This is a genomic window from Halococcus agarilyticus, assembly GCF_000334895.1.
In the GTDB taxonomy this organism is placed as follows: domain Archaea; phylum Halobacteriota; class Halobacteria; order Halobacteriales; family Halococcaceae; genus Halococcus; species Halococcus agarilyticus.
In genome coordinates this window covers 1-111,415 of sequence record NZ_BAFM01000014.1, presented here as the reverse complement: position 1 = coordinate 111,415, position 111,415 = coordinate 1, and the positions used below count along the sequence as shown (strand labels likewise).

Below are 111,415 nucleotides of genomic sequence, written 5' to 3'. Positions count from 1 at the left end.
TGTCGGGGTGCTCTCCTCGGCCCAACACTCAAGAGATGCCGTGTTCAACGTCTCTTCGAGCAGTTCTTGGAGTTGCATAGACACCAGACCCAGGAACTGCTCGTACTTTGACTAGACAGTGCCTCCTGATTGCTCGTGTTTGACTGCGTACAATATTCAGCGCTATCATGTGTCTGAGGTCGGCTAGGTTGAATCATCATGGCATGATGACAGATACCTCTGCGAGATTGTTTTCGGTATTGCTCGTGCATGAGAAATCCACCTGCCCGAGTTCAGCTATAATCGTGGGGTACTTCCGTGAGAGCGAGGGCGCTCCTCTCGACAGCCCTCGGATCAGAGCGCGTCACACGCTCGTTCCCCACCTTTCCATGACCATGATCGAGACAGTGAAACGCGTGCTGGGCCAGTCGGGTCGCGAACTCGTCGTGGAGTGCCGTCAGTGCGGCTCGAACGTGGGTCCTGGCGCGGAGTCGTGCCCAGTGTGTGACTCCACCGAGATTGCGCGGTACGACATCAGTCGGTGATGAAACGGTCTGAAACGGTGATGGGTTCCAGTGGTCGTGCGAGATAGGACGCGTATCGGTCACGATGGTGAGTCTAACTCACCGCGAAGCGAGGCAGCGATTTCCTGCTGGGTCAGTTCGTCGATATCTTCTGGGCTCCACCCCAGAGCCACGTTATCGTCTTCATATCGGGGAATGATATGAACGTGTGCGTGGAAAACCTCTTGTCTTGTTTTTCCATTCGACTGAGCAGTATTGAAACCATCTAGTTCGTGGGTGGATTCAAGAGCAGCAGCGACTCGTTGAACAGTTCGGAACACGTCTGCGACAAGGTCTTCCGGCATGTCGGTTAGCGTTACGTGGTGTGTCTTCGGGATAACCAGTGTATGACCGCGAATCGCTGGTTTAATATCAAGAAAGGCGAGCGTGTTTTCATCTTCATAGAGGCGATAAGCAGGCGAACTATCGGCGGCTATCGAGCAAAATACACAGTCGGGCATAAGAGTCCAGTTGTCTCATCAATAAAAATTCCACCGATGGTACGGTGACGCGCTTGCTATCCATACTGAATACACGCTCCCTATCCAGCAGGCCGCTCCTGCCAGAAACTCGGCAGTTCATCTAAACGCTGCTGAATAGAGAGCGCGTATCTTGCACATTGCCCGCACTCAATGGCGAGATCTAATGTGCGAAACCAGGATGGTGCTTTTTTCGACGCGCAGACCTCGTCCAGCCGCGCGAGAGATGTTTTTACGAGCTTCACGCTCTTGCTTATCTCGCCAACGCCAAGGCCAAGGCAGATAGATCTGCACAGTCGGGAGAAATATGTTGTCTCGCTCAACTGTAAGGACATGGCATTCCTCGCCACCGATCTCATCGAACTGGTTCCGCTCGACCCCGACGACGAGACCCACGTTGAAGTCTACCGTCAATCACGAAACGAGCCTGAGATGCGTGCAACTGGCGCGTACGGTGAATGCGATACACGGTCACAGACACGCGAAAGGATCAACGAGGGACACAGCACCGAGAACCCGAGCGCGCTCTGTGCGATCCGTGCCGAGGAGATGGTTGTTGGCTGGGCCGTGACGAACCTTCATGACGTGCGTGCTCACGCCGCCTACGTTGGATACTACGTCCTGCCTGATTACTGGGGCAACGGCTACGCAAGCGAGGCGGCACAACTGCTTGTTGCCTATGCTTTTGATGAGCTCAATGCGCACCGCGTCGAAGCGAGCGTTCAGGCGGACAATCCAGCGAGCAAGCGTGTCCTCGAAAAGCTCGGATTTCAGCAAGAAGGAACGAAACGCGATGCCTACTACAAGCAAGGCGAGTATAAGGACATCACACTTTGGAGCCTGCTGGCCGATGAATTTGAAGAGTAGCCGGAGTTCTTTCTATCTCTCCAATCGCTCTCACTCAATACGTCGGTTCAGGAACCACGACAGGTAAACCGATCCGGTGACTCCCGGCTACGACTCGGAGGACACCCCGACCGCGTCAGAGATCGTCTGGAGGTCGGCCTTTCTGAACGTGGAGTCGTCTGCCGCCTCCAGCGACTCCGCGACGCCGACCTGCGCCCGGATGAGTCGGCGCATCCGCGTCGTTGACGGTTGCCCCGACTCGTCGACGTCGACCTCGAGTGTATCACAGATCGCCTGTAGTTCCTCCTTCGTGAACGACGCCTCGAACTCCCGTTCGAAGCGACCCGTCGCCGCTCGAATCGCGTTCCGCATCTCGTGGACGGTCACACTCATGAGTCTCCTTCTCCTGTCGCCACCCTCAAGCTTCCCACTCGGTAGCACCGAGCGTTTCAGAAGATGTGGATCGGATGTGATCGCTGACCATTGCTGGACTCATTCTCTCCATCTCGCACGCCATTCTCATCAATTTCTGAGGGTTTTCACAGAGCTTCACGTTCCACTTTTGGTGTGCTTCGACAGACTATAAGTGCCGACCACCGGGAGAAGTGGCATGGCGAACACCATCGTCAAAGCCGCCGTAAAGGAGCAACTCGCAGACCAGAACGTCTCGTCGGACTTCTACGGCGCGCTCGATGACGAGGTCTCGAACCTGCTCGACGACGCTGCGCGACGGGCCGACGAGAACGATCGCAAGACTGCCCAGGCCCGCGACCTCTAATGCGGACACTCCCCCGGCGTGACACTGTTCGCCGGGGAATGGGGTAATCCACAGATGCGGGTCGAGTTTGACGGAGGCACGCTCCTGCTCCGAGAGGCCAGCGAAGACGTTCCGTATGCGGAGTGGGACGACCGTGTTGACGACTATCGTGCGCCCGCGTATCGGTACCGTCCCCTGCTCGAATGGGCTGACGCATGGAATGATGATGACTCTCCCTCCGCAGGACAGGAGTCAGCCCACCAAGAGACCATCCAGTTGTCTACTGGTACGGTCGAGGACACGGCTCGGGCGTACCCCGAACTCGCGCTCGATCCCGCGCTCCAGATCGAACCGCGCGAGTATCAGCAGGCGGCGCTCGATGCGTGGCGAACCCATGATCGTCGCGGCAGCGTCGTGCTGCCGACCGGGAGCGGGAAGACGTTTCTGGGTATTCAGGCGATCGCGGATGCTGGTGTCGCTACGCTCGTGGTCGCGCCGACGATCGATCTGATGAATCAGTGGCACGCGACGCTCACCAACGCCTTCGGCGATCAACTACCTCACAAGGGAGGGGACGGGCCCGAACAGGCGGTTGGTGTGCTCGGTGGCGGCACCCACGAGATCAGACCCGTGACGGTGACGACCTACGACAGCGCGTATCGCTATATCGACGAGTACGGCGACCAGTTCGGCTTCCTGATTGCGGACGAAATTCACCACCTGCCAGCCCCGACCTATAGACAGATCCCCGAGATGACCATCGCGCCGTATCGTCTGGGACTGACGGCTACCTACGAGCGCGCCGACGATGCACACGAACTCCTCGAAGACACGGATCTCGTGGGCCCTGTCGTCTACGAAGAAGCGGTCGACGAGCTCGCCGGCGAGTATCTCAGCGAGTACGAGACCATCCACATGCAGGTCGAGTTGACCGACGACGAGCGCTCCCAATACGACGAGGAGTACGGCATCTACCGCGAGTACGTAGACACCCACGATTTCGACCTCTGGAAAGCCGAAGGCTACCAGGAGTTCCTTGCGCACACTTCCTACGATTCGGATGGCCGGCGCGCGCTGATCGCCAAGCAGCGCGCCGAGGAACTCGCACGTACCGCGGCGAAGAAACTCGATACGCTCGACACACTGCTCAAGCGCCATCACGACGATCGGACGATCATCTTCACCGCGAACAACGACTTCGCCTACGAGATATCCCAGGAATTCATTGTTCCCTGCATCACCCATCAGACCAAGACCGACGAGCGCACGGAGATCCTCGAACGATTCCGCACGGGCGAGTACTCGATTTTGGCAACCTCGCAGGTGCTGGACGAGGGGATCGACGTGCCCGCCGCCAACGTCGGGATCATCTTGTCGGGGAGCGCTTCGAAACGCCAGTATGCCCAGCGCCTCGGGCGGATCCTCCGTCCGACCGACGAGCGCCAACCCGCGCGGCTTTACGAGATCATCGCGACGGACACGATGGAAAACTACGTCTCCCAGCGTCGCCGTGAGGGCATCGAGGCAGGAGCGTGACCCGTGAGCAATACAGTGAGACCGGAGCCATGCTGACAGCCGACCTCGCACGCTCACGGACATCTGACGGCGAGGTAACCCCGCTGTTCATCGATCCCGACGACGCTCGGTACCGAGAGACGGCGAGCGAGTTGATCGAACTGTTCGAGACACATGTGAGTAAGTCGAAGGCGGATCTCGACGCGGCGATCGACCAGCTGACGGTAGCAGATACCGACTACAAGATCATCCAGGGGTTGGCGAAACTGCTGCGCGACGAGTGCGACATCGAGACGGTAGCGGCAGCCGAACCGCGCGAAATTCGCCAACGGCTGTTCGAACAGGCAGGCCAACGACTCGTATCCGGTCGTCCGGCAGCCGACGCTCGGTGAGGATACCCGCAAGCTCGACGTCTACACAGCAATCGCCGACGACCTCGGCATCTCGCTCGCGGAGTGTCATCGGGGGATGTACGCGGATCTCGACGCGAACAACCGTCTCGTGCGCTTCGGCGATCAGATCGCTGAGTCGGTCGAACTGGACACTGATGGAAAGTCCAGCACGACTCAGCTGACCGGCCAAAGCGAGGAGGCGTACAAAGGCAAGCCACTCACGGTCGAGTGGCTGTTGGCTCGGTACAACCTCGCGCTCGCACAGGCAGTGCTCTACGACGCGACCGAACTACGAATCCGGGTCTGGGACGAGTTTGCGACGGTATTCAGTTATGTGAAGCTGTTCGGGCTGATGCACCGGATCTCCCCGATCGATGAGCGCGGCGAGCGCGTCTCGAGCACGGATCTCGCAGACGGGTATGAAGCGACCTTGGACGGTCCGGCCTCGTTGTTCCGCCAGTCGCGCAAGTATGGGATTCGGATGGCGAATTTCCTGCCCGCGCTGCCCCACTGCGAGCGATGGGAGTTCACGGTGGAAATTCTCACTGACGAGTCGGCTAACGAAATACGGCAGTTCACGCTGGATCAGACGGCGGGGCTCCAAACACACTACAGCGGTGGCAGCCAGTTCGACAGCGACCTCGAACGCACGCTCGCGACCAAATGGGAGCGGGCGAATACGAAATGGGAACTAGTCCGCGAGGACGACGTGATCGATCTAGGTGCGGAGGTGCTACTGCCAGATTTCGCACTCGAACATCCTGATGGCCGCCGAGGGATTCTGGAGATCGTGGGCTTCTGGACGCCTGAATCCCTCGATGAGAAGCTCGCCAAGATTCGGCAAGCGGACGTGAATAATCTACTCTTAGCGGTGTCCGAGAAATTAGACTGCACGAGCGAAGACATCGACCTCGCGGCTGATCGAGTGCTCTGGTTCAAGACCGGTATCCACGTCTACGATGTTGTTGACCTTGCCGAGGAGTATGCAATTCAGGTACCTCCTGCTGGTCGCTGATTGTTCAAATGCTTCTGGCGAGATGACGACACGCGCTCGGGTGTGATCGACGATGCGTGCTAGTTTACCAAGGAGATGCTCTCGACGCTGGAGCGCGTCGTCAACCACCAAACATGAGTGAGGGATTTACAACACTCTCTCAACGAACCCGCTATGATGCTGTTATTGATAATGCCGCTGACTGACCGTTCAACCTATCTATTACCTCTTCTTGTTTTGTAGTGAGGTTGATTACATAGTAGTGCCTTAGTGTAAAGTGACGTGGTGATACGTCACCAGTCAGAAGGAGCGCAAATGCCAGAATACACGTCACCGGGTGTCTACGTTGAGGAGGTGGAGCAAGGGGCGAAACCAATCGAAGGAGTCGAAACGAGCACAGCAGGATTTCTCGGAGAAACAGAACGTGGCCCGGAAGATCCGCAACTACTCACGGATTACACCGACTACCAGCGCTACTTCGGGGGCACCGTCGAGAATAGATACCTTGCCCAGGCAGTCGATGGTTTCTTCCAGAACGGAGGAAGCCACTGTTATGTCGGCCGAATCACACCGGAGAACACAGCGACTGCGAAGGGAGACCTCCCGCCGCTTAGGTCGACCACCGATATGCTCGAGATCGACGTGAGCGAGTCCATCATCGAACTGTCAGCGATTGGCTCCGGGGACTGGGGTACCGGTGTTGCCGTAACGGTTGCGGACGCGTCTCTCTACACGCCGAACGAGAACGATCTGTTCCAACTGACCGTTCGGTACTGGAGCGACCTGACCGACCGGAAGGCTGCGAAATCCGTACTGGCGAATCCGGACGTGGACATCGATGAGGCACCGAATCCGGATGCCGAGGAGGTGTACGACAACCTCACAACAGACGAAGCGTCGACCGACTACTACGGGACAGTCCTCGACAAGAACTCGGCGCTGGTTGAGGTCGTCAAGGAAAACATTCAGAACGGTCTTCGGCCGGCCAACGGAACGATGTGGCTCGATAGCACGTTCCCGAACGAGACCGTCACCGCCAGTGATTACGAAGGAGACTTGACGGCTGAACCAGACGAACGGACCGGTTTCGCCGCGTTCGAAGGAATCGACGAGATATCGATAGTCTGCGTCCCAGACGAAAACGAGTACAGCAATCGGCTCGCTGAGACGATCGTCACTCACTGTACAAAACAGAAGGATCGGTTTGCAATCCTTCAGTCGGAGAAACAGCCAGAGGGGTTGGAAACCCTACAACCGTCCGTTCGTTCAAACTTCGCGGCCTTCTACTACCCGTGGTTGACGGTTGAGCATCCAGAAACTGGACAGGATCAAGAGGTCCCACCTGGCGGGCACGTCGCCGGCATCTACGCTCGGAGTGATCAGGAACATGGTGTTCACAAGGCACCCGCCAACGAATCGGTTCGCGGGATTCGTGGACTACAATTGAACATCTCGAAGGGGGATCAAGATGTACTCAACCCTAGAGGTGTCAACTGTATCCGGACGTTCTCGGATCGCGGAACGCGTATTTGGGGCGCGCGGACAACGTCTGATGACCCATCGTGGAAGTATGTGAATGTCCGCCGGCTCTTCTTGTTCATCGAAGAATCCATTGATAAGGGCACTCAGTGGGTAGTATCCTACCCAAACGACGAGCAGCTGTGGAGGCGGGTCAGACAATCAATCCAAAATTTCTTAACGAGCGTCTGGCAGGACGGGGCGCTGATGGGGACGACTCCTGAGGAAGCGTTCTACGTGAAGTGTGATCGGAGTACCATGACCACTCGTTATCGCTTAAGACCTCGTCCGGATCAGCAGAGGCTACTGTTTCCCGAGTCAGCCGGAAACCATGGATCAATGGCTCAATATTCTCGGCCAAGAACTCCGGTATCTCCTCCCACCACAGTCGGTGCGCGAGCACGCTCGCGCTACCGACCTCGTTGAACGCGACCGATTCATCGACGCCTTTCCGTTCTTCTGGTCGTTCACGGTCGGTACTACCCAATCCAACGGATCTCTCGCTGCCGTTCAAGACCTCTACAAGGCGTTCACCAGCGACTCCGTTGCGTACTCGTCCGTTCAGCAGTGGGTTACAGCTGAACTCACCGAGCTACTTGCAGACATCTGCGGCTACATCAGCGTCGAGCTTGGACGGACAGAATCAGCGCTCGAAGGCCGCTTCGAACGCTTCCAAGATGTCTTCATCTCGGATGGCACTATCTGTACGCTCTCGGCGGAGTCCTTCGATGAGTTCCCCGGATTAGGCGACGATCACGCTGGAGCGAAGCTCCACGTGATCGAGTCGCTCGCCTCGCGGGCTCCGATCTTCTCATCGATCACCGACGCTCGCACCCAAGAAACCACACAGCTCCAGATCAGTGACTGGGTCGAGGATTCCTTGATCCTGTTCGATCTCGGCTACCTCGACTACGCGAGATTAGCACGGATTGACCGCAATGGCGGCTGGTTCGTGAGCCGACTCAACGTCGACGCAAACCCTGTGATCATCAATGAGCTCCGAACCTGGTGTGGTGATACGATCGATCTGGAGGGCACGCACCTCCAAGAGGTGCTGCCCGACCTCTATCGGCAGATCATCGATTCAACGGGGACGGTCGGTGCGGATCGTCCCGATCCGCACCTTCCCTACGATGTACGAGTTGTCGGCGTCCGCCACGAAGACGATGAGGACGATCACCGAACGGAGGAGGTTGAGGCTGATCACGACTATCACCTCTATGCGACGAATCTCCCGACAGATGCGTTCGCGCCGCGAGAACTCGCGGCGCTGTACAGCAACCGCTGGAGCATCGAAACGGTCATCGACGAGCTGAAGACGGTGTTCGAGTTGGACGAGATGACGGTACGGCGGGAGGCAGCGGTGGAGTGTTTCATGATGGCAGCGCTGTTGATGGTGCTGGTGAGTCGGTATCTGCTCCGGCGGGTACGAGCACGGCTCGGACCCGCCTCACAGCGATCAGTAGAGGAGGAAGATCGCATCGAACCGGTGAGGTTTTCGAAGCGAATCCAGCTGTTTAGCAGTGATCTGCTGCGGATATTGGCTGAACAGCTCGGGTATGGGTGGGACGGGGCCGGGTCCGCGATCGTTGATGGAGCGATCGACCCGAACGTGGATCGCCACGCGCTCACGGAGCGTGTGGCTCACGGAAGCGTCGATCCGAACCTGCGAAACGCGGGTGAACTGGCGACGATCCGGCCCGGCTGACGACCGTCAGCCGAGCCGGGAAGCTTCGTGTTGAGTGGCTACGCTCTCGATTCGGCGTGTTTCTGAAGGGAAACGGCTTGAGATCAGTTGACGGCAGCAATGTCGCTCTCGATTCGTCCCTTCGTTCGCCATCTTTGAGAAATTCTACAGCGATCAGCAGGCTAGATTCCGCACAGAACGCTCAATCTGACCTAAAGCGATAACCAGTGTACCATGACACAGAACGACATCGATAATGACCGGCTAATCAGCGAGATCGGGGTTTCCCCGGCAAAGCCGGCCGAATTCGTCGTCTTCCGTATCTCACAGACGATGGTTGAGGGAGAGCCTGAAGTCAGTGGATTCACGGATGCCAGACAGACATGGACCGTCCCGCGACATTTGATTCCTGCTCGAAATCAGCGGTATCCCCGTCGCCGGCTTCAGCATATGCAAGCTTGGCGCAAGTACACATCGAACAGGCCACGTCTAAGTGGCGAAGATGGTGATGAGTGACAGGATTGACGGCGCGATAGGGAACCCTTTTGCCCAGGCTGGCGTCATTTCGCTACGTTGAGCAAGAGCGGATCTCGAACTGTTCAGCGACACCCCGTATCCATGTCGTGGTTAACAATTCGCTCGCACATCAGTAACATCATCCTGAGCAAGTTCCCGTCTCACTTGATTAACCATCAGGCAGATAGCGCCGACGAAATCTCTGGCGGACACTACGGGCAAAACGATGGGTCTAGTTTAATACTATCAGCACTATTACCCCCTCAGTAATGGAGTCTGATCTAAATCCACCGGTGACATCAACCACTGTCCCCGATATCGATGACGCCCGGATCAAGGGGAGTGATGAGCGCTCGGAAACAGTGTTCCCTCAATCCGTAGCGAGTGGCGACCCGTCTCCGGAAGGCGCGATTCTGTGGACGCGGGTCGCTCCCGAGGCCTATAACGAGAGGACATCACTTTTTGTAGAGATAGCTGAAGATGAGGCCTTCACTGATACGTCGGGACTTACATCCGTCGAAACTGGAGAGATAACCCCTGCACACGATCACACCATCAAAGTAGATCTTGACGCCTCAGTGGTAGAACTCGAAGCGGACCACCAGTACTGCTATCGATTTCACTACGACGGCGTCACGAGTCCGTCTGGCCGTTTCCGGACGCTGCCCGAGCGAGATTCGACACCGGAACATCTTCGATTTGCCGTTGTCACCTGCCAAGACTATTTGTATGGAAACTTCGGTGCCTATCACCATATCGCCGCTGAGGACATCGACTTTATCCTCGATCTCGGAGATTTCATCTATGAATACGAAGAACGGCGAGCAGGGAGTAAGGAGTATCCGCACCGCACGCTGGACCTCCCCAGCGGGTATGAACGCGCTTCTAGCCTTGAGGATTACCGATACCTCTACCGAACGTATCATTCGGATCGGTTCCTGCAGCGGGCGCTCGAAAACCATACACGAATTTTCACCTGGGATGACCACGAGTTCGTCAACGACATCTACTGGGATGCAACAGGCACCCCGAGAGCGCCGGACCATCCCCTCAATGACGATCCCGAACAGATGCATCGTCTCGTCAAAGGAGCGCTCAAAGCGTGGTGGGAGTACACACCGACTCGCGCCACGTTCGACCCAACTGCCGACCGCCTCAACAAAATGCTTGAGATCTATCGCACCTTCCAGTTCGGAGACCTGCTCACATTGGTTGTGACGGATGAACGCCTTTTCAAAACCAAGCCGGGGCCGAACTGTGCGGAAACTCGTTTTCCCGAGCGGTTGACGAATCTCTTTCCCGACTGGATACCGTTCTGTTATGTCAATAAAGATCCTGCTGATACGATGCTCGGTGAATCCCAGCGCGAGTGGTTCCTCAATCAAGTGACAGAATCCGAGACGATATGGACTGCGTGGGCGAACGAAGTCCTAACGCTTCCGGCCCGTGTCGGTGTCGGTCCCTTCTCCTTTGATCCAAGTGATCAAGCCTGGGACGGCTATGAAAGCGAACGGGAAGAGATCATGTACCGCATCAAGTACGGGGGCGTAGAGAACTTCATCACACTGACCGGCGATATGCACACCTATCTCGCTGGATATCAACGGCTCAATTACCCATCTCCGATGCAAAACTGGATCACGAAAGCCGATCCTCAGACAGAACAGAGCCGACGAGTCGGGGTCGAACTCATGACGCCCGCGATGACGAGCATCAATATCGCTGAGAAATTCCGTGAGGAGTTCACGAAACGGATTCCTCAAGCGTATAGAGATCGATTTCCGACTCTGAGTGAGCAACTGAGTGATCACGTCGGCCGTGGAATCGAGGGGCTGTTTTCGGCGGCTGTCCAGCGGTTCATGCCTCATATCAAGGCATTCAACAGTCACAGCTGGGGCTATTCGATCGTCGACGTGACGCGAAAAGACTGTATTCACCGTGCATACAGCGTCGACAAGACAGTGAATACACCGGACGCAGAAAAGCACCTCATCAACGCACTGCGGATACCCACGGGACGCATTGAAATCGAACAGTTGTCCGACTCTCCCCGGCATAGCAAGGAGTGAGAAGTCCCTGAATGAGCTCTCCACTGGGCCAACTCTCACTTCTTTCAAAGGAGGTTCGGGCAGTCTGGTTGAGCTATCAGTCTCCGACGTTAGTTCATACACTCCCCCTCTCAGACGCACTTCCTGATCGTGAACCGGACGCCAACGGCGCGACAGTGGCGAGTGGTTCTACGTCGATACCAATAGATCAGATCACACATCGGTTTGAATCGCTTGAGCAAACTCGTAACGCCCTCCAGCGAACCGAAGAGGTACTTCGAGCGGCAGATGACCGGCGCTCTGTATTTCTGACGATATACGTCGAGATGACGAAAGCCGTGATTCAGGAGATCGAGACGGAGGCGTTTCACGATCCAGCGTGGGCACGGAAGTATCTCATCGAGTTCGCGAACTGGTACCGGGAGGCACTACTGAATTTCGAACAAGGAAATATGCAGGATATCCCGCAGCCGTGGCAACTGGCGTTTTCGGCATCTATGAGCGGTCACACGCTGGTCATTCAGGACCTCCTCCTTGGTGTCAATGCGCATATCAACTACGATCTGGCGTACACCCTCACTGAAATCGATATCGACCCAAACCGATCGAAGAAACTCCGAGACCACAATCAAATTAACCGGATACTGGCTTCGCTTATTGATACAGCTCAGTCCATTATCTCTGAGCGCTATTCGACGGCTGGACTCGCCGAGGTAGATGTCTCCCTGGGGCGCTTCGATGAATGGTTCACGTTGTTCAGTCTCACCGAAACCCGCGATCTCGCGTGGAAGAATGCCAAATCGTTGACGGACTCTCAATGGGGGTTGCATCGCCGATATACAGAGTGGAAGATCAGCACTTTTGCGACGGGAGCAGCGTATTTCGTGTTAGCGCCGAGTGCTGATCGATCGACACTGTGGCATCTTCGTAATGTTGAGGGAACTGCACCGGTAGTTGATCAACTCTCGACGGAATTCAGACAACGGAGCGGAGATGTAGAAGTCCTCACAAGGAGGCGGTAGGACGAATCCAATGTTTGAACGAGGATATCGGCGTTCACTGAGACGAGGACGGATTCATCGCACGAGCAGAAGTTGAGACCGCAATCGAATCAGAGGTTGAGGATCCCACGCAGCAAGATATGCCCATGGAACCAACTCCCGCGGACGAACACCCTGACCTCGAAAACGACAGAATCGAGTAGGGGGCACGGAAGCGGCGGGGGCCGCGAGCGGAGAGGGAAAGCACTGAATAGATCACCGACCACTCCCTGTCAGCAGCCACTAGGGTCTAGCGCAACTTATTGATATTCAGGAATCGGTCGATCCAGTCGGCAGCGAAGCTGAGACGGTGTGTCAGCGTGAGGAACGTCTCCTCGACGAGAGCGCGGAAGTCGTCCGCGCTCTCGGTCGAAATCGGCGAGATCGCTCGTTTGAGGTTGTTCCAGACGGGTTCGATCGGTTGAAGATGCGGCGATGCGACAGGGAGGAAAATCAGCGTGATCCCGAGTTCCTCCGCTCGCGTGCGCGTGAACTGAGAGACGTGCGAGGAGAAGTTGTCCAAGACGAGCAGAATCCGGCCGGTCGGATTCTACTCACGGATCGCTTCGAACACTTCCACGATCCGCTCTTTGTGGAGGCTCTCGACTGATCTGAGCACGCTCGTGCCGTTGATTGCGTAGAATCCCACGGTTGTCGTCTTCACTCGCGGCATGTGTTTCACGATGCGTGGCGTACCGAATCCCCAGAGCCGATGCCGATTCTCTGTCGGCATCGGCCACGACGCCTCGAAAGAACCTAAGAACCGTCTCTCCGGGATCAACGGCCTCCTCGTCGGACTCCTCGCCGAACGCCTTGGTGAGGCGTTCGGCGAGAATCTCTTCGGCGTTCTCCGGTCGAGACGGTGTTTCTGGCCGTGGAATCGCGTACGACATCCCGTACACTGTCCGGCACATCCGCCCAACGTGACCAGAGTGGTAGCTGACACCGAACTCGTCTTCGATCAACCGTGTGATTTCACTAGTTGTCCACGGTTGGCCTTCTTCGAGGAGTCGTTGGAGGTCGCGTGACTGTTGATGTGAGAGCTTCGGGGGCCTGCCGCCCCCGAAGCGCGGAACCAGCCCACGAGGACCGTCTTCATTCCAGCGTTCAAGCCACTGGCTGCCGATGCTCTGACTCGCGCCGACTCTGCAAGCGGCCTCTTCGATAGTATCACCAGCATAGAGGTTGCTCACGATGCAGAGGCGGCGGACGATTTTTCGGTCGTCCGCCTTCTTGATCGCATCTCTCAACGCTTCATCAGTAAGGTGTCGCTCGACAACAGCTCGTCGTGTTCTCATACATCTTTCTACGCGCCCGAGCATCGAGAACTTTCGCTAGGCCCTAGGTCCCGCGGCGGCGTTCCTCCACCGTCTCACCGAAAAACACGAGGTCTCAGATACCGAGTTTCTCACCGACGCAGGTGGGTATCTCACGGCATTGGCTCGTCTCGACCTCCGCGGTGAACTCAACTACAGCGAACGGAATCTCATCGAGAAGTGGTTCCAAACCGTGACGATGCGGATCGACCGCTTTCACTCGTTCTGGCGAGGGAGTCCAGCCAGCGCACGGCGCTGGCTGCGACGGTTCAGACACCACTATAACTACGATCGACCGAATCAAGCGCTCGATGGACGAACGCCAGCTGAAGAGGTTCTCAACTAGACAGCGCCGCGTTCTATCTTGTGTTCGCGTACTTACTGTTTTCGATCTGGCGGTTGGTCGATTTACTTGTTCAGCTGGACCTGGCCGACGAGTACAAGCGAGAGCCGTTGATGACCGCGAACAACGTGCTGACGCTGGCGAAACGGCGAACTGGTGTTGGCTAACCCTCATCTCCGTGTTCGCACTCGGCGGTCTGTGAGTGGTAGGGCTGTCACGTCCATGATTTCGTACTCTCTCAAAAGAAGGTCTGTTCAGTAATTTCTCGAAACCATCGATTTATTGCTTGAATCAACCCGATTCCTTCCACAATCCTCGCATTAGTTCGGCTCTATGTGCTAACATTCTCATCTCCAAAGGGGGCTTTCGATATAGCAACATACAGTGTATTTTTGCGAATTCGGTCGCTGTATGGCGATTTCCCACTTCTACCGACTACGTCCGCTTAACCGGATAGAACGACGTGGCCTCTGGAAATAAAAATAGCAAAAGTACTAGAACCAGCGGTTTCGATCCCACATCTCCATTAGAGACCGTCAACTCTTACGAACGGTTTTCTGGGTTAGATCAGGCTGAACACCTTCTCTGATATAGCTACATCTCGATCATGACGACTCTTATCACATCACTACACTCTGTTATTAGAAATGTGGTTGATAGTGAGATGGGTGAGTAACTAATACTAAATCTTTCTTCAGGCACTATTTCACATGATCACCTTTTCTGGGTCAGTAATACCCATGAACGCACTATTAGATTGAGACTGTACTGAGTGGAATTTTCAAAACACAATTCCAACTGACTGAATAATACCCTTCGAAATAATAAATCCAACTCAAAATATAGAATTTAAATCAGGGTCGGTATAATAGTAGCTCAGATTTTATTCCTTTAGTGATCTATTCTAACGATTTATAACAAAATGCCCAAATACGGATTGGTCGATTCCGTTCAACTGTCGGTAGCCTCGGAGTCAAGGAACCAAGGGCGACGATCTTCGTTCCTATAGATGCTCATGGGAACGAACGCCGGCCGAGGAGGTACTCAACTAGCCAGTACCTGCACTCCGAAACAGCCGAAAACTGGATTCGATCGCTGACCGCTTTCGGTAGCAGTGTTCGACCTGTATTGGCGTGTGACCTGGGCGATCACACGCCGCATACCCTCAAACCACTTCACCGTGCTTGCCGCGATCGCCGTTCTGATACGAAACTGAAACCGCAAGCGGTTTTCGGCGCAAACTTCCCGGATAGAGGTCTGATTGACGCTGGGGAGGATAACGACGGACCAGATGTCGCCAGGATCGAGAGGCGAGCCATCGATCCCTGGCAGGGGAACTTCCCGATCGCATCCGCCGCTACACCTTTGACGGCCCACGAAAGGAACCCGTCTGGTTGGGGTATCTATAACACATTCACTCAACCAGACATCTTCTCCAATCAGACCGACGCTTTAGCTCCGCCTCTCAACTCGATCGGGGACTACCGACTTTGCCATTGAGCGGATCATTGCCGCCAGTTGTTGAACCTTACTAGGAAGCGTTGAGGCCTCTGGATCGGTGGGTGAGTCAAGGCTTCACTCGATAGGACCGATTAGGATGTATCCTCGTCGTAGGAGTGTTTTTTAAATAGGAACTTCATGTCCCCCTCAAGTTTCAATTCGTCATCCTGGTTGGTCACAGTCGTCTCGATCACAACGAGTCCAGCATCCTCGCGGCTTTCGAGGTCACGCTTCTCCGTCACTTCGAAAATACAACTAATCGTCTCACCTATTCCCAAAGCATTGGGGAGGGTCCATGTAGTTCATCCCGAGGAAGGCCACGACCGTTCGCTCGACGATCCCCGTCCGCTGGAACAGTCCAGTGGAGAGGATGAACGTCATCGGTCCCTGAGCGATCCGCGCGCCGAACGGCCCATCCTCCGAATACTCCTTGTTGGTGTGGAGCTCGGTCCAGTCGCCGGTGAACATCGAGTGCATCGCGAAATCGGTCTCCGTCACCGTGCGCCCGGCGCTCTCGAAGGTCTGGCCCTCGTTGAGGTCCTCGAAGTAGTGCGGCTCGTAGCTGTAGGGCATACTGCCTCATCGATGGTCCAATACAAGAAACCCTCGTGTTCGTCGGCTCGCCGCGAACGACGGCGGTTCGAAACGGTGGCAGCTCGAACCGATGCCGGTGCCGCTGATGGTGCTGGCGAGGCTGGCGGGACGCGTCAGCGGTGATCGAACACGCGTTTGACCTTCCCGACCTCGGTGCGCTCGATCTCGCCGGGCTCGACCACCCTGATCTCGTCGGGCGAGACGTCCAGCTCCTGCCCGAGCCGGCCTTCGATCTCGTCCTGGAGGTCGTCCGCGCTCGCGTCGGCCTCGGCGTGGCGCTCGGCAGTCACGTCCATCGTATCGAGCGAGTCCTCCCGCCGGAGGTCGAGCCGGTAGTGCGGTGCGATGCCGTCGATGTCGAGCATGACCGCCTCGATCTGGCTGGCGTAGACGTTGACACCCCGGACGATCAGGAGGTCGTCCGTGCGTCCCGTGATGTTCCCCATCCGGACTGCGGTCCGCCCACACTCGCATTCGTCCTCGTAGAGCGTGGTGATGTCGCCGGTCCGGTACCGGAAGACGGGCAGGGCCTCCTTGGTGAGCGAGGTCAGGACGAGTTCACCTTCCTCGCCCGGCGGAAGGGGTTCGCCGGTCGCCGGGTCGACGATCTCGGGGTAGAAGTGATCCTCCCAGACGTGGAGGCCCTCCTGGACTTCGGCACACTCGACCGCCACGCCGGGGCCGATGATCTCCGAGAGCCCATAAATATCGATCGCGGTGACGTCCAGAGCGGCTTCGATCTCCTCGCGCATCGGGTCGGTGAACGGCTCCGCGCCGATGACGACTGTGGAAACGGGGAGATCGTGGGGATCGACGCCGCGATCGGCAGCGAAGTCCGCGAGATAGAGACAGTACGAGGGTGTGCAGGCGAGCGCGTCACTCCCCAAATCTTCGAGCATCGAGAGCTGGCGGGCGGTGTTCCCCCCGCCCGTGGGAATCACGGTCGCGCCCAGCGCTTCGATCCCATCGTGGAAGCCGAGGCCCCCGGTGAACAGGCCGTAGCCGTAGGCGTTCTGGACCGTGTCACCGGGCTCGACGCCGGCGGCCGCGAGCGAGCGCGCCATCACCGTCGCCCACCGATCGAGGTCGCCCTCGGTGTACGCCACGATCTTCGGTTTGCCGGTCGTGCCCGAGGAGGCGTGGATCCGGCGCACGTCACTGCTGTCGACCGCGAACAGCCCGTCGGGGTACTCCGCGCGGAAGTCCTCCTTCGTGGTCATCGGGAGTTCCTCGATGTCCGCGACTCCCTCGATCTCGTCGGGTGCGACGCCCGCATCGTCCATCGCCTCCCGGTAGAACGGGACGTTCTCGTAGGCGTGACGGACGGTGTCGACGAGTCGCTCGTCCTGACGGGCGGTGAGTTCCTCGCGCGAGGCCGCGCCCGTGGTTGCTTCGACCATGACGTGAAAGCGTTGCTTCGATGGTTATAAAATCGTTCGGACGAGTCGCTCCCGACCGCTCACGATCCGAGCGCCCCGCCGACTCACTCGACGGGGCGAACTTCGCACCGTACTCGGCATCCCGTAGAGCCCGACGTGTTCGGTCACGACCGGCGCGCTGAGTCCGATCTGACGGCCGCCGACGCCGAGAGTACCCAGAAACGCCTCGTCGATCCGGGCCGGGTCGAACTCGCCGTCGACGCTTCCGAGCGTGCGGTCGTAGGCGGTATCGAACAGCGAGCGATAGGTTTCGTCGGGAAAGGAGCCGAACGGCGACTGGCCCGCGCCGACGAGATAGGCCTCGCGCATATCCCGACCACGACGCCGTGGCTCCCAAACGATGCGACCGCCGATCGACGTCACCGTGTCGCACCAGTGCGCCGCCGCGCCGCCGACGCGACGCCTGCGATCGACTTCCGTCCCATACGGGATCGAATCGCCTTTATCCGGTGCGCGACCCCCCTCTCACATGCAGGAGTCGGTCGTTCTGGCGGTCGTCATCGGTATCCTCCAGGGGATCTTCGAATGGCTCCCCATCTCCAGCGAGGGGAACATCACGCTCTTTTTGAATCTCGTGGCGAACATCGAGCCGGCCGTTGCGATCCAGCTCTCGCTGTTCCTTCATGCGGGGACCGCGCTTTCGGCGCTCGCGTACTACCGCGAGGAGGTCGCCGCGCTCGTCCGCACCCTGCCATCGTGGCGACCCGAACGCGCGTTCGACCGCGAGCGTTCGGAGCTCACCTTTCTGGTGGTCGCCACGTTCATGACCGGGATCGTCGGTATCCCGTCGTTGGTGCTGCTGGAGCAGTTCGTGAGCGAACTCGCCGGCGGTGTGTTCGTCGCGCTGATCGGCGGGCTGTTGATCGTGACAGGGATAATCCAGCGCGGCGTCGAAGAGCGGGGTGGTCGGCGGGACACTCCCGATCTCGTGGACGCGGTGCTGGTCGGAGGACTCCAGGGACTCGCGGTTCTCCCTGGTATCTCGCGATCGGGGACGACCGCGAGCGCACTGCTCCTCCGGGGCCACGACGGCCCGTCGTCGTTCCAGCTCTCCTTTCTGCTCTCGATCCCGGCGGCGATCGGCGGGGGGTTGCTCCCGTTGCTCGACGGTGGAATCCCGGCGATTTCGCCGTCGATGGCGGCGATCGCACTCGCGACGAGTGCGGTCGTGGGCTATCTGACGATCGACGCGCTGATGCGGGTCGTCGAGCGGGTCGCGTTCTGGGGCGTCTGTGTCGGGCTCGGAAGCCTCGCAGTGCTCGGTGGCGTCCTCGTGTACGTCGCTTTCTGAGCGAGTGCGCTCGGTCGGTTCGTTCTGTCGAACGAGCACGATACATCCCCTAACCGCCTGACGCGGATGGGTTTATGTGGGGTGAGACGGTAGCCCGCGGTATGGAACGGCTCGATTCCCGCATCCGGGTCGTCTGGCTCGGCTCCGCGCTCGTCACGGCGCTCGTCGTCGGTGCGGTGGTCACCGTCGCCGATCGGCGACTGTTCGAGATCGGCATCTGGGTCGGTCCGGCCGTCTTCGGCGTCCTCGCCGTGCTCGGGGTGGTCTACACGCTGAAGCGATACCGGATCTGGGGGTTCGACATCGAGGCGGACGCGGTCACGCTCGAACGCGGTGTCGTGATCCGCGTGAACTCGGTCGTCCCGTTCGTTCGCGTCCAGCACGTCGACTCCCAACGCGGGCCGATCGAGCGACTCGCCGGCCTGTCGAGCGTCGTGGTCTACACCGCGGGCTCGCGGGGGGCCGACGTCACGATTCCCGGCCTCCGCCCCGAGCGCGCCGAGGCGATCCAGGCCGAGCTCCGCCGGCTCGCCACCGAGAGCGAGCCCGGCGACCCGGAGGACGCGGTGTGAGGCTCCACCCGCTCTCGCTCCCGTTCCGAGCGCTCTCGCGTGCCGTCCAGGCCGGCTCGGTGTTGTTCGGTGTGAGCCTCGCAGTCGGATCGTTCACGCCGCTCACGGGTCCGGTCCTCGTCTTCGGATCGTTTCTCGTCGGCGCGATCGTCGGCGCGGCGTACGAGGTCGCCTACTACCGGCGGTTCGAGTACGCCCTCACCGCCGACACGTTCGACATCGGCTCGGGGGTGCTCTCGCGGCGCGAGCGCGAGATCCCCCTTCGGAGGATCCAGAACGTCGATATTTCGCGCGGCGCCGTCCAGCGTCTCCTCTCGATCGCGGTCGTCGACGTCGAGACCGGCGGCGGCGGCGAGACCGAGGCGAGTCTTCGGTACGTGGGCTACGGCGAGGCGAAACGCCTCCAGCGCGACCTGCGGCGCGGCGCGCGCGAGGACAGCGATGGGGGCGAAGGACGGGCAGGCACTGAGGACGCAACCGATGCGGACACGGCTACCGAGGACGCGGCCGAACCCCGACGCCGTGACGAGCCGGAGGAGTTGCTGTTCGCGCTCTCGCCACGGAACCTCGTACTGTTGGGCCTGGTCGCACCCGACCTCCGGGCGCTCCTGCCCGTGCTCTTCTTCGCCGTTCCCACGGTCGGGATCTCGATTCCGGATCTCCTCGCCGAGACCGGCGCGTTCACCGTCGGGCCACGCGGGGCGGCGCTCGCGATCGTCTCGTGGATCGGCACCGCCGCGGTGACCGCCGCGCGCTACTACGACTTCCGGCTCTCCCGGGTCGGCGACGAACTCCGGTACGAGCGCGGGCTGCTCGGGCGATACGACGGCTCGATCCCGATCGCAAAGATCCAGCAGATCGACGTGCGCGAGAACGTCCTGATGCGCCGGGTCGGCTACGCGTCGCTCGCGATCGAGACCGCAGGCTACACGCCGGGCGAGGGGCCATCCGGCGGCTCGGAGGCGGCGATCCCGCTCGCGGGTCGCGCTCGCGTGCTCGAACTCGCCCGCTCGATCGAGGGGTTCGAGTTCGACGAGCCCGAGTTCGCTCGCCCGCCCCGCCGGGCACGGCGGCGGTACGCGGTCCGGTACGCGCTCGCGCTCGGCCTGATCGCGGGCGGGCTCTGGATCGCAAACGCCCTCCTCGACGTCGCTCTTCTCCGATACTGGTACGCCCCGCTCGCAGCGATCGCGCTCGCGCCGGTCGCCGGCCACTACAAGTGGCTCCACCGTGGCTACGACGTGGGCGGCGAGCACGTCCTGACGCGCAACGGGTTCTGGCGGCGCTCGATCGCAGTCGTGCCCGCCTATCGCGTGCAGACTGTCATCCAGACCGCGACGCCGTTCCAGCGGTGGCGGTCGCTCGCGACGGTCGCGATCGACACCGCCGGGTCGCTCTCGGTCACCGACCGGGGCGCACGCGCGGTGGACTTCGATGCGAGCGAGGCGACGACCCTCCGCGAGACGGTCCGGCGCGGGCTTCGGAGAAGCCTCGTCGCGCGACGGAACCCGCTGACTGCGGCCGAACCATCCGGCGACGCATCGCTCGAAGAGGCGAGCACGAGCGAGGATCAACGTCACACTGGGTAGCCGGCCATCGAATCGGGGTTTCGGCGACCCCCCGGCGTCGTTCGAGCGTCGCCGATCGCGAGCGGACGCCGACGACCGAACGGATTTTTGTCGCTCCGCACCGCAGGTCGCCCCAATGAGTGCGGAGTCAGATCACGATTCCGGCCACGATGCCGACCACGAGCACGACTACGAGGAGCTGGGCCTCGTCGCGGGTCTCGAGATCCACCAGCAGCTAGACACCGACACCAAGCTGTTCTGTGGCTGTCCCACCGACCGACGCGAGCCCGAGAACTCGACCCACCGCTTCCGGCGCTACCTCCATCCCACGCGGAGCGAACTCGGCGAGAGCGACGACGCCGCCCTCGAAGAGGCGAGCGTCGAGCGCGAGTTCGAGTATCTCGCGTTCGACTCCACCTGTCTCGTCGAGGCCGACGACGAACCGCCCCACCGGATCGACCGCGAGGCGATCGACGTCGTGCTCGAGATCGCCGCGCTGCTCGACATGACGCCCGTGGACCGGGCCCACGTGATGCGCAAGATCGTGGTCGACGGCTCGAACACCTCGGGGTTCCAGCGCTCGGCGCTCGTCGCCGGCGACGGCGAGATCACGACCTCCGAGGGCGCGGTCGGCATCGAGGACCTCATGCTCGAAGAGGAGAGCGCCGGCCGAGTCGAAGAAACCGGATCGGGAGTGCGGTACGCGCTCGACAGACTCGGAATCCCGCTCGTGGAGATCGGCACCCGACCCGACATCACCTCGCCCGCACAGGCGAAGGAGGCCGCAGAACGCATCGGGATGCTGTTGCGCTCTACCGGTACCGTAAAGCGCGGGCTCGGCACCATCCGCCAGGACGTGAACGTCTCGATCGAGGAGGGCGCGCGCGTCGAACTCAAGGGCGTCCAGAGCCTCGACGACATCGACGACATCGTGGAGAACGAGGTCCACCGCCAGGCCGAGCTCCTCGCGATCCGCGACGCGCTCGCCGAGCGCGGGGCGAGCGTCGGCGACCCCGTGGACGTGACCGAGGTCTTCGCCGATAGTGCGGAGCGAAGCTCCGCAGACCATACGAGCGGGCGAAGCCCGCGAGTAGACACCGACAGCGGCGTGATCGAGGACGCGCTCGCGGGCGGCGGGCGCGCGATGGCCGTTCGATTGGAGGGGTTCGCGGGGCTCGTGGGCCGCGAGATCCAGCCCGACCGCCGGCTCGGCACCGAGTTCGCCGACCACGCGAAGCGCCACGGCGTCGGCGGGATCTTCCACACCGACGAGCTTCCGGCGTACGGCGTGACCGAAGCCGAGGTCGACGCGCTCCGGGAGGCGGTCGGGGCCGACAGCGAGGCGCTTCGCGCCTCGGACAGTTCGAGCGGGCAAAGCCCGCGAGAAGAGGACGACGCAGTGGCGATGGTCGCCGCCGATCCCGAGTCCGCCGCGGCGGCGATCGAGGCGGTCGTGGAGCGCGCCCGCGCGGCGATCGCGGGCGTACCGGAGGAGACCCGCGGGGTCCAGGAGACCACCTCGGAGTACCTCCGGCCGCTCCCCGGCGCGGCGCGGATGTACCCCGAAACCGACGTGCCACCCGTCGACCTCGATATCGAGGAGGTCGAAACGCCCGAGCTTCTGACCGAGAAAGTCGATCGGTACGAGGCCGAACACGATCTCGATCCGGGCCTCGCCGAGCAGGTCGCGTACGGCCGCCGGATGAGTCTGTTCGAGGCGGCGGTCGAGCAGGGCGTCGATCCCACGCTCGCGGCTCAAACGGTCGAGAGCACCGTCACCGAACTCCGGCGCGACGGCGTACCGGTCGAGGAGTTGGATGACGAACGCTTCCTCGACGCCTTCGCGCTGCTCACCGCCGGCGAAGTCACGACGGAGGGGCTCCCCGACCTCCTCGCGGCGCTCGCCGAGAACCCCGACCTTTCGCCGGCAGAGGCGGCAGAACGCGAGGGGCTCGGGAGCGCGGGCAACGAGGAGGTCCGTGAGGTCGTCGTCGAGGTGGTCGAGCGCAACGCGGATCAGGTCGAGACGGAGGGAATGGGCGCGTTCTCCGGGCTGATGGGCGAGTGCATGGGCGCGCTCGGCGGCCGTGCGGAGGGCGACACCGTGAGCGAACTCCTCCGCGAGGAGATTCAAAAGCGGACCTGAGTCACCACGTTGTCGGCGTGTGACGTTCCGCCTGATTGGTGCGTTTCGTAGCGTCCTGCTTGTTCCAACCACCGTCCGTTTGGGGCGGTTGAACACGCTCTTCGTCTCAGTTATCCGCTCTCCCTGTAACCAACGTGGTACGCGTCGAACGACGTCCGGAGGATTCTGAAGATACCGACGAGCAGCCTGACGATGAGGATAACGGCCCCGAACGCGATGATGATCGCTGCCAACTCCTGATCGCCGACACGAACGCTTTCCGGAATGACTCCGCCGCCGAACAGGCAGACCACGCCGATCCAGAAGGCTGCCTTGCGCTGTGAGAGCGCGGTGGGAGTCGATTCGTCCATGTCTCGGCGTTAGTTATCGCTTTCCAAATAACTTCCGGGCAGCCCCGGTCGTCAGCGGCCCTCGAACTCGGGATCGCGGTCCTCGCGGAACGCGGCGGTGCCCTCGGCCACGTCGTCGGTCCCCATCAGGATCGAGAAGCCCTGACGTTCGAGCGTGAGGGCGGCGTCGAGGTCGGCGTCCCTCCCCTCGTTCATCACCTTCTTCGCGACTTCGAGGCCCACGGGCGGGCCGTTCACGATGTCCGAGACGACGTCCTCCACGGCGTCGTCGAGCTCGTCGCCTGGCACCGCACGATTGATCATCCCCCAGTCGGCCGCGGTCGCGGCGTCGATCTGGTGGCCCCGGAAGACGAGCTCTTTCGCGCGCGCGGCACCCACGAGGCGGGTGAGTCGCTGGGTCGCGCCGCCGCCGGGGATCAGGCCGAGGCCGATCTCGGGCTGGCCGAACGTCGAGCCCTCGGTCGCGATCCGCATGTCACACGCCAAGGCGAGTTCGTGACCGCCGCCGAGGCAGTACCCCTCGATCTTGGCGACGACTGGACGAGGAAACTCCGCGACGGTCTCGTAGGTCGGGGTCGCGCGGAGCACGTCGGCGGGCTCGGTGTCGGCGAACCCAGTGACGTCCGCGCCCGCCGAGAACGCCCGCTCGCCGGTTCCCTCGATGGTGACGCAGCGAAGCTCGTCGGGGTCAACGGTTTTGAGCAGGTGGTCGATCTCGTCGAGGAGGTCACGCGAGAGCGCGTTCAGGCGTTCGGGCCTGTCGAGTTCGATCGCGAGCACGCCCCGGTCGTCGATCTCGTAGTTCAGGTCGTGGTAGGTGCGATCGTCGCCGTCGCTGTGGGAGTAAAAGCCCTGCCCGGCGTCCGCGCCGATTTGCCCGTTCTCGACGAGTTCGACGAGGTGATCGGCGGGTTCGAACCGCTCCTCGCCGGTCTCGTCGTGGAGCGCTTCGAGCTTGTCGAGAATCGTGTCGAGTCCGATGTCGTCGGCGCGCCGGCACGGGCCTTCGGGGAACCCGGCTCCGAGGCGCATTCCGGTATCGATCGCCTCCGCGGTCGCGACGTCGTTGCCGATGAGCTTCGCGGCCTCGTTCACCATCCGTGCTTCGACGCGGAGCGTGTCGAACCCCTCGCCGTCGCCCGGTTCGTAGTCGGGGCCGTCGCCCTCCTCGTAGTCGTAGTACCCCTTCCCGGTCTTCCGGCCCAGCTCCTCGGCCTCGACCTTCTCCTCGATCAGCGGCGGATTGGTGATTCCGGCCTCCTCCCGAACGGAGTAGCCGATGTCGATCCCGGTCAGGTCGCCGAGCTCGAACGGTCCCATCGGGTAGCTTCGCTGGTGGACCATCGCGGCGTCGGCTTCCTGGATGGTGGCCTCGCCGTTCGAAACCATCCACGCCGGCTCGACCATGAACGGCCCCAGAACGCTGTTGACCACGAACCCCTGGACGTCCTTCCGGACGTAGATCGGGGTCTTGTCGAGCGATTCGACGAAGTCGTGGGCGGCTTCGGCGGTCTCGTCGGACGTCCGCTCGCCGTAGATGACCTCGACGAGATCCATTTTGACAGGTGGATTGAAGAAGTGGGTGCCGACGACTCGTTCGGGATCGTCGACCGCGGTGGCGATCTCGGTGATCGAGAGCGACGAGGTGTTGGAGGCGAGGATCGCCCCGTCGGGCGTGAGCTCGTCGAGCTCGCCGTAGATCTCCTGTTTGAGCGCCATCCGCTCGGGTGCGGCCTCGATCACGAGATCGACATCCGCAACAGCGGTCTCCAGATCGGTCGTGATGTCGATCCGGCCGAGCACGTCGGCGGCGGACTCGTCGATCCGCCCCTTCTCGTCGAGCTTGTCGAGGCTCCACTCGATGTCCTCGTAGCCCGAATCGACGAACTCCTGCTCGACGTCGCGCATCGTCACGTCGTAGCCCGCGATCGCGACGACCTCGGCGATGCCGTGGCCCATGTTGCCCGCGCCGAGCACCGCGACACGCTCGATGTCACTGGCGTCCATGCGTACGGGGCCTCCCGGCACGGAGTTAACTCCATCGCCACTGGTCAGCGAATCCGGGGACACGTCGAATCATTGTTAAGCGACGACCGTACCCGATCCATCGGCCGCCGGTCGTCCGTCATCCACTGGTGCTCTCGAACACCATCGATTTCACGATCCGTTCGTCGAAATCGCCGCATTTCCGGCGTCCGGCGGGAGGTGACCTATCGCTTCGCCGACCGTACTATCCGGTACTTTTATGAACAATGTGCCCTAGTCACACACCAGCGATGGTTAACAATGGTAACGAGACGTCTGGAGAGGACGACGAACGCAGCAGTCGACGGACGTTCCTGAAGGCAACCGGTGGCGCAGCGGTCGGGGCGGCGGTTGCCGGCTGTCTCAGTCTCGGTGGCGGCGACGGCGGCGACTCCGGCGGTGACGGTGGGTCCGGCGACGGTGGCTCCGGTGGCAGCGAGACGGCGGGCAGTGACTCCGGCGATGGCGGTAGCGCGAACGATTCCGGTGGCGGGAGTGGTTCCGATATCACCAGCGGTGACGGCGGCTCCGGTGGAAACGGTACTGGTGATACCGACGGTGGTGGCGGGACCGACACCGAGAGCGGCAACGGGTCGAGCGGCGGTGGCGGCGGGAGCGCCGATATCGAGGGGCCGATCACGATCGGCGCGCTCGCGCCGAACCCGGAGAACAACCCCATCGGTGCCTCGATCGTCAACGGGGCGCGGCTCGCGGTCCAGGAACTCAATGCGAACGATGGGATCGGCGGTGCGGAGGTCGAGCTGGCGGTCGGGAACACCGAGGAGGACCCCTCGACCGGCCAGCAGCGCTACCGCGAGCTCGTCCTGAACGAGGAGGCCGACGTCACGACCGGGATCTTCACCAGCGAAGTCCTCCTGAACATCATCGACGACATCGCCCAGCAGGGGACGATCCACCTCACGGCGGGGGCGGCGACCGCCGAGGTTTCGCGGATGATCGCGGAGAACTACGACCAGTTCAAGTACCACTTCCGCGCCGGGCCGCTCAACGACCTCGACCTCGGGCGGAACCTCCTCGACTTCGGGGAGGCCAACTTCGAGGCGATGGGCTGGGACTCGACGTACGCGATGGTCGAGGACTACACGTGGACCGAGCCGATCTCGGAGCTGTTCGACGAGAGTCTCGGCGAAGTCGGCGTCGAGGTGGCGGGCAACCAGCGCTACGCGAGCGGGACGACGAACTTCGGCCCGCTGTTCGACGACGTCGAGAGTTCGGACGCCAGCGGCATGTTCACCGCGATGGCCCACACGGGAACCGAGGCGGTCGTCCAGTGGGCCAAACAGCAGCGTCCGTTCGGGTTCGCGGGCATCCACGTCCCGATGCAGCTCCCCTCCTACTACGAGGCGGTCAACGGGGCCTGTCTCTACGGCGTGACCCAGACCTCCGCGACGCCACAGAGCGAAGTCACCGAGAAGACCCAGCCGTTCGTGGAGGCGTACAACGAGGAGTTCGACAGCTACCCCGTCTACACCGGGTACATCGCGTACGACGCGGTCAAGCTCTACGCGGCAATGGTCGAGCAGACCGGGACGACCGACGCCGACGAGCTGGTGTCGGCGATGGAGCAGGCCTCGTTCACCGCGACGACCGGCACGCTCGAGTTCTACGGTCAGGACGAGGAACACCCACACGACCCGGTCTACGGCGAGGACGCGATCTACCCGGTCTTCCTCCAGTGGCAGGAGGGCGAGGACGGCGGTGGCGTGCAGGAGGTCGTCTGGCCCGAGCAGTACAAGACGGCCGACTACCAGCCACCCGCGTGGCTCTGATCGATGGTCGACGTCGCCAACATCGTCATCAACGGGGTGGTGATCAGCTCGCTGTACGCCCTGGTCGCGATCGGCTTCACCATGATCTTCGGCGTCGGCGGGACGATCAACCTCGCGCACGGCGCGGTCATCACGATCGGCGCGTTCGCCGCCTACTACGTCACGACCGCCGGGTTCGGGATCTGGGCGGGCGTGCTCGCGGCGATCGCCGTCCCGGCGCTGTTCAGCGTGCTCCTCTACAAGGGCTTCGCCGAACGGCGGGGCGACAACATCATCGTCGTGATGATACTCACGCTCCTGGCCTCGATCGTGGTCGAGGAGGTCATCCGGATCGTCGAAGGGAGTCAGCCCCGGGCGATCCCCACGCTCGTCGCGGGCACCACCGAGATCCTCGGCAACGGCGTCCAGAACAATCTGTTGGTGGCGGTCGTGCTCTCGTGGGTGCTCATCGCCGGGCTGTTCGCGTTCATCAACTACTCCAAAACGGGGAAGGCGATCCTCGCGACCAGCATGAGCCCGCGCGGGGCGGCGCTCGTCGGGATCGAGAGCGGCCGGATCAACCTCTACACGTGGGCGATCGCCGGCGTTCTTGCGGGGTTGGCCGGCCTCTTTCTCGGGTCGTACCAGACCGCGAACTGGGCGATGGGGCGCGAACCGCTCATCCTCTCCTTCTCGATCGTGGTGCTCGGCGGGCTGGGCTCGATCCGCGGAAGCCTGGTGGCGGCGTACGTCATCGGCTTCCTCGAAGTCATCACGACCTCCGCGATCGACCCGCGGCTCAGCGGGCTCGCCGGCCTCGTGATCCTCGTGCTCGTCCTCCTGGTGCGCCCAGAAGGCCTGTTCGGCCGGGAGCTCGCGGAGGCGTAGATGGCGGACGAGAACCTCTCCGGCGAGGCGGTCGAAGGCACGCCCGAGACGACCGACGAGCGGTCGCTGTTCGCGTCGCTCCTTTCCCCGCGCTACCTCGTCGGGCTCCTCGGCGTCGTGCTGTTCGCGGCGCTCCCGTTCCTCGGGATCTCGACGACTCAGCTCCTCGTGCTCATCGGGGCGCTCTACTTCGGGCTGTTCGCGATGAGCTGGGACACGGTGTCGGGGTACACCGGCGAGATCAGCTTCGGCCACGCGATCTTCTTCGCGGTCGGCGGGTACACCTCGGCGCTGCTCAACCTCGGCCACGGCGTTCCGCCGACGCTCTCGATTCCTGCGGGGGTCGTGCTCGCGGCGGTCGCCGGGGTGCTGATCGGCGTGCCCGCGCTCCGGCTCCGCGGGCCGTACCTCTCGCTCGTGACGCTGGTCGCACCGCTCATCCTGCTCCAGACCTTCATCGTCTACGGCGACGTCTTCGGCGGGGAGCTCGGGCTGAGTTCGCCCGCGAGCCTCGTCACCGCCGACGAGTTCGAGCTCGTGGTCGTCGCGAACTACTACATCGCGCTCGGCCTCTTTCTCGTCGTCATGCTCGGGCTCCTCTTGCTCATGCGCTCGGGACTCGGCTCGGTGTTGACCGCGATCCGGGAGGACGAGGACGCGGTCGCGGCGGCGGGGCTCGACGTGGCGAAGTTCAAGGTGTTCGCGTTCGTGCTGAGCGCGGCGGTCGGCGGGCTCGCGGGCGCGATGTTCGTCCACACCCCGGTCGGGAGCCCCCAGCCGAGCCAGCTCCTCGGCCTCATCGTGAGCATCGAGGTGCTGATCGCGGCGATCCTCGGCGGGATGGGCACGATCGTCGGCGCGGGGCTCGGGGGCGTGTTCTTCTACTTCACCAACGATCTGTTGAACCAGCAAGACGCCACCATCCCCCTCGTCGACGTCGGGGTCAACGAAGCCAGCCTGCTGCTGTTCGCGCTGCTCGCCATGGTGATCGTCTACTTCTTGCCCCAGGGCATCTTCCCGTGGGCGATCCGGACCGGCCGGCGCGGGCTGCGACGGGCTCGTGGTGGCGAAACCGTCGCCACCGACGGCGGTCGCGATGCCGACGGTGCGACCGCGACCGATGACACGACGAACCCCATCGAACAGACGGCCGAACGGTATCGACGCGCGCTCGACGCGCTGAACGATCGATTCGACGGTGGTGACGACAAGTGAGCACCGATACAAGCGCCGACACGACGAACGAACGCGCGACGAACGGAACGCAAACCGGCGAGAGCGAACCCGATGGGTCGACGACCGCCGAGCACGAGCTCCAAACGGAGACGGCGAGCGACGCCTACGGACCGGACGACGGGCTCCTCGTCCTCCAGAACGTCACGAAGCGTTTCGGGGGGCTGACCGCGGTCGACGATCTCTCCTTCGCGGTCGAGGAGGGCGAGATCCTCGGATTCATCGGCCCGAACGGCGCGGGGAAGTCGACCACGTTCAACTGCGTCACCGGGGTCTACCCGCCGACTGCCGGCACGGTTCACTACGACGGCGAGGACGTTACTGGTACTGCGGCCCACGGAATGGTCAAACGCGGTCTCGCGCGCACATTCCAGTCGTTCCGACCGCTCGAAGATCGGTCGGTGCTCGACAACGTCGCGCTCGCACTCACGCCGGACAAGCTGTTCTCGCTGTCGGGCTTTCGCGGGGGGTTGCGCGAACAGGCCCGGGCGATCTGTGAGCGGGTCGGGCTCGGCGATCGCACCGAATTATCGCCGAGCGAGCTCCCACACGCCGGGCTCCTCCGGCTCGAACTCGCTCGGGCGCTCGCGACTGACCCCGACCTCCTCCTGATCGACGAGCCGTTCGCCGGGCTCTCCGGGGGCGAGGTCGAGGACGTCTCCGGACTCCTCACCGAACTCCGCGAGGAGGGGTTGACGCTGGTGGTGGTCGATCACAACATGCGCGGGCTGCTCTCGCTGATCGACCGGGCGATCGTGATCCGGTTCGGCTCGAAGCTCGCGTCGGGCACGCCCGAGGAGATCCGGGCGAACGAGGAGGTCCAGGAGGCGTACCTCGGAGGGGGACTATGAGCACCGACACCGCCAGCGACGATACTGAGGAAGCCAGGCAAGCGGACGAAGTCGACGGTAGCGAGCAAACCGGCCGCGAACCTGGTGCCGAGACCCCGCTCGCGATCGAGGGGCTCCAAGTCTCGTACGGCAAGGTGGCTGCGCTCCGCGGGATCGACCTCCGGATCGGCAGCGGCGAGATCGTCTCGGTGATCGGTCCCAACGGCGCGGGGAAGACGACGCTCGCCGAGACCGTCTCGGGGTTTCACGCCTACGAGGGTAGCGTTCGCTACTACGACACCGAAGTGTCGACGCGCTCGACGAGCGACCTCGTGAGCGAGGGACTGATCCACTGCACCGAGGAGCGCGACCTCTTCGGCCACATGAGCGTCGCCGACAACCTCTCGCTCGGCACGTTCCGGCGCGGGGACAGCGAGGAGCGCCGGTCGTTCGTCTACGACCTCTTTCCCGTGCTCGAAGAGCGCGCCGACCAGCACGCCCGGACGATGAGCGGGGGCGAACAGCAGATGCTCGCCATCGGCCGGGCGCTGATGAGTTCACCCGACCTCCTCGTGCTCGACGAACCCACCCTCGGGCTCGCGCCCGTGGTGCTCGACGACATCAGCGAGGGTCTCGACCGCATCCAAGACGCCGGCGTCACGATCCTGCTCTGCGAGCAGAACGTGACCTTCGCGATGGACCACGCCGACCGGATCGCGCTGCTCGAAAACGGTGAGATCGTCCGCGAGGGCGCACCGGCAGAGCTCCGCGAGGACGAGTACATCCACGACGTCTACCTCGGCGGGTAGTCGGGGACCTCTCGCACCGAAACTGATTCCGAAGGACGATTACGATCGGTAACTCTCATCGGCACAGAATCAACCACTGGTTCGCCGCGGGGCAACGCTTTAGCCGGCGGGCGTCCACGTCCCACGAGAAACCATGACAAATCTCGTCACGAACGTCGAATCCACGGCGGTGGAGCACCCCGACGAAACCGCGATTCACTACGACGGATCGGAGTTGAGTTACGAGGAGCTCTGGTCGCGGACGGGTGCGTTCGCCGCCGGGCTCACGGAGGCAGGGATCGGTTCCGGCGATCGGGTCGGGGTCTATCTTCCAAACCTCCCGCAGTTCGTGATCGCCTTCCACGGCGCGCTCCGGGCAGGTGCGGTCGTGGTGCCGATGAACCCCCAGTACAAGTCCCGCGAGATCGACCACCTCCTCTCGGACAGCGGCACGGAGGTGGTCGTCACGCTCTCGGATCTCGTCCCGGTCGTTGATCAAGTCCGGGACGACACAGCCGTCGAGCACGTCGTCAGCGTGGGTGGCGACGCGGAGGGCGCGACGCCGTTCGGGGAGTTCCTCGCCGAGGCCGAACCCGAGGTGGTCGAACGGGCGGACGACGACGTGGCGGTGCAGCCCTACACCTCCGGGACGACCGGCCAGCCGAAGGGTGTCCTCCTGACCCACGAGAACCTCTCCTCGAACGCCCGAATGGCGATGGATCTCCTGCCCGGTGGCACCACCACCGACGACCGTTCGCTGGGCGTGCTGCCGCTCTTTCACATCTACGGGATGACGGTCGTGATGAACACCTCGCTGTTCGCCGGCGCGGCGTACTACCCGCTGCCGGAGTGGGACGCCCAGACCGCGCTCGGGCTAGTCGAATCGGAGGAACTCACCATCATGCAGGGCGTGCCCGCGATGTACAACGACGTCATCAACCAGCCGAACGTCGACGAGTTCGATCTCTCGTCGCTCCGGTTCGTGAACTCGGGCGGGAGCAGCCTCCCGGTCGAGGTGCTCCGGCGCTTCGAGGAGCTGTTCGGGATCGAACTCTACGAGGGGTACGGCCTGACCGAGACCTCGCCAGTGACGCACTTCAACAGCCCCGACGCGCGGCGGGTCGGCAGCATCGGCCAACCGCTGCCGGGCGTCGACTCGATGGTGGTCGACGAGGAGTTCGAGCCGGTCGAACGGGTCGAAGAGGGACCGGTCGACGAAAGCGAGACCGATCTCGACGCGATCACCGGCGAGCTCGTGATCGCGGGCCCGAACGTGATGAAAGGGTACCACGATCGGCCCGCAGCGAACGAAGAGGTGTTCACCGAACGCGACGGCAAGCGGTGGTTCCACACCGGCGATGTCGGCTACTGGGACGCCGAGGACTTCTTCTACATCGTCGACCGGGAGAAGCACGTCATCGTCACCGGGGGCTACAACGTCTACCCCCGCGAGGTCGAGGAGTTGCTGTTCGAGCATCCGGACATTGCGGACGCCGCCGTGGTCGGGGTTCCCGACGAGCGCCGCGGCGAGACCGTGAAGGCATTCGTGGTCCCCACGAGCGCAGCGAGTGGGGGCTCGTCGGGCGAGGGAACCGAGTCCGACGGTGTTCCAACGCCCGATAGCGACGTTACTGACGAGGAAATCAGGGAGTACTGTCTCGACAACCTCGCAGAGTACAAACACCCGCGCGAGGTCGCATTCATCGAGGAGCTTCCGCGGACGACCACCGGGAAGGTCCAGAAGTTCGAGCTCCGCGAGCGTGAGAGCGACGAAGCGGAGGCGGCCGAATGAGCGACGGAGCGGGCGGTGAGCCGGCGGCCGACGACGCGGTAGTGCTCGACGTCACGGACGGCGTGGCGACGCTGACGCTGAACCGCCCGGAGATGCGCAACGCGCTCACGAGCGAGGTTTCGGCGGGCATCCTCGACGCGCTCGACGAACTGGAGGGTGGCGACGCCCGGTGTCTCGTGATCGAGGGCGCTGGCGGGGCGTTCTCGGCCGGCGGCGACATCAACGCGATGACCGAACGGCTCGCGGGCGACGTACCGCTGGAGGAGGCCGTCCGCCGCGTGGCACAGGTCACCAGCCGGACGGTCGAGCGCGTCGCGGAGTTCTACCTGCCGACCGTCGCCAAGATCGACGGCGTCGCCTTCGGCGCGGGCGCGAACCTCGCCATCGCCTGTGATCTCCAGGTGGCGAGCACGGAGTCCAGAATCAGCTTCGGCTTCCGTCAGGTCGGGCTCGCGGTCGACTCCGGAACGTCGTACCTCCTCCCACGGATCGTGGGGGAAAACACCGCAAAGGAGCTCGTCTTCACCGGCGAACTCGTCGCGGCCGATCGCGCCGAATCGCTCGGGCTGTTCAACCACGTTTATCCCGAGGAGTCCTTCGACGAGCGCGCGGACGAACTCGTCGAGGAGATCGCGACGGGGCCGACGGTGGCGCTCCGTGCCTCGAAGCGACTCATCCGGCAGGGGTTGGAGAGTTCGCTCGATCAGGCGATGACGAACGAGGCCGCCGCCCAGGCCGCGGTGTTCGAGAGCCACGACCACCGCGCGGGCGCGGAGGCGTTCATGGCGAACGAGGAGCCCGAGTTCGAGGGCCGATAGCCCGGCTCCCACGTCCGGAGTCAGCATTAGGTCGGCCGCCGTCAGCCGCTTTCTCGGCGCTTCAGGACGTCGGCACCCTGTCGTACCACCATTCGAGCCACGCCGCCAGCGGCCGGCGATCGCCCTCGACCTGGACGCGAACGGTGCCGTCGAGCCCCCATCGAGCGCGGTCGGCCTCCTCGCCCCACGCCATCGGGATGCCGACCTCGAACTCCTCGAACTCGCATTCGAGCGCTCCCTCTCGTTCGACCGTCTCGTCGAGCACCTCCTCTGCGGTCCGCAGCCACTCCTCCCACTCCTCGGGATCGCCTGGCGTCGTCGATTCGGCTCGCTCGGCGCACATACTACCTCCATGTCCCGGTTCCCCTATGGGTGTTTGGGGCCGACCCCGATCCGCAGTCTGACTCCGGATCGCGGACCGCGAAACCGGCCCGTCGGGTGGGTGAGCGTAACGCTGTAAGCGCTTCGAGCCTTCTCAAATATATGAGCACACAGCCACCAGGCCCCCAGGATCTGCCGGTCCTCGGCAACACGCATCGCTACTCCCGCGACCCGTTCTCGTTCATCGAGACGCTCACGCGGAGCTACAACGGACTCTCGACGTTCACCCTCGGCCCCGAGCGGACCTACCTCGTCACGGACCCGACGGACGTCGAGCGCGTCCTGGTGAGCGAGGCCTCGCGATTTCGGAAGGCACAGACGATGCGGACGGGCAGCATCGACGATCTGCTCGGCGACGGGTTGTTGATGAGCGGCGGCGAGTTCTGGCAGCGCCAGCGTCGGCGCGCCCAGCCCGCGTTCGCCCCCGACCGCGTGGCGAACTTCGGCGAGGAGATCGCCGGGTACGCCGAAACGATGCTCGACGGCTGGACGGACGGCGACGTCGTCGAGATCGATCCCGCGATGGCCCGGATCACGGTGAAGGTGATCGTCTCGGTGATGTTCGGCACCGAACTCGACGACCGCACCACGAGGACTGTGCAGAACAACCTCGAACCCCTCGGCAAGATGTTCGAGCCGAAGGCGGCACAGTTCCTCCTCCCCGAGTGGGTGCCGACGCGCGAACGCATCGAGTTCGAGCGCGCGGTCGACAACCTCGAAGGCGTCCTCGACTCCCTGGTTCGACAGCGGCGGGGAACCGAGAACGGCGAGATGGATCTCCTCTCGATCCTGCTGCGCGCACAGGGCGAGGTCGACGAAGTGACCGAGGAGCTCCTTCGCGACGAGCTGATGACGATGCTGCTCGCGGGTCACGACACCACCGCGCTGTCGCTCACCTACACGTGGTATCTCCTCGCCCAGCACCCCGCGATCGAGCGGCGCGTCCACGACGAGATCGATACTGTCCTCGGCGGCGAACCGCCGACGGCCGACGACGTGCGTGACCTCGATCTCACCGAACGGGTGATTCAGGAGGCGATGCGGCTGTACCCACCGGTCTACACGATCTTCCGCGAGCCGTCCGAGGACGTCCGACTCGGCGGGTACGACGTCCCCGAAGGATCGCTCGTCATGCTCCCGCAGTGGGGCGTCCACCGCGACCCCCACTGGTACGACGAACCAGAACTATTCGACCCGGATCGGTGGACGAGCGATCGGGCGAGCGAGCGGCCGAACTACGCCTACTTCCCGTTCGGTGGCGGTCCGCGCCACTGCATCGGCAAACACCTCTCGATGCTCGAAGCCCAGATGATCCTCGCGACGGTCGCGCAGCACTACCGGCTCCGGCTCGCACCCGAGCAGAGCGCGGACCTCGACTTCGCCCCGTCGCTCACGATGCATCCGTCAGCGCCGATCCGAATGGAAGTGCAGGAGCGGTAACGCTCTCGTCGGCACGGACTTCCTGGCTGAGGCTCTCCATTCCTCGCCCTCACAGCGGAGAGCGTCAATCGAACGTGTCGATCACCGGGATCCCTCTCGTCTCGAACTCGCTCATCGCGGCGAGTTTCGCCGACACGTCGTCGAGCCCGACGGTCTCGGAGACCACCGCGCTCGGGTCGAGTTTGCCGTCGGCGACCATCCGGAAGATCTCGTCGTATCTGGTGGGGGGCATTCCGAGCGAGCCGACGAACTCGATCTCGCTCATCACCATCATGTCCGTCGGGAGTTCGACGGATCCCTGCTCGTCGTCGGTGCTGAGTCCGACCTGGACGTGCTGGCCGCGGGTGCCGAGGCTCAGCACGGAGTTCCGACAGGTGGTCGCGATCCCGAGCGCGTCGACCGAGACCGCCGCGCCGCCGTCGGTGATCGCCTTCACCTGTCGGGGTACGTTGTCGGTCTCACTCGCGTTCACCGTCTCGCTCGCGCCGAGGTCCTCGGCCATCGCGAGCTTCTCGTCCTGGAGGTCGACCGCGACGACGTTCCCGCCGAGCGCGTCGGCGATGTGGACAGTCGAAAGGCCGACGCCGCCGCAGCCGTGGACCGCGACCCAGTCGCCCGCGCCGAGGTCGGCCTGGTGGGCGAGCGCGTGGAAGGCTGTCATGAACCGACAGCCGAGCCCCGCCATGTCGACCGCGGAGACGCCGTCGGGGAGTCGGACGGCGTTGTGATCCGCGACCGGGACGTGCATCTCTTCGGCGAACGCACCCGGGGCGGCTTCGTTCAGCCCCAGCGGGACGATGTTCTCACAGGTGTTCGAGTGGCCGGTCCGACACTGGTGGCAGGTGCCGTCGCCGAGATTGAAGGGGACCGTGACCTGATCGCCCTCGCTCACGCTCTCGACCTCCTCGCCGACCGCGATCACCCTGCCAGCCGGTTCGTGTCCGAGGATCTGTCCCTCGGGCGGCTTGAGGCCGAGCCAGTCCCACTCACCCTGCCAGCCGTGCCAGTCGCTCCGGCAGATGCCACACGCCTCCAGCTCGATCACCGCGCCGTCGGCAGCGGGGTCGGGCGCGTCGACCTCGGTCACGTCGAGCGGTTCGCCGTACTCGCGGAGAACTGCTGCGCGCATACCGCGGTCGACGAGCGGCACCGGCATAGTCGTTCCCCCGAATCCGATGTCGAAGTTACCGATGTTCAACACTGGGGCGAAGATACTTTTCGGTGGAAGGATTGTACAGTGTATGTCGTTTCAGCTATCGGGCGAGCAGGAGGCGATCCGGAGTGCGGTCCGGGAGTTCGCCGAGGAGGAGATCGCGCCCGTCGCGCGCGAACACGACGAGTCGGGCGAGTACCCAGCAGACCTCCGCCGAGAGGCCGCCGAGTACGATTTCGTGGCCCCGAACATCCCAACGGAGTACGGCGGTGCGGGGATGGACACGCTGTCGTCGGCGCTCGTGACCGAGGAGCTCTGGCGCGCCGATCCCGGCATCGGGAGCGCGGTCGGATCGGCGGGGTTCGGGAGCAACATGATCGTCGAGTACGGCGACGAATGGATGAAGGAGGAGTGGCTCCCGCCGATCGCGGCGGGCGAGTCGGCCTCCGCGAGCGCGATCTCCGAACCCGCCCACGGTTCGAACGTGGCGGGGATCGAGACCCGCGCCGAGAAGGACGGCGACGAGTACGTGCTGAACGGGAACAAGATGTGGATCACGAACGGGACGGTCGCCGACATCGCCGTGGTGATGACGAAGACCGATCCCGGCGCAGGCCACCAGGGGATCACGGCCTTCCTCGTTCCTACCGATACGGACGGGTTCTCGACCGAGAAGATCGACAACAAGCTCGGGATCAGGGCCTCTGACCTCGCCGAGGTGCTGCTCGACGACGTGCGCGTGCCCGAGGAAAACGTCGTCGGCGAGGTGAACCAGGGGTTCTACCAGCTCATGGATTTCTTCGCCGCCGGACGAACGAGCGTCGCCGCCCAGGCAGTCGGGGCCGCCCAGGGCGCACTCGACGCCGCACGGGAGTACGCGGGCGAGCGCGAGCAGTTCGACCAACCCATCGCCGAGTTCCAGGCGATCCGGCACAAGCTCGCCGAGATGGCGACGAACGTCGATGCCGCGCGCTCGCTGACCTACCGGGCGGCCACCCACGTCGAGGCGGGCGACGACGATGCGGTGCGCTTCGCGAGCATGGCGAAGCTCTTTGCGAGCGAGCACGCGGTCGACGTGGCCGACGAGGCGATCCAGGTGTTCGGCGGGGCGGGTTACGTCACCGACCATCCCGCCGAGCGGTACTACCGCGACGCCCGGATCACCAAGATCTACGAGGGCACCAGCGAGATCCAGAAGAACATCATCGCCGACAACATCCTATGAACCACGACGAGTGGGCTGCCGGTCAGAAAACCACGACCGTGACGGTCGACGGCCACGACCTCTCGGTGGCGTACCGCGACGACGGCCCCGGCAGCCACGACGGCAACGGCGGTCTCGATAGCGAAGACAACGAGAGTAGCGACGACGCGACCGGAGCCGATGAGCCGCCCGTCGTTTTCCTCCACGGCATCCCGACGTGGTCGTTTCTCTGGCGCGACGTCGCCCCGGCAATCGCCGAGGATCGGCGCGTGATCGTGCCCGATCTGCTTGGCTACGGCAACTCCGCGATGGCCGACGAGTTCGACAGGTCGATCCGAGCCCAAGAAACGATGCTCGCTGCGTTGCTGGAGGAGTTGGGCATGGAGACGGTTTCGATCGTGTCCCACGACATCGGGGGCGGGGTCGCGCTGCGGTACGCCGCCCACCATCCGGATGCGGTCGCCCAGCTGGTCTGCTCGAACGCGGTGTGTTACGACTCGTGGCCGGTGGAGTTCATCACCGACTTCGGGTTGCCCGAGACCGCCGAGATGCCGCTCGACGATCTCGAAGATCAGGTCTCCTCGGCGTTCACGCTCGGTGCGTACGGCGACCCCGATCCCGAATTCGTCGAGGGATTGACCGCGCCGTGGCTCTCGGCGGATGGTCGCACCTCGCTCGCGCGGTGTGCGGTGGCGACCAACACGAATCACACGACCGAGATCGACTACAGCGCGATCACCGCCGACTTCCTTGGACTCTGGGGGGCTGGCGACGACTTCCAGCCGATCGAATACGGCGAGCGCCTCGCCGACGATCTCGACGGCGAGGTGGTGGGACTCGACGAAGCCTACCACTGGGTGATGGCCGATCGGCCCGACGCCTACGTCGCGGAACTCCGTGAGTTTCTTCCGCCAGGTGCGGGATGACCCTCGTAGGAACGAACTCATGACCGACGACGCGCCCGAATGGGAGTTCTCGCACCGCGACGTGGTGATCCTGCGCGAGCTCGCGCGCGACCCCCAGGTGTCCTCGCGCGAACTCACCGATATCCTTGCCGAGGAGTACGGTATCGACGTCTCGCACGTCACGATCAGCGAGTCGATCCGGCGGATGCGCGAGGAGGGGGTCTTCCGCGAGGCGATCATCCCGAACGAGGAGTACTTCATCTTCGGACTGTTCGAGTTCAAGTTCGATCCCGAGCACTTCGCCGAGGAGTGGCGGGCAGCGATGGAGCACATCCGCGACTCGCCGAACACCCTCTTCTATTTCCTCTCGGACGGCGAGTACCAGTGGAAGACCGTGATGATGTTCCCGACCCGCGAGGCCGAATCCCGGTGGATCCACGAGTTCTACAAACAGCACGGCAAGGTCGTGGCGAACATCCGCAACTCCGTGATGACGAACGTCCTCAAGTTCGGGACCGACCCCGAACTCTTAGAAAGCCTGAACGACGAGTGAGCGACGGGTCGTCCGTCGTCGTTTCTGTCCGAGCGGATGCATGTTTTTGTGTTCCGGGGATGGACCGTGGGCATGGAGACCACCTTGATCGACGACATCGATCCTGTCCCATCCGAGAACGATGTCGACCGGCGAAAGCTGTCCGGCCCGCTGAACACCGCCGACGTCGCGATCAATCGGTACGCCCTCGCTCCCGGCGAGCGGTTCAGCGGCTCGCTCCACGCCCACATGGACCAAGAAGAGGTGTTCGTCATTGTCGACGGCGAAGCGACGTTCGAAACGTACACACCGCGAAGCCGTGCAGAAGCGGGTCGTTCGAGCGGCGAGATCACCGTCGGCGAGAACGAGGCGATCCGGTTCGCGCCCGGCGAGTTCCAGTCCGGGAAGAACGCGTCCGACGAAGCGGTGGTGGCGTTCGCGGTGGGTGCTCCCCGCGACAGCGAAGACGTGCGGGTTCCGCTGCCGTGTCCCGAGTGCGATCACGAGGCCAGGCGACCAGTCGTTGCCGAGGGATCGGAGGTCCTCGTCTGTCCGGACTGTGGTGCTGAATCGCCGGTCGAGTGTCCCGAGTGCGGTCGGGACGATCTGCGCGTTGTTCTCGACACGGACGGGAAGAACGTCGTCAACGTCTGCCTCGACTGTGGTACGAAGTCGACAGTAGCCTGAATACCCGAGAACTGCCAATAACTGTTACAGAACCCGCTGAAGTCTCGTATTGGCCGCTTCGTCGTGAGTCGTGTACCACCAGAACCCACCGAGAGTCCAAGACGTCTGAACGACCGCGATGAGTGCCTGTAGCGTCTTCCCCTGGACGACGAACGCGACGGTTAGGGCCCCGAACAACAGACCGAATCCCAAGAGAAGCCACCGTCCGGCCATACGCTCAGTACAGCAGTTCGACACATCAATGTATCGCCACCATCGGCTCACGGAGCTACCGATCGCCGATGAATCGATGAGATGGTGGGAATGTGCGATGTCGGCGAAATCGTGATCTCGGACCTCAGCGGACCAGGGAGAGCAGTTCACACCGGAGCACGGTCTCCTCGTCCTGATTTTTCACCGCAGCGTCGTACCGCACAGTACCGGAGGCTCGTGGATGCTCGCGTTCGTCTTTCTCGACGACCTCGATTGCGACGTGGATGGTGTCGCCGACGTACGTCGGAGCGGTGAAGCGGAGTCCGTCCACCCCGTAGAACGCGATCACGTCCTCGCGTTCGTCCTGTGTTCGTGACTGCCAGAGCAGACCGGTCATCGCCGAAAAGACGAACGCGCCGTGGGCGATCCGGCCGCCGTACTCGGTGTTCGCCATCCGCTCGGCGTCGGTGTGGTGGTGGTTGAAGTCACCGCTCACGCCCGCGAAGTTCGTCACGTCCGCGCTCGTGACCGTCCGGCCCGCGGTCCGGGCGGTGTCGCCGACCGAGACCGATTCGAAGTAGCTCATAGCGGTTCCTCACCCTCGATGATCCGGAGCGCGCGGTCGGCGAGCTCGGGCACGCCGGTCTCCATCTTCGGGTACAGCGGGTCGTCGGCGTTGCCCTCCAGGTACCGCCGGAAGAACATCTCGCCCAGCCCGGCGAGCTTGTAGACCGCGAGCGCGCGGTAGAACCGGTCGTGTTCGTACTCGATTCCCGTCCGCTCCTCGTAACGCTCGACGAGTTCCTCTCGGGTGGGGTAGCCCTCGCGGGTCATGAACGTCGCATTGAGCGAGTCGGTCGCCGCGGGTGGATCCGGGTCGCCTTCGTCCCACCAGTAGGACAGAAGCCACCCGAGATCGACGAGCGGATTTCCAAGAGTGCTCAGCTCCCAGTCGAACACCGCGACGAGTTCGGGTGGGGTGCCAGGCGCGAACATCACGTTGTCGAGCTTGTAGTCGCCCTGAACTAGGGTATGGGTCGGCGCGTCGGGGGCGTTTGCGGTCAGCCACTCCATCACGTCGTAGAGTTCGGGGACCTCGCGTTCGTCCGTCGTGACATCGAACGCCCACGTCAACTGCTCGGACCAGCGCCTGACCTGACGTTCGGTGAATCCCTCGGGATGGCCGAACTCGCCCAGCCCCACAGCTTCGTGGTCGATGGCGTGGATCTCACAGAGGCCGTCGATCAGCTCCTCGCCGATCCGCTGGCGGTGTTCCGGTGTGGCGAACCGATCGGGTTCGGTCTCGCGGAGCACGCTCCCCGCGACACGCTCCATCACGTAGAACTCGCAGTCGAGAATCGACTCGTCCTCGCACGCGAGCACTGTCGGTGGGACTCGAACTGGTGTGTCCTGAAGTGCGTCCATCACTCGATACTCCCGGAGAACGTCGTGGGCGGTGTCGGCAGTCTCGCCAGGCGGCGGCCGACGGACCACGAGGTCGCGCTCGCCCCACTCCACGAACAGGGTCTCGTTCGAGTGGCCCTCCTGATGATGTTCGATTCGATACTCCTCGACGGAGCCCAGTTCTCGTTCGAAGTAGCTCGCCAACGACCCCTCGTCGACGATCCGCGAGAAGTACGCCCCTTCCTCACCCTCGCCGCTCATCGATCCCACCCCGTCGTTCCCGACCGTTCGGTTACCATTGGTAGGTACGTTCGTGGACATCGTATGAATAACTGGGGGTTCGCGGGGTCGTTCTCGGCTGTGTGGCCCGATCGTTTTACAATGGTGTGTGCTGATGTGTGAGCATGGAGTACGACGACTCGGCGGCCGCACGCGAGGCGACCGACCGCGCCCGCGCGTTCATGGAGGAGGTCGTCCTGCCCGCGGAGCGCTCCCACGACGGCGGCGAGTCGGTCTCGCGCGAGACCATCGCCGACCTGCGCGAGCAGGCCCGCGAGTACGACATCTACGCGCCCCAGATCCCCGAGGAGCACGGCGGGATGGGGATGGCGTTCCGGGACGTGCTCCCAGTGTTCGAGCAGGCGGGCCGGAGCCTGCTCGGCGCGCCCGCGATGCGGGTCGACGCGCCCGACGAGGGCAACATGCACACGCTCGAACTCGTCGGGAGCGACGACCAACAGGAGAAATGGCTCCGACCGCTGGTCGCGGGCGAGATCCGATCGGGCTTCGCGATGACCGAGCCCGCCCCCGGTGGTGGGTCGGATCCGAAGATGCTCCGGACCCGTGCAAGAAAGGAGGGCGACGAGTGGGTCATCGACGGCCACAAGTGGTGGACCACCCAGGGTGGCGCGGCCGATGTCCTCCTCGTGATGGCACGCACCGATCCCGATGCGCACCCCTACGCCGGCTGTTCGATCATCCTCGTGCCGACCGATATCGAGGGTGTGGAGATCGTTCGCGACATCCCTCACCTCGGCCAGAGCCTCGTACCGGAGAGCCACGCCGAGATCAAATTCGACGGCGTGCGGGTGCCCGAGGAGAACCTGCTCGGTGCCGAGAACGCCGGGTTCGACATCGCCCAGCAGCGACTGGGGCCCGCCCGACTGACTCACTGCATGCGGTTTTCGGGGATGGCCGAGCGCGCACTCGACGTGGCGAAAGCGTACATGGACGAGCGCGAGGCGTTCGGATCGTCGCTCGCGGACAAACAGTCACAGCGCTTTTCGATTGCGGAGGCCGAGACCGAGCTCCACGCCGCGCGAACGATGGTCCGCGATGCGGCGGAGAGGATCACGGCCGGCGAGGAGGCCAGAGTCGAGGTCTCGATGAGCAAGGTGTTCGCCGCGCGAGTAGTGCAAGAAACGATCGATCTCGCGGTCCAGTGCTGTGGCGGGGCGGGGATCGGCCGAGACCTCCCGCTCGCGGACTTCTACGAGGCGGTGCGAGCGTTCCGGATCATCGACGGTGCGGACGAGGTCCACAAGCGCACCATCGCGCGCGCGGCGTTCGAGGACACCGATCCAGCGGAGATCGGGTCGATTCCGCGGTTCGACGGGTAGGCCCCGAACTTTTGCTCGTCCGTCGCCACCGTTCCCCATGACCGTCGACGCCGACGATCTCCGGTTCGCGGCCCAGGCCATCCGCGAGGCCGACGCCACGGTGGCGATGACCGGTGCAGGCGTGAGCACCGCCTCGGGCATCCCCGACTTCCGGGGCGACGACGGCCTCTGGGCGCGCCACGATCCGGCGGATTTCCACGTCTCGCGGCTCGACAGCGATCCCGCGGGGTTCTGGCGCGACCGACTCGCGCTCCACGACGAGGTCTACGGGGACGCCATCGAACCGAACGCGGCCCACGAGGCGCTCGCCGACCTCGAAGCCACGGGCCACCTCGATCGGGTCGTGACCCAGAACATCGACGGGCTTCACGCCGCGGCGGGCTCTGCGGACCCGATCGAGATCCACGGCTCGGGCGAGCGCGCGGTCTGTCGCGACTGCGGGCAGCGCGTCCCCGCCGATCCCGTCCGTGAGCGCGCCCGTGACGGCGAGCTACCGCCGCGGTGTGGGGAGTGCGACGGGGTGCTGAAGCCTGGCGTCGTGCTGTTCGGCGAATCCCTGCCCGACCACGCGCTGTTCGAGGCCCACGCGCTCGCCGAGCGCGCCGACGTCTTCCTCGTCGCCGGCTCGTCGCTCACGGTCGAGCCCGCGGCGTCGCTTCCCCGGACCGCGGCCGATCGCGGTGCGACGATGATGCTCGCCAATCTGGAGCAAACGCCGCTGTCGGACCGCGCCGAGTACGACTTCCGGGCGGACGTGACCGACGTCCTACCCCGTCTGCACGAGGCGGTCGTGAACCCCGATCCGAGCGGTTCCGGCGATTCGCCTGGGTCGAGCCAGCCATAGACTTTTGCGCCGGCGCGTCGTCGCGGCGGTATGGACTACGACGTGGTCCACACCGACGACGTCCCGGTGACCGACCTCTCGGAGATCGAGGAGATCCCGCCCGACCTCGACATCCGGTCGGTCGACGACGCGCTCGGCACCGAGGAGACGAACTGCAAGCTCTGGTACTTCGATCCCGGCGAGGAGATCACCTACCACGCTCACGCCGAACAGGAGGAGCTCTACTACATCGTCCAGGGCGAGTTCTCGCTCAAACTCGGCCGATCGGGCGAGGAGGAGTTCCGGGAGGTCGGCCCGGGGACCTTCTACGCCGCCGGCCCCGAAACGGGCCACGGGCACCGGTATCTCGGCGACGACCAGGGGATCGTGCTCGCGATCGGCGCGCCGGCGGTCGAGGACCCCGGCCTCGATCCGCACGAGATCGACTGACGGATCAGGGTCTACTCGACGTCGATCCGGGCACCAGGTGCGTTCCGGCGGACGCTCCGCAGCCCCTTCAGCGCGTTCTGCTTCGAGGCGTATCCCTCGCCACCGTCCGCGATCACGTTGCCGTTGCGGTGGACGAGTCGCCACCGCCACTCGTCGGCTCGATCCCGAAAGACCTCGAACCGCGCGAGGCTCTCGGCTGCGGTCGCCTCGCCGGTCGCCGGCGCGCCGGTTTCGCGGACATCGTCTTCGTGTCGAACGACGCCCTCCGCGTCCGTGGACTCCGTCCACTCGATCTCGACTTCGAGCTCCAGATCGGTTCCGTCGTCGGTTCGCTCGCGTTCGAGTTCGATCTCGACGGTCGCCCGTTCCGGCGACTGCACGGCCACCGATCGGCCGTCGGCGGCGAGCGTCACGGTTCCGTCGTCGAACTGACTCGCCAGCGATCGGAGAAGCGAGGCGATCTCCGCACGGTCGCGGGTTCGCTCGGTCTCGAACAGGGTCTCCTCGGTCATACCTCTCCGTTCGTCGCGCGAGCACATGAATCCGACTCCCGTCTTCCCCAGCGAGGCGGATCGTCGTCAGGCCGCGTAGGTGGTGTCGAGGTACTCGACGATGCGCTCGGACTCGGCCATCGTGATCCCGCGGTCGTCGTCGACCAACACTGGGACGCCCCGCTGGCCCGAGACCCGCTTGACCTCGTCGCGCTTCGAGTGGAGGCCCTCGGTCCAGACGCTCTCGAACTCGATGTCGAGCTCGTCGAGCCGGTCGACCACGAGTTCGCAGTACGGACAGCCTTCGAGCCGGTAGAGCGTGAGGCTCATACCGATACGCAGAGCGCCACGGGCAAAAGCGTGTTCCGCCGGAGTGAGACTCCACCACCCCGCTCCCGCCGACCGCAGGCTTTTCTCCTACGGCAATCGATACGAGGACATGCCACCGAGCGAGGGCGAGCGCGCGCCGGAGTTCGAAGCGCTGCTGTGTGACGGCGAGACCTTCCGAGCGAGACGGCTCGCCGACGTGCTCGACGGCGGCTGCGTGGTCGTCTTCTACGGGTTCTCGTTCAGCGCCATCGCGGAGAACTGGTGGAAGCGCTACGATCGCGCCGGCTGGGCCGACTTCGACGTGCCGGTGGTCGGCGTGAGCCGCGACGGGCCGTACGCCCAGAACGCCTTCCTCCGCTATCTCGACAGCCCGTTCCACCTGTTCAGCGACGCCGACGGCACCGCCGCCGCGGCCTACGACATCCTCACCGAACGCGACGGGATGGGATCGACCCGAACCGCGCGACGTGCCGTCTTCGTCCTCGATGCGGAGCGACGGGTCGCGGGTCGGTGGCTCGCCGACGACTGGATCTCGCCGGTGCCCCGCGAGGCGATCGAAGCGGCGGTCGCGGAGCTGTAGCGGGTCCCCGCCGTGTTTCACTTCTGTCCCGCGTGCTCGGGAACGCCACGCGACGTCGCCATCGATCACGACGCCGGGACCGTGACGTGCCCGGTCTGTGGCGACACACGAAGATACGAAGCCGCGCCGCTGTTCGTCGTCACGGGCGCACCAGGCGTCGGCAAGACCACGATCTACCGCGAGATCGTCGGTACCGTTCCGGCGGTCGTCGTCGAACCGGACCTCTACTGGCTCGAAGGCACAGGAGAAATCCGCGAGGCGTGGCGGGTGCTCCCCGAGGAAGCCAGGCGGGCGTTCCACCTGCTGCAGTACGCCGAACTCGCGCGCTCGGGGCGGCCGGTGGTGGCGTTCGGGGCCGCACTCGGCGATCCCGAGGTCGTCGAAGAGCTGCCCGAAGCCGACTACTTCCCACGGATCGAGTATCTCGCGCTCGTCTGCGATCCCGACGACCAGGCGCGCCGGCTCAGGGGCCGCGACGGGTGGGCGGAGGCGGCCGCGGCGGACGAGGAGTGGGCCGACGTCGAGGCGGGACGACGGATGAACGAACGGTTTCGGCGGTTTGCGGCCGAACACGACGATTACGAAGCGATCGACACGACCGACGCGACGGTTCCGGAGACGATCGAAGCGGTTCGCGGATGGCTCCGTGAGCGGACGACCTCGGGCTGACGGGCGATCGTCCTACCGATCGTTCGCCGCTGCTTCGACGGGTGGTAGCTCGGAGAGTTCCGGGTGCTCCGCGAGTGGCGTCGACTCGTCGCGGTACTCGACATACAGCTCCTCGGCCCACTCGCGTGCGGCGGGGGATGGGGTGTCGATGTACGTCTCCAGCAGCCCGGTGTCCTCGGCGTAGATCCCGACGCCGATCCGGTCGTCACATAGGGTGACGCCGAGCGGGATGTCGTCGTGGGTTCGGAGGGTGAGGTTCCCGCTCTCGAACGCCTCCCGCGCGCGCTCCGGGTTGGATTCGACGAGCGACTCGACGACCTCGGGGAGGAAGACCGCGTCGGTCTCCATGCCGTCGACGATGCGGGCGTGGAGGTCATCGAGATGGAGCGGGTTGATCGCCGCCGGATCGATCCCGCGGAGCGTGTCGGAACCCTCGACGATGGACATGAACCGTCGTACGCCGTTGTAGGGATCGCCCGGCTCGGCAGTGGTGACGGTCGCGTCGGCGAACGCCTCGCGAACGAGCGCCGGATCGCAGCCCGGAACGACCTCGAAGAGCGGCTCGACCCGTCTCGCAGTCCGTACCGTCCGTCGAAACTCGGTGACGGTCTCCGCGATGATCTCGCCGACCGCTGTCAGCGCTAGCTCACCGTCCGATCGCTCGACGAGCCCTCGGTCCTCGAACGCCCGCGTGAATCGGTGAACCGTCGGTCTGGACACTTCCAACCGTTCCTGAAGCTCCCGGCGATCCAGCGGTCCCTCGCGCAGTATCGCGAGTGCCGAGGCCCGCCTGGCGAGTTCGACCAGTTCCTCGGACATCGGTCGATACGGCGTATGCAGCCGAAACAATTAAACCTCCTGTTGAGATCGCTCAAGCAATCCACTACCCGATAGGTGCTCGACCGGCGTTCGACGTGGCACCGAGCCGACGACCCGGACCGGATCTCACTCGGACTTCGGTGGACAGTCAGGAATCCGATCGCCGCTCGGTGTCAGTATCGAAACCGTCGGCGGCCTGCTCGTCCGGGCTGTGATCCGTGTTCAGATCGTGAACGCTGCTCAGCCAGTGATTATACCCGGTTTCCATGCCTGTGTCAAACAGTGTCGGACGACGAGGTGGTGGACGGGACAGCGCGATACGGTAGAGAGGAGCGTAGTCTCACCGACACGGAGGAACCCAATGGCAAGCAACACTCGAGACATCGACGCGGCCGGGGACGAGCCGCCGGTCGCATCCGGGGAAACGGAATCGGGACTGGACGAGAACGTGGCGGGGGCGCTGGCGTACCTGTTCGGCATCGTGTCAGGGTTGATCCTCTATCTGGTCGAACAGGACAACGCCTACGTCCGCTTTCACGCGGCCCAGAGCATGGTGATTACGGGGTTCGTGTTCGTGGCGTCCATCGGCCTGACGATCGTCGGGACGATCGTCTCGACCGTCCTGGTGACGAGCACGAGCACGTTCTTCGTCGGGAGCATCGTCTCGCTGGTGCTCGGGCTGATCTGGCTGGTGCTCGCGCTCGGTGCGTTCGCGCTCTGGGTCTACCTGATGGTTCGAGCCTACCAGGGCACGACCCCGCGCGTCCCGATCGCGGCAGGCATCGCGGACAGCCTCGTCTGAGGCCCACGGACCGAACCATGACGAACGGATCCGATCGGTCGGACGGCCATCCGCTGGCGAGAGGAGTTCCGGCCTGGCGGCGTCGGTCAGTCGGAGCCGATCGGGCCAGAGACCCGTCTGCTCACTCGTGGGTCGAGACCGACGGCGGAACCGCCGGCGGGGACGAAGCGGCGTTTGCGACGTACACCGACGAGGAGTACGGGTACACCGTCAGCTACCCGGCCGACTGGTCGGCCGGAGTCGACGCGGGCGGGGGAGCGACGTTCGAGGATCCCGCCTCGACGGCGGGCGCGGTCGTGTTCGTCGACGAGAACGTCGAACGCGACGTGGCGGCGTACGCCGAGCGCTTCGAGGCGGAGCTCGCTGCCGACGATCACGTACACGACGTCGAGCGACTCGACCGACGGACGGTGTGGCTCCCGAGCGGCCACCGAGGGCGAGCCGTCGAGTATCGGTACGTCGGCGGGGCTCCCGACGAACGCTGGCGGCTCACCTACCTCTTCGTCGTCGCCGGGACGGCCGGCTACACGGTCGGGGTGGACTGGGCTGCCGACATCGACTTCGAGGCGGTCGCGTGGACCGTCGTCGAGTCGTTCTCGCTCACGCCGGACAGCACGGAGTGATCGACGATGACACCAAATCATGACTGAACACCGACGAACCGACGCGAACGAATCGAACGAGCGATCGAACCGGAGTGAACCGACGGGGGCGCAGCCATGAGGACGCGCGCCGTGCTCGCGGTGGTGCTGTGTGCGACCGTCGTCCTCGCAGGCTGTGCCGGGCTCGGCGGCGGTGGCGGGAACGGCACCACGGCGTCCGGAGCGGACGCGACCGAGACGCCGGCCGCGACGGCGGACACCACGGCGGCCGAGGACGCGGCGACCACGACGACCGGGGCCGCAGACACGACGACAGCCGAGGACGGGGAAACGACTGCCGACGGAGGCTCGCCAACAGCGAGCGAAACCATGGCGGCGGAGACGACCGCCGCGATGACGACGACAGCCGGTGGCGACGCCACAGCGACACCGAGCGAGACGGCGGCCACCACAGTCAGCAGCGCGGTCGGAAGCGGAGCGTTCCGCTTTCTCGCGTTCGAACAGCCTGGCACGTACACCTACGAGGTGACGTTCGCCCCGACGGTGAGCTCACAGCGAGGCACCGCGGAGCCCGTTACGCGGCAGGGAGAGAACCGGAGCGGCCAGTACGTCATCGACGTCGTTCAGGCGTCGGAGAACCAGTACGAGGTGCAGGTGTCCCTCTCGATGGACGGGATGGACAACCAGCAGACGTTCACGGGCACCCGCACGGAGGTCCAACAGCAGATGCTGGGTAGTCAGGTCGGTGTGCTCCTCGCGCCCCTCACGACGATGACGGGCTTTTACGGCGGTCGACCGCTCCAGTCGGGTCGGAGTTGGTCGTACTCGACCGAGCAGGGGATGGCGAGCTTCGAGGTCACGGGCACCGACTCCTACGCCGGCGTCGAGTGCTCCGTCACCGAGGCCAGCCTGAACGGCACCGTCGTTCACGAGGCGTGCGTCTCGCCCGACAGGGGCCTGGCTCCCTACGCCGCCTACTACGACGAGAGCGGTACCCTCACCTTCGAGATGGAGCTCACCAGCTACGAAGCTGGGTGAGCAACGCGGGATCGAACCCACACTCGCCGCACTCCACCGGCCTGCGGATCGGCTCCGATGGCGGCGAGCCGGTCCATGACCGGGCCCGACGAGACGCGCGGCCACCCCGACTGTCCCAGCGAAACGTCGTCCCCGCGCCGCGAGTCCCGCCGATATGCGACTCGACGGCGTGCGCGTGCTCGCTCTCACGCGCTCCCTCCCCGGTCCGTACGCCACCCAGCTCCTCGCCGACGCCGGCGCGGGGACCGTCAAAACCGAGAACGCGGACGGCGGCGATCACCGTCCACCGGGACCCGATCCGCGACGGTCCACGAGGATCGACCTGTCGAGATCGTCGAAGCTCGTGTGCCCCGAGAGCGCGAGCGTCAGGTCGAGATCCGCGAGGAAGTCGTCGAGGACGCTCCCGACACCCGCCTCGCCGTCGATCGCGAGACCGTAGGCGTAGGGCCGCCCGAGAAGGACGCTATCGGCCCCGAGCGCGATCGCCTTCACGACGTCCGCGCCGCCCCGGATGCCGCTGTCGAACAGCACGGGAACGTCGACGGCCTCGACCACCCCTGACAGCGCCGCGAGCGCGCCGATCGCGCCGTCGACCTGGCGACCGCCGTGGTTCGAGACGATCACGCCGTCCGCACCGCACTCGACGGCACGTTCGGCGTCCTCGGGGTGGAGCACACCCTTGACCACGAGGGGCAGGTCGGTCTCCTCGCGGAGCGCGGCGAGATCCTCCCACGTCAGCGATGGATCGCCGAAGACATCGATGAACTCCATCACGGCCGAGCCCTCGTTCTCCTCGGGCGGCACGTCGAGCCGGTCGCGGAAGGCCGGATCGGAGAAGTAGTTCGCGACGCCTTCGCCGTCGAGGAAGGGGAGGTAGCCCTGTTCGATGTCGCGCTCGCGCCAGCCGAGGAGCGGAGTGTCGAGCGTGACCACGATCCCGTCGTAGTCCGCTTTCTCGGCCCGGTCGATGAAGCTGTGGGCGATGTCGGGATCGGCCGACCAGTAGAGCTGGAACCACTTCGGCGTCTCGCCGAGTTCGTCGGCGACTTCCTCCATCGTGTAGGACGACGCCGAGCTCAGCACCATCGGCACGTCGCGGTCGGCGGCGGCCCGCGCGACCGCGAGCTCGCCCTCCTCGTGGACGATCGAGAGCACGCCGAGCGGGGCCAGCAGGAGCGGGACTTCGATCTCGTCGCCGAAGAGATCGACCCGGAGGTCGCGCTCGGCGACGTCCCGGAGCATCCGGGGGACGATCCGCCAGTCGTCGAACGCGCGGCGGTTCTCGGCGACCGTGCTCTCCGTGCCGGCCCCGCCGGCGACGTAGGCGGCGGCCTCCTCGCTCAGCGCTTCCTTCCCCTTCCGTTCGAGATCGGCGTACCGAACCGGATGGTCGGGCGGATCGTCGGCGAGCATCCCCGATGCGTAGACGTTCCGCTGGCGGTTTTCACCGTAGGGCTCCGACGGTTCCGTGGACTCCGACGGTTCGTTCGTCATCGTCTCACGTGCGCCCGGCCGACGGAAGTAGGTTTACCCGCCTGGCCGTCACCCTGCGTCTTCGATCCCGACGAGAGCGAGCACGTCCCGAGGATCCCCGATCCGATGATTCACAGCGGGATCGTCGGGATCGGCGTCGGCCGCGCTGCCGCCGAACGCCACTGTCTGAATCCCGGCCCGCGACGCACCGACCATGTCGTTCTCGTAGCGATCGCCGACCATCAGCGCCCGTGCGGGTTCGATGCCCGCCTTGTCGAGCGCGGTCTCGAACATCGCCTCATCAGGCTTGGTGCGGCCGACTTCCTCGGAGGTCGTCACCCTATCGAGGTGGCTCGCGACCCCGAACTGTGCCAGCAGGCGCTCGGCCTCCCACGTGTCGATGTCGCTGACGATGCCTTGGTGGACCCGCCCGTCGAGGGTGCGGATCGTCTCGACCGTCTCGCTTACGGGTTCGAGCTGCTCGCGGGTCGCGCGCTCGAACGCCGGGAGCCAGTCGTCCTCGGCCACCTCGTGACCGACCATCGCTGCGATCGCGCGCTCGTAGCCCGCCCGCGCACTCCGGAACACGTTGCCGTCGCGCTCGCGGAAGTGGGTGCCGAGCTCGTCGCGCCACGCTTCGAGCGCCGCCTCAGCGTCGAGATCGTACTCGTCGGCGAGCGCCCCGACGAACGCGCGGTGGCCCGCCCGGACCGAGTCGAGATCGAGGAGCACGCCGCCGATGTCCCAGAACACCGCATCGTACTGTGATTCGCCCATATTCGTCTGCAACTACTTTTTCGCGCTCTGCTCAAGTCCTTTGGTAGATTCGTTCGTGCCCTGATTCCCAAGCTGACAACGCAATCGCAAAATCTAGTGTCGCCAACTCGTCTGAGACGAATCACGACGCAACTGAGAGCCGTAGGCCACACCCTCCCCAGCCGATTCTCTCACTCGCTACGCTCGTTCGATCATCCCTCGCACGAGTCGGGCGTCTTCGACGCCCTCCCGCGCGCCACCGCCCCCAAACCACCAACGGGACTGCTCGCGCCGGGATTTATTACCGCTCCGCCCGACCCATTCGACGCGATGACAACAACCACGCCGAGGTGGATGCGGTGACGACCGACCAGTTCAGCGTCGCCGGCGACACGGCGATCGTCACGGGCGCGTCGAGCGGGATCGGGCGGACGATCGCCGAGCGGTTCGCCGCCGACGGCGCGGACGTGGTGATCTGCTCGCGCGAGCAGGACAACGTCGATCCGGTCGCCGAAGGAATCAACGACGCTGATGGCGGCCGCGCGGTCGCGGTCGAGTGCGACGTGCGCGACCGCGAGTCGGTCGAGGCGCTGGTCGACGCCACAGTAGATGAGTTCGGCGGGCTCGACACGCTGGTGAGCAACGCGGGCGCGAGCTTCATGGCGAACTTCGAGGAGATCTCGGAGAACGGCTGGAAGACCATCGTCGATATCAACCTCCACGGCACGTACCACTGCGCACAGGCCGCGGGCGAAGTGATGCGCGAGGCGGGCGGCGGCACGATCGTCAACTTCGCGAGCGTCGCGGGCCAGCTCGGCGCACCCTACATGAGCCACTACGCCGCCGCGAAGGCGGGGATCGTCAACCTCACGTCGACGCTCGGGTTCGAGTGGGCCGAGGAGGGAGTGCGGGTCAACTGCATCGCGCCGGGGTTCGTCGCCACCCCCGGAGTGGCGAGCCAGATGGGTGTCACCGCGGACGAAATCGACAGAAACGACGTCGATCGTCGGATCGGCACGAGCGAGGAGATCGCCGACGTCGCGCAGTTCCTCGCCAGCCCCGCCTCCTCGTACATCGTCGGCGAGACGCTGACCGCACGCGGCGTGCCGGACATCATGGAGTCCACGCCCGAGGCATGACCGATTCCGCCGACTCCGCCGACACCGCCGCGGACCGCGAGGTGTTCCTGCCGGTGGCGGCCCAGCCGAGCGTCGACGCGCTCTGTGAGCAAGCCGTACGTGCCGAACAGCGGGGGTACGACCGGGCGTGGCTCCCCGAGACGTGGGGTCGCGACGCCGTGACAGTGCTAACGAGCATCGCCCATCGGACCGACGAGATCGGGATCGGGACCTCGATCGCGCCGATCTACTCGCGCTCGCCCGCGCTGCTCGGCCAGACCGCCGCCACGCTCCAGGAGGTTTCGGAGGGTCGATTCCGGCTCGGCCTCGGCCCGTCGGGCCCCGCGGTGATCGAGAACTGGCACGGCGTCGATTATGGGAATCCACTCCGGCGCACGCGCGAGACCGTCGAGATCGTGAAGGGGGTACTCGCCGGCGAACCGGTCGAGTACGATGGCGAGTACTTCGATCTCTCGGGCTTTCGCCTGCGGTGTGAGCCACCCTCCCCGCCGCCCGCGGTCGACGCGGCCGGGATGGGGCCCAAGGCCGTGGAACTCGCCGGGCGGTTCGCCGACGGCTGGCACGCGCTGATGGTCACCAGAGAGGGCGTCCGCGATCGCCTGGCGGATCTCGAACACGGGGCCGACCTCGCCGACCGGGACGCCGAGGACGTGCGGGTGACGCTCTCGCTGACCTGCGCGGCGCTCGACGACCGCGAGCGCGCCCGCGAGTCCGTCCGTCAGCACGTCGCGTTCTACGTCGGCGGCATGGGGACGTTCTACCGCGACAGCCTCGCTCGCGTCGGTCACGAGGAGGCCGCCAACGCGATCCACGACAACTGGCAGGACGGCGACCGCGCGGCGGCGGTCGCGGCGATCGACGACGATCTGCTCGACGCCCTCGCGGTCGCCGGGACACCCGACGAAGCCCGCGAGCGGTTCGAGAAGTTCGCCGCGATCGAGGGCGTCGACGCAGTGTCGGTGTCGTTCCCGCGGGACGCGACGACGGACGAGATCGACGCGACCATCGAAGCACTCGCTCCTTGATACGTTTCGCACGGCCGCATCGATTCGAGCCGACGACGTGTTTTCACGCCGGAACGAACGCGTGTTCCGCACCGATCAGGACTGCTGGAACGGGCTGTCTCTGCGCATGGCTCTCGATGTGAATCGGCCACAAACGCCGTGATCGGGTCGGCTACGGCCCGATTCACCTCCCCGAGATCGTGGGGTTTACCCGTGCAAACGCGTTCGTGCCGAGCACTGTTCGTGAGCGATCATCGACTGACGTCGTCGACCGAACGGAACCGGTTGTGGCATCGGAACTGTCGGAATGATTTACTACCTCGGAGGCGGGACGATCCCGGCCAGCGTGACCGACCGTTCGTCGCTACACCCCCGACGACACAGTTCCATCCCTAACGATGGATCCGTGGCACGTGCTCGGCCTCGACGAGGCCGACTGGGGCGAAACCGGGCTGTTCTTCGTGACGATCGGGGTGTTGGTGGCGCTCGTGACGGTTGGCCTCGTGAACCCAACGCTGTTGACCAGCACGCTGAACGGCGCGTACGACTGGGTGTTGCACAACTTCGGGTGGTGGTTCATGCTGCTCGGCGGCGTCATGATCGTGTTCGGACTGTTCATGACGTTCTCGCGGTACGGAAAGATCCGGATCGGCGGCGAGGACGCCGAGCCCGAGTTCGGCCTCTACTCGTGGATCGCGATGGTCTTTACCGTGGGCTTCGGGAGCTCCATCGTCGTCTGGGGTGTCGGCGAGCCGGTCCAGATCGTGAACAACCCGCCGCCGCAGCCGTTCCCGGTGGGTGGAGCCGCACTCAAACCGCTCGCGCTCGCGTTCATGTTCCTTCACGAGTCGTTCCCGGGGATGGCGATGTGGTACATCCCCGTGACGCTCTCCTTCGCCCTGATGATCTACACCCAGTCGGTCTCGGAGTACAAGCTCAGCTCGATGCTCGACGTGGTGTTCGATCGAGAGGAGCACGGCTGGCTCTACTGGTTGGTCGATCTCTCGGCGCTCGTGGCGATGGTCGGCGGCATCGCGACGTCGCTCGGTTTCACCGCCCAACAGCTCGCCACGATCCTCGATACCGTCTACGGATTGCAGGCGACGGCGCTCACCTACGGGCTGTTCGCCCTCATCGGGCTGGTCTTCCTCGGCGACGTCTGGCTCGGGCTCCGCAGCGGGATCCAGAACGCGGCCCGGCTGACGATGGTGTTCATGGCGCTCGCGGCCGCAATGCTCCTGGTCGTCGGCCCGACGCTGTTCACCCTGAATCTCACGCTCGACGCGACGGGGATCTGGCTCAACAACCTCCCACGCCTGATGTTCTACGCCGCACCGACCAGCGGCGGAAGCTGGCCACAGCAGTGGACGAGCTTCTGGTGGGCGTGGTGGGTCGCGTGGGGCCTGTTCGTCGGGAGTTTCGTCGCCCGCGTCTCGAAGGGTCGCACCATCCGCGAGACGTTCGTCGCGCTGGTCGTCGTCCCCTCGGGGCTGGTCTGGGCCCAACACGGCATCATCGGTGGCTGGGTGCTCTCACCCGAGTACTTCGGCCCCGTCAGCGACGCGCTTGCCGCGAACGACATCCCGGCGGCCGTCGCCACAGCCATCAGTATCACGCCGTACGGCAACGTGCTCGGCGTTCTGCTCGTGCTCGTGATGGTCGGGTACATCCTCACGACGCTCGATTCGGCGGTGTTCATGCTGTCGGCGATCACGCTCGGCGACGAGAACCCGAACGCGCGCAACCGGGCGTGGTGGGGCGTGTTGCTCGCCTTCCTCGGCGTCATGACGCTCCGACTCCCGGCGTTCGACGCGATGCAGTCGTTCTCGCCGGTGATGGCGCTGCCGTTCACGCTGTACTTCCTCGTCTTGGTGTACGGGAGCTACATCACCGCGCGGGACTACTACCGAGAAGAACTCGCCACGCCCGACGAAGAGCCGTTTTTCACCTTCAGCACCCGGACGGAGTCCACGACCGGGGGCGAACCGGCCAGCGGCGGCGATGGCTACACCACCGACGGCGCGGGAACCGAAAACGACGACTGATGTACTGACGACTGGCGCACCGACGGTCCCGACCGTCAGGCGGTCTTCTCGGCGAACTTCTCGCGGACCTTCTCGATTTTCGGCTGGGCGTGGAACGAACAGTAGGCGTCCTCGGGATTTTTCTCGTAGTAGTTCTGGTGTTCCTCGCTCGCCTCGTAGAACGTCTCCAGGGGTTCGATTTCGGTCACAACCGAATCGTCGTACCCGCCCTCGGCGTCGAGCGCGTCGATGTACGCTGCGGCCGTTTCGTGCTGGGCCTCGTCGTGGGTGAAGATCGCCGAGCGGTACTGCGTGCCGACGTCCGGGCCCTGCCGATTCAGCTGTGTCGGGTCGTGGACGGTGAAGAACACGTCGAGCAGGTCCTCGTACGCGATGCGGTCGGGATCGTACTCCACTTGGACGACCTCCGCGTGGCCGGTGTCACCCGAACAGACCTCCCGATACGTCGGATTCTCGGTGTGGCCGCCGGCGTAGCCCGAGGTCACGTCGAGCACGCCGTCGAGCTCCTCCATCGGAGCCTCGATACACCAGAAACAGCCGCCAGCGAGCGTGGCTCGTTTCGTGTTCGTCATCAGTACCCGTTGGTGCGCGCCGGGGGAAAACCCATCGCTCCACGGGAGTTCGCCACCACAGCGTCCGAGACATCAGCAGCGGAGTGAACTATTTCACCGGGGCGCACGATCGAACGATCATGACTGATTGTACCGGCGCGGACCTGTTCGTGGATGCACTCGCCGAGTACGGCGTGACCCACGTGTTCGGCAATCCCGGGACGACCGAACTCCCGGTGGTCCACGCGATCGCCGACAGCGAGATCGAGTACGTCCTCGGGCTCCACGAGGACATCGCGGTGGGAATGGCGGGCGGCTACGCCCAGACCCGCCGGTATCACGCCCACCACGACGATGAGGTTCTCCCGCTGGGCGTGGCGAACCTCCACGCCACGCCAGGCCTCGCCCACGGTCTCGGGAACCTCTACGCAGCGAAGGTCGCCGGCGCGCCGCTGCTCGTGACCGCCGGCAACCACAGTACGGATTTCCGCCACGAGGAGCCGATCCTCTCCGGCGATCTCCTCCGACTGACTCGCCAGTTCTGTAAGGACAGTCAGGAGGTGCTGGACGTGAGCGCCGTTCCGACGATGGTCCGCAGAGCGGTCCGAACTGCACTGACGCCACCGACGGGCCCCGTCTTTCTGGGACTCCCGCTCGATACGATGCTCGCCGAGACCGACGCCGCTCCCGAACGCCTCGGCCCGATCCCCACGGCTGGCGGCGGCGACGCCGCGGCGATCGAGCGCGCAGCCGATCTGCTCGTCGAGAGCGACGCGCCGGTGCTGGTGGTCGGCGATCACGTCGCCCGTGCCGGGGCGGACGCGGTCGCGGCCGCGGTCGATCTCGCGGAGGCCGCCGGCACGCGGGTCCACGGCGAGATTCTCTCGTGTGAGGTCGACTTCCCGATGGATCACGACCAGTGGGTCTCGCCGATCCCGCCGGATGAGGACCTCGCGCGGACGCTGCTCGACGCCGACACCGTGGTGTTCGCGGGCTGTTCGACCAACACCACGCTGACGCGCCACGAGCGCGCGCTGGTGAGCGACGACACGACCTGCATCCACCTCAGCGACGCCGTCCGTGAGATCGGCAAGAACCAACCCGCCGACGCGGCGGTGATCGGCGATCCAGGTGTCGTGTTGGGCGAGATCGCTGCGAGGGTGCGCGACCGGCTCGACGAATCGGTGCGCGAGGAGCGACTCGAAGCGGTCGCGTCGGTGAAGGAGATGGTCGGCGCGCAGATGGCGGCGATGGACCAGGGTGAGGAGGACGACGGCGACGATCCCCGCGCCTCGAAGGCCGAACTCGTCGACGCGCTCCAGAAGGCCGCACCGGAGGCGTTCGTCGTCGACGAGGGCGTGACCGCGAAGTACGCGATGCTCACGCGGTGGCCGCTCCAGCCCGAGCAGTACATCTCGAACAAGGGTGGCGGCCTCGGCTACGGCCTCCCGGCGTCGGTCGGCGCGGCGTTCGCCGAGAGCCAGCGCGACGAGCCGCGCGACGTCCTCGGGTTCGTCGGCGACGGGTCGTATCTCTACTACCCACACAGCCTCTACACCGCCGCGCGCCACGATCTCGATTGCACGGTCGTGATCCCCGACAACCGCAACTACCGCATCCTGAAGGACAACACGCTCGACCTCTTTGGAGGGAACGAGGACGACTACGACTGGCCGGGAATGGAGTTCGAACCCCCCGTCGACATCCCGACGAACGCCGAGAGCCACGGCGCGCGCGGCGAACTCGTCGAGTCGCCCGACGAGATCGCGCCCGCAGTCGAAGCCGCACTCGAACGCGACGGCCCGGACGTGCTCGACGTCCTGGTCCACGACTGATCCGCGGCGGACGATTTATACACGCGATGTGCTAACGATAGACGGATGGATCGTTCGGGTCGTGTCGAGGCGGTGCTCGTGCTGGCAGTCGTTCTCGCCGGCTGCAACGGCCTCGTGATCGGGGGCGAGGGGACCCCCGAGCGAACGCTCACGCCGGCGGCCGTTCCGACGGACGAGCCGACCCCGACGCCCCGTCCCGATCTCGCGCCAGGCCTCACCGGTGACGGCGTCGCCGACCCGTTCACCCTCGGGAACGCCCACGCCTCGGTCCTCGCCGGGACGTCCTACACCCTCCACGAGAACGTCAGCACGGTGTATCGAAGCGGGATGATCTACAGCAGTGGAGCGGTCGAGGCCCGGATCACGGCGGACGAGGGGCGATACTCCGTGATCCAGACCGGTTCGCTGACGAGTGCCTCGTTTCCGGTGATCGAGGAGCGCTTCTGGTCGAACGGCGATCGGACGCTTTCGGTCCGGACGAGCACCGACGGGACGGCGTACGAGATCGCTCGGGGCGGCGACGACGGGCCGCTCCCGCTTCGCCAGGTGATGGCCGACGACCCGACCAACAGCGAACGGATCGCGACGCTGTTCGGCGCGATGGAGACCCGCGTCGTCGATCGGACGGTCAGGAACGGCACGCGGCTCTACCGCGTCCGGGGATCGGACCTGACGAGCACGTTCGCCCTCGACGACGAGTGGGAGAACCCACACAACGCCGTGCTGGTCGCGTTCGTCGATCCACGGGGGTTCGTCCACGAGTACCGCCTGCGCTACGTGGCGTCGCTCGACGGCGATCCGGTTCGCGTCAGTCGGCGGGTGCGCTACACCGACGTGGGCTCGACGACCATCGAGCGGCCGCCGTGGTACGAGGCCGCCGTCCGAAACGCCACCACGACATCCTCGAACGTCACCACGACACTCCCGAACAGGACGGACGCGTCGACCGCTACGACAGCCACGGCCGCCGGTGTGTCCCTGGTTACCGCTGCGTCCACGACTACGGCCGCCACCGCCCCCTCTCCCTCTTCCGCGAACGCGTCAGTCGGGTGAATCGGTCCGGAGCCGGTCGTCGTCGTCGTCGGTTTCGGGGAATATCTTCCCCGGGTTCAGCGTGCCGTTCGGATCGAGCGCCCGCTTGATCGCCTCCATCGCTGCGACCGCTCCCTCGCCGTGCTCGGCGATCATGTACTCGCGCTTGCCCCGGCCGACGCCGTGTTCGCCCGTCGACGTCCCGCCCATCGCGATCGCGCGCTCGACCACGGCGTCCGAGATGGCCTGGCCGGCTTCGAGTTCTTCGGGGTCGTCCGGGTCCACGAGCACGTTGTAGTGGACGTTGCCGTCGCCGGCGTGGCCGAAACACGGCACGTCGAGGTCGTGCTCCGCGCCGAGTTCCTTGGCATAGCGAACGAGGTCGGGGTACTGGCTGATCGGGACGGTGACGTCGCCCGGCTTCGCGGGCCGGCGCGGCGGGTCGTAGGCCAGGAGGGCATTGGCGAGCTCGCGGCGCGCGGCCCACAGCTCGTCCATCTCCGCACCGGCCGCCATTGCGAACTGCTCCACGCCGTGCTCGTCGAAGATCTCGCGACAGGCGTCGATCTCGGCGTCGACCCCGTGATTGGCGTGGAACTCGACGAAGACGGTCGGCGCGTCGGGGAGGTCGGTGCCGGAGTAGGCGTTCGCGATCTTCGTGCTCACCGGGTCGAGGAGTTCGATCGTGGCGACGTCGACGCCTGCCTGCATCGTCGCCGCGATCGCGGTCGCGGCGTCGTCGAGCGTCGCGAACACCGCACGCCCGCCGCTGACCTGGGCGGGCTGGCGTTCGAGCTCGAACGTCGCGCGCGTGACGACCGCGAGCGTCCCCTCGCTCCCCACGAGAAGGTCGTCGAGGTTGTAGCCGCTCGACGTCTTCTTCGCCCGGCTGCCGGTCTCGATCACGGTGCCGTCGGCGAGCACGGCTTCGAGGGCGAGCACCCAGTCGTGGACTTCGCCGTACTTCACCGTCTTCGCGCCGCTCGCGTCGGTCGCGATCATCCCGCCGACGGTCGAGATGTCGGCCGACTGTGGCAGCGGCGGCAAAAAGAGATCGTGCTCGGCGATCGCGTCGTTCAGGGTCCCGCCGAGCACGCCCGGTTCGACGTCGACCTGGAAATCGTCGGGGCGCACGTCGAGCACGCTGTCCATCCGCGTGAGATCCATGCTGATGCCGCCGCGAGCGGGGAGTGCGTTGCCCTCGATCCCCGTGCCCGCCGCGTAGGGCGTGACCGGCACGTCACGGTCGTTTGCAGCCGCGAGAACCCCCGAAGCGTCGGCGGTGGACTCGGGCCAGCAGACCGCGTCCGGCCTGACGCGATCTTCTTCTGGCGTGCCCCAGTCGCCGGCGTGGGAGTCACGATCGTCGTCGCCGAGCGAGACCTGGCTCTCGGCGAGAACGTCGGCGAGGAACGAGCAGTCGTGTGGCATACGAGATCGTGGACCGTGTGGCGCATAAAGCTCCGGCTCAGCCGGGCGCTCCTCTCCGAGTGCGGGGTGTCGGTTACTGGATGTCGAGCGTGTCGTCGTCGGTCACGTTGTCGGTGTCCCAGTGCAGCGCGAACTCGACGGTCTCGCGCGCACCGGAGTCGAGCATTGCCGAGTCGGAGTCGACTGCCATCCGGAACTCCACGGTGCGAGGCGGGTTGATGGTCGCGCTCTCGTTGCCGACCATGAACGTTACTCGTTCGCCGTGTCCCGATGTCTGCCCATCCATCTCGTGTCGATCGATCTCGTGCGAGCCTTCGCTGGTTCGGTCTTCGTTCGTTCGCTCTCCATCGGTCCGTTCACCACTCCCCGTTTCGTCCTCGCGTATCTCGCGGGTGGCATCGTCGGTCTCTCGGGACTCCGCGTCCGTCTCGTCACTATCCCGTGTCGCGTCGGCCGAACTCGTTTCGGAGCGATCCGTGCTCTCGGTTCCGGCGTGACCCTCGTTCGCGTCGAGTTTGTCGGCGAACTCCCGGAGGTAGGTGGCGACGTCGGAACGACTCATCTCCTGTTCGGTTTCGAGTTCTGCCATGTGATGCGATCACACCCCGCTTCCATATAACCGTTCAGCAGGCATCTGCCAGCAGATCGTCGACGATCCGTGGTCGATCGCCCGCGTGAACCGTTACTCGGACGTGTCCTCGTCGAGCGATCCCCAGCCGAGCCCGTTGCGGATGAAGTTCCGGTGGCCGCGTCGGAGTCGCTCCGACACCGACTGATAGGAGATGTCGAACTCGGCGGCGAGGCTCTCCATGTCGATCTCCCGGGGTATCTCGTAAAAGCCGAGATCGAGCGCGGTGGTCAACGTCTCGTACTGCTCCTCGGTGAGGCCGAACCGGCCCTGGCGCGCGCTGTCGAGCTCGTACACCTGCTCGACCGTGATCGAGTAGTCGGCGTTCTCGCAGAACTCGTGGGTGGTCGAGAGCGAGTCGCGGGTCGGGAACAGGACCCGGAAGCGCCACCGTCCCTCCCCGCCGCGCGCGTTGAGCACCGTCCCCTCCTCCTCGACGAGGATGTGGACCAAGACCCGGATCTGGTAGGTCCACTCCATCCGGTAGAGCGCCTCGCCCTCCAACTCCTCCAGGCGGGTCGCCTCCTCGACGCTCGGGTCGTTCGCCAGCGCGTCTTCGAGGGCGGGCAGGTCGTCACACTTCGCCCAGAGGTAGGGGATCGCGCAGTCCCGGTCGCGGGCGACCACCTTCACGATCTCGAACCTGGCGGTCGGCATCGCATCGAGCGTCTCCCACAGCGCGAACTCCTCGGCGGGGAGTTCGAGTTCGGCGATGGTCGTCATGCTCGGGACGATTCGTCCGGCGCGTATAGTTACTGGGTCCACCCGACCTTGTACTTTCAAGCACGATAACTCGTTCGTCGGTCGTGGCGAACACGTTCCCTGTGTATTCAGCGAATGATTTTATATTCGTACCGGTATGAGTGTTACTCACTGGCGTTCGCGTGAACGGCATCGCAAGTCGCTCACGCGGCGTCGGGAGCAACCAATGACACTCTCACACACCGTCGGCGACAGTATCGTTTTACAAACAGTTCCGGACTCGCTTCAGCCGTTAGTCGATGGGTTCCTCGAAGCCATCCCGCTGATCGTCGGCGCGCTCGTCATCCTGCTGCTCGGGTGGATCGTCGGCCGGGTTCTCGGCGGCGTCGTCAAGCGCATCGTGCGGCGCGTCGGTCCCGCCCAGTACGCCGAGGACACACCTATCGACCGCGAGGGCGACACCGACAGGAACCTCGCACAGGCGCTCGGCGATCTCACGAAGTACGTCGTCTACTTCCTCGCGGTGCTCGCCGCGCTCAGCTACGTGGGCATTTCGCTTCCCGGCGACTTCCTGACCGGCGTCGCCGGCGGCCTGGTGCAGGTCGTCGTCGCCATCGCCATCCTCGTCGTCGGGATCGCCATCGGGCGGTTCGTCGGCGGCCTCGTCGAAGACCTCATCGCCGGGTTCGGCCTCGAAAGCTACGCCCGCGACACGCCGCTCGACGATGCCACCGATTCGGTGAGGAACATCGCCACCGCCGTCGGCACACTCGTCGAGTTCGCGATCTACTTCATCGCGCTGCTCATCGCGCTCGATTACGCCGGCATCGCGATCCCCGGCGAGTTCCTGACGAACATCGCGAACGGGGCTGTGCAGGTCATCGTCGCCGGCGTCATCCTCGTGGCCGGGTTCGCCATCGGCCGGTTTGTCGGCAACCTCGTCGCGGGCATCGTCGCCGGGTTCGGCCTCGACAGCTTCGTCCGTGACACGCCGCTCGCCGACGCCACGGACGCCGTGGGTGGGATCGGCAACGCGGTCGGACGGCTCGTCGAGTTCCTGATCTACTACTTCGCGCTGGTCGCGGCGATCGACGCACTCGACTTCCCGGCGCTCTCGGAGCCGCTGACCGCCTTCATCGGCCAGATCCCGCTGCTTCTCGGCGGACTCGCCGTCCTCGTCGTCGGCATCTACGTCGCCGACCTCCTCGGCGACCTCGTGGCGAGCGCCGACGCGAGTCGGGCGGCCGACATCGCCGGTCTCGCGGTCCAGCTGTTCGTCTACTACATCGTCATCGTCTTCGCGCTCGACACGGCCGGGTTCGACACGTCCGTGCTCACGAGCCTGTTCAACACGGTCATCGTGGCGTTCTTCGGCGCACTCGGGCTCGCGCTCGCCATCGCCATCGGCATCGGTCTCGGCTGGGGCAGCAAGGACTACGTCGCCGACAATATCGACGGCTGGATGCGCCGGGCGAGACGCGGTGCGTCCGACATGGCAGAGGAGGACGGAAGCGGCCGCCGGGGTCGTGGAAGCGACGACACGCTCGGCGACGGCGATACGTTCGACGACAGCGATTCCTTCGACGACGACAGCGGTCCGGGTGGCCCGAGCGGGACGGGAGGCTCCGGACCGAGCGACGACTGATCGTCGCCCTGCATCCACGCACAACGACTTTTTACGCACACCAGCCCTCCCCGAGTCATGGCCAGCCTGCTGGACGGCTACGACCGATCGCGGATCCCGCTGTGGCTGGCGGCGATCGCCCTCGGGATCGCGCTCGCGTTCGTCGTCTACCGCTACATCGGCACGTTCGTCCTCGGGCTGTTCGTTTATTATATCACGCGCCCGATCCACCGCCGGATCGCCGACTGGATCCCGACGTCGAGCCTCGCCGCGGCGGTCTCGCTGCTGTCGATCACGCTCCCGATCATCCTGCTCGTCGCGTACACGGTCTCGGTGGCCGTCACCGAACTCCAGGGCCTCGCCGGCACCAACGCGGAACAGCTTGACGCCCTCGTCCAGCCGATCCTCGCGGACGGCGGCCTGTCGATCGACAGCCTGCGCGAGCTGGCGACCTCGGCGATCCAGGACCCCGGACAGTATCTCGGACCAGGCGGGCTCGAATCGCTCGGCGGGGCGCTCGGCACGACGACGGGGTATCTGGGTGCGGCCGGCAACGCACTGCTCCACCTGTTCATCGTGCTCGCGCTCGCGTTCTACCTCCTCCGCGACGATCACCGACTCGCCGCGTGGTTCCGGACCGAACTCGCTGGCGAGCGGACGCCGGCGTACGCCTACCTCGATGCGGTCGATCGCAACCTCAAGACGATCTACTTCGGGAACATCCTGAACGCCTTCGCGACGGCGATCCTCGCGGCGGTCTCGTACAACGTCCTCGACCTCCTCAGCCCGCCCGAGATCGGCGTGCCGTCGGCCACCCTGCTGGGGCTGCTCACCGGCGTCGGCAGCCTCGTGCCCGTGGTGGGGATGAAGATCGTCTACATCCCGGTGGCGCTCGCACTCGCCGGCCAGGCAGCGCTCATCGATCCGACGCTGCTCTGGTTCCCGCTGGTGTTCGCGGCGGTCTCGCTCGTGATCGTCGACACCATCCCGGACCTCGTGCTCCGGCCGTACGTTTCGGGCCGGTCGCTCCACACCGGCTCGGTGATGATCGCGTACATCGTCGGCCCGCTTCTCTTCGGCTGGTACGGCCTGTTCCTCGGCCCTCTCCTGTTGGTGCTGATCGTCCACTTCGCGCGGATCATCCTGCCCGAACTCGTCCGTGGCGAGGCGGTGACGACCCGAGCGACCGCGGGCAACCCGCTCGATCCCGACGACGGCATCGCCGCCCCCGAGCCCGAACCCGTCGATCCCGACGCCGATGCGGAGCGCACCGACGAGACCGCTGGCGATGCCGACCGCACGGACGACACACCGACCGGTTCGGGAACGACGCAGAGCAGCGACCAGGACCCCCAGTCCTCACCCGACGGCGGCACGCGACCCCCGAACGACGGGTGACGGACCCGGCCGTTCGCGACACGTTCTAACTGGGTCGAATCGGATCCACCCGGATCGAGTCAGGACGTGTCTCGTGCTGGGGAGTCGAACACCGAGCGCGGTCGGCCGACGACGGCGCGGACGGCCCAAGAAAACCACTTCCCTCGTCGTCCCCGATCCGTTGACGAGACAGGATGGAAAACGACGGAACGAACCGGTTCGGTACACCTCTCGAACGGGTTCTCGTCGGGATGACCGGCATCGTCGGCGCGATGTCGATCGGCTACGGTCTTTACGCACACATCTCGGTCACGGCGATGATGGGAGCACGTCACTGTGACGGCTGTACGCCGTGGCATCCCCTGTTCGTCGTCGCGCCACTCGTCGGCGGAGCCGTGCTGGTTCTCGGGACGGTCGCGTTCCTCGTCTCCCGCCGGTAGCGCACACGATCGCCGATTCCCGACTCGGGTGTGTCGGCGGCCTGGCGTGCGAGACGCATTCGACGACGAACTACTGAAGGCGAGGCTTTTCCGGCCGGCGACCGTCGATCGAGGTGCATGAAGGCAATCGAGGTGACCGAGTTCGGTGGGAGCGACGTCATCGAGGCGACCGAGCGCGACGTGCCCGAGCCGGGCCCCGGCGAGGTCCGGATCGACGTCTCGGCGGCGGGTGTCAACTTCGCGGACATCATGCAGCGCCGCGGTCACTATCAGGGCGGCCCGAGCCCGCCCTACGTACCCGGAATGGAGGCCGCCGGCACGATCGACGCGGTCGGCGAGGGCGTCGATCGCGAGGTCGGTGAGCGCGTGGTCGCGATGACCGACGCGGGCTACGCCGAGTCCGTCACCGCCGACGCCGCCGGGCTGTTCGACGTGCCCGAGTCGATGGACTTCGCCGAAGCCGCGGGCTTTCCGGTACAGTTCCTGACCGCCCACAACACCCTGTTCGAGTGGGGTGGGTTGGAGGAGGGCGAGCGGGTGCTGATCCACGCGGCGGCGGGCGGTGTCGGCACCGCAGCGACCCAACTCGCGAGCGAGGCGGGTGCGGAGGTCTTCGGGACCGCGAGCACCCAGGAGAAGCTCGATCTCGCCGAACGCCTCGGGGTGGACCATCCGATCAACTACACGGAAACCGACTTCGCCGACGAGATCAACGACGCCACCGACGGCGAGGGTGTCGATCTCGTGCTCGACGGGATCGGTGGCGATACCACCACGGAGAGCCTCGACTGTCTCACTCACTTCGGTCGGATGGTCTCCTACGGCGCAGCGAGCGGCGAACCGGGCTATCCCGACACCAGCACCCTCCTGTTCAACAACTACACTGTCTACGGCTACCACCTCGGCCAGTCGATGCAGCGCGACCCCGAGCGCGTGCTGAGCGCCGTGCCGAACCTCACCGAGCTGCTGACCGAGGGCGGCCTCGAAGTGATCGTCGGCGAGACGTTCCCGCTCGAAGACGCCGCCGCAGCACACGAGCACATCGAGAACCGCGAAAGCACCGGCAAGGTCGTGCTCGAACTCTAACCGTCGACTCCTCGCTACTCGACCGGCAACGGAGCCGTATCGATCGCATCGCGTCGTCCGTCGAGTACCGAAAATCGCTCGTTACGGCGGCGTTCGAGCCAGTACAACAGTCGTTCGGCCCACGCGAGCTTCTGCCGTTTCATCGATCCCACCGAGTCGTCGTCGAAATCCCAGCCGACGAACTGCAACCGACGCGCCCCGCAGTGATCGGCGAGGAAGGCCGTGCGGTCGCCGTCGGTGAACCCGCCGAAATTTCGGACCGATCCGACGGGTGCGGCCTGGGTCGTTGCGAGCACGTTCGCGGCATCGAGGGTCGGGACGACATCCCGGACCAGGGGCTCGTTGTCGCCGTGGGCGTGGACCGCGACTGGCGTTCCGCGTGCGGTGAGATCGCGCACCGTGTCGGGATTCTTGTCGAGGTCCGTCACCATGCAGTCGACCTCGATACCGGCTTCACGCAGGCGGTCGGCCGCGGTCGAGGCGGCGAACACGGGCCCATCCGAGAGCAGTTCGTCCGACAACGAGTCGAGATCGGTTTCGAGCGAGGGGCCAGCGCCGACGATCACGACCGATTCGCCCGAGATGTCGAGCCGAGCGAGATCGAACGGCTCGGCGAAGCCGGCGAGGATGTCTCGCACGCGGTCGTCGGCCGCGCGGTCGAACCCGAAGTCGGTGAGGATGGCTTCGTAGACCGGCTCCCACGCCTCGAACTGCATCTCAGGCCTCGGCTACGACCCGCTCACGTCGATCGCCGAGCGCGTCGCCGATCAGCGCCGCGTCCCGCGTCTCGGCCACGTCGTGGGTCCGGATGACGTGTGCGCCGCGCTCGACCGCCAGCGCGGTCGCGGCGAGGCTGGCCGGGAGTCGGCCCTCCGTCTCACGATCGACGATCTCGCCAAGGAAGTTCTTCCGGTTGATCGAAACCAGCATCGGCCGGTCGAGGTCACGGAACTCGCCGAGTCGCTGGAAGATCTCGCGGTCGTCCGCCAGGGTTTTCGCCTCGCTCCAGCCGCCGAAGGCGGGATCGACGATCGTCTTTTCGGTGAGTTCGCGGTCGAGTGCGGCGTGGATCTCCTCGACGGTGGTGAGCGCGCCGGGACGTTCGAGATCGGGCGGGCTCGCCATCTTCACCACCGCGGCCTCGCGCGCCTCGCAGACCCGTGGCATCTCGGGATCGGCGAACCCACAGACGTCGTTCACCATGTCGAAGCCCGCGTCGAGGGCGGCAGCGGCGACCTCGTGATACCGAGTCTCGATCGAGAACACCGCGTCGTCGCGGGCGCGCTCGATCGTTGCGAGCGCGGTGTCGAGTCGGTCGCGTTCCGCTTCGGGGGGGAGGACATCGAAGCGCTTGTTCGCTGATTCGAGACCGACATCGACGATGTCCGCGCCCTCGGCGATGAGGTCGTCGACGTATGCGGCCGCCTCGTCGGGGTCGGCGAACACGCTCGGATCGTAGGGTGACTCGTCGCTGACGTTGAGCACGCCCATGATCCGCGGGGGGTGGTCGTCGCCGATCGGGAGGCCGGCGGCGTCGACGGTCTGCATGGTGGATACGGGGGTTCCGGAGCCAAAAGCGGCCCGTTCCACAGACGCGCGACTTTTAGGCACGAGTCGACTCGTTCGAGTATGGGCAAGGTAAGCATCGGGCTGCGGGGCTGGCGGTTCGACGAGTCGGCGGTGTTCACCGACGACGGCGAGATCATGGCGATCGACGCGATGGACCCCGAGACCCGCCAGCGTGTGGCTCGGCTCCGGGAGGTGATCGGGTCGCCGTGTCACGCCTGCTGGCTGCTCCACGGCGACGAGAACCTCGATGCGTGCAACGTGGCTGCGGCGGTGTACGGCGAGCCCCTGAGCGAGGTCGTGGTCTGTGACGTCCACGAACCCGACTTCCTCTACTGGTATCGCGAGGAAGGTGGCAGTGAGCACCGCGGCGAGCCCGAACTCCAGGACGCCTTCCACGAGTGGTTTCTCGATGGCGGTCGCGCGCCGGAGGAGTACGAGAGCGTCGAACACGTCGACACCGATCCGACCGCGGTGCCCCAGGTATCGAGCACCACCTCGGCCGCCGAAGCCGAACGGGAGGCGAACACGGTCGACCTCGACAATCTCGACATCGACTGATGGCCCAACCTGTGGTCGCCGTCGTCGATCCCCAGACGCCGGGCAACGTCGGGACGATCGCGCGGGCGATGAAGAACTTCGGGTTCAGTGATCTGAAACTGGTCGATCCACCGGAACTCGACCCCGACGGCGAGGCGTACGGCTTCGCCGGCCACGCCCGCGAGGACGTCCTCCCGAACCACGACGTCGTGAGCTTCGAGTCGCTCGTCACCGACTTCTATACGATCGGTTTCACCGCGACCACGAACCGCGACGGGCGAAAGCACGTCCGCTATCCGTTCAAGACGCCCGCAGAGCTTCGCGAACACCTCGCCGGAATCGAGACCGATGTCGCGCTGGTGTTCGGCCGAGAGAGTACGGGATTATCGAACGAGGAGATCGTGCGGATCGACGAAGTCTGTTCGATCCCCGCGAGCCCCGAGTACCCCGTCCTCAACCTCGGCCAGGCCGCGACGGTCGCGCTCTACGAGCTCCGCGACCTGACGCTCGACGACAGCCAGCATCCCGACGAACGTCACGAGCGGGCCGACGAGCGTGCGCTCGAAGGGCTGTACGGCCAGTTCGACTCGTTCCTCGACGCGATCGACCACCCCGAGGAAAAACACGCGAAGACCGGTCGCCTCCTCCGGCGGCTGCTCGGGCGTGCCCACCCCACCGGTCGGGAGGTCACGACGCTTCGGGGACTGTTTCGCCAGGCCGAAGGGCGGATCGAGCGCGCTCGAAACGAGGACTGAGGCGGTTGCGGCAGCGGTGCGGTGGCGGTGCGAGCCTGGCGGATGAAGGGCGACGGCGCGAGCGAAGCGAGCGCCGGAGGGCTTCGGCGTTTGTTGTGCGGTGGCGGTGCGGGCCTCGGCGGGTCGAGGGCGAGCGCGACCGGAGGGAGCGCGAGGGCTCGGGCGGTGCTGTGTGGTGGCGGAGAGCGCCAGCAGCTCTACCGTGAGCGAGGCCGGAGGCCGAGCGAGCGGGTGTTTTTGATCGACATTTTTGCGAGGGGTTGAGCGCGCGAGCGGAGCGAGCGCGCGAACCCCCGAAGTAAAAAAGTGGGGCTTCAGCCGATATACCGAAGGTTGTCGTCGGTGGCCTGCTGGCCGCCCTCCATCTGCTGGATCTTCTGGACGACCTCCTCCATCTCGTCGGCGCGCTCTTCGAGCGAATCGAATCCGACTTCGAACCCGATGGCTGCTTCGAGGATTTCGAGCACGGCGCGCGCGCTCTTGGGATCGACGAGGTAGCCGCTGGTCTCGCCCATCAGACAGGCCGCGTCGAGGTCGCGGCGCTCACCGAGACCGAGAAGCAGGCCGGAGACGCCGACGATGCCGCCGGCGGGCTGGTCCTCGCGGAACTCGACGCCTGCGGTTTCGAGCTCGTCGATGACACCGTCGTCGGTCGCGGCTCCGATGACGTCGTACTCGTCGATCAGCTCGCCCGTCGGAACGCCGCCGAGCGCGAAGATCCGACCGATCCCGAGTTCGGTCGCGACATCGAGCAGGCGGTCGGTCAGGCGGTAGTGGCCGGTCGAGTCCTGGGGCTGGTGATCGCCCGTGAGCACGAGGAGATCTCGGTCGTCAGCCGTCACGGCGTGGAGTTCGGCGCACGCGAGCTGCGCGCGGCCGTCCTCGATGTTGACCTGGGGTGGGAAGTGCTCGGAGTAGAGCCGGCGGACCGGTTCGCTCTCGAACTCTTCGAGGAGGTGTTCGGCGGCGAGCTTGCCGACGTGGCCCACGCCCGGAAGTCCCTCGATCAACACCGGGTCGGAGAGCGACGGCTCGGCGAGCGTTTCGACGGCGAATTCGTCCATGGGCTATTCCGACTCGCGGCGCTTAAGAGCACGTCGGTACTCGCCGTGGGGGTCCTCGGGGTTGTAGGGGGCTGGCGCGCTGTTGACCGCCTGGCCGCCGCACTCGGGGCAGGTTTCGGCAAGCGTGTACACCGGGCGGTCGTGAGTCGATCGCCACGCCTCGCACACCAGAATGGAGGATTTCATTCGTCGGACGCTACTCGTCGTCGCTGCGGCGTTCGCGGTGGAACTCCGCGGTGCCGCGGTCGGTGATCGCACTCGACGCGCGCTCGGCGCTGGCTTCGAGCTGGCTCTCAGCGGTCTTGTAGTCGGGTGCCTGGACCCGGATGCGGTACTCGGGCGCGCCGACGTAGGTCACGTCGAGTTCGACCTCGTCGGGCACTTCCCCGTTGCCCGCGGCGGCGTCGAGCGCCTCCCGAACGACGTCGACGCCAGCGCTCTCGGCGCAGGTGAGGTCGACGTAGCCGCTGACGGTCACGTACGGGACCGAGACGTTCTCGCGGGCGGTCTCGACGATGGCGTCGATCTCGTCGTCGTCGAGGTCTGTTCCGTCGAGCGCTTCGGTGCCGTGGATGGCCGCCTCCTCGAAGCCCGCGTACAGCGAGCCGAACTCCGCGAGGAAGGCGTTCGCGACCGTGGCGTACTGCTCGTCGGCGATGTCCTCGCCGAACGCGATCGCCATCCAGTTGTCGGCCTTCCGTTCGGCCTTCCAGTCCTGAATCGTCTCCGAGCGCTGGTGGTCGTTGACGTCCTTGAGCGAGAGATCGATCTGCTGGGACGACTCGTCGACGTCCAAAACTTTGGCCACCACGGTCTGATCGAGGCTCACGTGGTCGCGGACGTTCTTGATCCAGCCCGAGGCGACCTCCGAGACGTGGACCAGGCCGCGTTTCTCCTCGTACTCCGAGAGGGTGACGAACACGCCGAAATCGGCGATCTCGTCGATCTTCCCGACCACGAGCTCGCCGGGGTCGGGCCACCCGCTGTAGTTCATGTCCCAGTGTCCGCGAGCTCGCCGCCGGCGTCGCGGCGCTCGACGGTCTCGATCACCTCGCCCTCGAAGGTCGCGTCGCCGCCGGTCGAGTGGGCGAGCGTCGTGCCACAGACCGCACACGCCACCGTGCTCGCGGCCTTGCCGAAGACGATCTGCTCGTTCTCACAGTCCGGACAGCGCACGGAGTAGAAGTTCCCCGCCATGATTACTCCTGAAACTCCACGCGGCCGGCGCGCCATCCTTCACGGAGGTGGGCGTTGCCGCAGTCGCTACACCGGTACTTGAGGTTGGTCTTCTTCGTGGGCTTGTCGCCACCGGGCACCTTCGAGAACTTCCCGGTGTTGCCGATGACGGAGGTCGCTCGCTCGCGCTGGCGATCGGTCCATTTCATCCCGGTCTCGCGACCGCTGCGGACCTTCTCGACTTCGTGTTCGTGGTGAGCGTTGCAGTGTGGGCAGTACGTGTTGAACCGACGTGGTATCTGCATGGTTACTGGATGGCGGTAGCGCATCGGAGGGTAAAACCCGTTCGGTGTCGCGCCGGGTCCGAAGCGCTTAGGTTCCCGTCGGGCGATGTCTCGGCATGAAGCGGCTCATCATCGAGGGCGATCCCGGCGTCCGGAAGGGCGGGATCATCGAACACGACGGCGAGGAGCTGGTCTGTTTCGGCATCTCCCGCCAGGGCGAGTGGCACGGCCCCAGCCAGGTCCAGCTGTGGTGTACGGTCGGCACCGAAGACGAGACCGAGGACTTCGAGCGCCGGAACTTCATTCCGATGCATCTCGACGTCGAGGCGATCGACGCCGACGACGTCACAGTCACCCAGCGCAAGGGCGAACTCACGGTTTGAGGGAACTCGTTTTCCACCGGGGGATCGCTCTATCGAGGACAAGCCATTTACCAGCGTCCACGCCGTACCTCTGACCGCTTATGAACGTACTCGTCGCTGGCGCGCACGGCAAGGTCGGTCAACAGATCATGGCGGTTCTCGACGGGAGCGATCACGACGCCACGGCGATGGTCCGCACCGACTCCTACGCATCCGATATGGCGGAGTACGACGCCGAGACCGTCGTCGCGGACCTCACTGCGGACGTCTCCCATGCGGTCCGGGGCCACGATGCGATCGTCTTCGCCGCGGGATCGAGCGGCGAGGACGTCGAGGGCGTCGACCGCGACGGCGCAATCGGGATGATCGAGGCGGCCGAAGAGCACGGCGTCGACCGGTTCGTGATGTTGAGCGCGATGAACGCCGACGATCCCGAATCGAGTCCCGACGCACTCGAAGACTACCTGATCGCCAAGCGGGAAGCCGACGAGCGGCTCCAGGCGAGCGAGCTGACGTACACGATCGTCAGACCCGGCGCGCTGACCGACGACCCCGCCACCGGCGAGATCAGGGCGGCCGCAAAGCTCGACCGGGGCGAGATCACCCGTGCGGACGTCGCCCGAACGCTGGTTGCCGCGCTCGATATAGAAGAGACGTACGGCGAGACCTTCGAGATCCTCGCGGGCGACGAGCCGATCGAGACGGCGCTCGAACACCCGACGGCGGACGCGTAGTCGGTCCGTCGCTCACCCGCCGCGTTGCTCGTCGTCTCAGCCGCCGAACTCCTCGTTCGTGATCCGGACGACGAGTGTGTCGTCGACCTCGCGGAGGTCGTACTCCGGGAGGCCGTTCGTGCGGACGGCGTACATCGGCTCGACGAGTTCGTCGTCGCTCACGCCGTAGATCTTGCAGTTCTCCCCGGTCTCGTCGGGAGCGATCCGCTCGTCGCGCACCGCCGTCGCGAGGTCCCGCGAGAGCCACTCGAACTCGTCGATCGAGGGATCGAGCACGAGCGCGTCGCTCGCAAAGCGGACGAGATACCAGTTGAGATCGTTGAGCAGCGATACCGCCGCACCGAGACTCACCGTATCGAGTGCGAGCGTGTTCGCGTGGGGCTCGCGCAGGTCGTACGTCGAGAGCGCCTCGCGGGCGGTCTCCCGGGAGAGCAGCTCGTAGCGCACCGCCACGTCCGGCGCGCCGACGATACAGACCTGGGTCACGCGAGAGCGCAGGCCCGGCCCGCCTAAAGCCGTTTCGTCGGCGGGTTCACCGGACACCGACTCCTGCTGCCGGTGTCCTCCGCCGTCCCGATCCGCGATCCACCGTCGCCGACACGGGATCGCCGTCCGCATCGTCGGGAGCCGAGCGCCGTCACTGCATCCTGCCGATCGATCCCTCGCCGAGCCATATTTACCCACGGTTGACAATAATCTAGGTGTCTAGCCGGTTTTGTTACGTACCTCGAACTCGTTGTGGTATCCACATGAGTCGCACAACGGACGGCGATCTGATCGAACAAAACGTATCGGACGTCTGTCGGGCGGTGCTCGGCGACCCGACCGGTGACGTCATCGCGATGGGCTTTTCGGCCAGCGGGGTCGAGGCGCTACTCGACGTGCTCGCGGAGGCCGACGACCCACCGTCCGTCCGGCTCCTCGCGACCGGACCGGTGCTCAAGACGGTCACGAGCGATTTCACCGTGGCGGGGACCGCCGCCGACCTCGTGGTGGCCGACGTCCTCTCGCTTCGCACGACGGACGAGCAACTCGATGGCCCGCTACTGTGCACCGAGGACGCGGTCGTTGCGGTGATCCCGACCGACGACCAGGCCGCCGGGCTCGTCACTCGCGACGAGACGTTCGTCGAGGCCGCGCGGGGCGAGTACACGGAGCGGTGGGACCGGGCCGACGCGTTCAGGCTCCGGACGCCGCCGCTCTCGCGCGTCCGCGAGACGCTCGACGGCGAGTTCGGCCCCGACGTTCGGGCTGACTTCGAGCAGATGCGTACCGCGCTCGGCACGGAACGGAACAACGGCGACAGCGAGGTCGACGAAGTGGTCGTCAGCCTGCTCGCCGCGGCGAAGAACGAACAGCTGCTCTACGACATCAGCACGTGGGGCGAGGACGTCGGGGTCGCCAGCCGCGCGACGTTCTCGCGCAAGAAGGCCACCCTCGAAGAGGGCGGCCTGATCGACACCGAGAAGGTGCCGATCGACGTGGGGCGGCCACGCCTGCGCCTCCTGCTCGGCGACGAGCGCCTCCGCGAGGCCGACACCGACGAGCTCGTGAGCGTCGCCGGGAGCATGCTCTCGACGGCGGGCTCGTAGCCCCCGTTCCACCCCGGCCATCACCGGCCGGCTGCCACCAGCCGCCGGCGTCACTCGGGCCGGGCCGTTATACCCGCGGCGCGTCAAGACGAGCCATGGCGAAATACTCCACCGGGGACGCTTCCGGCGACGGGGAGAGCTGCGAACTCTGTGGTGCGCACGACGCGGATCTCACGTCGGCGACCGTCGCGGGCGCGGAGCTCGATCTCTGCCCGAACTGCCTCGATCACGGCGAAACCGACGATCGCGGTGGATCGAAACCCAGCGGCGGTCGTGACGCCGATCAGGATCGCGACCGCCGACAACGCGCGGCCAAGAACACCGCGACGTTCACCGACACCGGCGGTGACTCCTCGCGGTGGGAGCGCGAGGGCACCAACTACGATCGGGACCAGCTCCCGTACCTCGTCTCCGACTACGGCGATCGGGCGAAACGGGCGCGCGAGGACGCCGACCTCTCCGTCGAGGCGCTCGCGGACGACCTCGACGCCCCGATCGAGGAGCTCCGTGCAGTCGAGGAGGGCAGAGCGGCGCGGGCGGACGTCGGCGGATCGCTCGTCAGCGCGCTCGAAGAGCGCCTCGACGTCACCCTCGTCGAGGAGTGAGTCGGCGGCGGAGTCGATGGACGGCGCTGACGGGGTGCCAGCGGACAGCCGGTTCGCGGAACGGGTAATTTTTGCCCGTCGCCGCCGTCCAGCAGGTATGAATCTCACCGACGAACAGCGCGCGATCCGGGACGTGGTCCGAGAGTTCGCGCGCGAGGAGATCAGGCCGGAAGCCGAGCGGGCCGACCGCGAGGAGGCGTTCCCCGAAGAAGTATGGAACGGGCTCGCCGACCTCGATCTGACGGGGCTCACAGTACCAGAAGAGTACGACGGGTTCGACGCCGACACGTTCACCTACAGCCTCGTGAACGAGGAGCTCGCGGGTGGGATGCTGGCGGTGGCGACCGCGCTCTCGGTCCACTGTCTCGCCACCTCCTGCATCGCGGAGTTCGGCGACGAGGACCAGCGCGAGCGGTGGCTCCCGGAGATGGTCGACGGCCGGCCCGTCGGCGCGTTCGCGCTCTCGGAACCGCACGCCGGCTCGAACCCCGCCGCGATGACCACCGAGGCCAGGCGCGTCGAAGGTGCTGGCGGGGACCCTGGCGACGAGTACGTCATCAACGGCACCAAGCAGTGGATCACCAACGGCGAGCGCTCCGGGGTGGTGATCCTGTTCGCGCGAACCGACCGCGACGACCCCGACTCGATCACGCAGTTCGTCGTCCCGAAGGACGTGGAGGGTCTCTCGGTCGGCAAGAGCGAGGACAAGCTCGGGCTGCGTGCGAGCGACACCACCAGCCTCGAGTTCGACGACGTCCGGGTTCCGGCGGAAAACCGGCTGACCGAGGAGGGACGGGGGCTGTCGGCGGCGCTCTCGATCCTGACCGGCGGGCGGGTCGCCATCGCCTCCCAGGCCGTTGGCCTCGCCCAGCACGCCCTCGACGAGTCGCTCGCGTACGCCGCAGAGCGCGAGCAGTTCGGCGACGCGATCGGCGAGATCCAGACCATCCAGCACAAGCTCGCGGAGATGCGCACCGAGACCCAGGCCGCACGACTTCTGACCCGCGATGCGGCGCGACGGGCGGACGCCGGCGAGGACCACCGTGAGGCCGCGAGCATGGCGAAGCTCTTCGCGGGCGAGACCGCGGTGTCGGTGGCGAACGAGGCGATCCAGATCCACGGTGGCTACGGCTACACCACGGAGGGCGGCGTCGAGCGGCTCTACCGCGACGCCAAGATCACCACGATCTACGAGGGCACGAGCGAGATCCAGAAGAACGTCATCGCGCGCGAACTCCGCGACTGACCCGCTCGCCCGGATCGAAGCCGACTTCTCCCAGCCGCCGTTTTTCCGGGTATGACCGTCACCATCCCCGACGACACGGACGCCGTCGTCTACGACCTCGACGGGACGCTCGTGCGCCTCGCCGTCGACTGGGACGCGGTCGCAGTGGATGTGGCCGACACGCTCGACGGTCGGGGCGTCGACACCGACGGGATGGATCTCTGGCGGATGCTCGAACGCTCCGAGGACCTCGGCCACCGCGACGCGGTCGAGGAAGCGATTGCCACCCACGAGCGCGAGGGCGCACGTCGCTCGGAGCGGCTGTCGTTCGCCGACGAGATCTCCACCACTCACCCGGTCGGTGTCTGCTCGCTGAACTGCGAGGACGCCTGCCGGATCGCGCTCGACACTCACGATCTCGCCGAGTCCGTCGCATGTGTCGTCGGTCGCGACACCGTCGCGACGTTCAAGCCCGACCCCGCACCGCTCCTGGCCGCGGTCGAACGGCTCGGGGCGAGCCCCGAGCGGACGCTATTTGTCGGGGATTCCGAACGCGACGCCGAGACGGCCGACCGTGCCGGCACACGGTTCGCCTACGTCGGCGACGGGCCGACGACGTTCTGAGACGGTCGTACGTACGTTTTACCGATAGCTACGGACAGGGATCGTTCCAGACACCTGGTTCAGGAGCCATCGAGGAACGCCACCGTCTCCTCGATGACTCGCTCGTGGTCTCGCAGGAATGAGTGGTCCTCGCCCGGGAGGATCACTAGCTCGCCCTGGGGCAACCCCTCGGCAATCCGTTCAGCACTGTCGACCGGGATGTTGTCGTCGTCGCCCTGGAGGATTCGGGTGGGGACGTCGACCGCGAAATCGCCGGGAGTCACCGAGGGCAGATGCTCCCATGCCTCTTCGGGGACGTCCTCGGCATCCTCCGCCAGGACCGCGGGTGCCCACAGTACCAGCCGGTCAACGCCCTCCGGCAGATGCTCCAGGGCCACCCGGCCACCGAAGCTCTTGGCGACCACGGTGATCGTCGAACAGCCTCGCGAGCGCAGGAAGTCGACGCCGGCCTCCAGTTCCGCGCGGAAGTCCTCCTCGGTCTTGCTCTCCAGTTCCCCAGGCGACATCCACGTCTCAAACCGGGCGACGTGGTGGCCTTCTTCGGCTGCCGTGCGGGAAAAGCGGAGGAACACGTCGCCGAACGGACCGTGTCCCGCCCCGGGCACCACCAGTACCCCGCGATCCGAGGACTCCTCGGCTGTGTTCAGTCGTCCCGGATACGCGCTGTCGCCGACTTCAAGCATGACGTCTTCGGACATCGCTCAACACAGTCGGGACTACGGGCACTAAAATATTCGGTTGTATGACATAAAGAGCTTCGTGCATTAAAAACTGTCGCTCAACCGGCGGCCAGCCGTCATCTATACGGATCACGACCGTGACACTACTCCTCGATCGTCCGCCGCGCGTAGCCGTAGACCGCCAGTGCGACGAGCACCCAGACGACTGCCCCGACCCGGATCGCAAAGGAGACGCGCGCGTTCCACGAGTCGAGGGGGGAACCGACCGAGAGGAGCGCGACGACGGGTGCGCCGACAGCGATCGTGAGCACGAACGTGGTCTGCATGACCCAGCCGTAGTCGACGCCCTCGGGATCGGTGGTCTCGACGGGGTCGGGCACGGTTCGAGGTCGGAGCGCGCGGCGATAAGCCTTTCTCGCCGGTCTGGGACCCGGCTGCGCGCGATCCTCGCACAGCGAACGAACGACGATACGGCCCGCTTATCGCGGGGCGAGATCGAACGCGTCGGCGAGCAGTTCGTGCGATTCCAGGACGTTGTCCGGGTCGGCGATCTGGTTCTGGATCACGACCTCGTCGACACCGACCTGCGCCGTCATCTCGTTCAACAGTTTCCGGATCGTCGACGGACTGCCCGAAATCTGGCGGGGCCACTCGCCCGGTTCGATCGGCATCGGCGTCGGTTCGGGCACCCCGCCGAGTTCCTCGATCGCCTCCTCGGCCGACCGGATCGGTGGCTTGTCGAGTTCGCCGCGCTGGAGCCGCCGGCGCGACGCCTCGGCAGTCGCGCGTCGTCTGGCCGCCTCTTCGTCGGTCTCGGCACAGGTGACGTTGGCCGCGAGCGCTCCCGTCGGCTCCGCCGGTCCGGCTCCATACTGGGAGGGTTCGAACCGATCGCGATAGGTCTCGAACGCCTGGACGGCTGGCCCGGGTCTGATGAACGACGCGAAACAGTACTTCAGCCCGAGTTCGCCAGCGATCGCGGCGCTCGACGGGCTGGAGCCGAGCACCCACATCTCGGGAACGCTGTCGCGCGAACGGGCGATGTTCAGGTCGTCGAACGGGTGGTCGTCGTCGAACCCGTCGTGGAGGTGGGCCGCGACCTCGTCGATCTTCTCGGCGTGGTCGTCGCTGCGGCGCTGCTGGCTCCGATCTTCCTGTAACGCGCGGTCGCTGACGGGGTTCCCCGTTGCTCGCCCGAGCCCCAGATCGATACGGTCGGGTGCGAGCGCGTCGAGCACGCCGAACGATTCCGCCACCTTGTACGGGCTGTAGTGGTTGAGGAGAACGGTACCGGAGCCGACCCGGATCTCGTCGGTCTTCGCAGCGACGTGGGGGATGAGCACCTCGGGCGTGGTGCTCGCGAGTCGGTCGGTGAAGTCGTGGTGTTCGGCCACCCAGAACCGCGAGTAGCCGAGCTGTTCGGCGTGCTGTGCCCGTTCGACGGTGTTTTCGAACGCCTCGGTTGCCGTGCCATCCTCCGGAATCGGTGCGAGGTCGACGATCGAGAGATCCATTCGTGGTGATTACTCCGGTGTCGGACAGTCGGCTTCGTCACACGCCGCTGTGAACGCGGCGACCGTGGTCGACGGGACGATCACAGGGCGTTTTCGATGCGCTCGTGGGTGGTGATCTCGACGCCGTCGCCGGTGATCGTCGCGAGCGAGAGCCCGTTGCCGCTCGCGGTGTCGCGCTCGACTGCGCTCTGGACGGCGCGGGCCGCGGTGGTCGCGGCGTCCTCGACGCTCATCCCCGCATCGTACTCCTGTTCGAGCACGCCGAGCGCGAACGGCGATCCCGACCCGCTCACGGCGTAGTCCTCCGCCATCACGCTCCCGCCAGGCCCGATGCTGTAGATGTGGCTGCCCTCAGCGTCGACGCCGCCGAGCACCGGCTGGACGATCCGGAACCCACCGCTCCGCAGGAGGTTCGACGTCAGGTTCGCGAGCGCTTCGAGGCTCATCCCCGTATCGCGGCGCGTCTCGTAGAGGCGGACCTCCGCGCGCAGCGAGTTCACGAGCGACTGCGCCGCGCTCACACTGCCCGAGATGGTGAGCGCCGCCGACGAGTGGATCTCGAGGATCTTGTCGGCGTTCTTGCTCGCCACGAGGTTGCCGGCGCTCGCGCGCCGGTCCGCGGCCAGCACGACGCCGTCCTCGGTCGTGAGACCGACGGTCGTCGTCCCCGTCTCGAGTTCGTCCTGCTCCCCGGCCCCGTCGACGCCTCCCTGGGACGGGGGCCCGAACTCGGGGGCGACGGCGCTGGCGTCGATTTCGGTACCGGTCGTCGGATGGATGTCGTCACTCATCGTCGTCTCCCACGTCGAGTTCGTCGAGATGGGCTTCGACCGCCTCCTCGTCGAGCGTCCGGTACCGCTTCGTTTCGACATCGATCGTCGCGATCGCCACCTCGCTCGGCTCGAACCCGTCCCGCACGGACGCGAGCGCCCGGAGCGCGGTGTGGATGCCGCCGTCGAGATCCGCGTCCGGCCGGTAGTTCGTCTCGAGGTCGTCGAGGATCGCATCGCGATCGGCACCGATCGCGCTCGCGCTCCACTCGGTCGCGGTGCCCGACGGGTCGGTCTCGAAGAGTCGCGGCTCGCCGTCGTCGACGCCCGCGACGAGCAGCGAGACGCCGAACGGCCGTGCACCGCCGGTCTGCGTGTACTCCTGAATGTGGTCGGTGACCGCCCCCGCGAGCGTCTCGACGTCGATCGGCTCGCCGTAGCGCAGGCGATCGACCTGTGCTCGCTGCCTGGCGAAGTCGACGAGCTGCCGCGCGTCGGCGACGTGGCCGGCCGACCCGATGGCGATGTGGTCGTCGATCTCGTGGAGCTTCTCGATGCTCGATCCCTCCATCAGCGGCGACCGGACGCGTTTCTCCGCGACGAGGACGACGCCCCCGTCGGTTCGAACGCCGAGACTCGTACTCCCCCGCTCGACCGCCTCACGGGCGTACTCGACCTGGTAGAGCCGCCCGTCCGGCGAGAAGATCGTCGTTCCGCGATCGTAGGCCTGCTGCTGGTTTTGTCCTTGCATGATGTGTCGTGTCGCTGCTCGAATTCACCAGAGGTTAGTGATTTTCGTATATAAAACCGTCGGTCAGTTGGATCCCGTCGATGCGGTCACCGACGGAGATCGAGACGGGCGTTCGGCAGCCTCTGAGCCGTCGACTGGACGGTTCGGCCGTCGCCGCAGGACCAGCCATTTATCGGCTCGGCTAGGGGCAAATACCGGGCGTGGTCCAACGGCTATTCGCTCGGCCGCCGTAGCGGTCGGGGTGGAGTACACGACACTCGGCGACACGGGGATGACCGTGAGCAAGATCTGCCTCGGCTGTATGAGCTTCGGCGGCTCCGGAGGCGGGGAGATGTTCGACTGGACCGTCGGCGAGGAGCAAGCCACCGAGGTCATCGACCGGGCGATCGAGCTCGGGATCAACTTCTTCGACACCGCGAACGTCTACTCGGACGGGGATTCAGAACGCATCCTCGGCAACGCCCTCGCGGAGTACGACCGCGACGAGCAGGTGGTCGCCACGAAGGTCTGGGGCCAGATGCGCGACGACGACCCGAACTCGGGCGGGCTCTCCCGGAAGACGATCGACCAGGAGCTGGAGAACAGCCTCCAGAGGTTAGGAATGGACACGGTGGACCTCTATCAGATCCATCGCTGGGATCCCGAGACACCGATCGAGGCGACTCTCGGGGCGCTCGACGACGCCGTTCGGCGGGGCAAGACCCGATATCTCGGGGCGAGTTCGATGTGGGCCCACCAGTTCGCGGACGCGCTGCACGCGAGCGATCGTCTCGGCTTCGAGCGCTTCGCGACGATGCAGAACCACTACAATCTCGTCTATCGCGAGGAGGAACGCGAGATGCTGCCGCTCACACGGAAAGAAAACGTCGGCGTGATCCCGTGGTCGCCGCTCGCGGGTGGCTACCTCGCTCGCCCGCACGAGGAGACCGACGCAATGCGCGAGATGACTGCGGATCGGTACGACACCCCGCAGAGCCGGGCAATCAACGAGCGCGTCCAGGAACTCGCCGACGAGCACGACGCCAGCATGAGCCAGATCGGGCTGGCGTGGCTGCTCCACAGAGACGGCGTGACCGCACCGATCTACGGCACGTCGAGCGTCGAACATCTGGAGGACGCAGTCGAGGCGGTCGAGCTCGATCTCTCGGACAGCGACGTCGAGTACCTCGAAGAGCCGTACGAGCCGATGGCCGTCCTCGGCCACGAGTAGCGGATCGTCGTGGACCGTCGTCGGGGGATGGTTCCCGACGGGAACATCGATTCCCGCCTGTTCACGGTGTGGATTCGGAGCCGTTTACTCCCGTCGCGTGTGAGAGTCGCCCATGCCGACGACTGTGCGGGAGTTCCGTGCGGGGACCGGGGCCGAGACGCCACTCACGATGTTGACCGCCTACGACGCACCGACGGCGGCGGCCTGTGAGGCTGCAGGTGTCGACGCGATCCTCGTCGGCGACAGCATGGGCAACGCCGCCCTGGGATACGACTCGACGCTCCCTGTCACCGTCGAGGAGGTCGCGAGCCGGACCGGCGCGGTCGCGCGCGCCACCGACGAGCCGCTCGTGATCGCCGACATGCCCTTCCTCAGTTTCGGCGTCGACGAGACAGAGAGCCTCCACAACGCCGGTCGAATGCTGAAGGAGGAGGGCGCACACGCCGTCAAGATCGAGAGCGGCGCTCATACCATCGAGCTCACCGAACGACTCGCGGCGGTCGGGATTCCGGTGATGGCCCACCTCGGACTGACGCCACAGAAGGTCAACCAGCTTGGATACAGTCGTCAGGGGACTTCCCAAGAGGCCGCGAACGAGATCGCCCGTCTCGCACGCGAGCACGAGGACGCGGGCGCGTTCGCGCTCGTGCTCGAACACGTCCCGGCGAACCTCGCGGTGGGGATCACCGACGACCTCTCGATCCCCACCATCGGGATCGGGGCCGGCCCCGACTGCGACGGCCAGGTGCTCGTCGCCAACGACGTGCTCGGGCTCGGCGACCGCCAGCCCCCCTTCGCCGAAGCGTTCGGTGACGTCCGCAGCGAGATGGAAACAGCGGTGTCGGGCTACGTCGACGCGGTCGAGAACGGCGAGTTCCCGGCCGAGGAACACAGTCACGTCGAGTCGGAGCTGGACGACCTCTACTGAGGCGGCCGACGACGGCCGGGCGGTGCGGTCCTGGTGTCTGCGGTCGCTCCGCGACCGCAGGACTCAGGAGAGCGTTGCTCTCCTGGTGGATGAAGGGCGACGGCGCGAGCGGCGGGCGGCGCGAACGTAGTGAGCGCCGCCAACGAACGGGGAGCGGAGCGACCCGTGAGTACTGAGCGCGTGCTGAGGGCTTCGGCGGTGCGTGTGGTGGCGGTCCTCGGTGGATCGAGGGCGAACGACCATCGGGAGCGAGGGCTCGGGCGGTGCTGTGCGGTTGCAGAGCGGTGCAGTCGTGGAGAGCGCTAGCGTACCCACCGCGAGCGAGCGTAGTGAGCGAGCGGGTGTTTTTCGTCCACCGGAGGACGCGAAGCGTCTTCCGAGCCCTGCCTCGCTGCGCTCGGCAGGACAGGTTTTTGCAGAGGGTTCGACCGAGCGTCATCAGAACGCGAAGCGTTCTGCTTGGCAGTCGGAAATCGAAGATTTCTGACGACGTCCGCAGGCGCGAGGGAGGACCCTCTGTAAAAAAGTGGGTTCTAGTACTTGGGCTCCGCGCCGGTGAGCGCGTACACCTCGTCCATGAGTGCGTCGCGGGACTCCTGCCAGGCGTCGAACTCGGTGGGTGAGGAGGGGTAGTCGTCGTAGAGGGCCTTGACCTCGGCGGCCTTGCCCTGGACCTTGTAGAGGTCGTACAGCGTCTCCCAGTGGCCGTAGGTCTTGAGGATCGTCTTGAGCTTGAGGCCGAGGCTCATCGAGGCGGTGCCCTCCTTGCCGAGCGCGTCGATGATCTGCTGGCTCGGCATCGAGGTCAGGATGTTCACGAGGTCGTCGACGTCGTTCGCGCCGCCGAAGATGTTGTAGACGTCCATCGCGGCGAAGCGCTTGCCGAAGTCGCGCATCACCTTGTAGTTGTACTCCCAGAGCTGCTGTTCGCTCGCGTCGCCCGAGGAAACGGCCTCGACGGCCTTCGTCGCGGCCCAGTGGCCGGCCTTCGCCGCGCCCGGGATCCCGCCGCCGGTGGTGGGGTTGACGTGGCCAGCGGCGTCGCCGACCGCCATGAAGCCTGGCGCGACCGCCGAGTCGTACGGCCGCCGCGTCGGGAGCGCGGCCCCGAGCTTGCTCTTGACCGTCGCGCCGTCGAACTCCGGGCGCTTTCTGAGGTCGTCTTTCAGGACCTCGACCAGCTCCATCGGCGACTTGTTCATCTGGAACCCCAGTCCGGCGTTGATCTCGGTGCTGGTCCGGGGGAAGTACCAGAGATAGCCGAGCTCCTCGGTGGGCTTGAAGACGAGCGAGTCGTCCCAGTCGACGGGGGAATCGACCTCGACGACCTCGCGGTAGGCCGAACAGAACTGCGAGTAGTTCACGTTGGTGTCGAAGGTGGTCCCGTCGAAGTCGACCTTGTCCTGAAGCAGGGAGAGCGAGCCCGCGGCGTCGATCACCACGTCGGCCTCGTAGGTCGTGGGGTCGCCCTTGCGGACGGTTTCGACGCCGGTCACGCGACCATTCTCCTGAACGACGTCCTTGACGACGGTGTCACAGTGGAGCTCCGCGCCGGCGCGTTCGGTCTCCTCGACGATCACCTCGCCGTAGCGCTTCCGATCGACGACCGCACCGTTGCCCGGAAGCGGGACGTCGATGTGGTCGCCGGTCTGTGGGTTCTCGAAGCGCGCCTTCTCGATGTGGTCGTTGGTGAACGCCTCCTCGTGGAGGTAGTCGAGGTCGATGACGTCGGGGAACGAGCTGGTTCCCTTGATCGCGTCGCCACAGGCGATGTCACCGACGTCGGCCTCGGGCTTGCGCTCGACGAGAGCGGTCGAGACCCCCTCTCGTGCGGCGGTCGCGGCGGCGAACGCGCCCGCGGTCCCGGCCCCGACCACCACAACGTCGTACTGTTCGGCTGTCATTGTCCGTCCCGTTATCCGTCGGATTATAAAAAAGGGTCGTCTCTCGCGGCCGTCCGTCGTCGATACGTCCCATCGAGGATCGGACGCGACGGCCTGGCGGCTACAGCTCGGGGGCGGCCGTCCGTTCGTCGTCGCGTTCGCGCCCCATGATCAGGGAGTTCTCGATGAGGGTGCCGTGTGCCCGGCGGAACCGCTCGGAGAGCGCCTGGTGGGAGATGTCGAGCTCGTCGGCGAGATCCGCGACCGAGACTCCTCGGGGGACCTCGTAGAACCCGTGTTCGAACGCCGTGGTGAGCGTCACGGACTGATCGTCGGTCAGGCCGTATCGACCGTGGCGCTCGTTGTCCATCTCGTAGATCGTTTCGATGTCGATGTCGATGTCGTGACCCTCACAGGACTCGTAGGTCCGGGAGAGCGAGGCGCGGTCGGGAAAGAGGATCCGGAGCTGCCACCGGCCCCGCCCGCTGTGTGCGTCCAGCACCGTCGCCCCCTCTTCGACGATCGCGTGGACGACGAACTGGACGTGCGAAACCCACTCCATCCGGTAGAGCCACTCGTCGTCGAGCTCCGAGAGGAGTTCGATGTCGACCACGCTGGGGTCGTCGGCGAAGGCCGCTTCGAGCGCTGCGCGGTCCGGTGCGGTCACCCACACGAACGGCATGACGTGGTCGTCGTCGTGGGCGACCACGCGCTCGACGTCGAACGTCGCCTCGGGCACCGCTTCGAGGGTGTCGCCGAGCGCGAACGTGGTCGCCCCGATCGAGACCTCGGAGATCGTGCTCATTCGTACCAATATAATACTACGGCTTGCAATAGCTGTTGGGGTGCAGCGGTCGGTCGGTTCGGGCGATCGGACGAACCCGTTCTTTTCAAGTGTCTCAATCCACTACCCGTGTGCAACCCAATGAGCGAGGACTTCTATTCGGTGCTCGGCGTCTCCCGGGACGCGAGCGAGGACGACATCAAGCAGGCCTACCGGAAGAAAGCCGCCGAGTACCACCCCGACGTCTCCGACGACCCGAACGCCGACGAGAAGTTCAAGAAAGCGAAGCAGGCGAAGGAGGTGCTGACCGACGACCAGAAGCGCCAGGCCTACGACCAGATGGGTCACGAGCGCTTCGAGCAGGCCGAGAAACGTGGCGGGTTCGACGGCGGCGGTGCGGGTGGCGCGGGCGGGATGGGCGGCATGGGTGGCATGGGCGGTGGCGACCCGTTCGGCGGCGCGGGCGGCCAGGGCGGTCTCGGCGACATCTTCGAGCAGTTCTTCGGCGGCGGTGCGGGCGGCGGGGGTGGCGGTCGCAGCGGCCCGCGCCAGGGCCCCGATCTCCGGACCGACCTCGCGATCGAACTCGAAGAGGCCCACGAGGGCGTCGAAAAACAGTTCACGGTCGCACGACCCGAGACCTGTCCCGACTGTGGCGGCTCGGGCCACCCCGACAGCGCCGACGCCGAGACCTGCCCGGAGTGCGAGGGCCGCGGCCAGACCACCCAGGTCCAGCAGACGCCTCTCGGAAGAGTCCAGCAGACCCAGACCTGCCGCCGATGTGAGGGTGAAGGGACCCTCTACAGCGAGACCTGTTCGACGTGTACCGGTGACGGCCAAATTCGCAACGAGGCCACCCTGTCAGTCGAAGTTCCCCCCGGGATTCGAGACGGTCAGAGCCTCCGGATGGAGCGCGAGGGTGCACCCGGCGAGAACGGCGGCCCCAACGGCGACCTCCTGATCGAGATCAGCATCCGCAAGCATCCCGAGTTCGACCGCGACGGCGACGACCTCGCCCACCGGGCCGCGATCTCGTTCCCGCAGGCCACCTTCGGCACCACCGTCGAGGTCCCCACGCTCAATGGCAGCGTCGAGATGGACATCCCGTCGGCCACCCAGAGCGGCGAGACGTTCCGGCTCGAAGGCAAGGGGATGCCCCGACTGCGCCGACGTGGCAACGGCGACCTCTTCGTGAAGGTCCAGATCGTGACGCCCGAGGAGATGAACGACGAACAGCGCGAGGCGCTCGAAGCGTTCGCCGAGGCGGGCGGCGAGGAAGTCGAAGTCGCCGAAGGGTTCTTCGAGAAGATCAAGAGCTCGCTCTAAACGACTTTTTTCCTGCGGGGGGATCGCGCTCGCTCCCTTCGGTCGCTCACGCGACCCCCCTTGCAAAAACCTCGACGAAAAACACCCGCTCGCTCACTACGCTCGCTCGCGGTGGGTACGCTAGCGCTCTCCACGACTGCACCGCTCTGCAACCGCACAGCACCGCCCGAGCCCTCGCTCCCGATGGTCGCTCGCCCTCGATCCACCGAGGACCGCCACCACACGCACCGCCGAAGCCCTCAGCACGCGCTCAGTACTCACGGGTCGCTCCGCTCCCCGTTCGTTGGCGGCGCTCACTACGTTCGCGCCGCCCGCCGCTCGCGCCGTCGCCCTTCATCCACCAGGAGAGCAACGCTCTGTTGAGCCTCGACTCACTCTGTTCGTCGAGACGCCAGGGCCGCACCGCCACCGCCACAACCGCTACCGTCTCGTGAACCACCCCCAATCAGCCCGATTCGCCGGTTCCCGAACGGCTTTTCGGTTAGTGGCCATGATTGGTGGTGTATGTCTCAAGAGCAACGCAGTTCCGAGAGCGCCCCGCGCGCCGACGAGATGCCGATGCTGGGCCTCGGCACGTGGCAGAACGAGGACCCGGAACAGTGCGCCGAGAGCGTCCGCACGGCGCTGGAGACGGGGTATCGACATATCGATACCGCCCAGGCGTACAGCAACGAGGAGGCCGTGGGCGAGGGGATCGAGGGAGCGGACGTCCCGCGCGAGGACGTCTTCCTCGCGACGAAGGTCTGGAAGTCGAGCCTGAGCTACGACGACGTGATCCACAGCACGACCGAGAGCCTCGACGAACTCGGCGTGGAGTCGGTCGATCTCCTCTACGCCCACTGGCCGGCCGGCGAGTACGACGCCGAGGACACCCTGCCGGCGTTCGCCGAGCTGAAGGATCGCGGCGCGATCGACCGGATCGGCGTCTCGAACTTCGAGCCCGAGCATCTCGACACCGCCCACGAGGTCCTCGACGAGCCGATCTTCGCGAACCAGGTCGAGTGTCATCCGCTGCTCCCACAGGACGAACTTCGGAGCTACTGCGACGAGCACGACATCGAACTCGTGGCGTACTCGCCGCTCGCGCGCGGCGAGGTCTTCGAGGTCGACGAACTCACCGAGATCGCCGCAAAACACGACGCGAGCGCGGCCCAGGTCAGCCTCGCGTGGCTCCGCGAGAAGGGCGTCACCGCGATCCCCAAGGCCACAGGGAAGGACCACATCGAGGACAACTGGGACTCGCTCGACGTCGATCTCGACGACGAGGACATCGAAACGATCGACGGGATCGACAGGGAAGAACGGCAGGTCGATCCCGACTTCGCGCCCTGGTAAACCTCGGACCGCTTCCGAAAGCGCTTATTTTCGCCGGGCCGTACGCCAAGCATGGAGTTCGATTCGACCACGACCGCCATCGCGTTCGTCGCCCTCATCGCGATCGGCGTCGGTGGCCTGCTCGTTGCGGGCGTGATGGCGGCCGGCACCGTGTTGATGATGGTCCTGCCCGCGATGGTCGTCTTCGGACTGCTCTGCCTCGCGATCGGCGTGCAGTACGGCCAGCACCGAACGAGCGGGCGATAGCCGCGGACTGTGCGGATCGTGGTGTGAACGCATACCAGCCCGCGTCGAAGCCACAAGGGCTTTTACGCAGGTAATTATATCTCATTACGAAATGTCCGACGCGTTCCCCGACTACCTCGACGTCGACTACACCGACGGCGAGGGCGAAGACCCCGAGGATTACCCGAGCATCGAGGACAAGCTCGAGAAGGCGATCGAGGTCACCAAGCGCGGCCTCGAACAGTACCAGAACCCCGCGGTGATGTGGACCGGCGGGAAGGATTCGACGCTCACCCTCTATTTCATCAAGGAGGTCGCCGAGCGCTTCGATCTCGACGTGCCGCCCGCGATCTTCATCGACCACTACCAGCACTTCGACGAGATCCACGACTTCGTCGAGAAGTGGGCCGACGAGTGGGATCTCGAGGTGCGCTACGCGCGCAACGAGGACGTCGGCGAGTACGTCGACGAGCACGGACTCGAACCGGGCGACGACATCCCCATCGAGGACCTCTCCGAGCACAACCAGCATCACGTCCGGAACATCCTCGAATACGAGGAGGACAGTTTCGAGTTCCTGCTCGACACCTACGTCGGCAACCACCTGCTCAAGACGGTGGCGCTCAACGACGCCCTCGAAGAGTACGACGTCGACGGCGTCATCTCGGGCGTCCGCTGGGACGAACAGGAGGCCCGCGCGGACGAGACCTTCTTCAGCCCGCGTCACGACCCCGAGATCTACCCGCCCCACGACCGCATCCAGCCGATCCTCCAGTTCGCAGAGCGCGACGTCTGGGACGCCTTCTGGAACTTCGCGGTCCCCGAGACCGTCGCGGAGTACCCCGACGAGGGCTACGTCCCCCAGAGCGCCGACGACCTCCCGAACGACCTCACCAACGAGGACATCCCGATCAGCCCGAAGTACTTCGCTGGCTTCCGGTCGCTCGGCAGCGAAGTGAGCACCGAAAAAGCCGACGAGGAGCCCGCGTGGCTCCAGGATCTCGAAGGCACGACCGAGCGCGCGGGCCGCGCCCAGGACAAGGAAGACCTGATGGAGCGCCTGCGCGACCTCGGCTACATGTAGGACCGTTTGCGACGCTCGCGGCCCTCCGGCCGCTTGCTCGCAAACGCTCGCACCGAGACGTTTTGCCCCGTTGAGAGGACTTCGCTCTACCGTGTTCTCGCTCGCTTCGTCTGCACACGGACGTTCACGAGAGCGGAGCTCCCGTACAGCCCATCGGAACGGATTCGCCGTTCCGAGGGCGCTTCGCGCCCGCCCGCATGATCCGCAGGATCGAAGTGCCACGCTACTCGCGAGAGCGCTGATCGCTCACCCTTCGTCCGCCGGAGACGCCATACGCCCTCGCTGCCCCCTCACACCGCAAACCGCCACCGCCCCGCAACCGCCACCACACCGCGACTGCCACCCTACCGCCGCCCCGCAGCACACGTCGGCGACAAGCAGACACAAGTACCGTGCGAGGATACCGAACGCATGACCGATACGGACGACGCCGTCGAGACGTTCCTGGACCGGGCCGACTCGGTGTTCGAGGACTACGAGGACGGCTACGTCGACCCCGACGCGGCGCTCGCGACGCTCGAACACCACGTCGAGACGCTGCGCGAGGCGACCGAGTGAGTCGCCGACGGCGGGCGAAACACGAACAGTTATCGGCCCCGCCATCGCCTGTAGATTCATGACGGACTTTGCCGACCGGGTGGAGCGGATCGCGATCAGCGGCATCCGCGAGGTGTTCGAGGCAGCGGGCGGCGACGCGATCAACCTCGGCCTCGGCCAGCCGGACTTCCCGACCCCCGAGCACGTCCGGGGGGCGGCGGTCGACGCGATCGAGGGCGGCGCGACCGACGGCTACACCTCGAACGCGGGCATCCCCGAACTCCGCGAGGCGATCAGCGAGAAACACGCCCGCGACAACGGGTTCGACGTCGGCCCGGACCAGGTGATCGCGACCGCGGGCGGCAGCGAGGCGCTCCACCTCGCGATCGAGGCCCACGTGAGCGCGGGCGAGGAGGTCGTCATCCCCGATCCCGGCTTCGTCTCCTACGCCGCCTTGACCCACCTCGCCGGCGGCGAACCACACCCCGTCGAACTCCGCGAGGACCTCACGATGAGCCCCGCGGACGTGGAGGCAGCCATCACCGACGACACCGCGGCGTTCGTGGTGAACAGCCCCGCCAATCCCACGGGAGCGGTCCAGTCCGAGGACGACATGCGCGAGTTCGCGCGGATCGCCGACGAGCACGACGTGCTCTGCATCTCGGACGAGGTGTACGAACACATCGTCTTCGAGGGGGACCACCACTCGCCGATGGACTTCGCCGAGTCGGACAACGTCGTGGTGGTGAACGCCTGCTCGAAGGCGTACTCGATGACGGGTTGGCGACTCGGCTGGGTCGCGGGCTCCGACCGCCGGATCGACCGAATGCTCCGGGTCCACCAGTACGTCCAGGCTTGCGCGAGCGCGCCCGCTCAGTACGCCGCCGAGGCCGCCCTTTCCGGACCACAGGATCGCGTCCACGAAATGGTCGACGCCTTCGAGGAGCGCCGTGACGTACTGCTCGACGGCCTCGCCGACGCCGGCCTCGACACCCCGACCCCGCAGGGCGCGTTCTACGCCATGCCCAAGGCCCCCGATGGATGGGTCGACGAGTGTCTCGATCGCGGCGTCGTCGTCGTCCCGGGGGAGGCGTTCGGCGACGGCGGCGACGGCTACGCCAGGATCTCCTACGCCGCCGGCATCGAGGACCTGAAGGACGCACTCGAGATCATGGACGACGCCGCAAGCGCGGTTCGCTGACGTCGCTAACACCTCTCTGACGCGCGTCGCCGCCCACGAAACATCGTGATCGATGGTGGTCGATACACCACAATATATTCATTCATATCTGGGTTATCGTCCGTGTGATTGTTGGTCGAGCGGACCGAACGGCGACGGACCGGAGCGACCGAGACCGACTGTGGACGGACCACATCGGCCGAACAGCAGTTGTCCGTGGCGGTGAGCGATGGGCGTAGCCGACCGGCTGGTGAACGCCGAGCACGAGCACAGCACCTTCGTCTACGTCATGGCGGGGATCGCCGCGCTCAACGGGTTGCTGTTCGGCTTCGATGTCGGCGTCATTTCGGGGGCGCTGTTGTACATCGACCAGACGTTCACGCTGTCACCGTTTCTCGAAGGCGTCGTCACCAGCAGCGTGCTCGTGGGAGCGATGATCGGCGCGGCGACCGGGGGGACGTTGGCCGATCGGTTCGGCCGTCGCCGGCTGACGCTCGCCGGTGCAGTCGTGTTCTTCGTCGGCTCGTTCGGGATGGCGCTGTCGCCGACGATCGAGTGGCTCATCGTCTGGCGGGTCATCGAGGGCGTCGCCGTCGGCGTCGCGTCGATCGTCGGCCCGCTGTTGATCTCCGAGACGGCTCCCTCCGACATCCGGGGCGCGCTCGGCTTCCTCCAGCAGCTGATGATCACGATCGGGATCCTGCTGGCGTACGTCGTCAACTACGCCTTCGCCCCCGAGTTCCTCGGGATCATCGGCTGGCGCTGGATGCTGTGGTTCGGCGCGGTGCCGGCGGCGGTGCTGGCGGTCGGGACGTACTTCCTCCCCGAGAGCCCGCGCTGGCTCGTCGAAAACGACCGGCTCGACGAGGCGAGAGACGTGCTTTCCCGCGTCCGCGGCACCGACGATATCGACGAGGAGATCGAGCATATCCACGAGGTCAGCGAAACCGAGGCGAAAGGCGACCTCTCGGACCTGCTCGAACCGTGGGTTCGCCCGGCGCTCGTCGTCGGCGTCGGCCTCGCGGTCATCCAGCAGGTAAGCGGCATCAACACCATCATCTACTACGCGCCGACGATCCTCAACAACATCGGGTTCAACGACATCGCCTCGATCGTCGGTACTGTCGGCGTCGGCACGGTCAACGTCCTCTTAACTGTTGTCGCCATCCTCCTCGTGGATCGCGTGGGCCGGCGACCGTTGTTGCTCGTCGGCACCGGTGGGATGACGGTGATGCTTGGAATTCTGGGGCTCGGCTTCTTCCTCCCCGGACTCTCGGGCGTCGTCGGCTACGTGACGCTTGCGAGCATGATCGGCTACGTCGCTTTCTATGCGATCAGTCTCGGGCCGGTGTTCTGGCTGCTCATCTCGGAGATCTACCCGCTTCGCATCCGCGGGACCGCGGAGGGCGTCGCCAGCGTCTTCAACTGGGGAGCGAACTTCCTCGTCGCCCTGACCTTCCTCCCGCTGATCAACAGACTCGGCGAGGGCCTCTCGTTCTGGCTGCTCGGTGGGTTCTGCCTCCTCGCGTTCGTGTTCGTCTACTCGCACGTCCCCGAGACGATGGGCCGCTCGCTCGAAGACATCGAGGCCGACCTCCGCGAGAACGCGATGGTAGGCCCGGATCGGGAGCGATCGACCGACCCCGCGTCCAACGACTGACACGCCGGGAGGATCGTCTCTTTCAGAAATCGACGCGCGTTCGTACGCCGACCCCTGTGGCATCGAAACGCCACACTCCGGCCGCACAACTATGTGACGGGGACTCGAACGTGGGTGCATGGCTATCGCACGCCACGAGCAGGGACCACGAGCCGATCTCGCCGCGCTCGCCTCGCAGGTCCATCCGGTGTTCATGCTCCCACCGCTCGCGGCGTCGTGGTTCGGTGCGGCACTCGCTCCCACTCTCTCGCCGGTCGCCGGTGTCGTCCACATGGCGGCGATGTTCTGTGCGGTCTACACCGCCCACGTCAAGGACGGCTACGTCGACTTCCACGTTCGAGGTGAGGACGACGACCACCCGCTCACGGTGGGGGGCTGTCGGCTGGGGCTCGCGCTCGCGACCGGCGGGTTCGCGGCGTGTCTCGGCTGGCTCTGGTTCGCGGTTGGACTCGGTGCGGCGCTCGTCACGCTGCCAGCGTGGTTCGTCGGGTATCTCCATGCGCCCCAGCTCGACATGCACCCCGTGGGCGCGACTGCCGGCTATCCGGTCGGGATCGCACTCTCGATCCTCGGTGGATATTATGTCCAGACGGGCACGTTCTCGGTGCCGTCGCTCGCCTTTGCGGCCGTCTTCCTCGTGCTCCTCTCGGGGATCAAGGTCATCGACGACGCGAAGGACGACGCCTACGATCGCTCGATCGACAAGCGGACCGTCGCCGTGATGCTCGGTCGGGCGCGCGCTCGCCGGGTCGCATACGGCTTGGTTGCGCTCGCACTCGTGGGTGTGCTCGTTGGTGCGACCGCTGGCGTGTTTCCGCCGAGCACTGCCCTCGCAGCCGTCGCGTTCGCCGGTGTCGCCGTGACGACCCGTCGGCTCGAACCTCGGCGCGCGACCGAGGTGTTGATGCGCGGTTCCTACGTCTTCCTCGGACTGCTCTTTCTCGCGGTGTGGTTCCGACCGCTCGCGTGACGCGGCGGTGCTCGTGGCTCGGGCCCCCGAAGTTGTCAGAAAGCGCTCCACACGGCGACGAAATGATCGATTGACTGGACGACCCGGACGCGCTCAAAGAGCAGTACGCCGACGCCACGAACCTGAACGCGCGGATCGCGCTCCACGAGGGGTACAGCACCGCCGAGCGGGAGTTCCATCCGTGGATCTTCGCTGAGTTCGAACTCCCCGACGACGCACGGGTGCTGACGTTGGGCTGCGAGCCAGGCAAGCTCTGGGAGGCGAACGCCGACCGCGTCCCCGACGAGTGGAACGTCGCGATGACGGATTTCTTGCCGGGGATGGTCACGGAGGCCCGCACGAACCTCGCCGACCACGCCTCGGCTCGCATCGTCTTCAGTTTCGAAGTGAGTTCGTATCTCTCAACTCCACCCCATCTGACCATCGATCGGATCAAATGAACAACAACATGCTCGAATGCACGATAACATTCGTCTGTAGACATTACACTGCACCTCAAATCTGAAAATTAGAGGTAATTTTAAGACCTATAGATTCGAGACTTGCTCCATCACGCATACAGGTAGCTGTCATATCGACATATACCAATGCGTGTTGCAGCGAAACAAACACGGACCAACCATGCCACGTAAATACGCCACAGTTCTCGCGATCATCGTCGCGGGGGTGGTCACGCTTTCCATGGCAGCACCGTTCGCCGGTGCGATGGGGACGGGCCACCACTCCACGCAGCATAGCATCGATTCGGATACCACACAACTGAGCTCCGTCGGGGGACAGACACAGGCCACCCAGTCTGCCGGCGCGACCCAATCACAAGCAGCCCCGATCGGTTCGGCGCTGCAGGACGCCAACGGGACGGTCGACGTACTCCTCGTCCTCGATCAGGCGGCCGTCGATCGCGGGGCGGATCGAGAGGAGACGATCGAGACGCTGAAACAGCACGCGGCGAGCACCCAGTCGTCGGTGACGACCGACGCCACCGACCTCGGGGGCGTCGACGTCACCAACCGGTTCTGGATCGCCAACCTCGTTGCGGCCACCGTCGACACCAACGAAACCAGCGTTCGGTCGCTGGCACAGATCAACGGCGTCAACGCGGTCGTCAAGAGCCGCGAGATCTCGGTCCCGGAACCGCCCGAAAACCAGCCCGTCCGGCCGACCGGTGACGACGCGGCGGCCGGCCCGAACGACATCAACACTACCTATGGGCTGGACCAGATCAACGCCACGCAGACCTGGAACGAGTTCGATACCCGCGGCGAGGGCACCAAAGTCGCGGTGCTCGATACGGGCGTCGACATCGGCCACCCGGATATCGATCTCTACACCGAGAACGCGTCGAACGAAACCTACCCCGGTGGGTGGGCCGAGTTCGACGAGAACGGCAACCAGGTCCCCGGCTCCGAGCCGCGCGATAGTGCCTATCACGGCACGCACGTCAGCGGCACTGTGTCTGGTGGCGACGCGAGCGGCCAGTACATCGGCGTCGCGCCCAACGTCCAACTGATGCACGGGATGGTCATTCCCGGTGGCAGCGGCTCGACCACCCAGGTCATCGGCGGCGTCCAGTGGGCCGTCAGCGAGGGAGCCGACGTGGCGAGCCTGAGCCTCGGCGCGGGCTGTGGCCTGTTCGGCCCGGTCTACTCGCAAGCGTGGATCCCGGTGGTCGAGAACGCGAAGTCCTCGGGGACCAGCTTCGTCGCCGCAGCCGGGAACGCTGGCGAGGGGTGTGTCGGCTCGCCCGGCAACGATCACAAGACGTTCTCAATCGGAGCCTCGAACGCCCAGGGCGACATCGCGGAGTTCTCCAGCGGCGGGGTCATCGACAAGAGCAACTGGGACGACCCACCCGCCGAGTGGCCGAGCACGTTCATCAAGCCGAACGTCTCCGCGCCCGGCGCTGCCGTAACGAGCGCCGATCCCGATGGCAACGGCTATCAGAACCTCAGCGGGACCTCGATGGCCACTCCACACGTCGCAGGGGCGATCGCGCTGATGCATTCGGCAAACCCCGATGCGTCGGTCTACGAGATCCAGCAGGCGCTCAACAAGACGGCGTGGAGACCCGCAGACCCCACGCCGCCGAGCGACGAGCGGAGTACGCAGCACGGGCAGAAAGACACGCGGTACGGGATGGGCATCATCGACGTCCACAACGCGACCCAGCAGATCGCCGCTGCCGCTCCCGAGTCCGAACTCGGTGACGTCAACGAGAACGGCGAGGTCAATGTCCAGGACGTCCGACTGATGCAGCAGTACCTCTACGGGCAGGAACCAGAGAACTTCAACGCGAATCTCGGGGACATGAACCGTGACGGCGAGGTCACCAGGACCGACCTGCGCCTGCTCCAGCGGAAGGTTCAGGGCACACTCGACGAGGGCGAGATTCAGGTGTCGAACCTCACAGCACCGGACGAGGTGAACGAGACCGAGACGTTCAACGTCACCGTCGACCTCGAAAACCCCGGCGACGAGGGCGCGCTCCAGGAGATCGCGTTCCACGTCGCCGAAAACGAGAGCGACCTCGGTGAGGGCGAACCCGTCGCGACCGAGATCGTCGACATGGCCCCCGAGGGTGTCGACGATCCCGTCGACCGCCCGCACGAGACCACGGTGGCGTTCGAGATCGACGCCTCGAACCTCCCGGCGGGCGACTACTACCACGGCGTGTTCAGCGAGGACGACTCCGCGACCGGCGAGATCACGGTCCTCGGGTCGAACTTCGAAGTCTCGGACCTGAGCGCGCCCGCGGAGGTCGAACAGGGCGACGCGTTCGACGTGAACGCGACGATCGCCAACACCGGCAACCAGGCGGACACCCAGACCGTCGAGTATCGCCTCGACGGCACAGTCGAGCGGACCACGAACGTCACGCTCGGTGCGGGTGAGAGCACCACCGTCGGGTTCGAGGACATCGAGACCGACGGCGTGAGCGCTGGCACCTACCAACACGGTGTCCACACGGAAGACGACTCACAGACGGCAAACATCACGGTGCTCGAAGGATTCTTCGACGTCGAGATCACCGACGCACCCGACGAGGCCAGCCCCGGCGAGACGGTCAACGTCTCGGCGACGGTCGAGAACACCGGTAACGCGACCGACGAACAGACCGTGCGGTACGATCTGGTGCCGAATCAGACCGACGTCGCGGTCGTCGACGACGTGAACGACACCCAGAGCCAGGCGCTCGTCGATCGGCTCGAATCGTCGCTGCCGGCCGAGCGCTACGACGTGACGTTCGTCAACGCCAGCAACGTGATGGACGAGATCGACGCCTACGACACGTTCGTCGTCAACGAGTTCCAGACGGGCGATGGGCCCGTCGAGGACTTCCACGAGGCAACCGACGACACCGAGACGGGCGTCGTCTACCTCGACCAGTGGGGCAACTTCGGCGGCAGCGACGCGGTCAACGAACTGTCCAGTGCGACCGGCAATCCGGCGAGCCACTCCGACGAGTTCAGCGCCGGCGATCCGTACTTCCAGATCACGCAGGATCACCCGATCTTCGCCGGTGTGGGCGACCCCGGTGATCAGGTGGACGTCTTCACCGGATCGGGGCCCGAGCACAGCTGGCACAGCGATTACAGCGGTCAGACGATCGCCACCGTCGGCGAGAGCGGCACCACCGCCGGGGCAGCCATCGCGGTCGACGCGTCGACGAACACGGTGCTCGCGGACTCGCTCGGACAGACGAGCTACCTTCCCGCTCCGTTCAGCGAGGCATCGAACCGGATCCTCGCGAACTCGGTCGCGCACGTCAGCGGCTTCGGTCCGGTCGGCACCAGCGTTGGGGCGCTCGACGACACCAGCGAGAACGTCACGCTCGATCCCGGTGAGTCCGAGACCGTCGAGTTCACCGACACGGTCCCGGACGACATCGACATCTCGATCGGCTACCGCCACGTGGTCGAGAGCGAGGACGATACGGACTACGCGCCGCTCACGATCGACGTCGAGCGCGGTGCCGTTGAAGGAACGGTGACCAACAACGCGACCGGCGACCCGATCGAGGGCGCGACGGTCGACGTCACGGTTGAGGTCGACGACGGCAACTACACCGCCGTGACCGGCGCGGACGGCACGTACCGGATCGACGGCGTGCCCGCGGGCACGCACAACGTCACGGTGTCGGCCGAGGGCTACGAGAACACGACCGCTGAAGTCGACGTGCCGGCGAACGGCACGGTCACCCAGGACTTCGCGCTCGCCCCGATGGACGGGTCGATCAGCGGGACGGTCACCGCGAGCGACACCGGCGAACCGGTCGCGAACGTCACCGTCGCCGCCGAGGACGGCGAGGGCAACGTCCACGAGGCGATGACCGGCGCGAACGGCACGTACACCATCGACGTACCGCCGGGACAGTACGTCGTGAACGTCGCCGACACGCCTGGCGATTACCGGCCCCAGGAGATCGTCACGGTCGCCCCCGGCGAGGCAGTCACCGGCGTCGATTTCGAAGTCACTCCACGTAACGGCTCGATCGCGGGCTCCGTCGAGAGCGCCGCGGGCCAGCCCATCGAGGGCGCGCACGTGGTCGACGCCGACGGGGACGCGTTCAACGTGACCACCGACGAGAGCGGCCACTACGAGATCACCGGTCTCGACCGTGGCACGTACGCGCTGCGGGCGAAGGCCGAGGGCTACAACGCCACCGACATCGAGTTCGTGGAGGTGCCAGCGAACGGGACCACCACCCAGAACTTCACCCTCGGGTCGTTCTTCGCGGTCTCGGACCTGAGCGCGCCCGCCACCGCGGCCCAGGGTGACACCATCGACGTGAGCGCGACGCTCACCAACACCGGGTCGGAGCAGGCCACCCGAACGGCGTTCTACTTCCCGCCTGGCACCGACTTCGGCGGTGACACGTTCACCACCCAATCGCACCTCTCCGAGCGGGTGACGCTCGACGGCGGCGAGAGCACCACCGTGACGTTCACCTACGACGTTGCGACGAGCCGCGAGCCGGGCGAGTACGAGCACGGCGTCTCCGCCGACGAGGTCGCATCGTCGACGATCACGATCGAGGAGGCCGAGACCCCTGGTGAGGCGAACTACTCGGTTTCGGACCTCTCGGCCCCCGCCACGGCCGCACCCGGTGAAGAGATCGACGTGAATGCGACGATCACCAACACCGGCAACGCCACCGGCACGCAGACCGTCGAGTACCTGTTCGACGGCACGACGGCGAACACGAGTGAAGTGACGCTGGACCCGGGCGAGAGCACGACGGTCGCGTTCTCACCCATGGTGCCAGCCACCGAGGGCACCTACCAGCACGGCGTCGAGACCGCCGACGATAGCGCGCTCGCGAACATCTCGGTCGAAGCCGGCGAGCCGGAGCCGGCGTACTTCGCGATCTCGAACCTGACCGGCCCCTCGGAGGTGGGTCAGGGCGAGTCGTTCACGACGACCGCCACCATCACCAACACCGGTGACGAGGAGGGGACACAGACGATCTACCCCTTCCTTGGCGAGGCGTCGACGCTCAGCCAGTACGATCTCGGTGAGTTCGGCTCGCGCGAGATGCTCGCGAACTTCCGGCCACAGGCCGCCCCACAGCAGGTGACGCTCGACGGCGGCGAGAGCACCACCGTGACGTTCACCTACGACATCGCGGCGGACAAAGAGCCGGGCGACTACGCGTACACGATCTCCAGCCTGCAGGAGATCGCCTCCCACCCGCTGACCGTCACCGCAGCGAACGGCAGCGGCCAGGCCGCCGTTCCGCCAGCGCCGGTGTTCGCGAACGGTGGGCCGCCGGCACCCGTCTTCGAGAACGGCGCGCCGCCAGCGCCCGTCTTCGGGGGCGAACGTGCCGACGGGATCGAACAGCAACGGCAGTCGGGGTAATCGACGCCAGCGGAGCCACCGAACGGCTCCGTCACCTCGTGTTCTTCGTTCTCGTTGTTTCGAGACTGAACTGAAGACTGGGATCTCCCGACGACGGCCGGGAGACGGGCCTCTTCACCGACGATGGGTAGTGAGTGTGCTCCGCCAGACAGTTGCGGCGGCGCGCGCTGCGCGCCGTTCATCGGCGCGCAACCTCGCGCGAGGGATGACTGAGCCGAACGGAGTGAGGCGAAGGAATCGGCTGGGGAGGGTGTGGCCTGCGGTTCTCATTTGCTCCGTGCGAGTGTGGGTCATGTTTCAATCGCTCCCCGACCGTTTTTTGACCGTTTAGAGGACTACAGCAGAGGACCCATCCGAGCCATGCAACCACAACACCGAAACACGCCCTCCGCGAACCACGATCCGATGACCGACGATCGCTCCAACGACGATTCGACGGCCGACACCGGACGAGCAGAAACCGACACGCGGATGACCGACGGTGGCACGGACGAAGCGGCCGAGACGCCGATCGAGGCCGACGTCGTCGACGAGGTTGCCGAAGACGAGAACGTTCCCCGAGAGGGGCTCGTCGACGCGCTCGTGGTGCTCAACGCCTCGCTGCTCGGATCGCACTCGACGTACGAGCGCGAGTACGAGTACGCCACCGTCGACGGCGTTCGGGGCTACGTCGTCGATGCGGCGGCGTGGGAGACCCTCCGCGAGGAACATGACCTCGACTCGCGGCTCGCGGCGGCCGCACAGCGAGCGCACACCGCACAGACCGAACGACTGCTCGCGGCGGCCGACGATCCTCAAGGGAACATCGATGCGGGGATCGTCGTCGGGATCGATACGGCCGAAGTCATGGACTGACGGGCGACGCGCCCGGCGCACTCATTCGTCGAGCACGCTCGCCACGCGGTGACACCGGTCGACCCACCGCCGCTGGTGGGTCTCGTGGTTCACGACCCGGCCGGCGAAGTCGGCCACCGACGTGACCTCCTTTCGTTCGCACCACGCGACGCAGTCGGCGTACAGTCCTAGTGGATGATCCTCGTCGCTCACGTCGCGGATCAGGAGCTCGTCCGCGCCGGCGAGATGGGCGAGGAAGGCACGGGTGTGACCGTCGATCAGCACGGGCTCGTCGCGGTCCGGAAACGCCGTCGCGCCGCGCAGAACGGGCAGCGGGTCGTACCGAGGCTCGTCGAAATCGAACCACGCGCTCGCGGCGTGGAGCTTCCGACCAGAGAGCCAGAGTTGCGTCGGCTGTGGGGTCTCGATCGGCACCCGGAACGTTCTCGTCATCCTGTCGTCGTGCTACTTCGCGGTGCTCACGATCTTCACCACGTCGCCCTCCGCGAGTTCGTGGTCGTCGCCGATCTCTCGATTCGAGCGCGCGTCCACGGCGTGGAGGTACCCCTCGCCGATGTCCGAATGTACCGCGAAGGCGAGATCGCGCGGCGTCGACCCACGGGGCACGAGGAAGGCGTCGGGGAGAGTGTTCCCCTGGCCATCGGTCCACTTCGACTCGTTTTGGACCGGGTACACAGTAATGTAGTCGAGCAGGTCGTACACCGCCTCGTTCAGCGCGCGCTGGACGCCGGTCCCACCGTACTCCCCAATGACGTCCTCGACGGTTTCGAGGCCCGTGCGCTGGCCTGCCGAGAGATCACCCACGACCGAGAACTCGCTGTCGCCGGGGTCGTAGTCGATCACGCCTGCCTCGGCCCCGCGTCTGAGCGCGCGTTCGCCGTCCGCGGTCGCCGGGATCGCGCGCTCGGCGGCCGCGGACAGCGAATCGAGGTTGTCCGAGGGCGCGACGTCGGCCTTGTTCGCCACGACCACGAGGGGTTTGGTTCGTGCGCGGATCTCGCGGGCGAGCGCGAGCCGGTCGTCGTCGGTCCACTCGCGCGGGTCGGCGGGGTAGTCGAGCGCGCGAAGCGTCGCCGCGATCGCGGGCTCGCTCGCACCCACACCCGAGAGCAGCTCCGCGAGGTGGTCGTCGATCGCGAAGCCGGGCGAGCGCGACCCGCGCTCGACGGTCTCCCAGTTGCGCTCGATTATCCCCGCGAGCCAGCGCTCGATCTCGCTCGCGACGAAATCCACGTCCTCGACGGGGTCGTGGTCGCCGACCTCGACCGGTTCGCCCTCGGCGTTCGTCCCGCCGGAGGCGTCGACGACGTTCAGAATGACGTCGGCGGTCGTGAGTTCGTCGAGGAACTGATTGCCCAGCCCTCGCCCCTCGTGTGCGCCAGGCACCAGCCCGGCGACATCGAGCAGTTCGACCGGGACGTACCGCTTGCCGTCGCGACAGTGCTCGTTGCCGCAGCGCTCCTCGCGATCGAGACAGGGACAGTCGGTACGCACGGACGAGACCGCGCGGTTCGGGTCGATCGTGGTGAAGGGGTAGTTGGCGACGTCGACCTCGGTCATGGTCGCCGCCTCGAAAAAGGTAGATTTGCCGGCGTTCGGCTTGCCGGCGAGCGCGAGCGAGAGCATGGCGCGCCTACTCGGGCGGCGTGAAACTGCCTTTCGGTTCCTCGGACTCCTCGGCGTCGTCCGCCGCTGACTCCGCGGCCTCGTTCGTGCTGGATTCGGCCTCCCTGATCGCCGGCTCCGGCGGTTCCTCGCCGTTCGACTCCTCGGCCGCGGAGGCTGGCTCCGACGGTTCGCCCGTCTGGCGCTCCCCCGCTTCCGCACGGTCGTCTCCGTTCGCCGAAGACGATCCCTCGTCCGTCGATTCCGCTTCGGCTACTGGTTCTGCCCTGGCCGGTGGTTTCGACCCCTGCCCGTCGGCGGCCGGTTCCGTCGCGGCCGGTTCGATCGGCTCGATCGCCTGGATCGGCTCGGTTCGATCGGTCGACTCGACCGATTCGGTCGACTCCTCGTGCGCCGCCACTTCCTCCCCGTCGATGTCGGCCACCGTTTCGCTCGACGGCGGGCGCGCCTCGGATGCGGGTTCGGCGTCCTCGTCCGTCGCCCGATCGGCGCTCTCGGTGTCGGTCGCGAGAGGGTTCTCCTCGCGGACGATCGTCATCTCGCCGCGGGCGCGCATCGCACCCTCGACCACCGCTCCCTCGTGGAGGCGGAGCCGTTCGCACGCGATGTCGCCGCGAACCTGCGCGTCGGCGGCGATCTCGACCTCACCGCCGCGGGTCGTGACGTCGCCGTGGACCGTCGTCCCGCTCTCGACGGCGATCGATTCGCGCGCCCGGAGACTCCCGAATATCTCAGTACGCTCGCCGACCGTGATCGATTCGGCCCGGAGGTTGCCGTGGAGCCGGCAGTCGCTCCCGACCTCGGCGGGCGTCGAGACCCGCCACGCGTCGTCGGTCACGTCGGCGTTCTTCGGAATCACGAGCGGCTCCCCTTCCCCTTCGTCGAACACCTCGGAAACGACGTCCTCCGCGAGATCCTCCTCGCCGATGCGGAGGAGGTGGGTGAGGTACGTGAAGAGGAAGACGAGCGTCGGGACCGGGTTGCGAATGACGATCCAGCCGTTGGCGTCGAACCCCTCCTCGATCGTGACGTCGTCGCCGATGTCGAGGTCACCCGCGACCACGAGCTGGCCGTCGATCGTGACGCGCTCGCCGATGTAGGCGTCCGCGCCGGCGAGCACGTTCCCGCCGAGCTCGCACCACGTGTCGAGCCGGCAGTCGGCGTCCGCCTCGACGTCGCCAGCGATCGCGACGCGCTCGCCGGCGATCACGTTCCGGCCGCGGACGCCGAGTGCGATCTCGCTTTGAGTTCCGACGATCACGTCCCGGTCGGTCACGATGGCGTGTTCCTCGACGGTGGTGCCATCGGGCACGACGAGCGCGGCGAGCGGGTCCGAGCGGAGCGACACACCGACCGTTCGGTGGGGGTGCGTAATAAATCCAATCCGTCCGTCGGCCGCGGTCGGCCGACGAGCGATTTTTACCGGCGAGCGTCGAAGCCCGGCCATGACGGTTCTATCGTTCGACGACGAAGGTGTCGACGTGGTCTATGAAGGCACCGAGTTCCGGCTCGAACGCGCGCTGATCGAGGACGCCGTCGACAAGCCCTACCCCGAGATCACCGACCACGAAGTGCTGCAGATCGTCGAACCCGATCCGGCGCTCTCGGGCGAGCCCCGCCGCATCGGCGACATCACCGCGTGAGCCGTCGTCCTCGCGCTCGGTGACTCGGCATCTGAGACCACACCACACGACGAGTCGAGCGGCGGCCCGTCGATCGACTACTTCTCCCAGTCGGGGTCGTCCCGCGGTGGGCTGAAGACGTCGAGGCCGATTGCCTGGTCCGTGCCGCGGTTTTCGACACTATGGGGTTCGTCGCCAGCGAGGACGTACGAGTCGCCCGCGCCGACGACGCGCTCCTCGCCGTCGACGGTGAACGTCAGCTCCCCCTCGATCACGTAGCCGACCTGCTCGTGTGGGTGGCTGTGCTCCGGGACGACGGCCCCGGGACCGATCGTGAACCGCTGGACGTTCGCCTCCTCGCCACCGGCCAGGCGTTGCAGATGCACTCCCTCGACTGCCTCGGTGCTCTCGACGGCTGCCGCCGAACGGATCTCCATATCGTTCCCACCGCGGCCAAGCAAATAAAAGCGCCACCCCCTCAGTAGTCGTTCATGGACATCCGCGGACGATCGGTTCTCGGTATCGACAGCGAGATACGAACCCGACGGAGCGGCTGAGCCACGATGGAACGACAGGGGCAGTTGGCTTCGCCGGCGGGCGACCGCCGCGCGCTTCCGGTGGTCGTCCTCGGGCTCCTCGTCGGTATCGTCCCCTCCCTCGCGGTTCGCCCGCCCGACGGCGGCGGGCCGGTCGTCGTCGGGGTCTACGTGCTGTGGGTCGTCGCCGCCCTGGTCGGTCTCGCCACGGTCGCTGCGGGCCTCCACTCCTACCGAACCGAGAACCTCCGCCCGGCGATGACGGCGGCCACCACCGTCACCGGCCTGATCCTCGTCATCGCCATCGGCGCGCTCGTGGAGACGTCCGGCGGTCCGCTGATCCCGCTCTGGGCGTGGCTCGTGGCCGGGGCTCTCGCCGTCGGCGTCGCGCTCGCGGTGACGGAGCGGTTCGTGGGGGAGTAGCGACGAACCGGCCCTGTCGGTCGTGCGGCTCGCGCGCGACCGAGCGCCCCTCGTCGGCTGTGGGATTTAAGCCCCGGCGGGCGCTCCCTCGGGTATGAACCAGTACCTGCCCGGCGGGGCCGAGCACCCCTCGTGGCTGACCGTCCTCGGGACGTTCCTGGGGTACGGAGCCATCCTGCTCGTGATGACGCTCCTGCTGTTCGCCGTGCCGTATCTCGTCTTCACCGCGCTCTGAGTCACATCCCCATGTCGGCGGCCGACTCGGGGATGGGGAGGTCGTTCGGTGCGGTTCCGAGGAGTTCGGCGGCGTGATCGAGCGCCATGTCGAACCCGTAGTACCGTTCGAGTTCGTCGCTTTCGACTGTCGGTCGGACCTTGAGCATCGCGTACCCCTCGCGGTTCTGCGCGATCGCCGCGGTCCGTCCCTCGAATTCGAACGCGAGCACGCGCTCGGTGCCGGTCTCGGTGTAGCGGGCGGTGATGCCGTTCGCCTCGGCGGTCCCGTCGGTCATCGGTCCGTGTTCGCCTGGCCGCAGCAAAAGCCCGTGGGTCCCCGCCGATCGAGGCCGTTCGCAAAGCGGTTATCCACTGCGGTCGTGCCGTCTCACGATGACCGTCGCCACGCGAGGAACACACGGTGGCTGAAACCGACTCGTCGACCGAGCGAGCGACGACCGACCGGGATTCGACGGACGGAGCGGCGGCGGGATCGACGCCTTCGAGCGAGAGAGGGGACGTCACGTTCACGCTCGCGGGCGTCCGCGAGGGGTTCGTTACCGGACTCCCGGTCGCGGTCGGCGTCGCGGGCTACGGCGTCGTCTTCGGTGTGCTCGCCGGCCGTGCCGGGCTGAGCGTCGCGGAGGCCGGGCTGATGAGCGCGACCGTGCTCGCGGGGGCCGCACAGCTCATCGCGGTCGAACTCTGGGCGGATTCGGTTCCGGCAGTCACCGTCGTCGCCACGGTCGGGATCGTCAACCTCCGCTATCTCCTGCTGGGGGCCGCACTTCGCCCGTGGTTTCGTCACCTCTCGCCGCGTGCGGCCTACGGCAGCGTCTTCTTCACCGCCGACGAGAACTGGGCGCTCACGATCGCAACGCTCCGGGCGGGCAGTCGGCAGGGCGCGTTCCTGCTCGGCAGCGGGCTGGTTCTCTGGCTACTCTGGATCGTCGCGACCGTCGTCGGCGTGACCGCTGGCGATCTCGTTGGCGACCCCGCACAGTACGGGCTCGATTTCGTCGTGACCGCGCTCTTCCTCACGCTCGCCGCCGGACTCTGGGAGGGTCGCGAATCGCTCCGGCCGTGGCTCGTCGCCGCTGGCGTCGCGCTCGTCACGAACGCCGTCCTCCCCGGCGAGTGGTACGTCATCGTCGGGGCGCTCGCGGGTGCCGGGGTCAGGATGGTGACTCACGATGGGTAGCGCGCTCGCGCTCAATCCGGCAGTGCTCGCCCTCGTCGCCGGGATGGCCGTCGTCACGTACGCTACCAAGGCCGGCGGACTCTGGCTGGTCGGCCGTGTCGACCTCTCCGAACGGGCCGAAGCCGGGCTCGACGTCCTTCCGGGTGCGGTCGTCGTCGCGTTCGTCGCACCCGCGCTCGCGAACGGCGGCGTTCCCGAGTGGATCGCCGCGGCCGCGACCGTCGCGGTCGCCCGCAGGACCGGGAACCTGCTGCTGTCGCTCGCCGTCGGCGTCGGCACCGTGCTGGCTGTCAGAGGGATCGTGTAGTGGCGTCCGAGTCGTATAGCGGCCTTCCGGGCGTCAGTCGAGCAGGTTCTGCGCGATCGTGTTTCTGAGGACTTCGCTCGTCCCCTCGTAGATCTCGTTGAGCTTGGCGTCCCGGTAGAACCGCTCGGCGGGGAAGTCCTTGGTGTAACCGTACCCGCCGTGGATCTGGATGCCCTCGTTCGCGACCTCTCTGCTGATCTCGCTTGCGTAGAGCTTCGCCTGGGCGGCCTCCTTTCTGTAGTCCTCGCCCCGGATCTTCAGATCGGCCGCCTGGTGCATCAACAGCCTGGCGGCCTGGAGCTTGGTGTCCATGTCGGCGAGCTTGTGCTGGATGGTCTGGAAGTCACTGATGGGCTGGTCGAACTGCTCGCGATCCTGAGAGTATCGGAGCGCCTCGTCGAGGGCGGCCTGGGCGATCCCGACCCCCCGGGCGGCGATCGTGATCCGGCCGCCGTTGAGCGTCTTGAGCGCGTGGACGAATCCTCTCCCTTCCTCGCCGAGCCGCCGTTCTTCCGGAATCCGCATTCCGTCGAAGCGCAACTCGGCGGTCGGACAGCCCTTGTCGCCGAGTTTGTCCTCGGTCCCCTCGACGTGGAAGCCGTCGTCCTCGTCGGGCCGGACGACGAACGAGGAGATCCCCTTGTTGCCCGCGTCGGGATCGGTCTTCGCGAACAGGGTGACCGTGTCGGCGACCGAGCCATTGGAGATCCAGAGCTTGCCGCCGTCGATCACGTACTCGTCGCCCTCCTTTTTGGCTACTGTCTCCATCGCGGACACGTCGCTGCCCGCGCCGGCCTCCGAGAGCGCGAACGCACCGATATCCTCTCCCGCCGCGAGCGGCGTCAGATACTTCTCTTTCTGGGCCTCGGTCCCGAACTCGTAGAGCATGTTGCCCGCGAGGCTGATGTGGGCGGCGACGACAGTGCCGAGTCCGCCCGATCCCCGTGCAATCTCCGACAGACCGATCGCGTAGGAATGGTAGTCGAGGCCCGCGCCGCCATACTCCTCGGGGAACGGCATCCCCATGAGCCCCAACTCCGCCATCTCGTCGACGAGATCGTGCGGGAACTCGTCCTCGTGGTCGATTTCGGCCGCACGGGGTTTGATCTCCTCGTCGACGAACTCCGTCACCATCTCCTCGATCTGCTTCTGCTCGGTCGACCGGCTGAAGTCCATGGTCTATCATCCGGCGCGCGGTTCTTTATGCGTTCCGCCACGGTCGTCCGGACATTCCCCGTCCCGCTCGCTCCGCCGGCTTCGAGGCAAACCGGATCCGCATACCGATCGCTTATCTGCCGTCGTCCCGTGAGTCGGGTACACATGCTCTCGTTCATCGATCGAATCCGGGAGGACGTTCGGACGGCGTTCGCCAAGGATCCTGCGGCGAAGAGCACGATCGAGGTCCTCCTCACGTATCCGGGGCTCCACGCCATCTGGACCTACCGGATCGCCAACGCGCTCTGGAAGCGCGACCACCGCCTCGCCGGGCGGTTGCTCTCCCATCTCGCCCGCTTTCTCACCGGCGTCGAGATCCATCCGGGAGCCGAGATCGGCGATCGATTCTTCATCGATCACGGCGCGGGCATCGTGATCGGCGAGACCGCAGAGATCGGCGACGACGCCATGCTCTATCAGGGCGTGACCCTCGGTGGCGACTCGCTGGAGGACAAAAAGCGCCACCCGACCCTCGAAGACGGCGCGACCGTCGGCTCGAACGCCACAGTATTAGGCCCGATCACCATCGGCGAGGGTGCGAGCGTCGGGGCCGGGTCCGTCGTATTAGAGTCCGTCCCGCCGAACTGCACCGTCGTCGGCAACCCCGCGAAGCTCGTCGGCGAGTGCCAGGAGGACGAATCGATCGAGCTCGGTAGCGGCTTTCCCGACTGACGCCAGCGACCGCCGAACATCCGACTAACGGTCCGTGGATGGAGTTACTACCGGAACCGTATAGCCTTGACTCGCTGTTCGATTCGACCTCTCGTACCGCCGGCGGAAAAACGGGTCGGCGTCGGGCGGTCAGTCTTCGAGCGCGTCGGCGATCCGTTCGAGCGTCCGCCGGACGTCGTGGACCTCGTCGCGGAGCTGGCGGAGTTCGCGGACCATCTCCTCGTTGCCGCCCTCCTCGCCGGGGCCACCGGGCCCTGCGCCGGGACCGCCACCCATTCCGCCCATGCCGCCACCGCCGGGACCGCCACCGCCGCCCATCATGCCGCCCATCATCTGCGCGAACGGGTTGCCGCCGCCCATGCCACCACCGCCGGGACCGCCACCACCGCCCATCATCTCCTCCATGCGCTCCTCGCGACTCCGGTCGTCGCCCTCGCCCTCGCCTTCCTCGGCGCGCTGTTCGCGGATCTCCTCGACGCGATCGCGGAAGGACTGTTCGTCCTCGCTCGCGTCGGTTTCGGTGTCTGCGTCCGTCTCCGTTGTGTCGACGCTTTCGTCGTCGGGTTCGTCGTTCGCCATGCGCCCGGGTTCGCCGGCCCGTCGGAAAAGGGTTCGGTGACCGGTCGCCCCCTCACTGAAACCCGGTGAGGCTGGCCTGGAGCATCCGGTCGGTCGCGCCGGTCGTGAGTTCGTGGCCGACCAGGCTCCGGAGATCGACTGCGTAGGTCGTCCCGGCGTGATCGAGCACCAGCACTCGGCCCTTGACACCGCACACGGTTCCGGTGAGCAGCGTCTCGGCGACCGGGCGCTCCGTGAGATCGAGGCCGTACTCGAAGGCGAACTCGTCACGGACTTCGAATGCCGAAAGCAGCTCGTTCCAGGCCGCCACATCCACGACGTCGGCGAGTCCGCGAATCTTCGTCGGGACCCGCACTCGCTCGGTGATGTCGTGGTCGTCGGCGATCGCGGTCTCGCGTCTGCGCGCGCTCCGGCCGTCCGGGGCGACCTCGACGTGTGCGGCACGGTCGGCACCCTGCTCGCGCAACCTCGTGTCGAGTCGTGCCGATCGCGTGACGCCCACCTTGAACATCCTGGGCGCGAACGCCGCGAGGTAGATCGCGTGCTCTTCGTCGGAATCGCGGTTGTTCGCCACGGCCCATGGAACGGTGTGGAGTTCACAGTACGGCGTACGCTCGCGGTCGCATGCGACGTGGGTCTCTCCGTCGATCGTGCCCGCACAGTGGCGCTCGCGGAGGGTGTAGGCGAGCTCCGTCCCGGAGGTCAGCGTCTCGCGGCGCATGCCACCCGCTTCGGTGATCAGGAGGCCTGGCGCGTCCGGGCGGGAGTCGTAGCCGACGACCTGCACGCCGCGCGGTAGGCAAGCGCTCGGCAAATCACTGCCGTTCTATCTCCATCACTACTGTTCCTCCTCACCGTTACCGGCCGCCCGTACGGTTTTGTCGCTCCGATGTGAACACTCCCGCCATGACGCTCACCGGCACGCTCGACACCCGGACGGACGAGGATCGGGTCGCGTTCGTCTTCACCGTCGAAAACGAGGGCAACGAGGCCGAGCAGCTCTCCTTCCGTGACTCCTGCACCGCGGACTTCGCGGTGCTCGACGGCGACGACGAGCGCTGGCGGTGGTCACAGGGACGGATGTTCACGCAGGCGCTCCAGTCCGAAGAGCTCGCGCCCGGCGAAACCGTCACCTACGAGGGCGAGTGGGAGCAGCCGGACGCAGGCACTCATACCGTCGTGGCGACCCTCGAAGCCACGAACCATGACTGCGAGGCACGAACGGAGGTGTCGGTCTAACACGCACCCCGATCGATCGTCACTTCGGAGCTTCGCCGGTGGCGTGAGTGCCACCGAGCGCCGCCCGAGCAGTGACGAGCCCAAGCCGGCGGGGACGGTGCGCCGGCAGGCAGCCACCGAGCGTGATCGGACTGAACTCCGGTGTTGACGGACCGGCTGGCTATTTACTGCGGGGTTTTATCGTCCAGTTCCAAGCCAGATACGATGTCGTCCCCGAAATGACACCCATCGTTAATGAAATCAATAGTATGTACGAATAGTTGTCCGTCAAGTAGGTCCAGACGAAAACTGCGCCCAGGAAGAAGGTGATTCCGGTCGCTAAACCAGCCTTGAGGGGGAACCAACCGGCATCGTTCCGCTGTACGGGCAAACGATTCATAATCACGACTCCTGTTAGCAGACACCGGCTTGTCGACAACCGTAATATGCAGGAAAGCTACAGATAACTGTACCGATAGCGGCAAATACAACAGTACAGGCAATTTTACATGCAGGAGCAAGGAATCCGGCCAGAGTGCAGGCAGCTCCACAGCCGAACCTAGCTATGAGGGCAGCACCAGCAGCACATACGCCTCCGACGTATGTCGTGCATTCCCAACAAGAAACTTCATCAGAACTCTGGGGTGATACATCCATACTATGATATATTTCATCGTACGAAACCTGCTCTGCACCTTTTTGAACTACCTGACCGTCAGAAACAACAGATCCTTTGAGGATGCCATCACCCATGGTACGACTAAGGGATAGATCGCCTCGCTTGTTGTCATCGAGAGCGAACCCAATTCCCGCAGCTGGTTGCCTCCCGTTCTTAGTGCGCATAGAGAGGATATTCAGCGACCCCATGCGATGATCCGA

At 65.5% G+C, this 111,415-nt stretch carries 110 protein-coding genes and 8 pseudogenes; 71 read left to right on the top strand and 47 right to left on the bottom strand.

Going from position 1 to position 111,415, the window contains the following annotated elements; all coding sequences use genetic code 11:
• Positions 1-583 precede the first annotated feature (583 nt).
• Complete coding sequence (locus TX76_RS17165; protein ID WP_079890826.1) at positions 584-1,003, bottom strand: HIT family protein; 420 nt, start codon at positions 1,001-1,003, stop codon at positions 584-586.
• Positions 1,004-1,354: 351 nt separating this feature from the next.
• Here TX76_RS17165 and TX76_RS12360 point away from each other — a divergent pair, with 351 nt between their 5' ends.
• Complete coding sequence (locus TX76_RS12360; protein WP_049902805.1) at positions 1,355-1,888, top strand: GNAT family N-acetyltransferase; 534 nt, start codon at positions 1,355-1,357, stop codon at positions 1,886-1,888.
• Between the two features lie 87 nt (positions 1,889-1,975).
• On the opposite strand, the gene TX76_RS12355 is transcribed toward TX76_RS12360, so the two are convergent.
• A complete protein-coding gene (locus TX76_RS12355) occupies positions 1,976-2,260 on the bottom strand; it encodes a hypothetical protein (protein ID WP_049902802.1) in 285 nt (94 codons plus the stop codon).
• A 217-nt stretch (positions 2,261-2,477) separates the two neighbouring features.
• Here TX76_RS12355 and TX76_RS12350 point away from each other — a divergent pair, with 217 nt between their 5' ends.
• The 7 genes and pseudogenes from TX76_RS12350 (at position 2,478) to TX76_RS12315 (ending at position 12,316) form a co-directional block, all read left to right on the top strand.
• A complete protein-coding gene (locus TX76_RS12350) occupies positions 2,478-2,645 on the top strand; it encodes a hypothetical protein (RefSeq protein WP_049902801.1) in 168 nt (55 codons plus the stop codon).
• A 54-nt stretch (positions 2,646-2,699) separates the two neighbouring features.
• A complete protein-coding gene (locus tag TX76_RS12345; protein WP_049902800.1) occupies positions 2,700-4,160 on the top strand; it encodes a DEAD/DEAH box helicase family protein in 1,461 nt (486 codons plus the stop codon).
• A 29-nt stretch (positions 4,161-4,189) separates the two neighbouring features.
• Positions 4,190-5,546, top strand: a pseudogene (locus TX76_RS12340) (DUF790 family protein).
• 294 nt (positions 5,547-5,840) lie between these two features.
• Entirely contained in the window at positions 5,841-7,469 is a 1,629-nt protein-coding gene (locus TX76_RS12335) for a phage tail sheath family protein (RefSeq protein WP_049902799.1), read from the top strand.
• A complete protein-coding gene (locus TX76_RS12330) occupies positions 7,375-8,751 on the top strand; it encodes an IS4 family transposase (RefSeq protein ID WP_049902798.1) in 1,377 nt (458 codons plus the stop codon). Before TX76_RS12335 ends, TX76_RS12330 begins: the two co-directional genes overlap by 95 nt.
• 764 nt (positions 8,752-9,515) lie before the next feature.
• Positions 9,516-11,315: an alkaline phosphatase D family protein gene (locus tag TX76_RS17155; protein ID WP_079890824.1), complete on the top strand. Its 1,800-nt coding sequence runs from the start codon at positions 9,516-9,518 to the stop codon at positions 11,313-11,315.
• An 11-nt stretch (positions 11,316-11,326) separates the two neighbouring features.
• Positions 11,327-12,316 (top strand): DUF5995 family protein, encoded by a 990-nt coding sequence (locus TX76_RS12315; RefSeq protein WP_154019070.1) that lies wholly within the window; start codon positions 11,327-11,329, stop codon positions 12,314-12,316.
• Between the two features lie 268 nt (positions 12,317-12,584).
• Here the strand turns inward: TX76_RS12315 and TX76_RS17150 are convergent.
• Positions 12,585-13,632, bottom strand: a pseudogene (locus TX76_RS17150) (IS630 family transposase).
• Between the two features lie 49 nt (positions 13,633-13,681).
• Between TX76_RS17150 and TX76_RS12305 the strand changes: the two are divergent.
• Positions 13,682-13,996 (top strand): annotated as a pseudogene (locus tag TX76_RS12305) (IS6 family transposase); the annotation flags it as partial.
• A 1,057-nt stretch (positions 13,997-15,053) separates the two neighbouring features.
• On the opposite strand, the pseudogene TX76_RS17640 reads toward TX76_RS12305, so the two are convergent.
• The 5 genes and pseudogenes from TX76_RS17640 to TX76_RS12290 form a co-directional block, all read right to left on the bottom strand.
• Positions 15,054-15,227, bottom strand: a pseudogene (locus tag TX76_RS17640) (ISH3 family transposase); the annotation flags it as partial.
• Positions 15,221-15,396 (bottom strand): annotated as a pseudogene (locus TX76_RS18750) (ISH3 family transposase); the annotation flags it as partial. The pseudogenes TX76_RS17640 and TX76_RS18750, both read right to left, overlap by 7 nt.
• Positions 15,397-15,585: 189 nt before the next feature.
• Positions 15,586-16,066: pseudogene (locus TX76_RS12300) on the bottom strand (MaoC/PaaZ C-terminal domain-containing protein).
• Between the two features lie 134 nt (positions 16,067-16,200).
• Positions 16,201-17,487: a phenylacetate--CoA ligase PaaK gene (gene paaK / locus TX76_RS12295; RefSeq protein ID WP_049902794.1), complete on the bottom strand. Its 1,287-nt coding sequence runs from the start codon at positions 17,485-17,487 to the stop codon at positions 16,201-16,203.
• A gap of 108 nt (positions 17,488-17,595) precedes the next feature.
• A pseudogene (locus tag TX76_RS12290) lies at positions 17,596-17,835 on the bottom strand (3-ketoacyl-CoA thiolase); the annotation flags it as partial.
• A gap of 160 nt (positions 17,836-17,995) precedes the next feature.
• Here TX76_RS12290 and TX76_RS12285 point away from each other — a divergent pair.
• The 4 genes from TX76_RS12285 to gatE all read left to right on the top strand — a co-directional run bounded on the left by TX76_RS12285 (position 17,996) and on the right by gatE (position 23,103).
• Positions 17,996-18,817 carry an undecaprenyl-diphosphate phosphatase gene (locus tag TX76_RS12285; RefSeq protein WP_049902792.1) on the top strand — a complete coding sequence of 274 codons (822 nt, stop codon included), beginning with the start codon at positions 17,996-17,998 and terminating at the stop codon, positions 18,815-18,817.
• Positions 18,818-18,918: 101 nt separating this feature from the next.
• Positions 18,919-19,389, top strand: coding sequence for a PH domain-containing protein (locus TX76_RS12280; protein WP_049902791.1), 471 nt, complete (start codon positions 18,919-18,921; stop codon positions 19,387-19,389).
• Positions 19,386-20,978, top strand: coding sequence for a PH domain-containing protein (locus tag TX76_RS12275; RefSeq protein ID WP_049902790.1), 1,593 nt, complete (start codon positions 19,386-19,388; stop codon positions 20,976-20,978). The genes TX76_RS12280 and TX76_RS12275 overlap by 4 nt, the downstream gene beginning before the upstream one ends.
• A gap of 115 nt (positions 20,979-21,093) precedes the next feature.
• Positions 21,094-23,103 (top strand): Glu-tRNA(Gln) amidotransferase subunit GatE, encoded by a 2,010-nt coding sequence (gene gatE / locus TX76_RS12270; RefSeq protein WP_049902789.1) that lies wholly within the window; start codon positions 21,094-21,096, stop codon positions 23,101-23,103.
• A 110-nt stretch (positions 23,104-23,213) separates the two neighbouring features.
• Here gatE and TX76_RS12265 read toward each other — a convergent pair whose 3' ends face one another.
• Together TX76_RS12265 and TX76_RS12260 are read right to left on the bottom strand one after the other, a co-directional pair.
• The gene (locus tag TX76_RS12265; RefSeq protein WP_049902788.1) at positions 23,214-23,453 is read right to left on the bottom strand and encodes a hypothetical protein; all 240 of its coding nucleotides are present in this window, start codon (positions 23,451-23,453) and stop codon (positions 23,214-23,216) included.
• A gap of 51 nt (positions 23,454-23,504) precedes the next feature.
• Positions 23,505-25,460 (bottom strand): 3-hydroxyacyl-CoA dehydrogenase/enoyl-CoA hydratase family protein, encoded by a 1,956-nt coding sequence (locus TX76_RS12260; RefSeq protein WP_049902787.1) that lies wholly within the window; start codon positions 25,458-25,460, stop codon positions 23,505-23,507.
• A gap of 269 nt (positions 25,461-25,729) precedes the next feature.
• On the opposite strand from TX76_RS12260, the gene TX76_RS12255 reads away from it, so the two are divergent.
• The 7 genes from TX76_RS12255 to TX76_RS12225 all read left to right on the top strand — a co-directional run bounded on the left by TX76_RS12255 (position 25,730) and on the right by TX76_RS12225 (position 33,596).
• Positions 25,730-27,268: an ABC transporter substrate-binding protein gene (locus TX76_RS12255; protein ID WP_049902786.1), complete on the top strand. Its 1,539-nt coding sequence runs from the start codon at positions 25,730-25,732 to the stop codon at positions 27,266-27,268.
• Between the two features lie 3 nt (positions 27,269-27,271).
• The gene (locus TX76_RS12250) at positions 27,272-28,135 is read left to right on the top strand and encodes a branched-chain amino acid ABC transporter permease (protein WP_049902785.1); all 864 of its coding nucleotides are present in this window, start codon (positions 27,272-27,274) and stop codon (positions 28,133-28,135) included.
• The gene (locus TX76_RS12245) at positions 28,136-29,350 is read left to right on the top strand and encodes a branched-chain amino acid ABC transporter permease (protein WP_049902784.1); all 1,215 of its coding nucleotides are present in this window, start codon (positions 28,136-28,138) and stop codon (positions 29,348-29,350) included.
• A complete protein-coding gene (locus TX76_RS12240; RefSeq protein ID WP_049902783.1) occupies positions 29,347-30,219 on the top strand; it encodes an ABC transporter ATP-binding protein in 873 nt (290 codons plus the stop codon). The genes TX76_RS12245 and TX76_RS12240 overlap by 4 nt, the downstream gene beginning before the upstream one ends.
• Positions 30,216-31,007 (top strand): ABC transporter ATP-binding protein, encoded by a 792-nt coding sequence (locus TX76_RS12235; protein WP_049902782.1) that lies wholly within the window; start codon positions 30,216-30,218, stop codon positions 31,005-31,007. The genes TX76_RS12240 and TX76_RS12235 overlap by 4 nt, the downstream gene beginning before the upstream one ends.
• Positions 31,008-31,140: 133 nt before the next feature.
• Complete coding sequence (locus TX76_RS12230; protein ID WP_049902781.1) at positions 31,141-32,778, top strand: long-chain-fatty-acid--CoA ligase; 1,638 nt, start codon at positions 31,141-31,143, stop codon at positions 32,776-32,778.
• Positions 32,775-33,596, top strand: coding sequence for an enoyl-CoA hydratase/isomerase family protein (locus tag TX76_RS12225; protein WP_049902780.1), 822 nt, complete (start codon positions 32,775-32,777; stop codon positions 33,594-33,596). Before TX76_RS12230 ends, TX76_RS12225 begins: the two co-directional genes overlap by 4 nt.
• Positions 33,597-33,657: 61 nt before the next feature.
• Here the strand turns inward: TX76_RS12225 and TX76_RS12220 are convergent, their stop codons facing one another.
• Complete coding sequence (locus tag TX76_RS12220; RefSeq protein ID WP_049902779.1) at positions 33,658-33,939, bottom strand: hypothetical protein; 282 nt, start codon at positions 33,937-33,939, stop codon at positions 33,658-33,660.
• 140 nt (positions 33,940-34,079) lie between these two features.
• Here TX76_RS12220 and TX76_RS12215 point away from each other — a divergent pair, with 140 nt between their 5' ends.
• A complete protein-coding gene (locus TX76_RS12215; protein ID WP_049902778.1) occupies positions 34,080-35,417 on the top strand; it encodes a cytochrome P450 in 1,338 nt (445 codons plus the stop codon).
• A 64-nt stretch (positions 35,418-35,481) separates the two neighbouring features.
• Here the strand turns inward: TX76_RS12215 and TX76_RS12210 are convergent, their stop codons facing one another.
• Entirely contained in the window at positions 35,482-36,546 is a 1,065-nt protein-coding gene (locus TX76_RS12210; RefSeq protein WP_195156052.1) for a zinc-dependent alcohol dehydrogenase family protein, read from the bottom strand.
• 112 nt (positions 36,547-36,658) lie between these two features.
• Between TX76_RS12210 and TX76_RS12205 the strand changes: the two genes are divergently transcribed.
• The 4 genes from TX76_RS12205 to TX76_RS12190 all read left to right on the top strand — a co-directional run bounded on the left by TX76_RS12205 (position 36,659) and on the right by TX76_RS12190 (position 39,898).
• The gene (locus TX76_RS12205) at positions 36,659-37,795 is read left to right on the top strand and encodes an acyl-CoA dehydrogenase family protein (RefSeq protein WP_049902776.1); all 1,137 of its coding nucleotides are present in this window, start codon (positions 36,659-36,661) and stop codon (positions 37,793-37,795) included.
• Positions 37,792-38,700 carry an alpha/beta fold hydrolase gene (locus TX76_RS12200; RefSeq protein WP_049902775.1) on the top strand — a complete coding sequence of 303 codons (909 nt, stop codon included), beginning with the start codon at positions 37,792-37,794 and terminating at the stop codon, positions 38,698-38,700. Before TX76_RS12205 ends, TX76_RS12200 begins: the two co-directional genes overlap by 4 nt.
• A gap of 19 nt (positions 38,701-38,719) precedes the next feature.
• A complete protein-coding gene (locus tag TX76_RS12195) occupies positions 38,720-39,232 on the top strand; it encodes an Lrp/AsnC family transcriptional regulator (RefSeq protein ID WP_049902774.1) in 513 nt (170 codons plus the stop codon).
• Between the two features lie 72 nt (positions 39,233-39,304).
• Positions 39,305-39,898, top strand: a complete 594-nt coding sequence (locus TX76_RS12190) for a cupin (protein WP_049902773.1) — start codon at positions 39,305-39,307, stop codon at positions 39,896-39,898.
• Positions 39,899-40,235: 337 nt separating this feature from the next.
• Here TX76_RS12190 and TX76_RS12180 read toward each other — a convergent pair whose 3' ends face one another.
• Positions 40,236-40,676, bottom strand: coding sequence for a MaoC/PaaZ C-terminal domain-containing protein (locus tag TX76_RS12180; protein WP_049902771.1), 441 nt, complete (start codon positions 40,674-40,676; stop codon positions 40,236-40,238).
• The gene (locus TX76_RS12175; RefSeq protein ID WP_049902770.1) at positions 40,673-41,755 is read right to left on the bottom strand and encodes a phosphotransferase family protein; all 1,083 of its coding nucleotides are present in this window, start codon (positions 41,753-41,755) and stop codon (positions 40,673-40,675) included. Before TX76_RS12175 ends, TX76_RS12180 begins: the two co-directional genes overlap by 4 nt.
• Positions 41,756-41,898: 143 nt before the next feature.
• Between TX76_RS12175 and TX76_RS12170 the strand changes: the two genes are divergently transcribed.
• Genes TX76_RS12170 through TX76_RS12160 form a run of 3 tightly spaced genes read left to right on the top strand, consistent with a single transcriptional unit; the run spans position 41,899 to position 44,386 of the window.
• A complete protein-coding gene (locus TX76_RS12170; RefSeq protein WP_049902769.1) occupies positions 41,899-43,113 on the top strand; it encodes an acyl-CoA dehydrogenase family protein in 1,215 nt (404 codons plus the stop codon).
• A gap of 37 nt (positions 43,114-43,150) precedes the next feature.
• Complete coding sequence (locus TX76_RS12165) at positions 43,151-43,957, top strand: SIR2 family NAD-dependent protein deacylase (RefSeq protein WP_049902768.1); 807 nt, start codon at positions 43,151-43,153, stop codon at positions 43,955-43,957.
• Positions 43,958-43,987: 30 nt separating this feature from the next.
• Positions 43,988-44,386: a cupin domain-containing protein gene (locus TX76_RS12160; protein WP_049902767.1), complete on the top strand. Its 399-nt coding sequence runs from the start codon at positions 43,988-43,990 to the stop codon at positions 44,384-44,386.
• 11 nt (positions 44,387-44,397) lie between these two features.
• On the opposite strand, the gene TX76_RS12155 is transcribed toward TX76_RS12160, so the two are convergent.
• Together TX76_RS12155 and TX76_RS12150 are read right to left on the bottom strand one after the other, a co-directional pair.
• Entirely contained in the window at positions 44,398-44,898 is a 501-nt protein-coding gene (locus tag TX76_RS12155) for an HVO_2922 family protein (protein ID WP_049902766.1), read from the bottom strand.
• A 66-nt stretch (positions 44,899-44,964) separates the two neighbouring features.
• Positions 44,965-45,207, bottom strand: a complete 243-nt coding sequence (locus tag TX76_RS12150; RefSeq protein ID WP_049902765.1) for a glutaredoxin family protein — start codon at positions 45,205-45,207, stop codon at positions 44,965-44,967.
• A gap of 109 nt (positions 45,208-45,316) precedes the next feature.
• Between TX76_RS12150 and TX76_RS12145 the strand changes: the two genes are divergently transcribed.
• A complete protein-coding gene (locus tag TX76_RS12145; RefSeq protein WP_049902764.1) occupies positions 45,317-45,787 on the top strand; it encodes a peroxiredoxin family protein in 471 nt (156 codons plus the stop codon).
• A 12-nt stretch (positions 45,788-45,799) separates the two neighbouring features.
• The gene (locus TX76_RS12140) at positions 45,800-46,456 is read left to right on the top strand and encodes an AAA family ATPase (protein WP_049902763.1); all 657 of its coding nucleotides are present in this window, start codon (positions 45,800-45,802) and stop codon (positions 46,454-46,456) included.
• A gap of 12 nt (positions 46,457-46,468) precedes the next feature.
• Here the strand turns inward: TX76_RS12140 and TX76_RS12135 are convergent, their stop codons facing one another.
• Positions 46,469-47,275 carry a helix-turn-helix transcriptional regulator gene (locus tag TX76_RS12135; protein ID WP_049902762.1) on the bottom strand — a complete coding sequence of 269 codons (807 nt, stop codon included), beginning with the start codon at positions 47,273-47,275 and terminating at the stop codon, positions 46,469-46,471.
• 361 nt (positions 47,276-47,636) lie between these two features.
• Here TX76_RS12135 and TX76_RS12130 point away from each other — a divergent pair, with 361 nt between their 5' ends.
• From TX76_RS12130 to TX76_RS17135, 4 genes and pseudogenes are all read left to right on the top strand, one after another.
• Positions 47,637-48,077, top strand: coding sequence for a DUF4870 domain-containing protein (locus TX76_RS12130; protein ID WP_049902761.1), 441 nt, complete (start codon positions 47,637-47,639; stop codon positions 48,075-48,077).
• A 17-nt stretch (positions 48,078-48,094) separates the two neighbouring features.
• The gene (locus TX76_RS12125) at positions 48,095-48,700 is read left to right on the top strand and encodes a hypothetical protein (protein WP_049902760.1); all 606 of its coding nucleotides are present in this window, start codon (positions 48,095-48,097) and stop codon (positions 48,698-48,700) included.
• Positions 48,701-48,796: 96 nt separating this feature from the next.
• Positions 48,797-49,717, top strand: coding sequence for a hypothetical protein (locus TX76_RS17635; protein WP_049902759.1), 921 nt, complete (start codon positions 48,797-48,799; stop codon positions 49,715-49,717).
• A gap of 154 nt (positions 49,718-49,871) precedes the next feature.
• A pseudogene (locus tag TX76_RS17135) lies at positions 49,872-49,997 on the top strand (CoA transferase); the annotation flags it as partial.
• Here TX76_RS17135 and TX76_RS12115 read toward each other — a convergent pair.
• Positions 49,994-51,211, bottom strand: a complete 1,218-nt coding sequence (locus TX76_RS12115; protein ID WP_049902758.1) for an alpha-hydroxy-acid oxidizing protein — start codon at positions 51,209-51,211, stop codon at positions 49,994-49,996. The pseudogene TX76_RS17135 and the gene TX76_RS12115 overlap by 4 nt on opposite strands.
• A gap of 48 nt (positions 51,212-51,259) precedes the next feature.
• Positions 51,260-51,967, bottom strand: coding sequence for an HAD family hydrolase (locus TX76_RS12110; protein ID WP_049902757.1), 708 nt, complete (start codon positions 51,965-51,967; stop codon positions 51,260-51,262).
• A gap of 338 nt (positions 51,968-52,305) precedes the next feature.
• Between TX76_RS12110 and TX76_RS12105 the strand changes: the two genes are divergently transcribed.
• The 3 genes from TX76_RS12105 to TX76_RS12095 all read left to right on the top strand — a co-directional run bounded on the left by TX76_RS12105 (position 52,306) and on the right by TX76_RS12095 (position 56,134).
• Positions 52,306-53,085: an SDR family NAD(P)-dependent oxidoreductase gene (locus tag TX76_RS12105; RefSeq protein ID WP_049902756.1), complete on the top strand. Its 780-nt coding sequence runs from the start codon at positions 52,306-52,308 to the stop codon at positions 53,083-53,085.
• Positions 53,082-54,110: a TIGR04024 family LLM class F420-dependent oxidoreductase gene (locus TX76_RS12100; RefSeq protein ID WP_049902755.1), complete on the top strand. Its 1,029-nt coding sequence runs from the start codon at positions 53,082-53,084 to the stop codon at positions 54,108-54,110. Before TX76_RS12105 ends, TX76_RS12100 begins: the two co-directional genes overlap by 4 nt.
• A gap of 377 nt (positions 54,111-54,487) precedes the next feature.
• Positions 54,488-56,134, top strand: a complete 1,647-nt coding sequence (locus TX76_RS12095) for a BCCT family transporter (protein WP_049902754.1) — start codon at positions 54,488-54,490, stop codon at positions 56,132-56,134.
• Positions 56,135-56,169: 35 nt separating this feature from the next.
• Here the strand turns inward: TX76_RS12095 and msrA are convergent, their stop codons facing one another.
• Entirely contained in the window at positions 56,170-56,706 is a 537-nt protein-coding gene (msrA, locus tag TX76_RS12090; protein WP_049902753.1) for a peptide-methionine (S)-S-oxide reductase MsrA, read from the bottom strand.
• 119 nt (positions 56,707-56,825) lie between these two features.
• Here msrA and TX76_RS12085 point away from each other — a divergent pair, with 119 nt between their 5' ends.
• Both TX76_RS12085 and TX76_RS12080 read left to right on the top strand, forming a co-directional pair.
• Positions 56,826-58,520, top strand: coding sequence for a thiamine pyrophosphate-binding protein (locus TX76_RS12085; RefSeq protein WP_049902752.1), 1,695 nt, complete (start codon positions 56,826-56,828; stop codon positions 58,518-58,520).
• A gap of 45 nt (positions 58,521-58,565) precedes the next feature.
• A complete protein-coding gene (locus tag TX76_RS12080; RefSeq protein WP_049902751.1) occupies positions 58,566-59,573 on the top strand; it encodes a DUF7537 family lipoprotein in 1,008 nt (335 codons plus the stop codon).
• Here the strand turns inward: TX76_RS12080 and TX76_RS12075 are convergent.
• The 3 genes from TX76_RS12075 to TX76_RS12065 all read right to left on the bottom strand — a co-directional run bounded on the left by TX76_RS12075 (position 59,562) and on the right by TX76_RS12065 (position 62,334).
• Complete coding sequence (locus TX76_RS12075) at positions 59,562-60,983, bottom strand: FAD-binding oxidoreductase (RefSeq protein WP_049902750.1); 1,422 nt, start codon at positions 60,981-60,983, stop codon at positions 59,562-59,564. The genes TX76_RS12080 and TX76_RS12075 overlap by 12 nt on opposite strands.
• Positions 60,984-61,056: 73 nt before the next feature.
• Entirely contained in the window at positions 61,057-61,572 is a 516-nt protein-coding gene (locus TX76_RS12070; RefSeq protein WP_049902749.1) for an amphi-Trp domain-containing protein, read from the bottom strand.
• 93 nt (positions 61,573-61,665) lie between these two features.
• Complete coding sequence (locus tag TX76_RS12065; protein WP_049902748.1) at positions 61,666-62,334, bottom strand: helix-turn-helix domain-containing protein; 669 nt, start codon at positions 62,332-62,334, stop codon at positions 61,666-61,668.
• Between the two features lie 205 nt (positions 62,335-62,539).
• Here TX76_RS12065 and TX76_RS12060 point away from each other — a divergent pair, with 205 nt between their 5' ends.
• The 4 genes from TX76_RS12060 (at position 62,540) to TX76_RS12045 (ending at position 66,840) form a co-directional block, all read left to right on the top strand.
• Positions 62,540-63,958, top strand: a complete 1,419-nt coding sequence (locus TX76_RS12060) for a mechanosensitive ion channel family protein (RefSeq protein WP_079890822.1) — start codon at positions 62,540-62,542, stop codon at positions 63,956-63,958.
• 57 nt (positions 63,959-64,015) lie between these two features.
• Positions 64,016-65,335, top strand: coding sequence for an AI-2E family transporter (locus TX76_RS12055; RefSeq protein ID WP_079890821.1), 1,320 nt, complete (start codon positions 64,016-64,018; stop codon positions 65,333-65,335).
• A gap of 173 nt (positions 65,336-65,508) precedes the next feature.
• Positions 65,509-65,754, top strand: coding sequence for a hypothetical protein (locus TX76_RS12050; RefSeq protein WP_049902747.1), 246 nt, complete (start codon positions 65,509-65,511; stop codon positions 65,752-65,754).
• A gap of 117 nt (positions 65,755-65,871) precedes the next feature.
• Positions 65,872-66,840, top strand: a complete 969-nt coding sequence (locus TX76_RS12045; RefSeq protein WP_049902746.1) for a quinone oxidoreductase family protein — start codon at positions 65,872-65,874, stop codon at positions 66,838-66,840.
• 14 nt (positions 66,841-66,854) lie between these two features.
• Here the strand turns inward: TX76_RS12045 and TX76_RS12040 are convergent, their stop codons facing one another.
• Positions 66,855-67,556, bottom strand: a complete 702-nt coding sequence (locus TX76_RS12040) for a 6-hydroxymethylpterin diphosphokinase MptE-like protein (protein WP_049902745.1) — start codon at positions 67,554-67,556, stop codon at positions 66,855-66,857.
• Between the two features lies 1 nt (position 67,557).
• On the bottom strand, positions 67,558-68,388 hold the full coding sequence (gene folP, locus TX76_RS12035; RefSeq protein ID WP_049902744.1) for a dihydropteroate synthase: 831 nt from the start codon (positions 68,386-68,388) through the stop codon (positions 67,558-67,560).
• An 81-nt stretch (positions 68,389-68,469) separates the two neighbouring features.
• On the opposite strand from folP, the gene TX76_RS12030 reads away from it, so the two are divergent.
• The gene (locus TX76_RS12030) at positions 68,470-68,967 is read left to right on the top strand and encodes a hypothetical protein (protein WP_049902743.1); all 498 of its coding nucleotides are present in this window, start codon (positions 68,470-68,472) and stop codon (positions 68,965-68,967) included.
• Positions 68,967-69,701, top strand: a complete 735-nt coding sequence (locus tag TX76_RS12025) for an RNA methyltransferase (protein WP_049902742.1) — start codon at positions 68,967-68,969, stop codon at positions 69,699-69,701. The genes TX76_RS12030 and TX76_RS12025 overlap by 1 nt, the downstream gene beginning before the upstream one ends.
• A 314-nt stretch (positions 69,702-70,015) precedes the next feature.
• Here TX76_RS12025 and TX76_RS12020 read toward each other — a convergent pair whose 3' ends face one another.
• From TX76_RS12020 to TX76_RS12005, 5 genes are read right to left on the bottom strand one after another with little or no spacing between them, the layout of a single operon-like run.
• A complete protein-coding gene (locus TX76_RS12020) occupies positions 70,016-70,765 on the bottom strand; it encodes a proteasome assembly chaperone family protein (RefSeq protein WP_049902741.1) in 750 nt (249 codons plus the stop codon).
• A 3-nt stretch (positions 70,766-70,768) separates the two neighbouring features.
• A complete protein-coding gene (locus TX76_RS17130) occupies positions 70,769-70,951 on the bottom strand; it encodes an RNA-protein complex protein Nop10 (protein WP_079890820.1) in 183 nt (60 codons plus the stop codon).
• A 10-nt stretch (positions 70,952-70,961) separates the two neighbouring features.
• Entirely contained in the window at positions 70,962-71,759 is a 798-nt protein-coding gene (locus tag TX76_RS12015) for a translation initiation factor IF-2 subunit alpha (protein ID WP_049902740.1), read from the bottom strand.
• Positions 71,756-71,962 carry a 30S ribosomal protein S27e gene (locus tag TX76_RS12010; RefSeq protein ID WP_049902739.1) on the bottom strand — a complete coding sequence of 69 codons (207 nt, stop codon included), beginning with the start codon at positions 71,960-71,962 and terminating at the stop codon, positions 71,756-71,758. The genes TX76_RS12015 and TX76_RS12010 overlap by 4 nt, the downstream gene beginning before the upstream one ends.
• A gap of 2 nt (positions 71,963-71,964) precedes the next feature.
• Positions 71,965-72,246, bottom strand: coding sequence for a 50S ribosomal protein L44e (locus TX76_RS12005; protein ID WP_049902738.1), 282 nt, complete (start codon positions 72,244-72,246; stop codon positions 71,965-71,967).
• Positions 72,247-72,341: 95 nt separating this feature from the next.
• Between TX76_RS12005 and TX76_RS12000 the strand changes: the two genes are divergently transcribed.
• Both TX76_RS12000 and TX76_RS11995 read left to right on the top strand, forming a co-directional pair.
• A complete protein-coding gene (locus TX76_RS12000; protein ID WP_049902737.1) occupies positions 72,342-72,608 on the top strand; it encodes an HAH_0734 family protein in 267 nt (88 codons plus the stop codon).
• An 80-nt stretch (positions 72,609-72,688) separates the two neighbouring features.
• Positions 72,689-73,321 (top strand): SDR family oxidoreductase, encoded by a 633-nt coding sequence (locus TX76_RS11995; RefSeq protein WP_049902736.1) that lies wholly within the window; start codon positions 72,689-72,691, stop codon positions 73,319-73,321.
• Positions 73,322-73,357: 36 nt separating this feature from the next.
• On the opposite strand, the gene TX76_RS11990 is transcribed toward TX76_RS11995, so the two are convergent.
• On the bottom strand, positions 73,358-73,807 hold the full coding sequence (locus tag TX76_RS11990) for a DUF5804 family protein (RefSeq protein ID WP_049902735.1): 450 nt from the start codon (positions 73,805-73,807) through the stop codon (positions 73,358-73,360).
• A 263-nt stretch (positions 73,808-74,070) separates the two neighbouring features.
• Here TX76_RS11990 and tbsP point away from each other — a divergent pair, with 263 nt between their 5' ends.
• From tbsP to TX76_RS11970, 4 genes are all read left to right on the top strand, one after another.
• A complete protein-coding gene (gene tbsP / locus TX76_RS11985; RefSeq protein WP_049902734.1) occupies positions 74,071-74,913 on the top strand; it encodes a transcriptional regulator TbsP in 843 nt (280 codons plus the stop codon).
• Between the two features lie 95 nt (positions 74,914-75,008).
• Positions 75,009-75,518 (top strand): helix-turn-helix domain-containing protein, encoded by a 510-nt coding sequence (locus TX76_RS11980; protein ID WP_049902733.1) that lies wholly within the window; start codon positions 75,009-75,011, stop codon positions 75,516-75,518.
• A gap of 97 nt (positions 75,519-75,615) precedes the next feature.
• Positions 75,616-76,764, top strand: coding sequence for an acyl-CoA dehydrogenase family protein (locus TX76_RS11975; protein WP_049902732.1), 1,149 nt, complete (start codon positions 75,616-75,618; stop codon positions 76,762-76,764).
• A gap of 51 nt (positions 76,765-76,815) precedes the next feature.
• A complete protein-coding gene (locus tag TX76_RS11970; RefSeq protein ID WP_049902731.1) occupies positions 76,816-77,367 on the top strand; it encodes an HAD family hydrolase in 552 nt (183 codons plus the stop codon).
• 59 nt (positions 77,368-77,426) lie between these two features.
• On the opposite strand, the gene TX76_RS11965 is transcribed toward TX76_RS11970, so the two are convergent.
• The 5 genes from TX76_RS11965 to psmA all read right to left on the bottom strand — a co-directional run bounded on the left by TX76_RS11965 (position 77,427) and on the right by psmA (position 81,082).
• On the bottom strand, positions 77,427-78,065 hold the full coding sequence (locus tag TX76_RS11965) for an alpha/beta hydrolase (protein ID WP_049902730.1): 639 nt from the start codon (positions 78,063-78,065) through the stop codon (positions 77,427-77,429).
• A gap of 125 nt (positions 78,066-78,190) precedes the next feature.
• Positions 78,191-78,427: a DUF5822 domain-containing protein gene (locus TX76_RS11960; protein ID WP_049902729.1), complete on the bottom strand. Its 237-nt coding sequence runs from the start codon at positions 78,425-78,427 to the stop codon at positions 78,191-78,193.
• A gap of 99 nt (positions 78,428-78,526) precedes the next feature.
• A complete protein-coding gene (locus tag TX76_RS11955; RefSeq protein WP_049902728.1) occupies positions 78,527-79,561 on the bottom strand; it encodes an LLM class flavin-dependent oxidoreductase in 1,035 nt (344 codons plus the stop codon).
• An 80-nt stretch (positions 79,562-79,641) separates the two neighbouring features.
• Positions 79,642-80,352, bottom strand: a complete 711-nt coding sequence (psmB, locus tag TX76_RS11950) for an archaeal proteasome endopeptidase complex subunit beta (protein WP_049902727.1) — start codon at positions 80,350-80,352, stop codon at positions 79,642-79,644.
• Entirely contained in the window at positions 80,345-81,082 is a 738-nt protein-coding gene (gene psmA, locus TX76_RS11945; RefSeq protein WP_049902726.1) for an archaeal proteasome endopeptidase complex subunit alpha, read from the bottom strand. The genes psmB and psmA overlap by 8 nt, the downstream gene beginning before the upstream one ends.
• 241 nt (positions 81,083-81,323) lie before the next feature.
• Between psmA and TX76_RS11940 the strand changes: the two genes are divergently transcribed.
• Positions 81,324-82,292, top strand: coding sequence for an aldo/keto reductase (locus tag TX76_RS11940; RefSeq protein WP_049902725.1), 969 nt, complete (start codon positions 81,324-81,326; stop codon positions 82,290-82,292).
• A gap of 112 nt (positions 82,293-82,404) precedes the next feature.
• Positions 82,405-83,220 (top strand): 3-methyl-2-oxobutanoate hydroxymethyltransferase, encoded by an 816-nt coding sequence (gene panB, locus TX76_RS11935; RefSeq protein ID WP_049902724.1) that lies wholly within the window; start codon positions 82,405-82,407, stop codon positions 83,218-83,220.
• A 533-nt stretch (positions 83,221-83,753) separates the two neighbouring features.
• Here panB and TX76_RS11930 read toward each other — a convergent pair.
• On the bottom strand, positions 83,754-85,124 hold the full coding sequence (locus TX76_RS11930; RefSeq protein ID WP_049902723.1) for a geranylgeranyl reductase family protein: 1,371 nt from the start codon (positions 85,122-85,124) through the stop codon (positions 83,754-83,756).
• 100 nt (positions 85,125-85,224) lie between these two features.
• Positions 85,225-85,908, bottom strand: a complete 684-nt coding sequence (locus TX76_RS11925) for a helix-turn-helix domain-containing protein (protein WP_049902722.1) — start codon at positions 85,906-85,908, stop codon at positions 85,225-85,227.
• A 120-nt stretch (positions 85,909-86,028) separates the two neighbouring features.
• Here TX76_RS11925 and dnaJ point away from each other — a divergent pair, with 120 nt between their 5' ends.
• From dnaJ to TX76_RS11890, 8 genes are all read left to right on the top strand, one after another.
• Positions 86,029-87,213, top strand: coding sequence for a molecular chaperone DnaJ (gene dnaJ / locus TX76_RS11920; protein ID WP_049902721.1), 1,185 nt, complete (start codon positions 86,029-86,031; stop codon positions 87,211-87,213).
• 504 nt (positions 87,214-87,717) lie between these two features.
• Complete coding sequence (locus tag TX76_RS11915; RefSeq protein WP_049902720.1) at positions 87,718-88,548, top strand: aldo/keto reductase; 831 nt, start codon at positions 87,718-87,720, stop codon at positions 88,546-88,548.
• A gap of 51 nt (positions 88,549-88,599) precedes the next feature.
• Positions 88,600-88,794, top strand: a complete 195-nt coding sequence (locus TX76_RS11910; protein WP_049902719.1) for a DUF7333 family protein — start codon at positions 88,600-88,602, stop codon at positions 88,792-88,794.
• 91 nt (positions 88,795-88,885) lie between these two features.
• Positions 88,886-89,857, top strand: a complete 972-nt coding sequence (locus TX76_RS11905; RefSeq protein ID WP_049902718.1) for a phosphoadenosine phosphosulfate reductase family protein — start codon at positions 88,886-88,888, stop codon at positions 89,855-89,857.
• Positions 89,858-90,268: 411 nt separating this feature from the next.
• Positions 90,269-90,415, top strand: a complete 147-nt coding sequence (locus TX76_RS18120; RefSeq protein ID WP_195156051.1) for a hypothetical protein — start codon at positions 90,269-90,271, stop codon at positions 90,413-90,415.
• A 58-nt stretch (positions 90,416-90,473) separates the two neighbouring features.
• Positions 90,474-91,595: a pyridoxal phosphate-dependent aminotransferase gene (locus TX76_RS11900; protein WP_049902717.1), complete on the top strand. Its 1,122-nt coding sequence runs from the start codon at positions 90,474-90,476 to the stop codon at positions 91,593-91,595.
• 208 nt (positions 91,596-91,803) lie between these two features.
• Complete coding sequence (locus TX76_RS11895) at positions 91,804-93,234, top strand: sugar porter family MFS transporter (RefSeq protein WP_049902716.1); 1,431 nt, start codon at positions 91,804-91,806, stop codon at positions 93,232-93,234.
• Between the two features lie 118 nt (positions 93,235-93,352).
• On the top strand, positions 93,353-94,204 hold the full coding sequence (locus tag TX76_RS11890; RefSeq protein ID WP_049902715.1) for a UbiA family prenyltransferase: 852 nt from the start codon (positions 93,353-93,355) through the stop codon (positions 94,202-94,204).
• 35 nt (positions 94,205-94,239) lie between these two features.
• Here the strand turns inward: TX76_RS11890 and TX76_RS17630 are convergent, their stop codons facing one another.
• The gene (locus tag TX76_RS17630) at positions 94,240-94,383 is read right to left on the bottom strand and encodes a hypothetical protein (RefSeq protein ID WP_154019069.1); all 144 of its coding nucleotides are present in this window, start codon (positions 94,381-94,383) and stop codon (positions 94,240-94,242) included.
• 42 nt (positions 94,384-94,425) lie between these two features.
• Here TX76_RS17630 and TX76_RS11885 point away from each other — a divergent pair, with 42 nt between their 5' ends.
• From TX76_RS11885 to TX76_RS11875, 3 genes are all read left to right on the top strand, one after another.
• On the top strand, positions 94,426-94,644 hold the full coding sequence (locus tag TX76_RS11885) for a hypothetical protein (protein WP_049902714.1): 219 nt from the start codon (positions 94,426-94,428) through the stop codon (positions 94,642-94,644).
• A 181-nt stretch (positions 94,645-94,825) separates the two neighbouring features.
• Positions 94,826-100,066, top strand: a complete 5,241-nt coding sequence (locus tag TX76_RS11880) for a S8 family serine peptidase (RefSeq protein WP_079890818.1) — start codon at positions 94,826-94,828, stop codon at positions 100,064-100,066.
• A gap of 360 nt (positions 100,067-100,426) precedes the next feature.
• Positions 100,427-100,921, top strand: a complete 495-nt coding sequence (locus tag TX76_RS11875; protein ID WP_228842371.1) for a hypothetical protein — start codon at positions 100,427-100,429, stop codon at positions 100,919-100,921.
• 21 nt (positions 100,922-100,942) lie between these two features.
• Here the strand turns inward: TX76_RS11875 and TX76_RS11870 are convergent, their stop codons facing one another.
• From TX76_RS11870 to TX76_RS11860, 3 genes are read right to left on the bottom strand one after another with little or no spacing between them, the layout of a single operon-like run.
• Entirely contained in the window at positions 100,943-101,353 is a 411-nt protein-coding gene (locus tag TX76_RS11870) for a hypothetical protein (RefSeq protein ID WP_049902712.1), read from the bottom strand.
• Between the two features lie 12 nt (positions 101,354-101,365).
• Positions 101,366-102,547: a redox-regulated ATPase YchF gene (locus TX76_RS11865; RefSeq protein WP_049902711.1), complete on the bottom strand. Its 1,182-nt coding sequence runs from the start codon at positions 102,545-102,547 to the stop codon at positions 101,366-101,368.
• A 7-nt stretch (positions 102,548-102,554) separates the two neighbouring features.
• Positions 102,555-103,895, bottom strand: a complete 1,341-nt coding sequence (locus TX76_RS11860) for a polymer-forming cytoskeletal protein (RefSeq protein ID WP_049902710.1) — start codon at positions 103,893-103,895, stop codon at positions 102,555-102,557.
• A 97-nt stretch (positions 103,896-103,992) separates the two neighbouring features.
• Between TX76_RS11860 and TX76_RS11855 the strand changes: the two genes are divergently transcribed.
• Positions 103,993-104,190 (top strand): DUF5800 family protein, encoded by a 198-nt coding sequence (locus TX76_RS11855; RefSeq protein ID WP_049902709.1) that lies wholly within the window; start codon positions 103,993-103,995, stop codon positions 104,188-104,190.
• 77 nt (positions 104,191-104,267) lie between these two features.
• Here TX76_RS11855 and TX76_RS11850 read toward each other — a convergent pair whose 3' ends face one another.
• Positions 104,268-104,606, bottom strand: coding sequence for a cupin domain-containing protein (locus TX76_RS11850; RefSeq protein ID WP_049902708.1), 339 nt, complete (start codon positions 104,604-104,606; stop codon positions 104,268-104,270).
• A 126-nt stretch (positions 104,607-104,732) separates the two neighbouring features.
• Between TX76_RS11850 and TX76_RS11845 the strand changes: the two genes are divergently transcribed.
• Together TX76_RS11845 and TX76_RS18115 are read left to right on the top strand one after the other, a co-directional pair.
• Complete coding sequence (locus TX76_RS11845; RefSeq protein ID WP_049902707.1) at positions 104,733-105,128, top strand: hypothetical protein; 396 nt, start codon at positions 104,733-104,735, stop codon at positions 105,126-105,128.
• A gap of 94 nt (positions 105,129-105,222) precedes the next feature.
• Positions 105,223-105,363, top strand: a complete 141-nt coding sequence (locus TX76_RS18115) for a hypothetical protein (RefSeq protein ID WP_195156050.1) — start codon at positions 105,223-105,225, stop codon at positions 105,361-105,363.
• 1 nt (position 105,364) lies between these two features.
• Here TX76_RS18115 and TX76_RS11840 read toward each other — a convergent pair whose 3' ends face one another.
• Positions 105,365-105,640 carry a DUF7111 family protein gene (locus tag TX76_RS11840; RefSeq protein WP_049902706.1) on the bottom strand — a complete coding sequence of 92 codons (276 nt, stop codon included), beginning with the start codon at positions 105,638-105,640 and terminating at the stop codon, positions 105,365-105,367.
• 125 nt (positions 105,641-105,765) lie between these two features.
• Here TX76_RS11840 and TX76_RS11835 point away from each other — a divergent pair, with 125 nt between their 5' ends.
• On the top strand, positions 105,766-106,545 hold the full coding sequence (locus tag TX76_RS11835) for an AzlC family ABC transporter permease (RefSeq protein ID WP_049902705.1): 780 nt from the start codon (positions 105,766-105,768) through the stop codon (positions 106,543-106,545).
• The gene (locus TX76_RS11830) at positions 106,538-106,852 is read left to right on the top strand and encodes an AzlD family protein (protein WP_049902704.1); all 315 of its coding nucleotides are present in this window, start codon (positions 106,538-106,540) and stop codon (positions 106,850-106,852) included. Before TX76_RS11835 ends, TX76_RS11830 begins: the two co-directional genes overlap by 8 nt.
• Before the next feature lie 33 nt (positions 106,853-106,885).
• On the opposite strand, the gene TX76_RS11825 is transcribed toward TX76_RS11830, so the two are convergent.
• Positions 106,886-108,028, bottom strand: coding sequence for an acyl-CoA dehydrogenase (locus TX76_RS11825; RefSeq protein WP_049902703.1), 1,143 nt, complete (start codon positions 108,026-108,028; stop codon positions 106,886-106,888).
• A 144-nt stretch (positions 108,029-108,172) separates the two neighbouring features.
• On the opposite strand from TX76_RS11825, the gene cysE reads away from it, so the two are divergent.
• Complete coding sequence (cysE, locus tag TX76_RS11820) at positions 108,173-108,739, top strand: serine O-acetyltransferase (RefSeq protein ID WP_049902702.1); 567 nt, start codon at positions 108,173-108,175, stop codon at positions 108,737-108,739.
• 129 nt (positions 108,740-108,868) lie between these two features.
• Here the strand turns inward: cysE and TX76_RS11815 are convergent, their stop codons facing one another.
• Together TX76_RS11815 and TX76_RS11810 are read right to left on the bottom strand one after the other, a co-directional pair.
• Entirely contained in the window at positions 108,869-109,318 is a 450-nt protein-coding gene (locus tag TX76_RS11815; protein WP_049902701.1) for a hypothetical protein, read from the bottom strand.
• A gap of 52 nt (positions 109,319-109,370) precedes the next feature.
• Positions 109,371-110,105 carry a DUF2797 domain-containing protein gene (locus tag TX76_RS11810; protein ID WP_049902700.1) on the bottom strand — a complete coding sequence of 245 codons (735 nt, stop codon included), beginning with the start codon at positions 110,103-110,105 and terminating at the stop codon, positions 109,371-109,373.
• A gap of 119 nt (positions 110,106-110,224) precedes the next feature.
• Here TX76_RS11810 and TX76_RS11805 point away from each other — a divergent pair, with 119 nt between their 5' ends.
• Positions 110,225-110,557, top strand: coding sequence for a BsuPI-related putative proteinase inhibitor (locus TX76_RS11805; RefSeq protein ID WP_049902699.1), 333 nt, complete (start codon positions 110,225-110,227; stop codon positions 110,555-110,557).
• Positions 110,558-111,415: the final 858 nt, after the last annotated feature.

What these genes read in the sequence shown, in the direction of transcription:
- TX76_RS12180 (WP_049902771.1), bottom strand. Translation starts at nt 40,676, where the DNA reads ATGAGCTACTTCGAATCGGTCTCGGTCGGCGACACCGCCCGGACCGCG.
- TX76_RS12080 (WP_049902751.1), top strand. Translation starts at nt 58,566, where the DNA reads ATGGATCGTTCGGGTCGTGTCGAGGCGGTGCTCGTGCTGGCAGTCGTT.
- TX76_RS12225 (WP_049902780.1), top strand. Translation starts at nt 32,775, where the DNA reads ATGAGCGACGGAGCGGGCGGTGAGCCGGCGGCCGACGACGCGGTAGTG.
- TX76_RS12050 (WP_049902747.1), top strand. Translation starts at nt 65,509, where the DNA reads ATGGAAAACGACGGAACGAACCGGTTCGGTACACCTCTCGAACGGGTT.
- TX76_RS12130 (WP_049902761.1), top strand. Translation starts at nt 47,637, where the DNA reads ATGGCAAGCAACACTCGAGACATCGACGCGGCCGGGGACGAGCCGCCG.
- TX76_RS12345 (WP_049902800.1), top strand. Translation starts at nt 2,700, where the DNA reads ATGCGGGTCGAGTTTGACGGAGGCACGCTCCTGCTCCGAGAGGCCAGC.
- TX76_RS11830 (WP_049902704.1), top strand. Translation starts at nt 106,538, where the DNA reads ATGGGTAGCGCGCTCGCGCTCAATCCGGCAGTGCTCGCCCTCGTCGCC.
- TX76_RS12010 (WP_049902739.1), bottom strand. Translation starts at nt 71,962, where the DNA reads ATGGCGGGGAACTTCTACTCCGTGCGCTGTCCGGACTGTGAGAACGAG.
- TX76_RS12100 (WP_049902755.1), top strand. Translation starts at nt 53,082, where the DNA reads ATGACCGATTCCGCCGACTCCGCCGACACCGCCGCGGACCGCGAGGTG.
- TX76_RS11890 (WP_049902715.1), top strand. Translation starts at nt 93,353, where the DNA reads ATGGCTATCGCACGCCACGAGCAGGGACCACGAGCCGATCTCGCCGCG.
- TX76_RS12110 (WP_049902757.1), bottom strand. Translation starts at nt 51,967, where the DNA reads ATGGGCGAATCACAGTACGATGCGGTGTTCTGGGACATCGGCGGCGTG.
- TX76_RS11870 (WP_049902712.1), bottom strand. Translation starts at nt 101,353, where the DNA reads ATGACGAGAACGTTCCGGGTGCCGATCGAGACCCCACAGCCGACGCAA.
- TX76_RS11895 (WP_049902716.1), top strand. Translation starts at nt 91,804, where the DNA reads ATGGGCGTAGCCGACCGGCTGGTGAACGCCGAGCACGAGCACAGCACC.
- TX76_RS12075 (WP_049902750.1), bottom strand. Translation starts at nt 60,983, where the DNA reads ATGCCACACGACTGCTCGTTCCTCGCCGACGTTCTCGCCGAGAGCCAG.
- TX76_RS11805 (WP_049902699.1), top strand. Translation starts at nt 110,225, where the DNA reads ATGACGCTCACCGGCACGCTCGACACCCGGACGGACGAGGATCGGGTC.
- TX76_RS11840 (WP_049902706.1), bottom strand. Translation starts at nt 105,640, where the DNA reads ATGACCGACGGGACCGCCGAGGCGAACGGCATCACCGCCCGCTACACC.
- TX76_RS12265 (WP_049902788.1), bottom strand. Translation starts at nt 23,453, where the DNA reads ATGGACGAATCGACTCCCACCGCGCTCTCACAGCGCAAGGCAGCCTTC.
- TX76_RS11910 (WP_049902719.1), top strand. Translation starts at nt 88,600, where the DNA reads ATGGAGTTCGATTCGACCACGACCGCCATCGCGTTCGTCGCCCTCATC.
- TX76_RS12200 (WP_049902775.1), top strand. Translation starts at nt 37,792, where the DNA reads ATGAACCACGACGAGTGGGCTGCCGGTCAGAAAACCACGACCGTGACG.
- TX76_RS11975 (WP_049902732.1), top strand. Translation starts at nt 75,616, where the DNA reads ATGAATCTCACCGACGAACAGCGCGCGATCCGGGACGTGGTCCGAGAG.
- TX76_RS17155 (WP_079890824.1), top strand. Translation starts at nt 9,516, where the DNA reads ATGGAGTCTGATCTAAATCCACCGGTGACATCAACCACTGTCCCCGAT.
- TX76_RS12250 (WP_049902785.1), top strand. Translation starts at nt 27,272, where the DNA reads ATGGTCGACGTCGCCAACATCGTCATCAACGGGGTGGTGATCAGCTCG.
- TX76_RS12360 (WP_049902805.1), top strand. Translation starts at nt 1,355, where the DNA reads ATGGCATTCCTCGCCACCGATCTCATCGAACTGGTTCCGCTCGACCCC.
- TX76_RS12040 (WP_049902745.1), bottom strand. Translation starts at nt 67,556, where the DNA reads ATGCAGTTCGAGGCGTGGGAGCCGGTCTACGAAGCCATCCTCACCGAC.
- TX76_RS12070 (WP_049902749.1), bottom strand. Translation starts at nt 61,572, where the DNA reads ATGGCAGAACTCGAAACCGAACAGGAGATGAGTCGTTCCGACGTCGCC.
- TX76_RS12285 (WP_049902792.1), top strand. Translation starts at nt 17,996, where the DNA reads ATGCAGGAGTCGGTCGTTCTGGCGGTCGTCATCGGTATCCTCCAGGGG.
- TX76_RS12085 (WP_049902752.1), top strand. Translation starts at nt 56,826, where the DNA reads ATGACTGATTGTACCGGCGCGGACCTGTTCGTGGATGCACTCGCCGAG.
- TX76_RS12055 (WP_079890821.1), top strand. Translation starts at nt 64,016, where the DNA reads ATGGCCAGCCTGCTGGACGGCTACGACCGATCGCGGATCCCGCTGTGG.
- TX76_RS11850 (WP_049902708.1), bottom strand. Translation starts at nt 104,606, where the DNA reads ATGGAGATCCGTTCGGCGGCAGCCGTCGAGAGCACCGAGGCAGTCGAG.
- TX76_RS18120 (WP_195156051.1), top strand. Translation starts at nt 90,269, where the DNA reads ATGACCGATACGGACGACGCCGTCGAGACGTTCCTGGACCGGGCCGAC.
- TX76_RS11980 (WP_049902733.1), top strand. Translation starts at nt 75,009, where the DNA reads ATGGCGAAATACTCCACCGGGGACGCTTCCGGCGACGGGGAGAGCTGC.
- TX76_RS12315 (WP_154019070.1), top strand. Translation starts at nt 11,327, where the DNA reads ATGAGCTCTCCACTGGGCCAACTCTCACTTCTTTCAAAGGAGGTTCGG.
- TX76_RS11915 (WP_049902720.1), top strand. Translation starts at nt 87,718, where the DNA reads ATGTCTCAAGAGCAACGCAGTTCCGAGAGCGCCCCGCGCGCCGACGAG.
- TX76_RS12170 (WP_049902769.1), top strand. Translation starts at nt 41,899, where the DNA reads ATGGAGTACGACGACTCGGCGGCCGCACGCGAGGCGACCGACCGCGCC.
- TX76_RS12135 (WP_049902762.1), bottom strand. Translation starts at nt 47,275, where the DNA reads ATGTCCGAGGAACTGGTCGAACTCGCCAGGCGGGCCTCGGCACTCGCG.
- TX76_RS12065 (WP_049902748.1), bottom strand. Translation starts at nt 62,334, where the DNA reads ATGACGACCATCGCCGAACTCGAACTCCCCGCCGAGGAGTTCGCGCTG.
- TX76_RS17130 (WP_079890820.1), bottom strand. Translation starts at nt 70,951, where the DNA reads ATGAAATCCTCCATTCTGGTGTGCGAGGCGTGGCGATCGACTCACGAC.
- TX76_RS12160 (WP_049902767.1), top strand. Translation starts at nt 43,988, where the DNA reads ATGGACTACGACGTGGTCCACACCGACGACGTCCCGGTGACCGACCTC.
- gatE (WP_049902789.1), top strand. Translation starts at nt 21,094, where the DNA reads ATGAGTGCGGAGTCAGATCACGATTCCGGCCACGATGCCGACCACGAG.
- TX76_RS11845 (WP_049902707.1), top strand. Translation starts at nt 104,733, where the DNA reads ATGGAACGACAGGGGCAGTTGGCTTCGCCGGCGGGCGACCGCCGCGCG.
- TX76_RS17165 (WP_079890826.1), bottom strand. Translation starts at nt 1,003, where the DNA reads ATGCCCGACTGTGTATTTTGCTCGATAGCCGCCGATAGTTCGCCTGCT.
- folP (WP_049902744.1), bottom strand. Translation starts at nt 68,388, where the DNA reads ATGCAGACCGTCGACGCCGCCGGCCTCCCGATCGGCGACGACCACCCC.
- TX76_RS12025 (WP_049902742.1), top strand. Translation starts at nt 68,967, where the DNA reads ATGGCCCAACCTGTGGTCGCCGTCGTCGATCCCCAGACGCCGGGCAAC.
- TX76_RS12095 (WP_049902754.1), top strand. Translation starts at nt 54,488, where the DNA reads ATGGATCCGTGGCACGTGCTCGGCCTCGACGAGGCCGACTGGGGCGAA.
- TX76_RS12355 (WP_049902802.1), bottom strand. Translation starts at nt 2,260, where the DNA reads ATGAGTGTGACCGTCCACGAGATGCGGAACGCGATTCGAGCGGCGACG.
- TX76_RS12230 (WP_049902781.1), top strand. Translation starts at nt 31,141, where the DNA reads ATGACAAATCTCGTCACGAACGTCGAATCCACGGCGGTGGAGCACCCC.
- panB (WP_049902724.1), top strand. Translation starts at nt 82,405, where the DNA reads ATGCCGACGACTGTGCGGGAGTTCCGTGCGGGGACCGGGGCCGAGACG.
- TX76_RS12125 (WP_049902760.1), top strand. Translation starts at nt 48,095, where the DNA reads ATGACGAACGGATCCGATCGGTCGGACGGCCATCCGCTGGCGAGAGGA.
- TX76_RS12060 (WP_079890822.1), top strand. Translation starts at nt 62,540, where the DNA reads ATGACACTCTCACACACCGTCGGCGACAGTATCGTTTTACAAACAGTT.
- TX76_RS12350 (WP_049902801.1), top strand. Translation starts at nt 2,478, where the DNA reads ATGGCGAACACCATCGTCAAAGCCGCCGTAAAGGAGCAACTCGCAGAC.
- TX76_RS12150 (WP_049902765.1), bottom strand. Translation starts at nt 45,207, where the DNA reads ATGAGCCTCACGCTCTACCGGCTCGAAGGCTGTCCGTACTGCGAACTC.
- TX76_RS11965 (WP_049902730.1), bottom strand. Translation starts at nt 78,065, where the DNA reads ATGTCCGAAGACGTCATGCTTGAAGTCGGCGACAGCGCGTATCCGGGA.
- TX76_RS12280 (WP_049902791.1), top strand. Translation starts at nt 18,919, where the DNA reads ATGGAACGGCTCGATTCCCGCATCCGGGTCGTCTGGCTCGGCTCCGCG.
- TX76_RS12335 (WP_049902799.1), top strand. Translation starts at nt 5,841, where the DNA reads ATGCCAGAATACACGTCACCGGGTGTCTACGTTGAGGAGGTGGAGCAA.
- TX76_RS12045 (WP_049902746.1), top strand. Translation starts at nt 65,872, where the DNA reads ATGAAGGCAATCGAGGTGACCGAGTTCGGTGGGAGCGACGTCATCGAG.
- TX76_RS17630 (WP_154019069.1), bottom strand. Translation starts at nt 94,383, where the DNA reads ATGGAACTCCCGCTCGGCGGTGCTGTACCCCTCGTGGAGCGCGATCCG.
- TX76_RS12330 (WP_049902798.1), top strand. Translation starts at nt 7,375, where the DNA reads ATGGATCAATGGCTCAATATTCTCGGCCAAGAACTCCGGTATCTCCTC.
- TX76_RS11970 (WP_049902731.1), top strand. Translation starts at nt 76,816, where the DNA reads ATGACCGTCACCATCCCCGACGACACGGACGCCGTCGTCTACGACCTC.
- TX76_RS12155 (WP_049902766.1), bottom strand. Translation starts at nt 44,898, where the DNA reads ATGACCGAGGAGACCCTGTTCGAGACCGAGCGAACCCGCGACCGTGCG.
- TX76_RS12245 (WP_049902784.1), top strand. Translation starts at nt 28,136, where the DNA reads ATGGCGGACGAGAACCTCTCCGGCGAGGCGGTCGAAGGCACGCCCGAG.
- TX76_RS12115 (WP_049902758.1), bottom strand. Translation starts at nt 51,211, where the DNA reads ATGACGAACGAACCGTCGGAGTCCACGGAACCGTCGGAGCCCTACGGT.
- TX76_RS17635 (WP_049902759.1), top strand. Translation starts at nt 48,797, where the DNA reads ATGAGGACGCGCGCCGTGCTCGCGGTGGTGCTGTGTGCGACCGTCGTC.
- TX76_RS12220 (WP_049902779.1), bottom strand. Translation starts at nt 33,939, where the DNA reads ATGTGCGCCGAGCGAGCCGAATCGACGACGCCAGGCGATCCCGAGGAG.
- TX76_RS11825 (WP_049902703.1), bottom strand. Translation starts at nt 108,028, where the DNA reads ATGGACTTCAGCCGGTCGACCGAGCAGAAGCAGATCGAGGAGATGGTG.
- TX76_RS11905 (WP_049902718.1), top strand. Translation starts at nt 88,886, where the DNA reads ATGTCCGACGCGTTCCCCGACTACCTCGACGTCGACTACACCGACGGC.
- tbsP (WP_049902734.1), top strand. Translation starts at nt 74,071, where the DNA reads ATGAGTCGCACAACGGACGGCGATCTGATCGAACAAAACGTATCGGAC.
- TX76_RS11925 (WP_049902722.1), bottom strand. Translation starts at nt 85,908, where the DNA reads ATGAGCACGATCTCCGAGGTCTCGATCGGGGCGACCACGTTCGCGCTC.
- TX76_RS11930 (WP_049902723.1), bottom strand. Translation starts at nt 85,124, where the DNA reads ATGACAGCCGAACAGTACGACGTTGTGGTGGTCGGGGCCGGGACCGCG.
- TX76_RS11900 (WP_049902717.1), top strand. Translation starts at nt 90,474, where the DNA reads ATGACGGACTTTGCCGACCGGGTGGAGCGGATCGCGATCAGCGGCATC.
- TX76_RS11865 (WP_049902711.1), bottom strand. Translation starts at nt 102,547, where the DNA reads ATGCTCTCGCTCGCGCTCGCCGGCAAGCCGAACGCCGGCAAATCTACC.
- TX76_RS12235 (WP_049902782.1), top strand. Translation starts at nt 30,216, where the DNA reads ATGAGCACCGACACCGCCAGCGACGATACTGAGGAAGCCAGGCAAGCG.
- dnaJ (WP_049902721.1), top strand. Translation starts at nt 86,029, where the DNA reads ATGAGCGAGGACTTCTATTCGGTGCTCGGCGTCTCCCGGGACGCGAGC.
- TX76_RS11880 (WP_079890818.1), top strand. Translation starts at nt 94,826, where the DNA reads ATGCCACGTAAATACGCCACAGTTCTCGCGATCATCGTCGCGGGGGTG.
- cysE (WP_049902702.1), top strand. Translation starts at nt 108,173, where the DNA reads ATGCTCTCGTTCATCGATCGAATCCGGGAGGACGTTCGGACGGCGTTC.
- TX76_RS12000 (WP_049902737.1), top strand. Translation starts at nt 72,342, where the DNA reads ATGAAGCGGCTCATCATCGAGGGCGATCCCGGCGTCCGGAAGGGCGGG.
- TX76_RS12215 (WP_049902778.1), top strand. Translation starts at nt 34,080, where the DNA reads ATGAGCACACAGCCACCAGGCCCCCAGGATCTGCCGGTCCTCGGCAAC.
- TX76_RS12190 (WP_049902773.1), top strand. Translation starts at nt 39,305, where the DNA reads ATGGAGACCACCTTGATCGACGACATCGATCCTGTCCCATCCGAGAAC.
- msrA (WP_049902753.1), bottom strand. Translation starts at nt 56,706, where the DNA reads ATGACGAACACGAAACGAGCCACGCTCGCTGGCGGCTGTTTCTGGTGT.
- TX76_RS11955 (WP_049902728.1), bottom strand. Translation starts at nt 79,561, where the DNA reads ATGGATCTCTCGATCGTCGACCTCGCACCGATTCCGGAGGATGGCACG.
- TX76_RS12030 (WP_049902743.1), top strand. Translation starts at nt 68,470, where the DNA reads ATGGGCAAGGTAAGCATCGGGCTGCGGGGCTGGCGGTTCGACGAGTCG.
- TX76_RS12015 (WP_049902740.1), bottom strand. Translation starts at nt 71,759, where the DNA reads ATGAACTACAGCGGGTGGCCCGACCCCGGCGAGCTCGTGGTCGGGAAG.
- TX76_RS12005 (WP_049902738.1), bottom strand. Translation starts at nt 72,246, where the DNA reads ATGCAGATACCACGTCGGTTCAACACGTACTGCCCACACTGCAACGCT.
- psmA (WP_049902726.1), bottom strand. Translation starts at nt 81,082, where the DNA reads ATGCAAGGACAAAACCAGCAGCAGGCCTACGATCGCGGAACGACGATC.
- psmB (WP_049902727.1), bottom strand. Translation starts at nt 80,352, where the DNA reads ATGAGTGACGACATCCATCCGACGACCGGTACCGAAATCGACGCCAGC.
- TX76_RS12260 (WP_049902787.1), bottom strand. Translation starts at nt 25,460, where the DNA reads ATGGACGCCAGTGACATCGAGCGTGTCGCGGTGCTCGGCGCGGGCAAC.
- TX76_RS12175 (WP_049902770.1), bottom strand. Translation starts at nt 41,755, where the DNA reads ATGAGCGGCGAGGGTGAGGAAGGGGCGTACTTCTCGCGGATCGTCGAC.
- TX76_RS12255 (WP_049902786.1), top strand. Translation starts at nt 25,730, where the DNA reads ATGGTTAACAATGGTAACGAGACGTCTGGAGAGGACGACGAACGCAGC.
- TX76_RS12205 (WP_049902776.1), top strand. Translation starts at nt 36,659, where the DNA reads ATGTCGTTTCAGCTATCGGGCGAGCAGGAGGCGATCCGGAGTGCGGTC.
- TX76_RS12210 (WP_195156052.1), bottom strand. Translation starts at nt 36,546, where the DNA reads ATGCGCGCAGCAGTTCTCCGCGAGTACGGCGAACCGCTCGACGTGACC.
- TX76_RS12195 (WP_049902774.1), top strand. Translation starts at nt 38,720, where the DNA reads ATGACCGACGACGCGCCCGAATGGGAGTTCTCGCACCGCGACGTGGTG.
- TX76_RS18115 (WP_195156050.1), top strand. Translation starts at nt 105,223, where the DNA reads ATGAACCAGTACCTGCCCGGCGGGGCCGAGCACCCCTCGTGGCTGACC.
- TX76_RS12020 (WP_049902741.1), bottom strand. Translation starts at nt 70,765, where the DNA reads ATGGACGAATTCGCCGTCGAAACGCTCGCCGAGCCGTCGCTCTCCGAC.
- TX76_RS12165 (WP_049902768.1), top strand. Translation starts at nt 43,151, where the DNA reads ATGACCGTCGACGCCGACGATCTCCGGTTCGCGGCCCAGGCCATCCGC.
- TX76_RS11855 (WP_049902709.1), top strand. Translation starts at nt 103,993, where the DNA reads ATGACGGTTCTATCGTTCGACGACGAAGGTGTCGACGTGGTCTATGAA.
- TX76_RS11995 (WP_049902736.1), top strand. Translation starts at nt 72,689, where the DNA reads ATGAACGTACTCGTCGCTGGCGCGCACGGCAAGGTCGGTCAACAGATC.
- TX76_RS12145 (WP_049902764.1), top strand. Translation starts at nt 45,317, where the DNA reads ATGCCACCGAGCGAGGGCGAGCGCGCGCCGGAGTTCGAAGCGCTGCTG.
- TX76_RS11875 (WP_228842371.1), top strand. Translation starts at nt 100,427, where the DNA reads ATGCAACCACAACACCGAAACACGCCCTCCGCGAACCACGATCCGATG.
- TX76_RS11815 (WP_049902701.1), bottom strand. Translation starts at nt 109,318, where the DNA reads ATGGCGAACGACGAACCCGACGACGAAAGCGTCGACACAACGGAGACG.
- paaK (WP_049902794.1), bottom strand. Translation starts at nt 17,487, where the DNA reads ATGGTCGAAGCAACCACGGGCGCGGCCTCGCGCGAGGAACTCACCGCC.